This is a genomic window from Vibrio sp. 2017_1457_13 (assembly GCF_030851525.1).
Lineage (GTDB): Bacteria > Pseudomonadota > Gammaproteobacteria > Enterobacterales > Vibrionaceae > Vibrio > Vibrio metschnikovii.
This window is the reverse complement of the sequence record NZ_VHTA01000004.1, coordinates 57,672-173,014: the sequence shown is the minus strand read 5'-3', so window position 1 is coordinate 173,014 and position 115,343 is coordinate 57,672. Positions and strand designations below refer to the sequence as shown.

Genomic DNA, 115,343 nt, shown 5'->3' with positions numbered 1-115,343 from the left:
ATACATCGCCCATCCCAAGAATACGCGAGGCAACGCGATCCGGATGGAAAGCTTCAAGAGCATCGGTTTTTTCTCCGACCCCTAAAAACTTAATCGGTTTTCCGGTCACATGACGTACCGACAAAGCCGCACCGCCACGTGCATCACCATCAACCTTGGTTAAAATCACCCCAGTGAGTGGTAGAGTATCACCAAACGCTTTGGCGGTATTCGCGGCATCTTGTCCTGTCATTGCGTCAACGACGAACAACGTTTCTACCGGATTAATGGCGGAATGAAGGGCTTTGATCTCAGCCATCATCACTTCATCAACCGCTAATCGCCCCGCCGTATCGACAATCAAAACATCGTAAAATTTCTTCTTAGCGTGATCGACTGCCGCGTTAGCAATATCAATCGGCTTTTGATCCGCTGATGAAGGGAAAAAATCGACGCCTAAGTCATTGGCTAACGTTTCTAACTGTTTGATCGCAGCAGGACGGTAAACGTCCGCAGAAACCACTAATACCTTTTTCTTATCACGCTCTTTAAGTAACTTAGAGAGTTTACCGACACTGGTCGTTTTACCTGCACCTTGTAAACCCGCCATTAAAATGATCGCTGGAGGCTGAGCCGCGAGATTCAACGCTTCATTCGCGGCTCCCATAACGGTCTCAAGCTCATGACGAACAATTTTAATAAACTCTTGCCCTGGCGTTAAAGACTTGGAAACCTCAACCCCCACTGCACTCTCTTTTACTCGACTAACGAAGTCACGCACCACCGGCAAAGCAACATCAGCCTCGAGTAGCGCCATACGTACTTCGCGCAGGGTATCTTTTATATTGTCTTCAGTAAGACGACCTTTACCACTAATATTCTTTAGGGTTTTAGATAAACGATCGGTTAAATTTTCAAACATGTTTTTCTCTTCGCGATTAGGCGACCAATGCGCCTGAGTATACCTTAGCCAACTGCTTAGGCATACCCATTGCAAGCTAGCTGTCGAGTTTCTTTATTAGATTGGGTTATCTGTCGATATCTCAACTCTCAAAAACGATTGCGATCCAACGTAGCTCATTAAGGTTTGGCAAGGTATAATTCGCTAACTCAGCCACCAAATTTGTGACCAGCATGGATAACCTAATCGCTATTGTTGCCGCTACGCTTTATTTTTTATCGATTGCCACGATTATCCCTGGACTGCTTAACCAAACGGGTATTAAGGCAAAGACTGTTTTTATTAGCGCCACATTGGGGCTTTTTTTTCATGCCTGGTTACTCAGTGGCTTAATTTTTCACAGCAGTGGACAAAACCTCAGTATTCTTAATGTCGCGTCACTGATCAGCTTTATCATTGCTTTGGTGATGAGCTTAGCGATGTTCAAGGTACGCTTATGGTTTTTACTGCCAGTGGTATACAGCTTCTCAGCGATCAATTTATTCTTGGCGACTTTTCTGCCGAGTACCTTTATCACTCATTTAGAGCGTGAGCCAGAGCTCATGGTCCATATCGCCTTAGCCCTTTTTTCTTATTCAACCTTATCCATTGGCGCATTATACGCTTTACAGCTCGCTTGGCTTGATTACAAATTGAAAAAAAAGAAAGGCTTATCCATCAACCCTAATTTACCGCCATTGATGATGGTCGAGCGCCAACTGTTTAAAATTATTTTAATCGGCAACGTTCTGCTGACCGGGACATTATTAACCGGTGCTCTTTTTGTGCAAGATATGTTTGCTCAAGGTAAAGCACATAAAGGCATTTTATCGTTCATCGCTTGGATCGTTTACTCGATTTTATTATGGGGTCATTATCAAAAAGGATGGCGAGGACGTAAAGTGACTTGGTTTGCCGTTGCTGGGGCGACATTACTTACCTTGGCTTACTTTGGCAGTCGATTTGTCAGAGAGATTATTCTGCGCTAAGGTCTGTTTATTCATGACTTCCTCAACCTATCATTATGGTAAATAACGCCTATTTAGATCTAACGATGGGTGAAAACGGTGGACTTAATCCCCATATAAACTCAGAGTATTGTATTGCGAGATAAAAGTTCATCCTCAAACCACTTGGAGTAACAGGTAGACAGCCAGTGAGTAAGCTGCCCTCACATAACAGAGATAACAATGTGAATGGGGTTAAGCCAACACGGCTAGCACCGATATAACTGCCAGTAGGAAGCGGAGACTATCTTCTTTTTATTATTGAACCTCTATAAGGAAACAAAGCGTTTTGGACGACATATCAACGGGTATCTTATTTGCGCTACTCGCGTGTCTTATCGTTATATCTGCCTACTTCTCCGGCTCAGAAACGGGCATGATGGCGCTTAACCGCTATCGTCTTAAGCATCTAGCGAGTACTGGTCATAAGGGCGCTAAACGCGTTGAACGGTTACTCAGTCGTCCAGACCGCTTAATCGGCCTGATCTTGATTGGCAATAACTTAGTCAATATCCTCGCCTCCGCGATTGCCACAATCATTGGTATGCGATTGTATGGTGATATTGGTGTCGCGATAGCAACCGGCGTATTAACTCTGGTGATTCTCGTCTTCGCGGAAGTGACTCCGAAAACGTTAGCTGCGATTTATCCTGAACGGGTATCTTATACCAGCAGTGTTGTGCTGACGTTTCTAATGAAAGTGCTTTCTCCATTAGTGGTTTTTATCAATTTCATTACCAACGGTTTTATCCGCTTATTGGGTCTTAATGCCAAACACACACGCGATGACCCTCTCAGCTCTGAAGAACTACGCACTATTGTTAACGATGCTGGACGGCTTATTCCTCGCCGTCACCAAGACATGCTGTTATCTATTCTTGATTTAGAACATGTGACGGTGAATGACATCATGATTCCACGTAATGAAATTACGGGTATCAATATCAATGATGATTGGAAGTCGATCATTCGCCAACTGACCCACTCCCCTCACGGTCGAGTGGTGCTGTATCGAGACAATATTGATGAAGCCGTCGGTATGCTGCGCTTACGCGAAGCGGCACGGTTAATGTTAGAAAAAAACGAATTCAATAAAGAGACGCTCTTTCGGGCCGCTGATGAAGTGTATTTTATTCCGGAAGGGACACCGCTTAATGTCCAGCTACTAAAATTCCAACGTAATAAACAAAGAATTGGTCTTATCGTTGATGAGTACGGCGATATTATTGGTCTGATTACCTTGGAAGATATTCTAGAAGAGATTGTCGGTGAATTTACCACCTCAATGGCGCCAAGCTTAGCTGAAGAGATCACGCCACAAGGTGATGGCAGCTTCTTAATCGAAGGCAGTGCTAATATTCGCGATATTAATAAAAGCTTAAAATGGAAATTACCAACCGATGGACCAAGAACCCTGAACGGACTGATTTTAGAGCATTTGGAAGAGATCCCAGAAACTCACTTAAGTGTTAAAGTTGCTAATCATCCGATGGAAATTGTCCAGTTAGAAGAAAACCGCATTAAACTGGTACGAGTCTACCCACGAAAAATCAAAAAGGCTTAATCTCTGTTAACGTTAATAATCTCGATAATAGACCGATAAAAAATGGGCGGTATTGATTACCGCCCATTTTATTGCCTAAGTTTCAGTGGTTAATTCACTTGTAGGTTTTTTAGCATCGATTCAGGTAAAGCAAGTTGATCATTTTTGTTCACTCCAATACCGCTACTTAACACTTGCTGAGCAATCGCTTGTGCTTCCGATAAAGAGTGCATCGCTGCGGTACCGCACTGGTACTCATTGAGTTCTGGAATATCCTTTTGGTCTCGCACTTTCAAGACATCTTCCATCGCGGCTAACCACGCCGTAGCCACTTGCTGCTCGGTAGGTGCACCAATCAAACTCATATAAAATCCAGTACGACAGCCCATTGGGGAAATATCAATAATTTCCACCTGTTCGCTATTAAGATGATTACGCATGAACCCCGCATAAAGGTGCTCTAGAGTATGAATTCCTTTTTCAGACAAAATAGCTTGGTTAGGCAGAGTAAAACGCAGGTCAAATACAGTAATCGTATCGCCTTTCGGGGTTTGCATGGTTTTCGCTACCCGTACAGCGGGAGCTTGCATGCGAGTATGATCAACCGTAAAGCTATCTAGTAGTGGCATAAAACTTATCTCCTTGTTTAACCCTTAAAATACTCATTCACATCTTGCCCTAAATCAACCAGCAACCTCAGTCAACGAGGAAAAAGAATGACATTTGCGTATCCACACGCCAGTGATTATGACGGTAAATAGCTGAAGTAATCGGCCAAAAACGCATCAAAACTTTGTGTATCTTGCTGCTCTATCTGTAACTGAGCTTCGCGTGAACGCATCACTTCTTGCTTCATTTTCTGTTCAGAATAGACTTGGTAAGCATGTTGTAAGTTATCATTACGGTAACGCTCACCAAGATAACTTCCAACTTTACCTAAACCGCCCAGTTGCTGAGTTTTATCCAGTAAACGAGCCGATAAAGTGTGCTGAGGATGATCAATCCAGCTAGCAAGCTCTCGACATACCTCTTGATAGGCATTACCGCCACACGCGGCGTCCATTTGCTCAGCAATCAAACTTAGGTCTGCAAATACGCGTTTCGCCCACGCCGTCAGGGTCAATTTTTCACCATGACAGCCAATTTGTAATTCTAGCCCTGGTTTTCGTCCTTCAAGGACCACTTTACTCCAGTTATCGCGCCAACACTGTAACTCACAATTATCCATCGGATCTGAATCTGATAACGCAGTCCATGTGAGGAACAAATCTAAAAAACGCACTTGCTGTTCAGTAATCCCGATCGGACTGAAAGGATTGACATCCAATGAGCGCACTTCAATGTATTCAACCCCGCCACGCGCCAGTGCTTCTGACGGCTTTTCACCATTTTTGGCAACACGTTTCGGACGAATCGGCGCATAGAGCTCATTTTCAATTTGTAAAATATTACTATTCAGTTGACGGTACTCACCATCGACCTTGACTCCAATATTAGCAAAAAGCTCAGAAGGCGTTCTGATCGCTTGATTTAAGCCAGTTAAATATTGCTCTAAGCTATTAAAACCTATCTTGAGGCTACTTTGCGCATCATTGGTATAACCCAAATCACTCAATCTCAACGAGGTTGAATAAGGCAAATAGAGCGTTTTACCTATCGATTCGAAGGGTAACTGCGTTTCTCTTCCTTGGATAAATGAAGAGCACAGCGCCGGAGAGGCACCAAAAAAGTAAGGGATCAGCCAACCAAAGCGGTAATAGTTACGGATTAAGCCAAAATAGGCTTGCGACTGGCTAGCTTGACGCTCTTGTTCTGTTTGCTGACCATATAAAGCATCCCAAAATGTGCTTGGAAATGAAAAATTAAAATGCACACCAGAGATGATCTGCATTAAGCTGCCATAACGCTGTTTTAATCCCGTTCGATATAAAGTTTTCATTCGTCCGGTGTTAGAAGTACCGTATTGAGCAAGCTGAATGTCTGCTTCACTACCAACATAACAAGGCATAGAGAGCGGCCAGAGCTTTTCATCACCGATATTAGCTTGCGCAAAATGATGAATGTCGGCTAATTGAGCCATTAAGGTATCGACGTTGTTCGACACTGGCGTAATAAATTCCAGTAATGATTCAGCAAAATCGGTGGTAATCCAAGCATTAGTTAATGCTGACCCCAAGGCTTCTGGATGCGGTGTTTGGGCAATGCTGCCATCGACGGTATAACGTAAAGTTTCACGTTCAACACCGCGGCCAAACTGCTGAAATATTTCTGGTTGATTAGCAACTCGTGCTAGTCGCTCGGCAAAATTAGTCAAAATAAAATTCGCTTATAAAAATAGATGATGTTTTAGATATCGCTACCGCAGGCCCACTGAATCCCGATAGGGTTTGTTCAGAAGAAACAGACTCAATCCATTGATCATCACTTTGTCACAGCAACCAAGGCCACGTAATATTTTTGTGGCCTTGGTTGCTCAAGTAACGATGTAGAACGCGATGCTTGATACGCGACATTAAGCCCAATGGCTCATCGAATCGGCTCGAAAGCCTTATTTTTCTTCTACGTTGCGTTATATATGCATGCTCTACTGGATTATTTCAAGCTCTTCAATCGGAATTGATAATTTTTCTAATTGTGGCCTTAAGCTTTTAGCATCGCCAACCACAATAATTTGATAATCCTCTGGGACAAACCATTTAGCTGCCAATTCATTCAGTGTCGACTTATTCACCATTTTCAACAGGCGATTACGCTGCTGGAGATAATCTCGGTCTAGATTATTAGTCAACATTTGGCCAATCAATTGCGCTTTTTGCGAGGGAGTCTCGTAACTCAACGCCTCTTGCTGACCAACGGCAAGACGTAAAAAGGCCATTTCATCCGTAGTTAAACCATACTGACTAAAATGGGTCAGTTCTTGGATGATTTCTTGAATGGCCGGTAACGTTGCATTAGCTCGCACTTGTGCATTAAAGACTATCGCCCCGACTTCACGATTACTGGATAAGTAACCACTTGCACCGTAGGTATAGCCTTTATCTTCACGTAGATTTTGATTAATACGGCTATTAAAGTTACCCGCTAAATTAAAATTCGTTAATTGAGTGAGATACATTTCTCCCGTTGCATCGAAAGGCAATCCACGACGAACAAAACGCACCACACTTTGCGGCGAATCGGGTTTATCGACCAAAAACAGACGCTGCTCAGTGAGCATCGGGATCACTTGAGGACGGAGTATTGGCGCTGGTTGGCCATGCCAATCGGTGAAAAAGGCCAGTTGTTCACGTACCTGTTGAGGTTCAATATCACCGACGACAATCACTTGAGCACCGTGTGGCGTATAATGCTGCTGATAAAACGCTTTAACCTCATCCAATGTCAGTGCAGCAATCGAGGCTTGTGTACCGTCACTCGAGCGAGCAAATACCGAGTCGCCAAACAACACTTGACGCATCGCTTGGCCAGCTAACCAACTTGGTTGTTGATGCTGATAGACGACACTTTGTAGCATTTGTTGCTGAAGACGCTCAAAATCTTCTTGCTTAAGTCCCGGTGTGAATAACATCTCTTGGACAATCTGCAACGTTTCTGGCAGATGTTTGGTTAAGCTTGAGATAACCACATTGGTCGAATAAGCGCCGGTATTGAGACTGATGGTCGAACCCAGCTTATCGAGCTGAGCTTGAATCGCTTCCACATTGCGTATCGCTGAGTCTTGCTTGATTAGAGCTGCCGTTAAATTCGCTAAACCTTCTTTGCCCGCTTCAACATGCCGCTCTCCTGCGGGTAAGCGGATCTCCACTTGTACGGTCGGAGTCTCACTGCTCACCGTTCCGATTAACTCCGCGCCATTATCAAAATGGATTTCATACAACTCAGGCATATTAATTTGCACAGCTTGCGCAACGGCTGGCATCACCGAACGATCAAAATTATCCACCACTTGACGATACTCAAGCTGTTGTTCTGTTATTTTTTGATAAACGGGCAATAAACGCTCAGGAGTAACAAAGGTTGCTTGACGAACCGCGAGTGATGTACGGCCTCGTGGTACAACACTTAATGTGACTTTGGGTTTACCTTGTAGATAAGTCTGAAAAACCTGAGTCACTGATTGTGGAGTAACCGCTCTTAACTGTGCTAACTGCGCCTCAATACGATCGGGTTGATCATAGAAAGTTTGATTACTTGCCAACTGGGTTACCTTACCTTGGACACTTTGTAGCGCAAAAATAGCATTCGCTTCAGCCATACCGGTGATTTGTGCTAAACGATCATCACTAACACCTTGCTGCGCAAACTGCGCCAACGTTCGCATGATTTCTTGATACAGCGGTGTCAGTTGAGCACGTTGTCCTGAGGGAGCCATGGCATAGATATAAAAAGTACACGCCAGTTCTGCGCAATCTTGAAAGGCACCAGCATCGACCGCTTTCTGGGTTCTGACTAGATTTTGATACAACAAACTATTACTACCACTACCGAGTACTTGCGCTAGAGCATCTAGTGAGGCTTGTTGTTCAGCACCTCGATAAGCCGTTGGGAAGCCAATTAATACCATCGGCTGCTGAATGCGATCTTCTAGAGTAATATAACGATCTTCCGCTAATGTAACGGGTTGCTTTTCAGCCTTATCAACTTCTGGACCTTTAGGAATGGATCCAAAATAACGATTAACCCAAGCTAAAGTTTGTTTAACATCAATATCTCCACCAATGGTCAGTACAGCATTATTCGGTCCATACCAGCGTAAGAAAAAAGCTTTCAGATCATTCACATCGACTCGGTCTAAATCTTCGACATAACCAATCGTCTGCCATGAATAAGGATGGCCTTGTGGATACAAGGCTTCAGCCATTCTTTCCCAAATCAGTCCATAAGGACGATTATCATAGTTTTGCGCTCGTTCATTTTTCACCGTATCACGCTGTATTTCAAATTTACGCTGCGACACTGCATCAAGTAAAAAGCCCATTCGATCGGCTTCTAACCATAAAACTTTTTCTAATTGATTGGCCGGAACGGTTTGGAAATAATTGGTTCGATCACGATTGGTGGTACCATTTAAACGTCCGCCTGCTTCGGTAATCAACCGAAAATGTTCTTGATCAGCGACATGCTTAGAACCTTGGAACATCATGTGTTCAAAAAAATGAGCGAACCCTGACTTACCAAGCTCCTCGCGAGCAGACCCCACGTGATAAGTCATATCGACATGCACCAAAGGATCGGAATGATCCGGTGATAAAATCACGGTTAACCCGTTATCTAAACGATATTTACTATAGGGAATCATCACTTTATCAGGCTGTGCTTCGACCTCTTCCAGTAAAGTGACGCCTGAAGGTAAGGATGAAAAAAAAGATAACGCAGTAGGAGTAGAACAGCCAGAGAGAGCCAGCAGCGCGAGTGCGCCCAGCCAAATTTTCTTCATACCATCACCTTAAAAAAGACCGTAGAAAATCGCAGTTAACAAGCAGTAGCGAAGCATTTTCCCAACCAGAATCATGCAAAAGACCACGCTACCACGCATTCTTAACCACCCTGCAGCTAAACAAAGTGGATCACCAATAATCGGTAGCCAACTGAATAATAATGCCCAATAACCATGTTTGTTTAGCCACTTTAACGCATTATGACCCTGTTTTTCCTGTTGAGTTCGGTTTGGAAGCAATAAACCTAACCAATAATTCGTCATACCTCCAAGCGAATTACCAAGCGTTGCGATCAAAATGATCAACCATGGAGAGTATTGACCAAGAGCAAGTGTTGCGATGAGTACGGCTTCAGAGCCACCAGGCAGTAAGGTAGCACTCAGAAAACTAACAACAAACAATACCCAAAGTGCAGAAGTAGAAAACAGCTCCGCCAAATAAGCAAAGCTGGTATTAAACAGTTCTAGCATTGCATATTGAGCAAGATTTTACCTCGCGTGTGCCCAGTGGCGATTTGCTCATGTGCTTGTTGTACTTCTTGCAGAGGATAAATACGCTGAATTTCTATTTTCAACAATCCAACCCCAACCATATATAGCATGGTATCTAACTGTTCAGGATTAGGGTCAACCAACATACCGCAAGCGTCAAAGCCCAGTAATTTGGCTTTTTCACAGATAAGTTCAGCGCTAATTGTCGGCACTGTGACCACTCTGGCGGCATCTTTCAAACATTTAAGAGCATCGAGAGCAGCATCGCCACCAACAAGATCGATCAAGACATCAACCTCTTCCAAACGCTGAGAAACAGGAGCAAATTGATAGTTAATCGCATGGGCACCTAATGTGGCAAGATAATCTAGATTAGCTTCACTGCAAGTGGTATAAACTTCGGCTTTCGTAGCTAGCGCTATCTGTAAAGCAATATGCCCAACGCCTCCTGCACCGGCAAGGATCAAAACGCGATCGCTCTCTTTAATCTGGGCTTTACTTAAGGCTTGAGCCGCGGTTTGTCCAGCTAATGGTAATGCAGCGGCAGCTTCTAAAGTCACCGAGTCAGGTACGATACTAAGATCTTTTTCTGCAACACAGACATATTGACTATAACCGCCGCCTCGCAGTGGAAAACCAATAAAGCCGGCTACATTCATCCCTTGCCGCAACTCGTCAACTCCTGGGCCAACGTTGACAATTCGTCCTGATATATCGTAACCCGGTACCCAAGGTAGCTTATCTTTATTTTGCTCTGCAGCCCAACCTAAACCGGCGCGAGTTTTGATATCAATAGGATTCACACTGGCAAAAGCAACTTTGACCAATACCTCCCCTTCTTGTGGCTCTGGAATGCTTGATGATTGAATCGCGAGCACTTCTGGCCCACCGAATTGGGTAATGACGATCTGCTTATTGTCCATGTCCTCGGTTCCTATTGCTAGCAAGTAAAAAGAGATGCCGAAGCATCCCTTTGAATATATATCATTTTATAACAGATTGTGAACTATATCTCCCCGAACGGCTTGGTGAGAGATGACCTCAACATTAGGGCTTAAGCGCTTCATGCTTAGGGTGAATGGTATGAGATCATCCAACCAAGGCAAGCAATACTCCAGCAGCAACGGCTGATCCTAGCACCCCTGCCACGTTCGGCCCCATCGCATGCATCAACAAAAAGTTTTGCGGGTTGGCCTCTAAACCAACTTTATTGACCACTCGAGCAGCCATGGGGACTGCAGAAACACCAGCAGCACCGATCAGGGGATTGATATCTTCTTTAGAAAATTTATTGAGCAATTTGGCCATCAATACACCGCCAGCAGTACCAATACTGAAAGCGATGGCACCAAGCAATAAAATCCCCAGCGTCGAAACATTAAGAAATTTATCCGCTTGCAGTTGAGACCCAACCCCCAAACCTAAGAAGATAGTCACGATATTAATCAGCTCATTTTGCGCTGTTTTTGATAATCGCTCCACCACTCCCGCTTCACGCATTAAGTTACCTAAGCAGAACATGCCAACTAAAGGAGTGGCAGCAGGAAGAAATAAGATTGCCATCAACAACACTAATAACGGAAAAACTATTTTTTCACGTTTACTGACGTGTCTCAGTTGTGCCATCTTAATTTGACGCTCTTTTTCCGTGGTCAACGCTCTCATGATCGGCGGTTGAATGATCGGCACCAGCGCCATATAGCTATAAGCAGCAACGGCAACGGCCCCTAATAAATCCGGAGAGAGTTTACTGGTCAAAAAAATCGCGGTTGGACCGTCAGCCCCACCAATGATCGAGATAGAAGCGGCATCAGCCATGGTAAAACTGATCCCCGGCACATAATTGAGTAGAATTGCCCCAAATAAGGTAGCAAAAATCCCAAACTGCGCCGCAGCACCCAGCCATAACGTTTTCGGGTTTGCAATTAAGGCACCAAAGTCGGTCATGGCTCCGACACCAAGGAAAATCAATAAAGGGAAAATCCCCGATGCAATACCAATGTTATAAACGTAATAGAGTAATCCGCCAGGATCGGTAAAACCAGCGTTAGGAATGTTGGCTAAAATCGCCCCAAAACCAATCGGGAGCAATAATAACGGTTCAAACCCCTTACGAATGGCTAAAAATAGCAATCCCACGCCAACCAAAATCATGATTAATTGGCTGAGTTCAAAATTAGCAATCCCGGTTTCATTCCATAGAGTCAATAATCCATCCATGTGATAACCCTTATGCCAGACTTAAGATTGGCGTACCAACAGAGACGCTATCGCCTTCCTTGACATGCAGCACTTGAACAACCCCGTTACGTGCAGCACGCACTTCTGTCTCCATTTTCATTGCTTCTAAAATGACTAATACATCGCCTTCAACCACTTCACTTCCCGGCTGAACTTGAACTTTAAAAATATTACCCGCGAGCGGCGCTGGCACCGCCTCAGCCGTTGATGCCAAAGCAGCCGCTTGAGGAGAAGCTTGAGTCGTCACGGAGGTCAGTTGTCCCTGAGGGCCAACTTCGACTTGATAAATCTGACCATCAACTTTAACGCTGTAAGTCTCGACACCTTTTTGCATGACCTCACTAGGTCGATTGTCTGTCGATACAGAAGGCTGAGACTCAACGCTTGGTGCGGGTTCAAACGCTGACGCATCGCCACGATGTTTTAAAAACTTCAAACCCACCTGAGGGAAAAGGGCATAAGTCAGTACATCATCGACGGTATCCTCAGCGAGAGATATCCCCTCAACCTTCGCCTTCTCTAATAACTCGCTCGTTAAGTTAACCATCTCGGCTTGTAAAAGATCCGCAGGGCGACAAGTGATCGGTTGCTCACCAGCGAGTACTTGTTGCTGCAGTTGATGATTGACCTCGGCAGGTGTCGCGCCATATTCCCCTTTCAACACTCCAGCCGTTTCTTTGGTAATACTTTTATAACGCTCTCCAGTTAAAACGTTAATCACCGCTTGAGTGCCGACAATTTGTGAGGTAGGAGTGACCAAAGGGATATAACCGAGATCATGGCGTACTCTTGGGATCTCTTGCAGAACTTCATCAAGACGATCAGCCGCACCTTGCTCTTTTAACTGACTCTCCATATTGGTCAACATACCACCGGGAACCTGAGCAATCAGGATCCGTGAATCAACCCCTTTTAATTGCCCCTCAAATTGAGCGTACTTTTTACGTACTTCACGGAAATAGGCAGCAATTGGCGCTAATTGCTCGAGATTAAGCTGTGTATCACGCTCTGTCCCTTGCAGCATCGCAACAACCGTTTCCGTAGGTGTATGACCATAGGTTTGACTCATCGACGAAATCGCGGTATCCAGAATATCTACCCCAGCTTCAACCGCTTTAATCGCGGTTGCCGTCGACAGCCCAGTGGTTGCATGGCAATGCAAGGCTAGAGGCACTGCGCAAGACGCCTTAATCCGCGAAATCAGTTCTTCCGCTTCATAAGGTTTCAGTAGCCCAGACATATCTTTAATACATAAAGAGTGACAGCCGAGATCTTCTAAACGTTTCGCAAGATCGACCCATGTCTGAGTATTGTGAACTGGGCTAGTAGTATAAGAAAGTGTCCCCTGAGCATGAGCCCCGACGTCAATCGTTGCTTTGACTGCTTGTTGAAAATTACGTACATCGTTCATCGCATCAAAAATACGAAATACGTCCATACCATTGGCATGGGCACGCTCAACAAATTTCGCTACGACATCATCGGCATAATGACGATACCCCAACAGATTTTGACCGCGTAGTAACATCTGCATCGGCGTATTAGGCATCGCTTTTTTTAATGCTCGTAAACGATGCCAAGGGTCCTCACCAAGAAAACGAATGCACGCATCAAATGTCGCACCACCCCATGTTTCCAGTGACCAGTAACCGATCTTATCTAACTCTGCCGCAATCGGCAGCATATCTTCCAAGCGCATACGAGTCGCAAATAATGACTGATGCGCGTCACGTAGGACCACATCGGTAATAGCAAGTGGTTTAGACATGCTGATTAACTCCTTTTAATTATTACTGTTGGATTGCTGAGTGTCGGTATTGGTGCACCGCAGCAGAAATCGCCGCAACCACCTGAGGGCTTGGAGTTGTGACTGAAGAGGCACTTTTATTAACGGGAACTGGCGTCGTTGCTGGCAATGCTTCATCGCGAAGACATGTCGACATCAGTCGAACCAGATAGACTAAAATAGTTAAAAAAATAAAGACCACCGCCATTCCTGTACCCATTAAGGTTGCGGCATCGATAAGCAGGCTTCCAATATCAATCATCTTGCTTCCTTTCTCTGTCATCCTGACAATCTGCTTGAGAAATTATGTTGACGGCTACAGCGTCTTGGCCTCACTTAGAGCATTATCATTGGTGATAAAAATGCCTATCAGCGATTGAGATGACTTACTCAAAGCTTAGATACAAGTGAGGTGAATAAGGATTATCTCGACTGGTGGAAAATTGTCAATTTGCTTTAAACATCTTTGACCTAATCGAGACGTTCAAGTCATAGAAGCGTCACATGAATCACATAAACGAGTGTAATATTCGCTAAAAACGGCAGGGATTATGATCAAAATTGCGAACTTGGCGAGTTTTCATCGCTCAATAGGCGATATTGACATCAATTGCATAAAGCACTTATTGAAAACAAAGAGTTGTAAATAAAAACAACAAAAATTGTTAATGAAAAGTTAAAGCCAAAGACAATAAAAAACCCCGCTTAAGCGAGGTTTCATAATATGGCGCGCTCAGGAGGATTCGAACCTCCGACCGCCTGGTTCGTAGCCAGGTACTCTATCCAGCTGAGCTATGAGCGCGCAGATTTTTACTTATTCATTCGCATGGTTAGCCCATGAAAATCGGTGATTACCCACCGTAATGTGGCGCGTCCTGGAGGATTCGAACCTCCGACCGCCTGGTTCGTAGCCAGGTACTCTATCCAGCTGAGCTAAGGACGCAGACTAATGATTATTATCACCAGTTTAATAATATGGCGCGCTCAGGAGGATTCGAACCTCCGACCGCCTGGTTCGTAGCCAGGTACTCTATCCAGCTGAGCTATGAGCGCGCAGATTTTTACTTTATTCATTCGCATGGCTAGCCAATGAAAATCGGTGATTACTCACCGTAATATGGCGCGTCCTGGAGGATTCGAACCTCCGACCGCCTGGTTCGTAGCCAGGTACTCTATCCAGCTGAGCTAAGGACGCAAGACTAATGATTATTATCACCAGTTTAATAATATGGCGCGCTCAGGAGGATTCGAACCTCCGACCGCCTGGTTCGTAGCCAGGTACTCTATCCAGCTGAGCTATGAGCGCGCAAAAGTGATTTTCACCACTAACTACTTCTTTTAAAACAAAAATGTTGACCCTAGGTCAACAAATGGCGATGAGGGAGGGATTCGAACCCTCGATACGGCTACAAACCGTATACTCCCTTAGCAGGGGAGCGCCTTCAGCCTCTCGGCCACCTCACCACATGTTCACATTCCAAAAGAAATATGGCGCGTCCTGGAGGATTCGAACCTCCGACCGCCTGGTTCGTAGCCAGGTACTCTATCCAGCTGAGCTAAGGACGCGCTATCGCTTATTGTATAAATTTCTTTATATTCGTAAGCACCACAAGATGGCGATGAGGGAGGGATTCGAACCCTCGATACGGCTACAAACCGTATACTCCCTTAGCAGGGGAGCGCCTTCAGCCTCTCGGCCACCTCACCGTCTTGCGGAGGCACATATTACGATTTACCCAAAATATGTCAAACACTTTCTTGGTAAAAAAAACAAAAACCACATCAACCGTTGGCAATTTAACCAAAGCGTCGAGAATTTACGCTTTAGAAAAACTCTAGCTAAAAACAAACACCTAAATCATATCATCCACGGATTACGCAATCGTAGTCAAAAACACACGACTCTAATTACCCTTCCAGTCCGTCAAAAACCAGAAAGGCTGACATTAGTCAGCCTTTCTCAGTTCAATAATTAGTAGTTGCCAGGTGTGGCAGTACTATTACCTTTTTCAGCTTGAATGCGCATGTAGATTTCTTCACGGTGCACAGACACCTCTTTCGGAGCATTCACACCAATACGTACTTGGTTACCTTTTACGCCCAGAACTGTTACGGTTACTTCATCACCGATCATCAGTGTTTCGCCAACGCGGCGAGTCAAAATTAGCATTCTTTGCTCCTTGAGTATTCTCTGTATTATCTTGCAACAACACTATTATCTACTAAAAGTTATATTTTCGTAAACTCTCTACTCTCTAAATCAGCCTAAAAAGGCTTGTTTAGCCTGAAACTGCAATAAAGTATCCGAATGAATATAAGCTTCGTGCAAAATATTAGCCGCACTATCAACCTTGTCCGGCGCAAGCATTAACATTAACGAGTGTGAGGTGTTAGAAACATAATGCACATTAATACCGTTTTCGGCTAATAATGTACAGGCATGATCCATCAAAGCAGGGGCTTGCAAACCAACTGTCGTTAGTAAACTCACCTGCTCACTATTACGGATTTTATCGCGGAACACCAGATCCAACTTCGCATAAGCATCGCGTTTTATTACTACGCCTGCCCATTCTGTCTCCTCGATCACATTCCACAGTTCAATCGCTAGCATCTGACACTGTTTAATTAAGCCAGCTAAGCTGTCGTGAGGAACAGTGACTAAAGCCATATCGCGCTGTATTGCTACGCCACAGACCCTTTGTGTCCCAACCTCACCCTTAATTAAACTGCCATGATTAACATCGAACGTCGATAACACTCGTAAAGGCACTTGATGCTTCCATGCATATTGTACGCAAGGTAAATGCAACACTTTAGCGCCTTTACGCGCCATCTCTTCCATAGATGGGAAATCTATCACGTCTAGTTTTTTAGCAGTAGGTACCACTCGTGGATCACAAGTGTACACACCATCAACATCCGTGAATATTTGACACTCATCAGCTCTCAGTGCTCCCGCGAGTGTTACTGCACTCGTATCGGAGCCCCCTCGTCCTAAAGTGGTGATATCCCCATTATCATTAATACCTTGAAAACCAGCCACTATCACAATCTGATCTTGCTCTAGTAGCTCTGTAATCGTTTGAGTATCAATGTTCTTAATCGTTGCGTCATTGTGTTGATTATCCGTCACAATCTTCGCCTGAGCTCCGGTTAGTGAGCGTGCTGCATAACCCAATTTATTTAAGGTCATTGCCAGCAGTGCCATCGACACTTGCTCACCAGCAGAGAGCAAAACATCAAGTTCTCGAGCAGTAGGAACGCTATCGATTTGTTGGGCGAGGCCCAATAAACGATTGGTTTCTCCTGACATTGCCGAAACGACAACAACAACTTGATTACCATCATTCTTCGCTTTAATGATGTGCTCGGCTACGGTATGCATTCTTTCAATTGAACCAACCGACGTTCCGCCGAACTTTTGCACGATAAGGGGCTTTTTCACCAGTATTCACCTTCCCAAGACCAAAGTCTCATTAGGTCCAAACAATATCATAATCAACCAGTACACTAATCAACCTATTGATTATTCGTTTGGAGAGTATAAACAACAAAACCAAGTGAGTAATTGGTTACGGTTAAAATAACGTCAATTACACCACTTGGTTAACCAGATAAAGTTACGCTCAATCAAAAAATAGTGATTGAGCGTAAGTTATCATTACTTTATAAACGCTCAGCAATCCAAGCGTCTACCGACTCTAAAGCCAATGGCAATGCCTGTGCATCGCTCCCTCCAGCTTGTGCCATGTCGGGACGACCACCACCTTTACCACCGACTTGCTGGGCAACGAGGTTAACCAGCTCCCCCGCTTTGACTTTGGCGGTCAGATCGTTAGTCACGCCAGCAATTAAACCAACTTTGTCGTCAGCAACATTACCAAGCAAAATAATCCCGCTACCTAATTGGTTTTTAAGCTCATCCACCATACCACGTAAGGCTTTATTATCCGCGCCATTCAATTGCGCCACGAGGACTTTGACACCGGCGATTAATTTAACTTGATCGATCAAGTTGGCACTGGCTTGTGAAGCTAACTTATCTTTCAGTTGCTGGATTTCTTTTTCCAGCTGCTTAGTTTTTTGCATCGCTTCCGATAATTTCTCTTCGTACTTGTGCTGCTGAGTTTCCAATGCATCCAGTGCGGCTTCACCCGTTACAGCTTCAATGCGACGAATCCCTGCAGCAATCCCCCCTTCAGAGAGAATCTTAAATAGGCCAATATCACCGGTATGTGACGCATGAATACCACCACATAATTCGGTCGAAAAATCACCCATCGACAAGACACGAACTTGTTCATCGTATTTCTCGCCAAACAGCGCCATCGCGCCTTTTTGCTTAGCGGACTCGATGTCCATCACATGAGTTTCAATCACATGATTCAAGCGAATTTGCGCGTTGACTAAACGTTCAACTTGCTTAATTTCTGCTGCGGTCATGGCTTCTAAATGAGAGAAATCGAAGCGCAAATTTTCGGCTCTAACCAGTGAACCTTTTTGGGTCACATGCTCACCGAGTACTTGACGTAACGCAGCATGCAATAAGTGTGTCGCTGAGTGATTGAGTGAAATCGCATTGCGACGTTTTTCATCCACCAGAGCTTCAACATGATCGCTACTGGCTAATACGCCTTCTTGCATCACACCATAATGGGCAATGGCATTACCTAATTTCTGGGTATCGTCGACTTTAAACACACCCGAAGCGGTTCTCAGTAAGCCAGCATCACCGCATTGACCGCCAGATTCAGCATAAAACGGTGTTGTTTCCAAAACAACGATCGCTTTATCACCTGCTGATAGCGCCGAAACTTCTTGGCCATCGACGAATAATGCAGATACCGGACTCATTTGCTGAGTCGCGCTATAACCGCAGAATTCCGTTTCTCCATCCACCTTAATCAGGCTGTTGTAATCGGTGCCAAAATTGCCTGCATCGCGCGCACGCTGACGCTGCTCTTCCATCGCCGCTTCAAAGACTTCTTCATCAATGGTGAAACCACGCTCACGCGCAACATCATTGGTTAAATCCGCCGGAAAGCCGTAAGTATCATAGAGTTTGAATACAGTTTCACCATCTAAAACCGAACCTTCAACCGCATCCAATGCATCGTTGAGAATCGCCATACCGCGCTCTAATGTACGACCAAAGTTTTCTTCTTCGATACGCAGTACTTTTTCCACTAAAGCGTGCTGTTTTTTAAGCTCTTCGCCAGCGCTGCCCATTACCTCGGCTAACGGTGCTACGAGCTTATGGAAGAAAGCCCCTTGTGCTCCTAATTTGTTACCATGACGAACTGCACGGCGAATGATGCGGCGCAGCACATAACCACGACCTTCATTCGACGGCATCACACCATCAACAATCAAAAAGGCACAAGAGCGAATATGGTCAGCGACAACACGTAATGATTGATTGGTCAGGTCTTGGTAACCAATCACTTCTGCAGCGGCTTTGATTAACGCTTGGAAAACATCGATCTCATAGTTGGAATGAACTCCCTGAGTGATCGCCGAAATACGCTCGATACCCATTCCAGTGTCAACCGAAGGCTTAGGTAGCGGTTCCATTTTCCCATCAGCGTGGCGATTAAACTGCATAAAGACCACGTTCCAGATTTCAATAAAACGATCGCCGTCTTCTTCAGCTGAACCTGGAGGACCACCCCAAATATGCTCACCATGATCGTAGAAAATTTCCGTACAAGGGCCACAAGGTCCGGTGTCACCCATTTGCCAGAAGTTATCCGACTCGTAAGCTTTACCGCCAGGCTTGTCGCCAATACGAATAATACGATCTTGGGGAATGCCAATTTGCTGATGCCAAATATCAAACGCTTCATCGTCGGTTTGATAAACGGTGACCAATAGACGCTCTTTAGGAAGCTTAACCACTTCGGTTAAAAACTCCCATGCATACTGAATGGCATCTTCTTTGAAATAATCGCCAAAACTGAAGTTGCCTAGCATTTCAAAAAAAGTGTGGTGACGAGCAGTGAAGCCAACGTTTTCTAGATCGTTGTGTTTACCACCAGCACGAACGCAGCGCTGAGCTGTCGTAGCGCGAGTATAGGCGCGTTTTTCTAGGCCTAAAAAGCAGTCTTTAAATTGGTTCATCCCAGCATTAGTGAATAGCAGGGTCGGATCGTTTGCAGGCACCAATGACGAACTGTCAACGATTTGGTGTCCTTTACTTTCAAAGAATGAGAGGAACGCGCGGCGAACCTCATCGGTGCTCATAAACATGCAGCTCTTCCTGAATGACTCAAGTTAGAATTTTGCGTATTGTAAAGCATGGATAAGGCTTCGCCTAGTTTTCTTAAATAAAAGCCGCTGATGGCAATAAAAAAGAGTCGTGATAGACGATTAATTAACGTTTAGTTTGTCTCTTCTTGATCACTCAAAGCGTAGTGAATCTGTTCAAAGCTGAATCCTCGAGACTGCAAAAATCGCACCCGCTTTGCCTGTTCTTTGGCTTCAATCGCAGGTTGAACTTTAAACTTCCTCTCTGCTAGCTGTTTAGCGAGTTCAAACCAATCGGGGGCAAGCTGCTCTAACGCGATATTAACCACGTCATCGGCAACTCGATTTTGCTGCAATAACTGACGAATTCTCCGCTCACCATGGCCTTTGTTCATGCCTTGGCGAATAGCACTTAAGGCATAACGTAAATCATCAAGATAGCCATAGTCTTGGCAATACATCATCACCGGTTGTATCTCTTCACGGCTAAAACCCTTAAGGAGTAATTTTTGGATAAGCTCGTATTCGCTGTGATCTCGACGCGACAAGATTCGAAGAGCGGTTTCTTTAGGATGACTCGGTGATGAGGCACTTTTATTTCGATTGGGGTAGCGCGAGGATGAAGGGCAATGCATCGATTTAGCTCCAATAAGAAAGCCCTGCAAAGCAGGGCTTAAAGATAGGTCAGGGATTAGATTACAGCTCTTCTTCCTGCTCAGGTATGACACCAAATTCAGGCTCATCAAGCGGAACTTGTTCAGGGCTGAGTAGCATCTCACGCAATTTGCTATCAATCGCCTTGCTGGCTTCAGGATGCTCACGCAAAAACTTACAAGCATTGGCTTTACCTTGGCCAATTTTATCGCCATTGTAGCTGTACCAAGCACCGGATTTTTCAATCAGCTTATGTTTAACCCCTAAATCGACCAACTCGCCCTCACGGTTAAACCCTTGTCCGTACATGATTTGAGTATTGGCTTCTTTAAACGGGGCGGCGATTTTATTTTTAACGACTTTAATGCGGGTTTCATTACCCACCACTTCTTCGCCTTCTTTAATCGCGCCTGTACGACGAATATCTAAGCGAACTGAAGCGTAGAACTTAAGCGCATTACCACCCGTTGTGGTTTCTGGGTTGCCAAACATCACGCCAATTTTCATCCGAATTTGGTTGATGAAAATACACATACAGTTCGACTGCTTCAAGTTACCTGTCAGCTTACGCATCGCTTGAGAAAGCATACGAGCTTGGAGGCCCATGTGGCTATCACCCATTTCACCTTCAATTTCGGCTTTCGGTGTTAGCGCAGCAACAGAGTCAACGACGATGACGTCGACCGCACCAGAACGCGCCAGTGCATCACAAATTTCCAGTGCTTGTTCACCAGTATCTGGCTGAGAAACAAGTAGATCGTTGATCTTCACACCCAGCTTCTGAGCATAAATAGGATCAAGAGCGTGTTCAGCATCAATAAACGCACAGGTTTTACCTTCACGTTGTGCAGAAGCAATTAACTCAAGGGTTAAAGTTGTTTTACCCGAAGATTCAGGACCATAAACTTCAACAATCCGCCCCATCGGTAGACCGCCAGCACCCAAGGCGATATCGAGAGAAAGAGAACCGGTTGAAATCGTCTCGACGTCCATCGTGCGGTTATCACCCAGCAGCATGATAGATCCTTTACCGAATTGCTTTTCAATTTGACCAAGCGCTGCGGCTAAGGCTTTTTGTTTATTCTCGTCCATTACTTTCTCCAGACTGTCACCTTACGGTGAAAGGTTTCGCGATTGAGTGCGACGTTATCGTCAACTTGCCACTTATTATACTGTTGATTCATACAGTGTCCAGAGCTGTATGAAGATTTTTGCGCCTCAGCTCAAATCGTTGAAGATAAATGGTCACTGATGATTTGCAACGCATGGATGATCGCCTGCTCGCGAACATTCGCTCTATCTCCTTGAAAATAAATCGTTTCCACTCTCTGCCAACCTTGGTTGCTCGCCCAAGCAAAACATACGGTGCCGACGGGCTTGTCATCCGTCGCCCCTGATGGCCCAGCGATACCACTGATCGCTACTCCGATGGTCGCCTGTGAATGCAATAGTGCTCCGTGGACCATTTCCACGACCACCGGTTCAGAAACCGCGCCATATTCAAGCAACGTTTGTGAACGCACACCGAGCATCTCTTGTTTAGCTTGATTACTGTAAGTGACAAAAGCGCGATCAAACCAAGCCGAACTGCCTGCGGTATCGGTGATGGCAAAGGCAACACCTCCGCCCGTGCACGATTCAGCGCTAGTCATCATTTGCTGAGCAGCCAATAACTGCTGCCCGACTTGTTGGCTTAGTGCGACGATGTGATTCATGCTACCCCTACTTATTTTTAATCCAACCACCCAAACATCATAAAACATAATGGGCACCATTCGGTACCCATTGCTTCACACCACACCGTCATGATGACTCTTAAATTTCAAACATCAAACTGTCTGCATCAAGGAACGGCCAGCGAATCACCTGAGGAGACTGACTCTGTTCGTCAAAAAAATACCCCACCTGTGGCGTAGCAAATACTTTGTCACCGCGAGCAATAGGCTGTTCATTTAAAGCGCGATGAGTCAGTTTCGCTTCCCATGGTTCAGGGCTTTGCCAACCGATAGGCGCAAGCTCGACTCGAACCTCTGCACCAACAGGATTAATCGACAAAACTTCACAAGGTAAACACGCTTGACTGTTCTCTTTGAGAGAAACACTCAACTCATGACTACGAACATAAAGCGTCCCAGTTTGTTGAATCGCTCTCTGCTGAGGCGGCAAAATAAAAGCCTGCTCATTTTTCCAATGGGGATCCTGCCACTGAGCAGGAAAAACATTTACATTACCAAAAAAGTCGAACACAAAACGACTGTTTGGCTCAGCGTATAACTGAACAGGGGTATCGACTTGTTCGATTCGACCATTACTCATCACCACCACACGATCCGAAAGCTCCAAGGCTTCATCTTGATCGTGGGTGACGAAAACGCTGGTAAAGCCGAGCTCATCATGCAAACTGCGTAGCCAGCGACGTAGCTCTTTACGAACTTTGGCATCGAGCGCACCAAACGGCTCATCCAATAACAACACTTCTGGTTGAGTGGCCAATGCTCGAGCTAACGCGATACGCTGTTTTTGTCCACCTGACAACTGCTCTGGATAGCGATCGGCCAAATGACCAAGTTGAACAATCTCAAGCAGTTGTTTGACTCGTCGAACGATTTCAGTCGACGCTGGACGCTGACGACGATCCATCACTTGTAAACCAAAGGCCACATTATCCGCAACCGTCATATGCCGGAACAGGGCGTAATTTTGAAATACAAACCCAACTCGGCGTTCACGAACATGAACATGGGTGACATCACGATCACGAAAATGAATGTGTCCAGTATCCGCCCCTTCCAAGCCAGCGATAATACGCAATAAGGTGGTTTTTCCTGAGCCAGATGGGCCTAGTAAGCCTATCATTTCGCCGTCATCAATGTGTAAAGAGAGCGGTGATAAAGCCTGAAATGCTCCAAAGTTTTTGGAAATATTATCTAAACGAATACTCATACCGTCTCTTGCTCACTCTTGGTTTTGCTTTGATTATGTTCTTGTCGCCACTCAACAATCGCTTTTAACACTAATGTTAACAAGGCGATAAACGCCAGTAATGACGCACTCGCGAACGCCGCTTGTGATTGGTAATCTTCATACAAGACTTGGACATGCAAAGGAAGGGTATTGGTCTCACCACGGATATTGCCAGACACCACCGCCACTGCACCAAATTCGCCAATCGCTCTGGCGTTGGTTAATATCACCCCGTAAATAAGGGCCCATTTTATGTTCGGCAACGTCACTCGACGAAACAGTTGCCACCACGATGCGCCCAAAATCACCGCCGCTTCTTCATCCGAACGGCCTTGCTGTTGCATCAGAGGGATCAGCTCTCGGGCAACAAATGGGCAGGTAACAAACACCGTGACCAATACGATACCCGGCCAGGCAAACATCACCTGTAAATCACGCTCAAACAGCCATTCACCTAACCAGCCGTTACTTCCATAGAGCAGTAAATACAACAAACCTGCAACGACGGGAGAAACGGCAAATGGAATATCAATGATCGTGGTCAGTACTTTACGTCCTGGAAATTCAAAACGCGTGACCGCCCAAGCGAGCAGCACCCCAAACACCAAATTAATCGGCACCGTCAACAGGGCAACCAATAACGTCAAACTGATCGCATGGCGCGTATCGGGTTCGAGTAAATGACCAATGTAAGCCGATAAACCACTTGCGAACGCTTGCTGAAAAATACTGACTAATGGGATCACTAAAAGTAAAGTGACCCAAAATAGCGCCAATCCAATCAGGCTCCATTTCACCCAAGGCGTTTCACCGACTCGTTTCGGCTGTAATCCTTTCATCGCCTTTTCCTTAACGCCCATGAATACGACGTAAATAAGCACCTTGCCATACATTGATCGTCAACAGTAATAACAAAGAAGCAAGTAGCACCACCGAAGCAATCGCGCTCGCCGCAGGAAAATCAAATTCTTGCAAACGCACAAAAATCATTAATGACGTAATTTCACTCACATAAGGCATGTTGCCAGCAATGAAGATCACCGCGCCAAACTCCCCTAAACTGCGCGTAAATGAAAGCGCGACACCAACCAGCAGAGCGGGCTTTAACGACGGCATGATCACTCGCCAAAACACCGCTCGATCCGTCGCACCAAGGGTCATACCGGCTTCTTCCTCCTCTTTAGAAATCTCTTCTAACACAGGCTGAACCGTACGAACCACAAAAGGCAAACTGGTAAACACCATTGCTAATACAATCCCTAAAGGGGTGTAAGCGACCTTGATCCCGAGTTCACTAAGCACACTTCCTACCCATCCATTGGTTGAGTACAGCGTCGCTAAGGTTATTCCTGCCACTGCCGTGGGGAGCGCAAAGGGTAAGTCGACTAACGCATCCAGGATCCGTTTGCCATAAAAGTCATAACGAACCAAAACCCACGCCAGCAACAGTCCTAGCAAGCCATTAAATAACGAGGCAATCAACGCGGCTCCAATGGTAACTTTGTAACTGGCCACCACTCTTGGGTCGGCGATCACCTGCCAATATTCTGCCCAAGACATATTGCTGGTTTGGATAATTAAGCCACTCGCCGGCAGTAATAAAATTAAACTGATAAAAAATAGCGAGGTCCCGAGACTGACCCCAAAACCGGGCAATACTCGTTTATGACGTGGTCGCGTGAGAGAACGGCTCATAAACCCTCTGCAAAAACTTAAGCGTAAGTAAAATAGCCACTGAGTTAGATTAGTAAAACTAAGTGGCGAATCATCGGTTAACGACGTTGTAGCTGATCCAGTTTAGCGCCATTGGCAAAATGGTCTTGCATGGCTTTTTCCCAACCACCCGCAATAGTCTCTACCGTTAATAATTCGACATCAGGAAAACGATCGGCAAACTCGGCTTTCACTTTTTCATCATGGATTCGATAGCTGAATCCAGCCAATAAACGCTGTGCCTCTTCGCTGTATAAGTAAGAGAGGTATTCGTGAGCAACCTCATAAGTGCCTTTACGTTTAGCGGTACGTTCGACAACCGCTACCGGAAATTCAGCCAAAATAGAAGTTTTAGGCACCACGACTTGATAATCATCCATACCGTACTGCTGACGAATATTATTAACTTCAGATTCAAAGGTAATCAATACGTCCCCAAGGCCACGCTCAACAAAAGAAGTGGTTGCCCCTCGACCTCCGGTATCAAATACCGCGACATTAGCAAGAAACTGTCTTAAAAATCGGTCTTGTTCGGCTTGATTATCGACACCAAATTCTTGCTGGGCAAAACCTAACGCGGCCAAATAGGTGTAACGCGCATTACCGGAAGTTTTTGGATTCGGGAATACGGATGACACATCGTCGCGAGCCAAATCATCCCAGTTCTGAATATTTTTCGGGTTACCTTTGCGAACTAAAAATGCGGTTGTTGAATAATAAGGTGAGCTCGCATTAGGAAATTTATCTTGCCAATTAGCGTCGATTAATTTTCCCCGATCATGCAGAACTTGGACGTCGGTAACTTGGTTGAAAGTCACCACATCCGCTGCAAGCCCTTGTAAAATAGAACGAGCTTGAGCGGAAGAACCGCCATGAGATTGACGTATTTCTACCGTTTGCCCAGTTTTTTCTTGCCAATGCTTAGCAAATAGCGGGTTATAAGCATTGAAAAGCTCACGAGCGATATCATACGATGAGTTAAGAATGGTTTGATCGGCGGCTGAAACATTGAATGTTCCAACCATGAGTAATGTGGCTAACGCCGACTTAATAAACTTCATATTTGATACTCCACAATTCCCGTTGCCAGCATGGCTTCCTGTTGCTTAGAGTATTAGGTAAATGGATTATAACAAAGCTTATTAATAGAACTTTTTGGAATAAAATCTAGCAATAAATTGTATGTCGATTAAACCGTGAGTTTTATAATAGACAGATGACCGAAGTGTGATAAAACAGCTTAGTCTGAACGACACCTCCATCACTCAGGCAACCAGCGGTGTACTGCTTAATCAAAAGATAAATGACTGAGGATAAACATGTGACTGATTTTCCAACCATTGAAGCGTATGTCGGACAAACACCATTAGTTCGTTTACAAAGATTAGCTCAAGATAGCTCGAGCACCGTTTTAGTCAAACTGGAAGGCAACAATCCGGCAGGTTCAGTCAAAGATCGTCCGGCGTTGAATATGATTGTTCAGGCTGAGAAGCGCGGTGATATTCATCCTGGAGATAGGATCATCGAAGCCACCAGTGGTAATACAGGCATCGCCTTAGCCATGGCTGCAGCGATTAAAGGCTACAAAATGACCTTAATCATGCCTGATAACGCAACCCAAGAGCGTAAAGATTCCATGCGTGCCTACGGCTGTGAATTAATTCTGGTCAGTAAAGAACAAGGCATGGAAGGCGCTCGTGATTTAGCTCTGCAAATGCAAGCCCAAGGTCAAGGCAAAGTGCTGGATCAATTTAATAATCCAGATAATCCCTTGGCGCACTTTCATTCAACTGGACCCGAAATTTGGCAGCAAAGCCAAGGACTGATTACTCATTTTGTCTCTAGCATGGGGACAACTGGCACCATCATGGGTACGTCACGTTATCTTAAACAGCAAAATCCACAAATCCAAATCATCGGCCTGCAACCGTCTGAAGGCAGCTCGATACCTGGAATCCGCCGCTGGCCAAAGGAGTATCTACCGGGGATTTTTGAACAGTCTCGGGTCGATGTGGTGATGGATATCAGCGAGCAAGATGCTGTTCAAACGGCGCGAGCATTAGCGACTCAAGAAGGGATCTGCGCTGGTGTAAGCTCTGGGGGCTCCGTATTTGCCGCGTTACAAATCGCTAAACAGAACCCGGGGGCAGTGGTTGTCGCAATCGTGTGTGATCGCGGCGATCGTTATCTCTCTTCTGGTCTATTTTCTTGAAACCAAAAGAGTATTTTTAAATGACATGATGAGCCTGTTCATCATGTCATTCACTACCTGCCCCATCGGTTGATTGCTCATTAATAGTGAAGTTTGTTATCCTCTGCGGCTGAGTTGTTGACGCTCAGAACAAACAACTGGCTAACCGAGTAACTAATACCATGAGTACATCCAACGCTTCTTGCATCGAGTCTTCCTCATCTCATACCCCGATGATGAGGCAGTATCTTAAACTCAAAGCAGAAAACCCCGATATTTTGCTGTTTTATCGCATGGGTGATTTTTATGAACTGTTTTATGATGATGCAAAACGTGCCTCGCAATTATTAGATATCTCTCTCACTAAACGCGGCGCTTCTGCCGGTGAACCAATCCCCATGGCTGGCGTACCTTATCATGCTGTGGAAGGCTACTTAGCCAAACTAGTGCAGTTGGGAGAATCCATCGCTATTTGCGAGCAAATAGGCGATCCGGCGACCAGTAAGGGGCCGGTTGAACGCAAAGTGGTACGCATTATTACCCCTGGCACCATCACTGACGAAGCCTTATTGTCTGAGCGTAGCGATAATTTGATTGCGGCGATTTATCATCAGGGCGGTAAATTTGGTTATGCGACCTTGGATATCACCTCTGGCCGTTTTCAACTCTCTGAACCAGATTCGGTAGAATCAATGTGTGCTGAACTGCAACGCACCGCACCGCGCGAATTGCTCTTTCCTGAAGATTTTAGCCCTGTACAGGTTCTAGCCAATCGCAAAGGTAACCGACGCCGCCCGATTTGGGAATTCGAACTCGACACCGCAAAACAACAGTTGAATCAACAATTTGGCACTCGTGACTTGGTAGGTTTTGGTGTAGAAAAAGCCAAACTCGGTTTATGTGCAGCGGGCTGCTTAATTCAATACGTAAAAGATACTCAGCGCACCGCCCTACCCCATATTCGTGCTCTGACTTTTGATCGCCAAGATCAATCGGTTATTTTAGATGCAGCGACTCGTCGTAACTTAGAATTAACCCAAAATTTAGCGGGCGGACAAGAGCACACCTTAGCTGAAGTCTTAGATCACTGTGCAACCGCGATGGGCAGCCGTATGCTCAAACGTTGGATTCACCAACCTACGCGTCATATCGACACCATCAATCAACGTTTGGATGGGATAACCGAGCTCAAACAAGACGCGCTATTTGCTGAACTTTCCCCAATATTAAAACAAATTGGCGATATCGAGCGTATCTTGGCTCGTTTAGCACTGCGCTCTGCTCGCCCACGTGATTTAGCTCGCCTGAGAAATGCGCTGCAGCAGTTACCTGAGCTCAACCAGCAAATGGCATCGCTGAAACACCCGTATCTATGTCAACTACGTCAAGATGCCCAGCCCATTGAAGTGCTCTCCCAACTGCTGGAACGAGCGATAAAAGACAACCCTCCAGTGGTGATCCGTGATGGTGGCGTGATTGCTGATGGTTATGATGCGGAACTGGACGAGTGGCGTAAATTAGCCGCAGGTGCTACCGAGTATCTCGATCAATTAGAAGCCGATGAACGTGAACGTCACGGCATTGACAGCTTGAAAGTCGGTTACAACAATGTCCACGGCTTTTATATCCAAGTCAGCCGCGGACAAAGCCAACTGGTGCCACCGCACTATGTTCGTCGCCAAACCTTAAAAAATGCTGAGCGCTACATTATTCCTGAGCTCAAAGCACATGAAGACAAAGTATTAAATTCCAAATCAAAAGCTTTAGCATTAGAGAAACAGCTTTGGGAACAATTGTTTGATCTGTTACTGCCTCACTTAGAGTGTTTGCAGACGTTAGCTTCAGCCCTTTCACAGTTGGACGTACTACAAAATTTAGCCGAAAGAGCAGAAAGCTTGGATTATTGTCGACCAACCTTAACCGAGAATATTGGCTTACAGATTCAAGCCGGTCGCCATCCGGTGGTTGAGCAAGTGATGAACGATCCCTTTATTGCTAACCCAATCACGCTCCACCAGCAACGTAAAATGTTGATCATTACCGGGCCGAACATGGGGGGTAAATCGACCTATATGCGCCAAACCGCCTTGATCGCCTTAATGGCGCACATGGGCAGTTATGTCCCAGCGCAATCGGCGACGATTGGTTTGTTAGATCGGATTTTCACTCGGATTGGCGCCTCTGATGATCTGGCTTCAGGTCGTTCCACGTTTATGGTCGAAATGACCGAAACCGCAAATATCCTACATAATGCAACGCAGCATAGTTTGGTATTGATGGATGAGATTGGTCGAGGCACCAGCACTTATGATGGGCTCTCTTTAGCGTGGGCCAGTGCCGAATGGTTAGCCACCAAAATTGGAGCCATGACCCTATTTGCTACTCACTATTTTGAGTTAACTGAACTGCCCAGCACTTTACCGCACTTGGCGAATGTTCATCTCGATGCGGTTGAGCATGGTGAAAACATCGCCTTCATGCACGCCGTACAAGAAGGGGCGGCCAGTAAATCCTACGGTTTAGCCGTCGCGAGCTTAGCGGGCGTACCTAAGGCTGTGATTACCAATGCCAAAAATAAACTCGCACAGCTTGAGCAACAGCGAGAGACGACCAAGAAACCATCAGCATCACTGGCTATAACTGATCAAATGAGCTTAATTCCTGAACCAAGTGAAGTTGAACAGCTACTCGCCGGTATTGATCCCGATGAGCTGACGCCACGTCAAGCATTAGAAGCCCTATATCGCTTAAAAAAATGCTTATAGATACAGCAGTATTAAAGCAAAAAGGCACCGTCGAGGTGCCTTTTCTACATCATTAAAGCCAATTAATTGTCGTTATCGACATTAAACAACGCTTCCATATTCAGCCCTTGTTTAACGAGGATCTCGCGTAGGCGACGTAAGCCTTCTACTTGGATCTGTCTGACTCGCTCACGGGTAAGATTAATTTCTCGCCCAACTTCTTCCAGCGTTGAAGGTTCATAACCCAGTAATCCAAAACGGCGCGCTAAGACTTCTTTTTGCTTTGGATTGAGCTCATCGAGCCAATTAAGCAAGGATAAGCGGATATCTTCATCTTGAGTCGATACTTCCGGATCAGAGTGATTAGAGTCTGGCAGAATATCCAACAATGCTTTATCGCCATCGCCACCAATCGGAGTATCAACAGAACTGATCCGCTCATTCAAACGTAGCATTTTATTGACATCTTCAACTGGCTTGTCCAGCTCAGCGGCAATTTCTTCTGCCGTAGGTTCATGGTCCAAACGCTGTGAAAGTTCACGTGCTGTGCGCAAATAGATATTGAGCTCTTTGACGACATGAATCGGTAGACGAATGGTACGAGTTTGATTCATCAGCGCCCGTTCGATGGTTTGACGAATCCACCACGTGGCATAAGTCGAAAAACGAAAACCTCGTTCTGGATCAAATTTTTCAACGGCTCGGATCAAGCCTAGGTTGCCTTCTTCAATCAAATCGAGCAACGCTAGACCACGGTTACTGTAACGGCGAGAGATTTTCACCACCAAGCGTAGGTTACTTTCAATCATTCGCTTGCGCGCAGCCTCATCGCCACGTAATGCACGTCGAGCGTAAAGGACTTCTTCTTCGGCAGTTAAAAGGGGTGAAAAACCAATTTCACTCAAATACATCTGTGTTGCATCTAAGCTTTTACTCGATGCATCGTATTCTTCTTTGAGGTTAATGGCGGATAGTTGCTCAACGTCAGACTCCGCTGCGCTGATAACTTCAGGGTCAAAATCAAAATCTTCGACTTTAGTGACTGAATTGCTGATACTCATAACGCCTCCCCTGGCGAGCTAGCAAGACATTACAACTTCAAATGTCGGCTACATAACTCATCACAAGCATGTTTATGGTAAGTAGCGTTGTGGATTCACTGGCTTACCTTGGTAGCGAATTTCAAAATGTAAGCGAACACTGGTGGTTCCTGAGCTGCCCATGGTCGCGATTTTTTGACCGGCAGTTACATTCTGACCTTCTTGAACCAGCAGTTGATCATTGTGAGCATAGGCACTCAGATAGTCATCATTGTGCTTAATAATGATCAAATTGCCGTAGCCGCGTAGCGCATTACCTGAATACACCACCGTCCCAGCCGCGGTAGAAACAATCGATTGACCTCGCTGACCTGCAATATCAATACCTTTGTTTCCTTGATCTCCTGCGGAGAAACCTTTAATTACTCTCCCTTTGGTTGGCCATAGCCACTTAGCGATTTTATCGTTATTTTGTGTCGGTTTAGTGACAGGCTGATTAGTAACATTTACTTTGGGTGTAGTTTCAACATACCTGTTTGTTTTCGGTTGTTCAATAGGCGTTGTAGGTGATTTGTTGACCGTTGTAGGGGGTTTCTTACTGTTTTGAGAGATCGATACAGGATTAGAGTCTTTGCTCTTCACTGGCACCGAGGGAGCGATAACAACAGGTGCTGGTACAGCCACAGGTGTCGACGCCGAAGCAACGCTACCAACCGAACTGACATTCGCTTTAGGCCGAGGTCCAGCCCCCGTTCCCGCATAAGCAGGAGGTGTATACACTGGTCCCCATAAACGCAGCTTTTGTCCAGGGTGAATCACATAAGGCGCTTGCAGGCGATTAAAACGGATAATATCGTTAACATCTTTGTCAGTAATATAAGAGATAAAGTATAAGGTATCGCCTTTTTTTACCTCATAGTAACTGCCTCGATAACTGCCACGAGGTATTGAGTTATAGTCTTTGTTCAGCCCCGAAACTGGCGCAGGTATGTTAACCGCACAACCAAATAGTAAGCAGCACAAACCAATCAGCCATCCATTTCGACACTGCCACTTTTTCATTAAGCTAATTCACCTGCCACTAAAGGTACAAAACGTACCGTTTCTACGCTTTGAGTTATCCATTCATCACCTTGACGAATAATACACAGCAATTGCTGCTCTTCCTCTCCGACTGGAATCACTAAACGGCCACCATCGGTTAACTGCTCAAGTAAAGCTTGCGGAACAATCGGAGCGGCCGCGGTAACGATAATCGCATCAAAAGGCGCTTTAGCCGCCCAGCCTTGCCAGCCATCGCCATGTTTAGTTGAGACATTATAAATATCCAATTGTTTCAAACGGCGTTTCGCTTCCCATTGTAAAAATTTAATACGTTCAATCGAAAAAACGTGATCAACCAATTGAGCAAGTACCGCCGTTTGATACCCCGATCCGGTGCCAACTTCTAAAACTCGGCTATGTGGCTTTAAAGACAATATTTGAGTCATTTTGGCCACAATGTAAGGTTGTGAGATCGTTTGTCCAAGACCAATCGGTAACGCATGGTTATCATAAGCTTGATGCATCATCGCTTGTGACACAAACCGCTCTCTCGGCAAAGCGTGGATGGCAGATAATACCGCTTGATCATCAATTCCTTGCCGCACTAAATACTCAATCAGTTTATCCGCCTTAGGATTACTCATCTTTTATACCTTTAACCACGTCGCCATTGCACCGAGCGACTCATGAGCAGTTAAATCAACCAGTATCGGCGTCACTGACACACATTTTTGCTCAACCGCATAAAAGTCGGTGCCTTCTCCCGCGTCTTGCTCTCTTCCTGGAGGTCCGAGCCAGTAGATCTCATGCCCTCGTGGATCTTTTTGTTTGATCATATTTTCAGCATGATGACGAGCACCAAGTCGGGTGACTTGCGTTCCGGTTAATTGATCAAAAGGAACATCTGGAATATTTATATTAATCAATCGATTCGTTGGAATGGGTGAGGATAAGTGCTGCAAGACGATTTGACGAGCAATCTTACCTGCTGTCGCGAAATGGGTATTACCGACCAAAGAGAAGGCAATCGACTGTACGCCCAGAAAATGCCCTTCCATGGCCGCAGCAACCGTCCCAGAATAAAGCACATCATCCCCTAAGTTAGCTCCATGATTAATCCCGCTTAATACTAAATCGGGTAAATCATGTTTGAGTAATTCGTTAAGAGCAAAATGAACGCAGTCGGTTGGCGTGCCTTGTACAGAATAGGTATTCGGCTCAATTTTTGTTACTCGTAATGGTTGCTCTAAAGTCAGAGAATTTGAGGCACCTGAGCGATTTCTATCCGGAGCAACAATGATAATCTCAGCCAAATCGGCTAATGCATAAGCCAGCGCCCGAATACCTTCGGCATAGACTCCATCATCATTACTCAATAAAATTTTTAATTTTTTATTAGTCATAAACTCGTTCAACTGGAATTTCTTCAATTAATTCACGGACGATAGAGGTCGCAAAGCTGCCCGCATCCAAAGTAAAGCTAAGCAATATATTATTATTGTCGACTTGCCACTGAAGTTGCTGAGGATGTAAAGCAATCACTCGTCTGTCGTGACGCATCCGGTTGCCGCGAATCAGTTTCATTAGATCCGGCTCTGCATCGAGTGCTTGTTGCTCTAAGGCTTGCGCAGCACCTTGAGTGGGTAGAGCATTATCTCCCGCCAGTGCCGCGGTAATTTGGACTTTCTGATCAGCTAACTGTTGATTGAATTGCGTCAGTTGATCGTCGCTAACCAGTTCAGAGACTCCGTCTTTTAATGCTATATCACCCGCAATAAAAGACTCAAAACATCCAGACTGAATTCGAGCAGAGACGATATGGTTAAAAATCCACGAACGGGCAGCAGATAAATACAGACTACGTTGATTTTGATTACGAGAGCGCACATTGTCACGCCCCCAACGCCGCGCTTCATGGAGATTGTTGCCATCTTTACCAAAGCGCTGTTGACCAAAATAGTTAGGTACGCCCTGATCAGCAAGCACCTGCAAACGCTGCACAACATTATCGATATCGCTCACTTCACTGAGCGTCAATTCAAAGTGATTGCCCTGCAAATCACCGGGACGCAACTTTTTATGATGACGATTCATCGCCAGCACTTGAATACTTGGGTATTGCTTTTCAAATGCAGTCAAATTCGGTAATTTTCCATCTGGAAGATAGACACTGAGCCATTGTTCTGTCACAGCATGCCGGTCTTTGAGCCCTGCCCAGCCGATATCTTTAGATTTTACACCACACGCCTTGGCCAGTTCATTCGCAACAAAACTGGTATTTTCTCCGGTTTTCCTAATGCACACCATGACGTGCTCACCTTCACCAGAAAAGGAATACCCTAAATCTTCGGTGACTTTAAAGTGCTCTGGTCGTGCTTTAATTTTTGCTTTCGCCGTCGGCTGACCACATAAGTAGGCCAGAGAAGAGAGAAGATCAGTCATTTTTTATTCCAATATCTGCCTACTCAACGCTCGTTAACGAAAACCTGAATTCATGGTAGGCAGTGAATGTATCCCATCGCTATCGTTCGATAACAATCTAGGAGTAAGATAAACAGACGGTATACGACTCGCATTCGATCATGCAGAGCGTTCACCAAGTCTTAAGCTTTTATTAATAATACCACGGCTTCGCAAGCGATCCCTTCTTTACGGCCAGTAAAGCCTAACCGTTCGGTGGTGGTTGCTTTGACATTAATGTTACTCGTTGCTGTTTGTAAGTCCTCAGCGATCACTTGACACATCGATTCAATATAAGGCGCCATTTTCGGCGCTTGAGCAATCAGCGTAATATCGGCATTGCCCAACTGATACCCCTGTTTGAGAACACGTTGATATACATCGCGCAGTAAAGCTCGACTATCAGCACCTTTCCATTGCTCATCCGTATCGGGAAAATGACGGCCAATATCACCGGCGGCAATCGCGCCTAAAAGCGCATCACACAAAGCATGCAACGCTACATCACCATCAGAGTGAGCAATCAGGCCCTGCTCATAAGGGATAGAAACACCGCCAATTATCACCGGGCCTTCACCGCCAAATTTATGCACATCAAAACCGTGGCCAATACGTATCATGCTGTTTCCTTTTTTCGACTTAAATAAAACTCAGCCAATGCCAGATCTTCTGGCTGAGTAATTTTAATATTATCCGCTCGCCCGCTCACTAAGCCTGGAGACAAACCTTGCCACTCAAAAGCAGAGGCTTCATCGGTAATGATCGCCTTTTGTTCTAAGGCTTGTTGTAGCGCCTGTAATAAAGGCTGACAACGAAACATCTGCGGCGTTAGCGCATGCCATAACGCTTGACGTTCAACGGTTTGCGAAATATTACCGTCCCCGTCACCACGCTTCATCGTATCGCGGACAGGGCTAGCAAGTATCGCCCCTACCGGATGAGATAATGCACGCTGAATTAACTGCGTAATATCACGCTCAGTGACGCAGGGTCTTGCCGCATCATGCGCCATCACCCATTCGCCTAATTGCTGTTCATCCACCAAACGTAGCGCGTTGAGTACCGACTCTGCACGCTCTTTTCCGCCATTGACCACCTTCACTCGGGGATGACTTGCTAATGATAAGGAAGAAAAGTAAGGGTCTTGCTGACTGATAGCAATAACAACCTGTCCTATCTGTGGGTGAGCCAATAACTGCTCAACCGTATGCTCTAATACCGTTTTTCCATTAAGCAGGAGATATTGCTTAGGACGATCAGCCTGCATTCGACTGCCAATCCCAGCGGCGGGAACAATGGCGGTAATTAATGGAACGTTCAAGGCGTTACCTCACCGATAATCCGATAAAAGGTTTCATTGTCTTTGACCATTCCTAACTCATGGCGGGCGCGCTCTTCAATCGCATCAAGCCCCTGCCGTAAATCATCGATTTCAGCAAACATCTCTTGGTTTCGTTGGTGCAAATTACTGTTCACTTGTTCTTGTACGTTAATTTCACTCGAGACCATTCGAAAGTCTACGATGCCATTTTTACTTAACCATAAATGGTATTGCAGCCAGCCAAATAGCAAAAATAAGGCTATCGCCAATACTCGCATCTTTTTCACCTTACTGATGGGAGCGGTACCTAATGAGAAGTACCGTCTACATTGACAGTTTACTTGCCCGCTTACTTATATCATAAGCGCCAAAATCAGGCGAGTAAGCTCACGGTTTAAGTCGTTGTCAATGAACAACTATCTCGAACGGTTTAACCAATAATCTCCAAACGACTTGGATCTGAAGCGAGACGACAAGTCAGTCAATCGCTACTCACATGAAGGCCCTACCTGAGTAGCGTTAACGATCCTCGCTCCTAGCCAACACCACCGCGCTTAATACGGATGGCTGCTGACTAAAAAGTATTAATTCATCGATAAAAACAGAAGTAATCCAAAACCTAAAATTAAACGATAAATCACAAAAGGGGTCATCCCCATTCGAGAAATGAGCTTTAAGAAAAAGAAAATACACAAATAGGCGCTAATAAACGAGGTGATCACGCCAGTAATTAAGAAATTAATCTGAATCGGTTCACCGCTCGTGATTAACTTAAGACCTAAGTATCCACCAGCTAAAGTAATAATTGGAATCGACATTAAAAATGAAAATCGCGCCGCAGCCTCGCGGGTAAAACCTAAATACAGCGCAGCCGTAATGGTTGCACCTGAGCGTGATGTACCGGGAATAATCGCTAACGCTTGTGCGACACCAACAAAAAGAGCCTGCTTCCATCCCGCTTGATACTCATCTTGGGCAAGACGAGCGTGCCTATCCACATACCAAAGCAGTAAGCCAAAAATGATCGTCGTTGTGGCAATCACCCACGCACTACGCAGATACAGCTCAACAATATCTTTCATTAATAAACCAAAAATACACGCGGGAATGGTCGCGAGAATGATCAACCAAGCCAGTTTTGCTTCTTTGCTGCGATCACCTTTGAAAATGGACGCAAAAAATGCTCGTAATAAGCTCACCACTTCATGGCGAAAATAAATGATCACCGCAGCTAAGGTGCCAACATGCACTGCCACATCAAAAGCTAAACCTTGATCTTCCCAGCCTAAAATAGCCGAAGGCAAAATAAGATGAGCAGAGCTAGAGATGGGTAAGAATTCAGTTAAGCCTTGGATCAACGCCAATATAAACGCTTCAAAATAAGTCATGATTATTCTCTAATTAACGGATTTACGGATGGAAAACCATAAAGGAATGAGAGTTAAAGAGTCGAGATCTGGCGTTGCTTGCCACACCTCTTGAACCGTTTGCTCGCTGCCAGGAATCAGCAACTGGGGCGACAATTCGTACAAAGGTTGGATAACAAAAGGATAATGATAAATATCCCGTCTTGGCAAGACGGGCGCTTCGCTCGATACTTGCTCACCATAAAGTAGTAAATCCAAATCTAACGTTCGATCTTGAAACTTCTTTGCGTTAATCTCTCTTCCCCAACGCCGTTCTATATCCCGTAATTTCTCTAGCAAAACGGGTAAAGAGAGCGTGGTAGTGATCTCCGCAACCAGATTATAAAAAGCATGGCTATCAAAGCCGACAGATGGGCACTCATAAACCGACGATAAGCGCAGTCGATCCGTTAACGTCGCTAATTCACGACATCCAGCTTCAATATGTCGATGGCGTTGAACATTGGAACCAATACCAATATAACAAGTGATCATGCCTGTCCTCGTTCAATCACCACACCAACCCCTTTTGCTTGTGCTACCGCTCCCGGCTTGGTTAAACGGACCTTAACCCAAGGCACAGAAAAACGCTGCATAATCAGCTCAGCCACTTCTTCAGCAACTCGCTCTACCAATAAAAAACGCCCCTGTTCAATATGCTCAATCACCGCTTGACTGACTTGGGCATAATCCAATGCATCAGCCACATCATCGCTTTTGCCAGCAGGTTGATTATTATGAGCCATCTCCAAATCAAGCACTAATTTTTGCTTAATGGTCTGCTCCCAGTCATAAACACCAATGGTTGTGACCACAGTTAACTGCTCGATAAAAACTTTATCCATGGCAATATTGCCTCCTTTTTGCTGGTCGGATATCCAAATTGAGTAAAAAAACGGACTATTGGGGTTTATCACGATATCATATACCCAAACCACCTATTGATGCGAAACTCTCAAGATTTTTTGTTTCTTCATTGCCTTAATGACTATTTTTCAGGCTATTTAACAATTGCTTGCAATGATAACCGGCAACGCATGCCATCATTAAAAAACCGTCAGGTTGTCATTTTTTATCAGCAGGAAAAGTTAACGTGATGACCGCGTCCAAGACAACTTTTATCAGGTTTGGGTCACGTTAAAAATAAAGAAATCCTGAGACTATACCCAAACGACTTGGGGTTGCACGCCGTCGGCAAGTGAGTACATCGCCATGATATGTGATTGGGATAAACGAACGCAGCCAACACCGCTGTAGCTTCAATTAAGAAGGGGATATTCGTCGCATTAGAGAGAGTCCCCCGCTAAACATTGGCTTACCTTACAAACAATACGTAGCCAAACAACGACGGTAGAGGCCGCTATGACGCCACTAGCACTGATCATGATTATTTGCGCCTATTTACTGGGGTCAATTTCCAGTGCGGTATTGATCTGCCGATTACTGCGTTTGCCTGATCCTCGCGGCGTCGGCTCTCATAATCCCGGAGCCACCAATGTACTGCGCATTGCCGGTAAGAAAACCGCCTTGGCAGTGCTGATTTGTGACATGCTCAAAGGAACGATTCCTGTCTGGGGCGGTTATTACCTTAACATTGATCCTCTCATGCTCGGCTTAATCGGTATCGCGGCCTGCCTTGGTCACATGTATCCCCTATTTTTCCATTTCAAAGGCGGTAAGGGCGTGGCGACAGCACTAGGCGCCATTGCACCAATAGGCTTAGAATTAACCGCCATGGTCATTGTCACTTGGTTAGTGGTGGTCTTTATTTTCCGTTATTCCTCCCTTGCCGCACTGGTAACCGTTTTATTGACGCCTTTTTATACCTGGATGATCAAACCACACTATACATTGCCCGTCGCGATGCTCTGCTGCTTAATCGTGCTTCGTCATCAAGAGAACATCAAGCGTCTTTTTATCGGCACAGAGCCGAAAGTGGGCGAGAAAAAACCATAAAAAAACGGCCATGCTATGACCGTTTCCAATGAGAACCGTTACCGCTTGATTGATTAAGCAATCGGCGTCAGCTGGTCAATCGGCCAACGAGGCCTCGCTTGAACACTGAGCTCTGTAACATCACCATTTTTTAAGCGTTGCATCCCCGCATAAGCAATCATCGCGCCATTATCGGTACAAAATTCGGTACGCGGATAAAACACCTCACCGCCAATTTTCTCGGCTAGCTTGGCTAAATCGGCACGTAGCTGCTTATTCGCACTCACCCCACCAGCAATCACAATACGCTTCATTCCAGTTTGCTCGAGCGCACGTCGACATTTGATGACTAATGTGTCACACACTGCATCTTGGAACGCATAAGCAATATCAGCTCGAGTTTGCTCATCGTCACCATTGGCAGCAATGGTATTGGCTGTAAAGGTTTTTAAACCTGAAAAACTCATGTCTAAGCCCGGGCGGTCGGTCATAGGGCGAGGAAACTTAAAGCGTCCAGGCGTGCCTTTTTCTGCCAAGCGAGCCAACATCGGTCCTCCTGGATAATCGAGCCCCATCAACTTAGCGGTTTTATCAAACGCTTCGCCTGCCGCATCATCAATCGATTCACCCAAAATCGTATAATCGCCAATTCCCTTAACTTCCACCATCATCGAGTGGCCACCAGAAACCAATACCGCAACAAAGGGAAACGGTGGTGGATTATCTTCCAGCATTGGCGCCAACAAATGCCCTTCCATATGATGAACCGCCACCGCAGGAATATTCCAAGCATACGCCAAACTACGACCAATCGTCGCTCCGACCAATAAAGCGCCCACCAAACCGGGGCCGGCAGTATAAGCTATGCCGTCAATATCGGCGGGAGTCAGCTTAGCCTCCGCCATGGCGGCTTTAATCAGTGGAATGGTTTTTTTCACGTGATCACGCGAAGCCAGCTCCGGTACCACACCACCATAATCGGCGTGCAGTTTTACTTGGCTATACAATTGATGAGATAAAAGACCTTTCTCATCATCATAAATCGCGATTCCAGTTTCATCGCAAGAGGTTTCAATTCCAATAATGCGCATAGTATTCTCAGCATGCTGTCTGCTAGAAGCTGTTGACCGTGGTCGAACAGCCGCCAATAATCAAAATTCCGCTCATGTTACCTCGGCTTGGCATGACAAACAAACTTTGTACAGACAGTAAACAACAAAGTACTTTACAAAGCGGTCACGATAGGATTAAAATTCCGCACCATTTTTGATCAAGCTGGTTATCGCTCTAGTCGACAAGCTATCTTGTTACTTTGGCCACAAAATACCAGCGTTAACGAATTAACCCCTGAGGTGAAAGGCATATGCCAATAGTTAAAGTACGTGAAAACGAACCGTTCGACGTAGCACTACGTCGTTTCAAGCGCTCTTGCGAAAAAGCAGGTATCCTTTCTGAAGTGCGTCGTCGTGAGCACTACGAAAAGCCAACTACTGTTCGCAAACGTGCTAAAGCAGCAGCTCAAAAGCGTCACGCTAAGAAGCTAGCTCGCGAAAACGCTCGTCGCGTTCGCCTGTACTAATAACTGATTCCAAAAAAGGAATAAAGTTATGGCTCTGATTGACACTCTCAAAGAAGAGCAAAAATTAGCGATGAAAGCCAAGGACAAAGCGCGCCTTGGCACTATTCGTTTGGCCTTAGCCGCCATTAAGCAACGTGAAGTTGACGAACAGATTACTCTGAACGACGACGACATTTTGGCTGTGCTGGTGAAAATGGTTAAACAACGTCGCGACTCTGTTACGCAATATGAAGCCGCTAATCGTCAAGATTTAGCAGATGTGGAAAAAGCGGAAATCACCGTTCTTGAGGAATTTATGCCTCAACCATTGAGTGAAGAAGACGTTATCGCCCTGATTGACAGTGCGGTGGCTGAATCTCAAGCCAGTGGCATGCAAGACATGGGTAAAGTGATGGCGCTGATCAAACCACATATTCAAGGGCGTGCAGATATGGGTAGAGTAAGCAGTTTAGTTCGCGCTAAACTCGTTTAATCCCACACCCAAATGCATCAAGCCGTGCTATCCTCTGGTAGGCACGGCTTGTTCGTATCTACACTTTTGGTTTTTCTCTCTTTCTTTTAGGTTGTATGGCAGGACAAATTCCTCGTAGTTTCATTGATGATCTTCTTGCTCGACTCGATATTGTCGACATCATCGACGCACGTGTAAAACTTAAAAAAAAGGGCAAAAACTACGGCGCTTGCTGCCCATTTCATAATGAGAAAACCCCTTCGTTTAGCGTCAGCCAAGAAAAACAGTTTTATCACTGCTTTGGTTGTGGTGTGCATGGCAACGCGATTGATTTCCTTATGGAATACGAGCGACTGGAATTCCCTGAAGCCATTGAAGAACTTGCTTCTTATCTAGGGTTAGAGGTTCCACGCGAAGAGCGCTACAACAACAGTCAGTCAGCCTCAAATTCAACACCGCGCGTTAATAGCGATGAAAAACGCACACTGTATGATTTACTAAGTAACATCGCACAGTTTTATCGTCAGCAATTAAAAACCCCAGCCGGGCGAGGCGCAATCGAGTATCTCAAAGATCGAGGCTTATCCGGTGATATAGCACAACAGTTTGGCATTGGTTACGTACCTGACGAGTGGGACTTAGTACGCCGTAATTTTGGCCAGCATCCACAAACTCAAGAGATGCTGGTGACGGGTGGAATGCTGATAGAGAACGAGAGTGGCAAACGCTACGACCGTTTTCGTGGTCGAGTCATGTTTCCGATTAGAGATCGCCGGGGTCGCGTGATTGGCTTTGGTGGTCGAGTGATTGGTAATGGCACACCTAAATACCTTAACTCGCCAGAAACGCCGATATTCCATAAAGGTAAAGAGCTTTACGGCCTGTATGAAGTGATGCAAGCTCATCGCGATCCAGTACAGATACTGGTCGTTGAGGGCTATATGGATGTGGTCGCTTTAGCCCAATATGGTGTTGATTATGCGGTTGCCTCACTGGGTACCGCGACCACTGGCGACCACTTACAACTGCTGTTTCGTCAAACCAATACCGTTGTCTGTTGCTATGATGGTGACCGAGCCGGCAGAGAAGCGGCCTGGCGAGCTTTAGAAAATGCGCTAAGCTATCTTAAAAGTGGCAATATTCTTAAGTTTCTTTTCTTGCCCGATGGTGAGGATCCTGACAGCTACATCAGAAAGCACGGTAAAGAAAATTTTGAACAAGCCGTACAGAATGCAAAACCGCTCTCGAGTTATCTTTTTGAAAACCTGATTGAGACCCACAAACTCAACTTAGGTACCGTAGAAGGAAAATCAACCCTACGCACCTTAGCGAATGAGTTGATTAATAAAATCCCAGATATTGGCTTTCAACAAGAGTTGGATGAAAAGCTCGATAAACTCACGGGCTTTATGAGCCATGGAAAACAACGTCGCACTCAACCAACAAGCGAGCGACCACAACCGCACAAAGAGCTAAAACGCACCCCAATGCGTGAAGTTATCGCTTTGCTTGTGCAAAATCCGAGCTATGCTGAAATGGTGCCGGAATTGTCGAGTGTCAAACACTTAGCCATTCCCGGTTTAAGTTTGCTGGTCAATGTGGTTGAAAATTGTCAGCAACACCCCCATATCACTACCGGTCAATTGCTTGAGCATTGGCGTAATAATGAACATGAAGCACTGCTGTCTCGTCTGGCAAGTTGGGAAATCCCCCTTGTCGAAGACAACCAAGAAGAACTATTTTTAGACTCATTGGACAAAATTCTTGCCCAGTGTGTAGAAAAACAAATTGAAAACTTGCAGGCGAAAGAAAGAAGCGTCGGTTTATCAACCGATGAAAAAAGGGAGCTCATAGCATTAATGCTAGAATTGAAAGCGTAACCCAGTTTAAATAGTCAGCAACGAATAAATTTGTTAATATACATGGTTTGCATTTCGCACACTATTCTTTCACCAGATACGAAGTTGGATACCGTCTATGGATCAAAATCCGCAGTCACAGCTAAAATTACTTGTCATCAAGGGCAAGGAACAAGGCTATCTGACCTACGCCGAAGTAAATGACCACCTACCTGCTGAGATCGTCGATTCTGAGCAAGTGGAAGATATTATTCAGATGATCAACGACATGGGTATTAAGGTAGTAGAAACTGCTCCTGATGCCGATGATCTCGCTTTAAGCGACGATAACACGATCACTGATGAAGATGCCGCTGAAGCCGCTGCCGCAGCGCTTTCAAGCGTAGAAAGCGAGATTGGTCGAACTACCGATCCTGTACGCATGTATATGCGTGAAATGGGAACCGTAGAGCTGCTAACTCGTGAAGGTGAAATTGATATCGCTAAACGCATTGAAGAAGGTATTAACCAAGTTCAAAGCGCCGTTGCTGAATATCCCGGTACGATTCCTTATATTCTTGAGCAGTTCGATAAAGTTCAAGCAGAAGAGTTACGCCTAACCGATCTGATTTCCGGTTTTGTTGACCCGAATGAAGATGAAACTACTGCGCCAACCGCGACGCACATCGGCTCTGAGCTGACTGGTGCTGATCTCGATGACGAAGACAGTAAAGACATCGATGAAGACGAAGATGAAGACGAAGATGGTGACAGCACCGACGATGCCGAAGAAGATACTGGTATCGATCCTGAACTGGCACTAGAAAAATTCACTGAGTTACGTAATAAATATCAAAACTTACAGTTAGCGATCAACGAACACGGTAATGACAGCTCAACAACTCAGCAAGCTTCTGAGTTAGTACTGGATATCTTCCGCGAGTTTCGTCTAACGCCTAAGCAGTTTGATCATTTAGTCACCACACTGCGTAACTCAATGGAACGTGTTCGTACTCAAGAACGCTTGATCATGAAGACCGTGGTCGAAGTCGCTAAAATGCCGAAAAAGTCATTCATCGCCCTATTTACGGGTAATGAATCGAGCGAAGCATGGCTAGATCAAGTCCTTGCGACCGATAAGCCTTACGTTGAAAAAATTCGCGCCAATGAAGAAATGATCCGTCGTTCTATTCAAAAGCTGCGTATTATTGAACAAGAAACCTCACTTGATGTGAACCGCATCAAAGACATTAGCCGTCGCATGTCAATTGGTGAAGCGAAAGCTCGCCGAGCGAAAAAAGAGATGGTAGAAGCCAACCTACGTTTGGTTATTTCGATTGCCAAGAAATACACCAACCGTGGTCTACAATTTTTGGATCTGATCCAAGAAGGTAACATTGGCCTAATGAAAGCGGTAGATAAATTTGAATATCGCCGTGGTTATAAGTTCTCAACCTATGCAACGTGGTGGATTCGCCAAGCCATCACCCGTTCTATTGCTGATCAAGCGCGCACCATTCGTATTCCAGTTCACATGATCGAAACGATCAACAAACTGAACCGAATTTCGCGCCAGATGCTGCAAGAGATGGGTCGTGAGCCTCTGCCTGAAGAATTAGCGGAACGCATGCAAATGCCGGAAGATAAAATTCGCAAAGTGCTCAAAATCGCCAAAGAGCCAATCTCAATGGAAACGCCAATAGGTGATGATGAAGATTCACATCTAGGTGATTTTATTGAAGATACTACGCTTGAACTGCCTCTAGACTCAGCCACGGCAACGAGCCTAAGAGCCGCAACAAGAGACGTTCTGGCTGGCTTAACACCACGTGAAGCTAAAGTGTTACGGATGCGTTTTGGTATTGATATGAATACAGACCACACTCTTGAAGAAGTGGGCAAACAGTTCGATGTTACTCGCGAACGTATTCGTCAAATCGAAGCCAAAGCACTGCGTAAACTTCGTCACCCAAGCCGCTCAGAAACTCTGCGCAGCTTCCTTGATGAATAACTAAAAACCAACGTGTTTAAAAGGTGAGCAAATGCTCGCCTTTTTTATTACCCCAAATGCTAAGTGAATAAAAACTAAGCGCTATTACCCTATTTTCCGGCTAGACAGACACCCAGCCTTCCCCTATAATCACACACCTATCGGCCCCTTAGCTCAGTGGTTAGAGCAGTCGACTCATAATCGATTGGTCCGCAGTTCAAGTCTGCGAGGGGCCACCAAATTCTAGAAGGTTAGTAAGCGTAGTGTTTACTAACCTTTTTTTGTGCCTGACGATTTTGGGTCAGGTAAGCCCCGATCATGCACTCTTCTCTTTCTCACTCAAGCTACTTTTTAGTACTCTGTATCATTACCGATGAGAGCGGAGATTATTCTTATTGATAACCGCAAGAGAGAAAGGCTTTGCGCCAGATTCAAGAGCTTGTGCCAATTCTGAGACCTTTCGGTAATAAGTTACTCTTCGCCCCGATAAAGTGGTGAGCTTTAGTGCTACTGGTTGATATGCTTTCATTGTGTGTTCTCATTATCTGTTTGCTGAGTAAATTCTTGCAAAGCCTGTAGCGCCTTTTCAGCCAGAGTGCTTTGCACAAAAATATGGTCGTGATAATAACCAGCAATCACATTAGCACTGATCCCATAAGACGCTAACTTAGTCGCGAACGCAGCGGTTAAACCTACCGCCTCTAAACTAGAATGCACGGTAAGTGTGATTAAGCTAAAAACGCTATCAAACTTGAGTTGGGCGGCTTTGGCTTGTTGCTCTAATAACACTAAAGTTAAGCCCTCTTGCTCTCGACATGTTGCGATTGGATCTAGGTGCCAATACTCAGATAACGGCCCCTTCACGGTACAAAATACGTAATTGCCCTCGATGATCTGTGGTGACATCGACTTTAGTAATACCTCTAACTCTCTAATTGCTGACATTTTCTAACCTTATCTACTACCTACAAACGTGAAGAATATACGGTGAAATAAAATAAGTTTAATTCATAATATTAATCAAACATTAGAAAGGCTAATATCCTGCACTACATAAACTAAATAAATACAAGAAAGAGAGAAATAGATTGCTGTTACATGGTTGCTTTAACGTTTGGCTACGATAAAAAACTTACTTATCATCATCACACTCATTCACTCAACAATGGATTCCAACAGGATAAAAAACTGAAAAATACAGATTAAATAGCATTTTAAATAAAGAATGCTTCACAAAACAAACGACCACCAAATCAAGGTCAATTTTTGAAATTAAAATTCAAAATAAAATCAATAATCGGACTTTAATTTCAATTAAAAAACAAAAAACCAGATAAAAACACCAATAATAACAAATCAAACAGTCACATATTCCAAATTTTTAAAATCGCGTTATGATACACGAAAATGACCTAGAAATGAGCCATATCCAAGGGCACCTAGCCACTCCTTCAGGGCCTTTTGAAAAATAAAATCTATTTTTATTAAATGGTTATATACCAAAGCCTCTTAGAGTGAAGAGAAAACGGCAAGTGCATAAAACGCCATGAACATCGATACACGATGTGCTTGGGATGAACGAACGCGCGGCCAACACCGCTACAACTTTAAGTCGTTTGGGTATACCCGCGTACTTTGATTGATATTATTGGGTAAGAATCATATGTTGGAAAGCATTGGCATCGTTAACCTTTGGGCCTATTTGGTCGGCGTTTTTTTAATTGTTATTGTTCCAGGGCCAAATTCTATCTTCGTGCTAACGGCTAGCGCAAAGTATGGTGTGCGTGGCGGATATAAAGCGGCAATGGGCGTCTTTACTGGTGATGCACTGCTGATTTTTTTAGCCTTTTTGGGCGTGGCTACCGTGGTCAAAAACTCACCGGCCTTGTTTCATGCCATTCAATATTTGGGTGCGGCTTACCTACTTTATCTCGGTATAAAAACCATTACTCAGAGCTTACGAGTTAAAGAGTCTCAGCCTGAGGTGAAATCAGTTCAAGGCAGTAAAGGGATCTATTTTAAAGCGTTAGGGCTGAGTATCCTCAATCCTAAAATGATTATTTTTTATGTCTCATTTTTTATTCAATTTATTGATTTTAATGCGCAAAGTACCGGTTTATCGTTTTTAGTTTTGGGCGCAATTTTGCAGCTGTGTAGCATGCTTTATCTCTCGCTACTGATTTTTGCTGGTTTTGGGATCACGAATAAAGTCAAACAACATAAAAAACTAGCGACGCTATCCAATACTTTTATTGGCTCACTGTTTGTGATGTTTGCGCTAAGACTGGCTTTAACCGCTTAATCTTTCGCCATAAAAACTTCATCACAATGCCGCCTCGCTGACACAAACCCCACTTAGCATAACGTCAAGATCACAGTTTGTGAGGACGTTATGCTATCTACGAGCCCTTTTAAATTACCCCGTAAAACCCCTTTTGGACTGGCTGAACACTTTGCAGAATGGGCAACAGGATTAAGTCAACTCGATAAATTTTATCATCAGCGTCCCGCACAATGCTCCAGCGCGGAATTTTTACGTTTTACCTTAGAGATATTAGGAATTGATTATCGCGTCACTAAGGGCTGCGTATCACAAATACCAACAACGGGCACGACCATTGTCGTCGCTAATCATCCTCTCGGATGTGTTGAAGGCATTATCCTTGCTGAACTGCTGCTATCGGTTCGTAATGACGTCAAAATTCTCGCCAATCACTATTTAAAAACGGTGCCAGAGATCGATGAGCTGTTTATTGGTATCGATGTATTTGCCCGCGAGAATGCCAGTCATGCCAATCTATCAGCCTTACGTCAAGCTCATCAGCATCTTGCCAATGGGGGTGTTTTATTGATGTTTCCTGCTGGGGAAGTCTCACAGTGGGTAGACAATAAACCGCAGCGAGTCGAGGATAAAGAGTGGAGCCAATCAGTCAGCCGTTTAGTGAAAAAACATCAAGCGACCGTCTTACCAATCTATATTGATGGCCAAAACTCAAAACGATTTTATATGGCTGGAAAGATACATCCATTACTTCGCACACTCTTACTGGGTAGAGAGCTACTCAACAAACAGCAAAGTTGTATCGAAATAGCGATAGGAGAAACCATTGCTTGCTCAGAAATCGCCACCTTAGATGATCAACAACTGGTTAATTATTTACGCTTAAACACCTATTTATTACAAAATCAGCGCTGGATAACTCGCGATAAAACGCAGCAAGATAGAAGCCTACCACCTGTCGTTGAAAGGCTGAGCGACGAGATGTTACAACAAGATATTGATACTCTACCTCAAGAATGTCATTTATTGGATCATCAACACTTTAGCGTATATTGTGCCAGTGCCGAGCAAATTCCGGCAATCTTGCATGAAATTGGTCGAGTCAGAGAGTTGAATTTTCGCCACGTCGGTGAAGGAACTGGGCTTGCCTTAGATATTGATCACTTTGATCGCGATTACCTGCATCTTTTTATTTGGGATCGGACAGAACATGCGTTAGTTGGCGCTTATCGTCTCGGATTGGTCGATAAATTAGTCGAGCGACACGGTATGCATGGCTTATACACACGCACTTTGTTTCATTACGATCAGCGTTTTATCGATAATATGGGTAAATCTATTGAGATGGGGCGTTCGGTGGTCGATAGTGCTTATCAAAAAAGCGTCGCGCCATTACTGCTGCTCTGGAAAGGCATTGCGACCTATATTGATCGCCACCCTGAATACACACACCTTTTTGGCCCAGTCAGCATCAGCAGTGATTACAGTGAACTTGCACGTCAATTACTCGCCGATACCATGACACTGCACTATTACGATCAAGAACAGGCCAATTTAGTCAGTGCCAGTCACCCACTATCGAGTACCTATCAGCTATGGAATGCCAGCTTACTGTCAGCCCTAGCAGACCTGCAGCTTTTATCACGAGTGATCGCGCGTATTGATGATGGCAAAAGCATCCCTGTTTTATTGCGCCAATATTTAGGCTTAAATGGCCGTTTGGTTTGCTTTAACGTCGATCCTGATTTTAACGACTCATTAGATGGGTTAATTATGGTCGATTTACGTCAAGTTCCGGTACGAACGCTCGCCCGTTATATGGGGGTTGAAGCCGCTCATCGCTATTTAACGCAGCATAATTCAGAGTAAAAATCAGGCACGCCCATCAAAGCAGCGTGCCTGATTTTTTGATTACTTTGCTATACCCAAACAACTTGGCGTTGCAGGCTACGTTGTCCTTACATTCTCAGCTTACGAAGCCAATATTAAACCGATGACGTTGCCGTAGTGGGATCTTCGCTTTGTAAATCATCATCATGCTCTTCCATTCGCCAAGGCAAACTCCCCGGTGAAATATGTAAAAAGTGCAGATACTTCTCAAATTGATCCAAAATATCATTGATGATATCGCGCTCTTCATAACCATAGACATCGTAGGCTTGACCTCCCCGACGAAGAAACACTTCCGCTCGATAATAATAATCATCATCGATTTGTTTCTCTTGCTCGGAAGCAAACTCGGGCATCTCATAAGCACGCAGGCGAATCTCATAAATAAACTCCACTTCGCCCGCTTTCTCAACATCAATAATGCAGCGAGTATTGAGATCATCAAAGGTCACTTTTGCTTGCCAACCTTTATGTTCAAGCTCCTGCTTAACGGTGTTCATAGCAGCCAGTCCGGTCTGCTCGATGAATTTCTCCACACTAGTTTTAGCCGGGAAATCAATAAGGTGCGATAGTCGCTTTTTCCAATTGGTTTTGCCTTGCAGATGCACAGGTAACTTCATATCGTGCTGTAAACTGGTCTCATGATGCCCTTCAATCACTAACGCTCGCCACATGCCAATACCACCAATTAACATGATAATGGCAAACGGTAAGGCACTAACGATCGAGGCGGTTTGTAAGGCGCTGAGTCCCCCCGCAAGCAGTAACACCGAAGCAACCAGTCCTTGAGTCACCACCCAGAATGTACGCTGCCAGACTGGAGTATGCATTGCACCGCCCGATGCTAATGAATCAATCACTAATGAGCCTGAATCTGATGAAGTGACAAAGAAGGTGATGATCAGCAATACCGTAATAAAGGAAACCACGGAAGAGAGAGGCAGAAGCTCAAACAACTGAAAGAGCGCGACAGCATGATCGGCCTGCACATCGGTAATCAGTGAGGTATAACCTTCAACCATAATCAGATGCAGTGCGGTGTCGCCAAAAATAGAGAACCAAAGGAAGGTAAAGATCGACGGTACCAACATGACCCCGACCACAAATTGTCGAATCGTGCGGCCGCGACTTATTTTGGCAATAAATAGCCCAACAAAGGGTGCCCAAGCTATCGTCCAGCCAAAAATAAACAGAGTCCAGTTACCAATCCAGTCGCTTGATTCATAAGCTTGCAGACTAAATGTTCGTTCAACAATATTACTTAAATAACTTCCCGTATTTTCTAAAAAGGTTTCTAAGATAAATATTGTGGGTCCAACGATAAATACGAAGAGCATCAAACTGATCGCTAACAGCATATTAATAATCGATAAACGCTTAACACCTTTATCCATACCTGCAAGCACTGAAAATAAAGCTAAGCAAGTAATCACCGCAATCGCACTAATTTGGAAAGGCACACCCACTTCGACGCTTGGCCATAAATAGTTAACCCCTGCGTTAATTTGAGCAACCGATAAACCTAATGTCGTAGCAATACCAAATAAGGTGCCGAGAATCGCGAATATATCGACAATATGACCAATGGGGCCATGAATTCGCTCACCAATCAAAGGATATAATGTTGAGCGCATTGATAACGGCAAACCATGCCGAAAAGCAAAATAAGCTAAACACAAACCAACCAAACCATAAATGGCCCAGATATGAAATCCCCAGTGGAAATAGGCAATTTGCATAGCTTGTTTAGCCGCTTCAATAGTTTCTCCGCTGCCTGTTGGTGGCGAGGCATAATGCAATACCGGTTCTGCGACACCGAAGAAAAGTAAAGCAATACCGTATCCTGCGGAAAAGAGCATCGCAAACCAAGCTGGAAAGCTATATTCAGGCTCAGCATGATCGGGGCCAAGTTTTATATTTCCCCAGCGCGTAAAAGCTAATGAGACAATAAAAATCAAAAATAAGGCGACCGCTAACATATAGAACCAACCAAAGGTTTCGGTTATATAAGCTAACGTCGTCGAAAAAACCTCACCAGCTAGACTAGGATTTGATATGGTTCCTACTACCATTAGTGCTATGACAATTACCGCCGGAATAAAAACCGGAATAAGCACAGTCGAGTTAGATTTCTCTAACTTATCAATCATAAAGCCTCCTGCTTTATTAGTTCTTATTGAAAAAAAACCTCCTCATCATATAACATTTTGACTCTCACTGCGAATGACACTATCAACTCAATAAAAATCATCGTCATAAAAACAAGCATCAATAACAATGAAATTCATTTTAAAACAGTAAGTTAAACAAAATTAACGTGTCATTTTAAAATAATTAAACGCAGTCGATAAATAGCCATATTTACAGGCCACATTGTGCAATTACTCGGAATTATCACTCGATAATTCTGCTAAAAAATATTCCGCTAATACTGCTAAAGAATAATAAAAATCATCTTCATCACAGGCGGATTTTAAGCGTTGTAAATAGAGCGTCGCCCACGGAAAAAGATGATCCGTTAATAGCTCGATAACCGCAGATTCTTGACCTTGTTCGAGAAAATGAGCAAGGGCTAATAGCATTAATCCAAATTGATCTTCTGGTTCCTGACGGGCGAGTTGCACCGCTAAACCATGACGCTGGAGAAATTGACGATAAGCCAAGGTACTTTCACCCATCACGATATGCTCATGATCTAAGTATACCGATCCCCAAGGCGGAGCGGGCATATCCCCTAGCCCTTCGAATAGTACGCTAAAGCGCTCAGGTTGTGGCTCTGGTAGACGATGGCACACGGTTTCGATAACCTTAGGATCGCTCCAAGAGAAATAATTGGCTAATTGAGGCAGATCGTGTAACGCATACTGCGCAGGCTCGCTCTGCGGTGAATAGTAAAATAAACTACCAAGGATTCGAGGAACAATGGCTAACATTGGCTTTCCTTTCTGTTTTAAAAAGTACTCAGCCCGTGAGCCAACTCCCAGCGAATTCGCTTAAAGTCGCTGCTCTCACAGGCTGAACGGTACACACTGTTTAGGAGAAGAATACGCTCAAAGTATCCTCCCAACCGCCACTACATGGTTATCCACCATAAGTTATAAAAGGTAATACGTGAGGCCAGCTCGCCAAGGATCATCAGTGCCGCACCGCTAAAAAGCAAAGGTTTAACGGCTTGTTTTTTCAGTAAGACCCACAAAGCAAGCACCAGCGCGATGGTCATCGCGAACAAATACGTGTACCAAAACATCGTTTGTGCATTCACTAAATGCGGTACTTGCTCGGTTAAAAACGCCATATAACCGGTACGAGTTGCAAACGAAATCGCCGCTCCCACGATGACCGCTAACGCACCGAGTCGTTTAGCACCGAGTGCTAAAGCACACATCCCACCAGAGATAGCAACAGTTAGCCACAAATGCAGCGACGTATAATGGCTATTCCAAGCCGGGACGGTTGCCAATTGATAAACCTGCGTAATCGACCAAGCAAAAGCTAGGCCTAATAGTACGGCAATCCCATTCAACCATTGGTGCAATGTATCGGTAACAGTAACGTTAAACTTGCTTTTCAGTATATCGCGCAGGCGAGGAGCACTGAGTGCCACCGTTAAAAAAGCACAACCAAAATAGAGGCCACTTAAAACAATTTCATTACTCATCGGTGAACGGAATAAACCAAACAGCAAATTAATCGCACGCTGAGGTTGTCCCATATGTAAGCCACCAATCGCCATGCCTACAGCAAATAAAATTACGGCAACCAGATTGATTTTATGACGCTGAGCATTGGTAATTTGTCCAACAAGACCAGCAATAAAAGCCAATAACATCATACCAACCGCGGTTTGGCCTAAAACCGTGAAAAAGACTAAAGGTAATTCATGCATCGTTTATACCTCTGAAGGGTTTTGAACAGCACCGGTTTTATCACCAGTCATACGGGCATCCGCGTGTGCTTTAATCACTAAACTGGGTTTGGTCAGTTGCGGATCCGGTAAGGGTGCGACCGCATTGGTATCGCCATATTTGGCGCGTAATGTGGCTATCTCATCAAAATCAAGCGCGCGCTGTGGACAAGACTCGACACACACGGGTTTTAAACCTTGAGCCACTCGCTCATAGCAACCATCGCACTTCGACATCACTTTCTTTTGTTCATCAAACTGCGGCGCACCATAAGGACAACGCATTTCACAATAGCGACAACCAATGCATTTATCTTGATCAACCACCACTAAACCATCTTGTTTCCGTTTATGCATCGCTCCTGTCGGGCAACCTTTCACACACGTTGGTTCAGCACAGTGATTACAGGAGATCGATAAGTAGTAGTTGAAGGTATTTTGCTGCCAAGCATTGCCTACTTTCTGCCACTCACCACCACCATACTCGTATACTCGGCGATATTTTGGGCCTACCTCTTGCGCCTTCTCATCTTTACAACTGATTTGGCACGTTTTGCAGCCAGTACATTTGGATGAGTCGACAAAAAAGCCATATTGTTTCATTTAAAAATCTCCTCAGACGCGCTTAACGTCGACCAAATTGGTGTGTTGTGGGTTACCTTTAGCTAACGCCGTTGGCCGTAGCGAGGTTAGTCGGTTGATACAGCCACCAACATCAACACCTTGTTTATTGGTCTGCGCCCATGCGCCCTCTGGCATCGCCGTTACACCGGGCATAATGCGTGGTGATACCTTCGCTTTAATTCGTACTCTTCCTCTGTCATTAAAGACTTCGACAAAGTCATCATTGTGGATACCTCTCGCTTGAGCATCGATAGGGTTGATCCACAAAACATCCGGCGCAACTTCTTTCAATTGAGCAACGGACGAATACGTTGAGTGGCAATGACCTTTGGTATGAAACCCTGTCAATTGCAACGGATATTTATTCAGCATCGGTTTATCTTCGATACCTTCAACGGCTGGCCAGTATTCTGGAATCGCCGAAATTTTATCTCCGGGCAGTAATTGCCATTGAGTCGCCAATTCAGCCAATTGCTCTGAATAAATCTCAATTTTTCCTGATGGCGTTTTCAGCGGATGTTGCTGTGGATCATCACGAAAATCTTTTAACGCAATATGTTTACTGCTATCGGCGATCCGGCGATCAATCACGCCCATACCATCGGTTTGCTCAAATGGAGGCAAATGCGGTTCTTGTTTACGCACTTGGTTATAAGCGTGTTCAATCCACTCTTGGTAGGTTCGACCTTCGGTAAACGCCTCTTTCAAACCCATCTTATCGGCGATTTCCGCCAAGACATCGTAAGTCGGCCGATTTTCCCACATCGGTTCAATCGCTTTTTGTAAGCGAACCAAATAATGATAAGACCCTGATTGATAAGAGTTATTAATTAACTCATCGGATTCTAAGGTTGAAACATCGGGCAATAATAAGTCGGCATATTTAGCGCTGGCTGTCATGTGGTTATCCCATACCAGAATAAATTCACACAAAGACTCATCACGCAGCACTTTATCGACTTGGTTAAGATCCGAATGCTGATTAGCGGTGATATTGGACGCGTAATTCCATAGAAACTTCACATTGGTCGTTAAACGATCTCGACCTTTGATGTAATCTTTTTCTGGTGTCATCTCGGTGCCGCGCGTGATCGCATCGACCCAGCTAAAACATGGAATCGACACTTTGACTGGATTTGGTATCGCCAGACCCGCTAGTGGATAATTGACACTGCCTCCCCAAGTACCAATATTGGTTCCAGGACGACCAAACTGCCCGGTCATAATCGGCAGCATCATGATCGCGCGTGCAGCATGCTCACCGTTTTGTGTGCGTTGCACTCCCCAACCTTGAGAGATCCACGCTGCTTTAGCGCTAGCAATTTCACGAGCCAACTGACGAATACGTTGCGCGGGAATTTCGGTCAATGCTTCCGCCCATTCTGGCGTTTTTTCAATCTTGTCTTCCCCAAGACCGAGAATATAAGCTTTATATGATGAGTTCGCTGGCGCACTGGCAGGCAAAGTTTCTTCACTCCAACCGACCGTATATTGATTAAGCATGGCCTCATCAAGCAGATTTTCTTTGATTAAGGTATGGCCAATTGCCGCGACTAACGCCGCATCGGTTCCCGGGCGAATCGGTAACCATTCGGCATTAAATGCCGTCACGCTATCGGTGCGGCGAGGATCAATCAAAATAACCTTAGCGCCGCTTTGTTCGAGAGCATGATAAATTTCCGCAATTTGTCCGCCCCCTGACATGCGCGTTTCTGCCAAGTTTTGACCAAACATCACCACTAAGTCGGAATTTTTGATCTCAGCAAAAAGCGTTTGTTGCTCAGTGCCGTAAATATTCCCTGCTTGTCCAAAAACAAACGGCTGAATACGGTTAAGTTGAGCTTCTGAATAGGTATTGTGCATATCTAAGAAGCCACCAGCTAAATTAAGCAGGCGCTTACACGTATTACGGCCTTGTAAATTAGCCCCTGTCGTTCCACTACCATATTGATAGTAAATGGCTTCATTACCATAAGTGTTGATCACCCGTTGCAGTTGCTCAGCCACAATGGTGGTGGCTTCATCCCAACTGATGCGCTTGAATTTACCTTCACCACGCTCACCGACCCGCTTCATTGGGTACTTTAAACGGTCAGGGTTATAGGTACGAAAACGAGCTGAGCGCCCCCGTAAACAAGGGCGAATTTGATGCTGACCAAAAATGGCTTCATTGACCCCATCTTCTGGAGAGATCTTAACGGCTACACCATCGCGCACATGAACTTTAAATGGGCAACGACTGCCACAGTTCACTAAACAAGCGCTATAACGGATCTGTTCTGGGCTCAGCGAGGATGATGGTGTTGGTGCAGCCAGCGCATTAAATGGCAAGCTGATCGAACTGGCAGCAATCGCTGCGCCAGAAGCAACCGCAGAGCTTTGTATAAACTCACGGCGCGTAAATAGTTTTTTGATTATTGATGTGGACATAGACCCTCCAATGTATCGGCCTATTATCCAAACCTTGCATGATCTTCCCTATGATCACTATCAATGAAAATGTAATTAGTGGTTACACTTTTAAACATTTACTATCAAATAGTAACAATAATAGTTATCATTAGTTTTCTGTTGATTTACGAAATTGCCACTCAATCGCATTAGCAGGACAAATCGGACGGCATTCACCACACCCATTACATAAGTCTTCATTCACTACGGGTTGTTGATTCGGCTCGCACTGAATCGCTTGAGTTGGGCACTGCTCAATACACAATTCACAATAACCCAATAAACGATTATGACACTGATAAGCAAAGGTCGGTAAAAGCTCAGTTTTCGTGGCAGGCAGCAGCGCCCCGGTTGGACACACTTGCGCGCACTGAGTGCACAATTGGCAATGATTGTAATCTAGACATAACTCAGGCCACTGGCCTGTTAACTGGATAACGGAGCTTGGGCACGCTTCAACACACAGACCACAGCCATCACATAACTGCCTGAACGTTGCCTCTGCTAATGCCCCCGGTGGACGAGGTATGGTGCGTTTCGGCTGATCATCCACCTCATGATAAGCGGCCTTACCTCTGGCAACTAAACCACGAAAAAGATCACGGCGACTAAAATTACGGGGACTCTGACTCATCATCACCAAGCTACGATAAACAACACACTTCAATCATAGCGCGAAAAGACGTAAAGCTAAAAGTCTTGTTCATGTTCAAAAAGCAGATGACCTAACTTGCGCTTACTGACTTGCGACAATTTTGAATATTTGCTCTATTTATGTTAAAAAACAAGCCAAAACATACACCAAAACTATATTATCTAGCCTCATTCAACTAAAAGGAGTATTACGTTGAATCTTTCTTCGCAGCACCATACCGCTCGTAACACATTAACGAGCCTGACAGCACCATTTCTCTACAGCACATTAGGCGTTATTGGCGCACTCTCATTATCAGGCTGCTCAAGCACATCATCGACACTGTCAGCACCGCTTTCTATTCCAGACAACGCGATTATTGCTCATCGTGGCGACTCTTATAACGCACCAGAAGCGACTTTACCAGCTTATCAATTAGCCTGTGAATTTGGGGCAGACTATCTTGAAGTCGATCTACAACGCAGTAAAGACGGCGTTTTAATTGCTGTACATGATAATAATTTGCGCAATAAAACCAATATTGCGGAGATTTACCCAGAGCGAGCCGATAGTCCAGTAAGCAGTTTTACTTGGGCTGAATTAGAAAAATTAGATGCCGGATCTTGGTTCAATAACGCCTATCCAGAACGCGCAAGAGAAAGTTATCGTGGCTTGCAATTAATGACCTTAGATCAAGTCAGAGAGGTTGCTGAGAATTGCTCACACCAACCTGGCCTTTATATCGAAACCAAATTACCTGAACTGTTTCCAGGTATCGAAGCGGATCTGAGGGCGAACTTGCAACAGCACGGCTGGCTAGATAAGGAAATGAAAGGTAAGGTTATTTTGCAAACCTTTGAAAAAGAGAGCTTAGTTCAACTGCAAGCAGAAATGCCTGATATCCCTAAAGTCCTTCTGCTATGGACTGGCGACGGTTATATCGATATGAAGCCCACAGAGCCGAAACAAGATGATGAAAGCTGGGCGGCTTACTACGCACGAGTGCAAGTCGCATCGAAATCGGCTTATGAAGAATGGATAGATTTTGCTAAAGACAATGGCGCAATTGGCGTTGGCCCATCAGGGACTCAAGCCAACTTTGCTGACTCGTGGTCGAGTAATTTTAGCTATATGGATCTCGCTAAACCTTGGATGATAGAGATGAATCAGCAAAAAGGGTTAGTGACTCATATTTACACCTTAGATGATGCTGAAGATCTTATCCGCTATCGCGATCGGGGAGTGACCGGCTTTTTCACTAACCGTCCTAATCTCGCCGTCGAAGCGTTAACTGGACGTCCAGCAAAAGACGTTACCGCAACGCTAGTGAAACTTGGTTATTAATCTCAATCAACGTTGATGGTTTCTATAAAAAATCCCGTATCAATACGGGATTTTTTGTTCTGCTGACAATAACTTGCTTCACTCAAGCTACCGATTTAACGCGGCTAATTGGTCGCAGAGAAGAATGAACGAGGGAATGTCTGAGCGATATCGGTAAAGACACCATCCACGCCCCAGTTAAATAATTGGTTGGCTCTTAGTAGGCTATTGACGGTATAAACGTTCACTTTGTAGCCTTTGGCTTTAAAAGCAGCAACCTGCTCACGAGACAATCCTTCATTTTCTGGGTGAATATATTCAGCTTGGCATGCCTGTAAAATGGATTCCCAATCTTCCGATAGTGTCTCTTTAGTAAATAAACAAGCGGTCGGATAGTGCGGCGCACGCCGTTTAAATTCATAGAGAGCAATATGATTAAAACTCGAAATGATCACTTTTCTGTCACTATCAAGCAGTTTTAATCCCTCAATCACGCCCTCAATTAATTTGAGCGTTTTCTCCCACCCTGCCGTACAGGATTTTATCTCAATATTAGCGTCGAGTTTTAGCTCATTAAGCAGTTCAATAAATTGGCGAAAGGTCGGGATCGGCTCACCAGCAAACGCATCAGAGAACCATCCACCAGCATCAATATTCGCTAGATCTTGTTGACTCAATCCATACAGGCTACCACTGCGATTGGTGCAACGATCTAATGTGTCATCGTGAGAGATCACTATCGTATCATCACCAAGGATATCAACATCACATTCCAGCCACTGCACCTTATGTGTATGGCAAAGACGAAAAGCAGCTAAGGTATTTTCAGGGGCTAACGATGACATGCCACGATGGGCAAAAAGTGTGTTCATTTTCAATCAACTCTCTGTGAATTGTTGCATTTCGAGCGCAGATAATCGCTCGTTCGAGCTTGAAATGCACTATACCGGAGTCAAATTGTTAACAATAGAGTGGACGGTTCAGAAATGTGATTAGCCGTTGAAAATCAGCCAATACACTACGCAACCTCAACTGTAGGACAGAAATAAAGTATCATACTGATTGTCTTGAGCATCACAATTGATCATCCACAAGAGATAAGGTCACCCTTTATCCATTGCCGATACACTTCGAACTTGTAGTCTTGTCTTACCCTCGTCAAGTCCTCACACTTTCCACAGACTCTAAGTAGGACAATGTGTTCAATAATCGTCACTCTAAATATCCAACTAACGCCTCAAACACCGGCACAGATTTATGCGTCCGAGAGCTTTTACTTGTTAGGGCGGCCAGGTGGGGTAGGAATTTCAGACATTTCAATACCATCTTTAACCCACTGAGACCATTGCTTTAGTATCCCACCATTTCTAGTTTTAGAGCCTTCTGACCAATTTAAGTTGTATTCATTTGAAATTATGCCAGCCAAAACTTTACCATGAATATCTGGCTTATCTTGTAGCAACTCCACGCACCTTAATAAAGAACTTTCATTCTTTGCAGCAGCCCATATCGCTTCTTTGGAACCACCAGATTTGTCAATTGAATCTGAGTTTAGAAATGCAACATCATCTTTGACAATCACCAACTCAAACCTTTTTAGCACAGAAAGCCCATTTCTCTTAATGGCTCCGATTTTGGCTCCTGAATCTCGGATGGCGTTGAGAGCAGCACAAGCTGCAAAAGGAGATACAGAAACAGAGAAAACTTTTCCGCGCTGCTTACCACGTCGAGCTAAACCAGCTCTATCTTGAATTGCAGATCCACTATCTTGAATAACAACATCATTTCCGGCACGAAGGAGGTATCCGCTATAAATTAGGTAGTTCGTTACCCTATTAGAATAGGTATTCCAAGTCTTATCTCCAAATTTCGCTTTTGGTATACATTCTTTAAAGGTTTCACGAAGCACACTTGCGGATATCGTTTTCCCAGAATAGTTTTTAAATAGAGCGACTTTAAGTGAGTGTTTTCCGAGAGTTTCGCGTAGATGCTTCAATATTGAAACTTCGTCGTTTAATCCTAGCTTTTTACTTATTTTGAAAGTGGTTCCATCTCTCTCTGCCAACCCCAGCATCACTAGATCAGCCCCAATATTCCATATTGTCTTCTCTCCAAGACCTACCAATTTCCCTATTTCTGTTGAATCGGTGAATTCGTTTACTTTAAGCTTGGTACAGATATTTAGAATAGAGGAAGGATCTGACGTTGGTATGTAGTTATATGGTACAACTGGAACTCGTCCGGTTAATAGGTAATCCTTAAAAATATCCCAGTACACATTAAGTCGATCACCGCTCTTTATCACTAATCTTTTATGGACAAGATTATTTAGAACTGTCGCCCCAGATGTTTCAATAATTTCACTCCAGTCAGCGGGGGCTTTCTGAGCAATAAGCTTTAAGCATGCTAATTCTTGAGGCGAGAGAATATTTAGGTCTGCTTCAAAGAGGCGTTCAACATCAAGGTCGAGCAGCACTGAATCAGCTTTTTCGCCCTTCGTCATACCCTCATACAAGTTAATACATAGTTTCTTTAACAACCATGGAAACCCTTGGCTGACCTCGGTAATCTGATGTCTAATACCTGCGGATATTTTCTGTGTGACCTCTTTTTCGAATTTCGTAATTGACTTTGATATTTCTCCTCTTTCAAAAACGTCTAACCGGTATTCCCTCCTGTGATCAGCCAGCTCATGCCACAAATGATAAGCTGGATGATCTTGTTGCGTTGTGCTATCCGTCTTCCATGCAAACCCCAAAACTAAGTTGCTTTGAACACTTGCAACATCAAGCATTAGATCTTTAGCAGCATTAAATATCCCAAATAATTCCGGTTTAGAATATAGCTCTTCAAACTGATCGAACACCAGACAAACAACCTGTTCTTTTTTCCTTAAAGATTCCAAATACTCTTGAATGCTATCAGAATTTAATGGGGAGCTTGGATCGGTGAGACTAATTTCAATATCTTCCCCAAATCCTTTTTTCTTAGCTTCATTTATAGCTGCAACCAATGAAGCTGGAATATATGAAGGCTCACGAGCACCACGAATATCGACCGCATATACAAAATATTTATTTTTATAATGCTGATTTCTAGATCTATCTCTAAGCTTTGCAATTAATGAGCTTTTTCCGAGTCCGGAATTTCCGGTTATCGCAAATATCCTTGTACCAGAGTTTCCTCTAGCTGAATCCAAGAAATTTAATATATCTTTTTGGGTTACGTCACGCCCCACAAAATCTTTCGGGCGAGATGGACGATAATCATCCCACGACTCTCCGATTTGAACCTGAACAACCGGTGGCATTTTTTTCGGTATGTTACTTACAGCTGACTTATCTTCCTTTATGCCAACTCTAAGATCATAGTCTGTAATGGTCGAATCTAATGTAGATAAATTTTGAATGGTATCATTATCTTGGATATGTTTAGCGCTAGATGCGCTATAAACCAACACTCCATATGGAGCCCCGCCCTTTAGCGTATACACACACCAGTACATACCGAACTCAGATAGTAGAAGAGTCCAATCTCCGAGCTCTTCTGGGTTTCCCACAAACTGTTCTGCAGCGATTCGTGGAGGATCGATAATGATTGAAGAGCTCTTTAAAGCCTCGATAATTACTGATGGCTGATAGAAACTTAATCTCTCAGATTTATCTTTTGGTTTTGATTTCCAATTTTCTATAAATCCCTTAGCGTCTTTAGTAAATTCGGACGTAGATATAATCCATCCTTCAGAGTACTCTTCACAATCCACTGTGCCCCACAGTTGTCTCAATATGGGAGCAGAAATATGATCTTTTTGAGCCTTACACTCCACATATATTTCTTTACCATTCACCTTGTGTTTGCATAGAAGATCCAGTTCGGCGCCAATTATTCTGATTTCTTCAATAACATCATAGTTCTGTGCCAATAAGAGTTTTTTTGCTAATCCTTCTAAGAGATCCCCTTTGGCTTTATTAGTACTACCTTTCTTGCATGCAACATCAATTTTCATTCTATGCCCTAAACATTATTGTTCCATGTGCCCAACTTAGTTCTGTGATTAACCCTGTGCCCTAACCTTTTATTCGTGCGCATGCGCGCTTACCTCATTGGACCAGTGAAAACGCGCACAGTTAACCATCTGTATGCAAAGAACTTATCAGCTTTTTATTAAAGACACCATCCGGAAAAACGCGCATGCACGCTTTCCAAACCTATGAACTAAAAGTCAGCTACTATAGTCAATTGATTTTATAGAGTTTATTTTGCAAATGGAGTTAATGCGCACTGATATTCAAATCATTCAAAAATACCGAAATTTAAATATGAATGTATACCATACATTGTTAGTCGATTTATGGTAGGGCCAAACATAGGTAACTAGATGAGAATTTGTATGGCAACAGGTATAGGAATTTTCGATTGAGCTAACGAGCCGAAACAAGGAATGGGGCAAAAGTGTTTTTGAATTTTTAACAAATTAGCAACCCCGTATTAGGTTGATTATAGCAATCGCATAGTAGCTCAAGGAAAAATCAAGCATGTATGAAAAACAGGCTCACAGGAGCCTTATCAACGTTAACTCCTGAGATACCCATACATTTCATTTACTAATGTAGTAAATGGAAATACCTGTTGTCATAAAGGTAACGCGCCAAGTTCAGAGATGTCTCATATTATCCTCGTAAACGCAACCACTTATGAGACCACCATGAAACCTGCGGCTAATGTATCCCGATATCTGCTATGCAGCTTTGCCTTTGTGCTGCTCTATCCCACTGCCATCGATCTCTATTTGGTTGCCTTGCCACAAATTGCCAACGATCTTTCTGCAAGTGAATCCCAACTTCATATCGCCTTTTCTGTTTATCTTGCGGGTATGGCTTCTACTATGGTGTTTGTAGGACGAGTTGCTGACCGTTTTGGCCGTAAACCTGTCGCCATGTGTGGGGCAGTGATCTTCTCGCTTGCTTCGACGTTGGCGGGTTCAGCTGAAACCAGTGATAGCTTCCTAGTTATGCGATTCTTCCAAGGCGTTGGAGCGGCATGTTGCTATGTTGTGGCCTTCGCTATTTTGCGTGATACCTTAGATGATCAAAAGCGCGCTAAAGTGCTTTCAATGCTTAATGGCATAACTTGTTCTATTCCCGTGCTAGCACCTGTTATCGGTAATCTGATCATGATTAAGTTTCCGTGGCCCGTGTTATTCACCGCCATGACGATGATGGGTGTTGCGATAGGTTTAATTGCTTGCTTTGTCTTGAAAGAAACCTTGCCGAAAGCCAAATGCACCGTTTTAGTTGTTAGTGAAGGCTCGAACGAATCTCTGTGTAACCGCTTTTTTATCTCGCGCGTTATTTATACTTCTTTAGGCGTCACCGCGATTCTCTCTTATGTAAATACATCACCAATGATCATAATGGATTTACTTGGCTTTACTCGAAGTGAATACTCAACGGCAATGGCACTACTCGCGATAGTAGGTATGACAACATCGTTTTCAGTGCCATTTGCTCTGTCTTACTTCAAACAAACCACATTAATGTTCGCAGCACAAATCTCCAGTTTGCTGTCGGCTATCGTTATTCTTGCGGCTCACTTGAATAGCGATAGTTCGACACTCTATATGGTAGGATTTATTTTGGTCAGCATGAGTTTTTCAATGGGATTTGGCGTGGCGATGAGTCAGGCGTTAAGTCAGTTCTCTCGCAAAGCTGGACTGGCAAGCTCTATGCTTGGCATAGGACAGGTTTCTTGGTCTGCATTTTACATTTGGTTCATGGCAACGTTAGGTGTGTCGGCCGTGATGATGTTAATGATAGCGTTGGTTGCTAGTGGAGTTATTGGACTTTCTATAATATTATTATTTCCAAATCATAACGTTAGTGAGCTTCATGAAGAAATCTCTTGCCCGACTTGATCTCAATTTATTGCTCACTCTGCAGTTGCTCTTGCAAGAGCAAAGTGTCACGAAAACGGCGAAAAAACTGAATGTAACCCCCTCATCGGTGAGTAAGTCACTGGCTAAATTACGTGATTGGTTTGACGACCCTTTATTTGTGAACACACCGCTGGGACTTAAACCAACAACGCTTGCAACGAGCATGCAAGAAAGCTTGTCAGACTGGATGCAAATCGGTAATCAGATTGCATCGCGACGCGGTGATGATGCGCCGAGTGGTGTGAAGTTTCACCTTGGCGTCGAGTCGCCATTGTCACTCATTATGGTGGATGAACTGACTAAACGAATTCATGACACGTATCCCGATTCTAAAGTGAAGTATCACAATTGGGATTACGATTCATTAGACGCGATTACGCGCGGTGAAGTGGATATCGGTTTTACGGGGCGTGAGAGCCATCCTCGCTCTAAGGAGTCGCTAGAACTGCTGCCATATTTCATCAATTTTGAAGTTCTATTTTCCGACCTGCCTATGGTGTATATCCGAAAAGACCATCCAGCGCTCAAGCAAGAGTGGAATTTAGATACTTTCTTAAGCTATGCCCATATCAATGTTACATGGGAGAAAAATGACAGTTGGGCATTGGATGAGATCTTGGCTGAACAGGGGTACACCCGAAATGTTAGATTAACAATGGCGAGTTTCGAACAAGCTTTGTTTGTTGCCGAAAAGCCCGACCATCAAATGTTAACTACGGCACCAAAGTATTGTCAGCGGTACTGCGAGCAACTTCACCCTAACTTGCTGGCGTTGCCTATCCCGATTACGGAAGATTGTCAGCATAAACTACTGATTCCGTTTACTATGATTTGGCACAAACGTAATAATCAGAATCCTAAAATCGTATGGTTGAGGCAGACGATTAAGAACCTATATGGCGCAAGTTGAACTATTAATTTTGCAGTAAAGCAATGAACAGCCTCCCACCTTGATGCTAGCAATAGCCGTAGGAGTAAGATCTTACCTTCCATTAGATTAAGTATTTTAAAATCTTCAACTCTATTATCCACTTCGACGTTGGTCTCAGCTCATTTTGGGGCATAAACGTTTTAGAAATGGCAGCGTACCGATGTGAACGCTGCCATTTTTGTATGATACTAATACTAAGTATGAGACTTTATTCTTCTCCTACCTCAGCTCAGCATCATCGAAGCATGATTATTCCACCGTCACCGCTTTGGCGAGGTTACGTGGTTGATCAACATCCGTTCCTTTGATCAAGGCGACGTGATAAGACAATAACTGCATCGGAATCGTGTAATAGATCGGCGCAGTAATGGTACTGACAGGCGGCATAGTGATGATTTTCATCGTCGCATCTTCAGCAAAACCAGCGTCTTGATCGGCAAAGACATACAACAAACCACCACGCGCTCGCACTTCTTCGATGTTTGATTTGAGCTTTTCAAGTAAATCATTACTTGGAGCCACAACCACGACTGGCATATCAGCATCAATCAGCGCGAGTGGTCCATGTTTTAACTCACCCGCCGCATACGCTTCTGCGTGAATGTAAGAGATTTCTTTGAGTTTTAATGACGCTTCAACGGCAATAGGGTAAAACTCGCCACGGCCTAAAAATAGCGTGTGGTGTTTATCGGCAAACTCTTCGGCAATCGCTTCAATCTGTTTTTCACAGCCAAGGGCTTGCTCTATTTGTCTTGGTAGAGCGTGGAGAGCTTGGACAATCTCCGTCTCTAGCGCACGATCTATCACTTGCTTTTGTTTGCCCAATGCAGTGACTAACATTAATAGAGCGGCGAGCTGAGTGGTAAAGGCTTTGGTTGATGCAACACCAATTTCCGTTCCGGCACGAGTCATAAAGGCAAAATCAGACTCGCGCACTAAAGATGAACCCGCGACATTACAAATCGTCATCGCCGCCATGTAACCTTTCTCTTTCGCTAGACGCAGTGCTGCCAGTGTATCGGCGGTTTCTCCTGATTGAGATAAGGTGATTAATAGGCTATTGGGGCGAGTAACAAATTTACGGTAGCGAAATTCAGAGGCAATTTCCACATCGCAGCTCACGCCGGATAAAGCTTCAAACCAGTAACGAGCCGTCATACCTGCGTTGTACGACGTACCACAGGCGACAATTTGGATATGCTCAACTTGCGCTAAAATTTCCGCGGCATTGACACCAATACTCTCGGTGATCACGCTATCGTGAGTGATGCGCCCTTCCATCGTATTGATCAACGCTGTGGGTTGCTCGAAAATTTCTTTTTGCATAAAGTGGCGAAACTTACCTTTATCACCAGCATCGTGTTCAGCGTTCGACTCAATCACTTCACGCATTACCTGCTCGCCATTGGCAGCAAAAACATTCACCTCACGGCGCGTCACTTCAGCAACATCGCCCTCTTCAAGGAACATAAAACGGCGAGTCACATTGAGTAACGCCAATTGATCAGAAGCTAAGAAGTTTTCACCCACACCTAAACCAATCACAATTGGGCTGCCTGAACGAGCCACGACAACTCGGCTAGGATCGGTGCAATCGAGCACGACGGTACCGTACGCGCCTTCCAGCTGTTTAACCGTTTTTTGTACCGCTTCAAGCAAAGTGCTTGCAGAGCGACGCTCCCACTCAACCAAATGAGCAATAACCTCGGTATCGGTTTGTGATTCAAAGACATAGCCACGGTCTTGTAATACGGTTCGCAGTGATGCGTGGTTTTCAATAATGCCATTATGGACGACGGTAATCGTGCCCGAGAGATGTGGATGAGCATTAATTTCTGACGGTTCACCATGAGTCGCCCAGCGAGTATGAGCAATACCTGTACCGCCAATAACTTTTTGCTGCTCGACCGCATCCGCTAATTCTTGCACTTTTCCTAAGCGACGTACGCGAGTAAGCGTATTCTCACTATCCACCACCGCAACGCCGGCAGAATCATAGCCTCGATATTCCAAACGACGTAAACCTTCGACTAAAATTTCCGCCACATCACGCTGCGCAACTGCGCCAACAATTCCACACATCTTCACACTCCATTTATTTCGATCTTTTTTCCACCAGTAGATCGCCCGTTAACAGCCATATACTGATGAGTAGATAATCATGCTTACGCTCGAATCACTCGCACACGATGCGATTCAATTTGTTTGAGATAGGCGTCGCTGAGATCGCTGTCCGTCACTAAGACATCAATACAATCCCAAGCCAGCTCTAAGTTGGGGATTTTTCGACCAATCTTTTCTGATTCAATCATCACGATCACTTCACGTGACACTTCCGCCATGACTTTACTTAACCCGGTTAACTCATTGAACGTGGTCGTGCCGCGTTCAAGATCAACACCATCAGCGCCGATAAATAACTGATCAAAGTCGTAAGAACGCAAGACAGACTCCGCCACTTGACCCTGGAAAGATTCAGAATGAGTATCCCAAGTGCCACCGGTCATCAGTAGTGTCGGCTCACTTTCTAGCTCATTGAGGGCATTGGCGACATGCAATGAGTTAGTCATAACCACCAAACCACGTTTATCGTTCAACTGCTGGATCAGTGCTGCCGTGGTACTGCCACTATCAATCACAATTCGATTATGATCTCTGATCAGCTTAGCGGCTTGTTTGGCTAGTGCCACCTTTCGAACCGAAACTTTTTCATTCAATTCATCTGCCATCACTTCTTTTGGCAAAGCGATCGCGCCACCATAACGCCTAAGTAATAGACCATTGGTTTCTAATGAGGCAAGATCCTTTCTAATCGTGACTTCTGAGGTGGAAAACTGCTGAGAAAGAGCTTCGACACTGACCTCGCCTTGTTGATTGACTAAACTGGCGATCGCGTGTCTTCGTAGCTGGGTATTTCGTTTCGACATGAGGTTTGATTTTTTAAGTTTCGATTCGAAATCAATTATAATCACTTCGAAACATTCTAGTCTATTTATTTCGATACAAAAAATTAATAATTAGCGCTAAAACCTTGTTCTAAGACAAGTCTTAAATCGTGATATTGGCAGCATTAGATGATAGAATTCGCATCCGAAAAGAAAAAAAATTACAGAACTTGACGTAAATTTTTAACCACAATGGCTATTTGTAGACGTTGTGGGTTTGTTTGTGAAATTTCACCTCAGATAAGCAGTCATAAAATGACTAAATCTGTTGAAAGACTTTCAGCTTTAGAGTGAAACAGACTCGTGAAACCTAAGAGGCAAACGGAGACGCTTGCGATTACCGAGAACACTTTAAGGTTAAGCATTACCCTTTAAATTCATCTTAAATTTATTTACCGGAGAGCACTTTCCATGAAAAAGACCAAAATCGTTTGTACGATTGGCCCTAAAACTGAATCTGTAGAAAAACTGACTGAGCTAGTCAATGCGGGCATGAACGTCATGCGTCTTAACTTCTCTCACGGTGACTTCGTTGAGCACGGTACACGTATCGCGAACTTCCGCAAGGTAATGGAAAACACCGGTAAGCAACTCGCGATTCTATTGGATACTAAAGGTCCTGAAATTCGCACCATCAAACTAGAAAATGGTGATGATGTTGATCTCGTTGCTGGTCAAGAGTTCACGTTTACTACTGATACCTCAGTTGTCGGTAACAAAGACATCGTTGCTGTGACTTATGCAGGTTTTGCTAAAGATCTTGCCGCAGGCAACACTATTTTAGTCGATGATGGCCTAATCGAAATGAAAGTGATTGCCACCACTGAGACTGAAGTAAAATGTAAAGTCCTTAATAACGGCGCACTGGGCGAGAACAAAGGCGTTAACCTACCTAACGTTTCAGTTAACCTGCCAGCGCTTTCTGAAAAAGATAAAGCAGACCTTAAATTTGGTTGTGAGCAAGGCGTTGATTTCGTTGCGGCTTCTTTTATTCGTAAAGCAGACGATGTACGTGAAATTCGCGAATTACTGACTGCCAACGGCGGCGCAGATATCCAAATTATCTCTAAAATTGAAAACCAAGAAGGCGTGGATAACTTCGACGAAATTCTTGAGCTTTCTGACGGTATCATGGTTGCTCGTGGTGACCTAGGTGTTGAGATCCCTGCTGAAGAAGTTATCTTTGCACAGAAGATGATGATCGAAAAATGTAACCGCGCACGTAAAGTGGTTATCACCGCAACGCAAATGCTTGATTCAATGATCAAGAACCCACGTCCAACGCGCGCAGAAGCGGGCGACGTAGCCAACGCGGTAATGGATGGTACAGATGCAGTGATGCTTTCTGGCGAAACAGCAAAAGGTAAATACCCTGTTGAAGCGGTCACTATCATGGCGCAAATTTGTGCTCGCACTGACCGCGTTCTACAAGCGGAGTTGGGTTCTCGTCTAGACAGCCCACGTCTACGCATTACTGAAGCCGTTTGTAAAGGTGCGGTAGATACTGCTGAGAAATTGGCGGCTCCACTTATCGTGGTCGCAACTGAAGCGGGTAAATCAGCTCGTTCAGTGCGTAAGTACTTCCCAACTGCGAACATCATTGCGGTAACAACCAACAAGAAAACGGCCGCTCAACTCGTTCTGACTAAAGGTGTAACACCTGTTGTAGTTGATGCGATTGAAAGCACCGATGATTTCTACCGTCTAGGTAAAGAGATTGCTTTAGAATCAGGTTTAGGTAAGAAAGGCGACATCGCCGTGATGGTTTCAGGTGCATTGGTTGCATCAGGTACAACCAATACCGCTTCTGTTCACGTTCTATAATCGTTGCTCGATACCGAGAAAGTGATCAACTAAACGCAAAACGGGGCTGAAAAGCCCCGTTTTTTTATCTCGCTAATACCGACACCAAGATTATCTTAACCGATGATCAGCTCTCTTGACTTAAAAAAGTCGACACCTGATTGCGCCCCGACTTTTTCGATTCATACAGAGCGATATCGGCGCACTTATAGGAACGCGTTGCATCAAGGGTTAAGTCAGTAATGCCAGCACTGACGGTCACGGATAAATGCGGTTCGGCTTCCACCGCCCCTCTTAATCGCTCAATAATCTGCTGCGCTTGCTCAATGCGGGTTGAGGGCATAATAACGGCGAACTCTTCACCACCAATTCGTGCGATAAAGTCATAACTGCGAAGGTGTTGAGTCAGTAAACGCGCCACGTCGATAATCACTCGATCGCCCTGATCGTGACCTTGTTCATCATTAACACGCTTAAAGAAATCAATATCTAATAACACCAAACAGACGGGATAAGCATCGCCCTCAGCTTGAATACGTTCCACTTGATGGGTGAGCTCTAATTCAAACTTACGTCGATTCCATAGCTGCGTCAGGCTATCTTTCTCACTTAATTCACGCAACTTATTCTCTAATTGCTTACGTTCGGTAATATCAACAATCGACGTAATATAATAACTCACTCGCCCTGACTCTATAATGCCTTGAATGCACATCAGTGTAGTCAACATGTCACCTTGCGCAGTAGCGAACTCGACTTCCCCTTGCCAATAATGCTCGTTGGTAATTCGCTCTAAGACACTTAATATAAATGGCATGCCGTTATGATAAAGCAAGGTTTTCAGTCCATTACGGCCGATCGCCCACGCTTTTGGTAACCCCGTCATACGTTCAAACTCATTATTAACCATCATGATTTGATGGTGTTTATCGGCAATCATCACCGCTGTCATGCCATTTAGTGCTGCGCGGGCAAGCTTACTTTCTATATCGCGTCGATGGTAATGCAACACCATCGATAAGGTTGGCAAAGTGAAAAGCATCACCATGAGCAATACAAATAATCCTTCTTTGATTAGGTCATTTAAATCACGTTCGGCACGCTGTGCTAATTCTTCCGGAGTTAAATGGACAATCAAATACATCGCTTGATCATCGGTTAATGAAATAGATGCAAAGGCAATTAAATGCCCCTGTTCAAGCTGATACCCCGTATTTGCGGTCTGCATACGTTGCCACGTCAGCGGAAAACGGTGTGCGAGATTATCTTCCAGTATAAAAGGCTTCATTAACGCATGTTGTGATAACTTATGGCTCAAGACAACCCCTTGATCAGTAACGATTTCGGGTTGTAAATCGCGTTGTAAGCTATAACTGACTCGCTCTGCTAAACGCCAAAGATTAATATCCATCATGATATAGCCGTAACGCAGCCCAAATACCTTAACGGGCGTGATAAGCTGCATCGATGGCATCGGATGGTGATCATTCCATCCCCAAATACCAATTTGCTCGTCACTGAGCTGCTCAGCAAGTGCAAGTCGTTCGCTACTGGCTTGATTGTCCAGTGCATGGCTGATCACTTTGCTCGACTCTGTAGCCGAGTACATCACCCCGACATTGGCTTGGCCTTCATTATCAAAAAAGACGATTGAGTTATACCATTTTTGGTAATGAGCAACGGACGCAAACGCTTCTTCGAGTAAGCGCTGATTATTCGGCTCAGGTGAGAAGGCGTAATCGCAGGTCGTCTGACTATGACTGAGTAGATGAATGATAGAAAAAAGCTGATCTTGGATATTGGCGTACTCTCTCACACCGTAAGAGAGTTGATGGAGTGCTTGCTGAGCGGCGTGATTAATATGATTTTGTTTAATTTTTTGATGGCGCTGAGCGTAATAGAAAACGATGATTGAGGTGGTCAAAGCGCAGGCAATGAGAAGAAAAGTAATCGCTCTAGAAAATCTCATAGCCCTAATTATATACACTCAGTCGTCTCAGAATGCGCATTATAACAGCATTTTCTTATTGCTGAACAAAAAACTAGCGCATAGCACTCAAGCGCACCCACGCAACGGAGTGCGCTTGAGGTCAAATTTAGTGGGTCAATTTATAAATCACATCGACTCGATCACGGATAACAATCGTTGAATCTTGATAGCTCTGACTCACTTCTGCGCTATCGGCCATGCTGACTGAACGCATCATCACCGGCTGAGGAGTGATTGAACTGTATTCAATACGCCATACTGGACCCAACTTACTTTGAAACCCAGTAGCCAATGAATTGGCTTTTTGTTTGGCATCTTCAATCGCTGCCATTCTCGCTTGCTGTTGGTATTTCGCTTGTTCACTGACTTTTAGCTGAACGTTATCGACCTGATTAATGCCCAAAGCCAACGCTAAGTCTAAGTACTGATTCAAAGCACTGAGTTTTTCGACCTCAACGGTGACACTTCTCTGCGCTCGATAGCCAACTAACTCAGGCTGTCCAGACTTTGGATAATGATATTGAGGAGTGAGATACAAATTTGAGCTGGAGATATCTTCACTTTTTACGCCAGATTGCTTAAGGCTATCGACAAAGTCCGCGACCACTTTATCCACCGTGGCTTTCGCTTGCTCAGCATTCATCGTAGTTTCAACCACCTTCACAGAAAACTGCGCTCTGTCTGGTTGAGCAATGACTTCACCATAACCAGAAGTCACGATATGAGGAAAGTTCATTTGCTGAGCTTGCGCACTCACCGCCGTAAGACTGCATAAGACTATAAGCCATTGACATAGCGATTTCATATTACTCATCCTTTATGTTGGAAAATGTTGTGATAGATAAATCACGTTAACTCGTTATATCATCATAAACCAATATAGAGTGATTCACTTGGCATTGCTGATAAACTGACACCGTTTTAACTTATTGAACTCACTTAAACTTACTGTGGCAAATGTGTCCTCGCATAATTAACGATCCCTGTTGATAGCTGAGCTAAAATTCCCGTTTCTAATAGCCAATGATGCCAATAGATCACATTGGTTACGGTTTGCCCAGGCGTCACCTCAACCAACTCACCTTTTGCCAACTCCTCTACAATTTGTAAACGTGGAATTAAACAATAAGCCAACCCCGCTTTTGCAAGGGCAACGAAAGCCTCAGAGCTACCGACTTTATGATTGATCCGCATCTCACTCTGCACCGCAAAGTGCTGTTTTAAAAATTGTTTATGTTGGCTATCTTGCATATCAAATGATACCGATGGGGCATGGAGCAGAGTTTGCGCATTCACACCATTCGAAAAATAGCGCGTCATAAAGCTGGGGCTGGCGACACATAAGTAATCCATTTTGCCCAAGTATTCGGCTCGACACCCCGGTAACGGTTGATCATCTAAACTGATCGCTCCCACGACTTCGCCATTCTTCATTTTTTCTATCGAACGGGATTCATCAAGAATAGAGAATTGAAACGCGACGTTTTCTTTACTCATGATCGGCTGTAGAGCTGGAATGACCCAACTGGCTAAACTGTCAGCATTGGTAGCAATTGATAAGGTAACCGGACGTGCCGAGGTATCATTTAATAACTCTGGCATGGTTTCTTGCTCCAGCAAGAGAACCCGACGATACAAGCCAAGCAATTTTTTGCCTATCAGAGTTGGCTTCGGCGGGGCGCTACGCACCAGTGCTGGCTGTGCGATGAATTTCTCCAGTTGTTTGATACGCTGCGAAACAGCAGACTGAGAAATACACAGCTTTTCAGCCGCACGCTCAAAGCCTCCATATTGTAAAACCGCATCCAGTGCTTCTATCCATTTGTAATCTAAGCCACGCATTCTTGTTCACCCTACAGAAAATAAGCCAAGCTTATTTGATATTAAAATTATTAATTATACTAATCAAATAACTCTGGGTATCTTGCGGCCATTATTTAGCATTCTATTAATGAGACAACTGTGAACTTCTGGATTTTGCTACAAGGCTTCGGACTCGGGGCAACGATGATTATCCCCATCGGAGCACAAAACGCTTACGTGTTAAACCAAGGCATTAAACGTCATCACCATCTAACCACGGCAACCATCTGTAGCGTATTAGATGTTATCTTTATCTCCTTGGGAATATTTGGCGGCGGCGCATTGCTGTCACAAAATGAAAGTTTATTGATTGCGGTTACTTTAGGTGGGATCGCCTTTTTAACTGGCTACGGATTATTGGCATTAAAAACGGCTTTTAAACCATCGCAAAAACAAGAGTCTTCCTCTGAGATCACGGCAAGAGGTAAACGAACGGTGATTCTTGGGGCATTAGCGGTCACCGTACTGAACCCACATTTATACTTAGATACGGTGGTAATTTTAGGATCGATTGGTGGTCAATTTGAAGGCCATGATCGGCTTTCATTTGCCTTAGGAACGATGATCGCTTCCTTCGTATGGTTTTATTCATTATCGATAGGCGCAGCCAAATTAGGGCCAACCTTATCCAAACCCGCCGTCAAAAAAGGCATCGATCTGGTGATCGCGGCAATGATGTTTACCATTGCTTTTCTATTGGCGAATAACCTTCAGCAGTATTGGAACTAAAATAACAACGGAGGCCTTGGCCTCCGTTGTTATTTTCTACTGTTCATCTATTTACTCAGCTCAACCAATAACGTCCGTTAGCTGATTTTATTCAAATGAACATCCATTTGTGGGAACGGAATTTCAATACCATTTTCATCGAGCGCTTCTTTAATTTTATGCGTCAGTTCCCAATAAACGGGCCAGTAATCTGCACTCTCCACCCAAGGGCGAACAATAAAATTAATCGATGAATCACCGAGTTGATGTACTTCAACTCTCACCGCAGGATCTTTTAACACTCGAGGATCGCGCTCAACCACATCACGCAGTACCTGCTTGGTTTTATTTAGATCCGATTTATAAGATACGCCTATCAGTAAATCAACACGACGTGTGGCGTGGCGTGAATAATTGACAATTGCGCCATTCACTACCGCAGAGTTAGGTAATACCACCATTTTGTTATCGGGTGTTTTTAAAATCGTCTGAAAAATATGAATCGAATCAACCGATCCAGCGGTTCCAGCCACTTCGATATAATCACCCGATTTAAACGGACGGAAAGCAACGATTAAAACGCCAGCGGCAAAGTTGGATAAAGAGCCTTGCAGCGCTAAACCCACCGCTAAACCCGCCGCACCGATAATTGCCACAACGGAAGCAGTTTGGACTCCGATACGACTTAACGCGGCGACCAATACAATAATAAATAGCGTATAACGTACGATGCCTTGGATAAAATCAACAACCGCCTTATCCATCTCTTTTTTCATCAACACGTTTGCTAAGCTACCCGCAATCGTTTTGACTATGATGTTACCAATAAACAAAATCAAAATAGCGGAAATAATATTCACACCGTATTGAATAAATAAATCTGAGTTATTGGTTAACCAACTATTGACCTGATGTAAGCTTTCAACGCCAGGAACTTCTATTCCCACTGACTCATTCGCCATATTGTATATCCTCTACAATCAATGATATCGATATTGTTTTTTTGATGTATACAAAGGAGTGACAACTGCCCTATGTAATATCCCACGCAAAGTATACTAATTTAAATCTCAGCAAACATAAGATTATTCTTTAAACTAGCAGATCTATTTCCTAATCACTAGCCATAAAAAAAGCCGCCCTAACAAGGACGGCTAATGACTAACTAGACACTAATTACAGTACGTTAACAGCGTTAAGGTCTGCAAAAGCTTTCTCTAGACGAGCCACCATTGAGGTTTGGCCTGCACGTAGCCATACGCGTGGATCGTAGTATTTTTTGTTTGGTGCAGCTTCACCAGTTGGGTTACCGATTTGACCTTGTAGGTAATCGTGGTTTTCCGCTTCATATTTACGGATACCATCCCATGTTGCCCACTGAGTATCAGTATCGATGTTCATTTTGATAACACCGTAGCTGATTGACTCTTTGATTTCCGCTTCAGAAGAACCAGAACCACCGTGGAAAACAAAGTTTAGAGAATTAGCTGGAAGGCCAAATTTCTCAGAAACGTACGCTTGAGAATCACGTAGAATGGTTGGAGTCAATACCACGTTACCCGCTTGATAAACACCGTGTACGTTACCGAAAGAAGCAGCGATAGTGAAACGATGGCTGACTGCGCTGAGTTTTTCATAAGCGTAAGCCACGTCTTCTGGAGAAGTATACAGCTCAGATGAATCCATATGAGAGTTATCAACGCCGTCTTCTTCACCGCCAGTACAACCCAGTTCGATTTCGATGGTCATACCCATTTTCGCCATACGCTCTAGGTATTTCGCGCACGTTTCGACGTTTTCTTCTAAAGACTCTTCAGAAAGATCTAGCATGTGAGAAGAGAACAGAGGCTTACCTGTTTGAGCAAAGAACTCTTCGCCAGCATCAAGTAGACCATCGATCCAAGGCAGCAATTTCTTCGCAGCGTGGTCAGTGTGTAGAATCACTGGCACACCGTAAGTTTCAGCAACAGCGTGAACGTATTTTGCACCAGCTACTGCACCAAGGATTTGAGCACCTTGGCCTTCAAGTTTAACGCCTTTACCAGCAAAGAAAGCAGCGCCACCGTTAGAGAATTGCACCACGACTGGCGCTTTCACTTTGGCTGCAGCTTCTAGTACCGCGTTGATAGAGTCAGTATTAACAACGTTAACAGCAGGTAGAGCAAAGTTATGCTCTTTCGCTACTGCAAATACTTTCTGTACGTCATCACCAGAAATCACACCAGGTTTTACGAAATCGAAGATCTTAGACATGGATTTGATCCTATTTTTTCTGTCGTTTAAAAATAAAACAGTTAAGTTTACATTCTTGCAAACGTTTGCTCACAACTGGCGCTATTCTAGCAGAATAAATACCCTCGTGCAGCAAACAAGAAAGCGGGAGTTGCCCCCCGCTCTCATCGTCATTATGCTTTCGCGCGTGCTTCTAGCATTTCTACTGCTGGTAGAACTTTACCTTCAACAAATTCAAGGAAAGCACCGCCACCGGTTGAAATATAAGATACGTCAGCTTTGATACCAAACTTATCGATCGCTGCTAGCGTGTCACCGCCACCCGCTACTGAGAAACCTGCCGATTTGGCGATCGCTTCAGAGATACCTTTAGTACCGGCTTCGAAATTTTTGAATTCAAATACGCCGACTGGGCCATTCCACAAAATCGTTTTTGCGTTAGCGATGATTTCAGCCAATGCTGCGGTTGAATCTGGGCCTAGGTCGAAAATCATATCGTCATCTTGCACTTCAGAAACGTGCTTGATTTCCGCTGCGGCGTTTTCATCAAACGCTTTCGCACAAGCAACATCAGTCGCAAGAGGAATAGAGCACTCTTTCATTAACTTTTTCGCTGTATCAAGCAAGTCGGCTTCATAAAGAGATTTACCGACATTGTGACCCGCAGCGGCAATAAAGGTATTCGCGATACCACCGCCAACAACCAGTTGGTCAGCAATTTTAGAAAGGGATTCGAGTACGGTGAGTTTTGTTGATACTTTTGAACCACCAACGATAGCCACTAATGGACGCTCTGGGTTATCCATCGCTTTACCCAATGCTTCAAGTTCTGCAGCCAATAGTGGGCCAGCACAAGCGATCGGAGCGAACATACCAACGCCATGAGTCGACGCTTGAGCACGGTGAGCCGTACCAAACGCATCCATCACAAACACGTCACATAACGCTGCGTATTTTTTCGATAATTCTTCTTCGTTTTTCTTCTCGCCTTTGTTAAAGCGAACGTTTTCAAGAACGACCAATTCGCCAGCGTTCAATTCCAAACCATCAAGGTAATCTTTAGCCAGTTTAACTTCGCAATCTAACGCGTCTTTTAAGTAGTTAACGACGGGTAATAGAGAGAACTCTTCCGTGTATTCGCCTTCCGTTGGACGACCGAGGTGAGAAGTCACCATTACTTTAGCGCCAGCCGCTATGCAGTGCTGAATGGTTGGTAAAGACGCAAGAATACGTGCATCCGAAGTCACTTTGCCATCTTTCACTGGTACGTTTAGGTCAGCACGGATAAATACGCGTTTACCTGCTAGATCCAGGTCGGTCATCTTGATTACAGACATGGTTTGTCCTCTCAAATATTAATAAATAAAGTTTTTGGAAACCCGGCAACCTTGCCGAGCTTAGTTATTCTTCAAACTGGTTATTGATATGGAGACCGTCACGATGTATTTCAAGTTCAATACTCAGCCATCCCCATCATCCTGCTCCTACTCGGATGCTTGCATTGCGAGCGCCGTATCCAGCATGCGGTTCGCAAAGCCCCATTCGTTATCGCACCAAACCAACATTTTAACCAGTTGCCCGTTACTGACTCGGGTTTGTGAACCATCCACAATCGCACTGTGTGGATCATGGTTAAAATCGATGGATACCAATGGAGCTTCAGTATAGTCAACAATGCCATCTAATGTACACCGAGATGCGTGTATGATGGTTTGATTTACGTCATTAACTTTCACATTTGTATTTAATGTGACACTTAAATCCATCGCTGTGACGTTAACTGTTGGCACGCGCACTGAAATTGCCTCAAATTTGTTAGAAAATTTCGGAAAAATTCTTTCAATACCTTTATGCAATTTAGTATCAACGGGAATGATCGATTGGCTGGCTGAGCGTGTACGACGCAGATCGGTATGGTAAGCATCAATCACGGGCTGATCATTCATCGCTGAATGAATGGTGGTGATGGTACCAGAGTCAATACCAAAGGCTTCATCCAAGACTTTTATGATCGGCACAATGCAGTTGGTGGTACAAGAGCCATTGGACACCACGCGGTGCTCAGCAGTCAACGTTTGATGGTTAACACCATAAATGATGGTGTTATCGAGATCATGACTCCCGGGATGGGAAAAGAGCACTTTCTTAGCACCCGCGGTAATATGGGCTAGACCATCGGCTTTTGAACCATAGACTCCGGTACAATCGAGAACAATATCAACCCCAAGATCGCGCCAAGGCAGTAGTTTGATTTCGCTAAGATGAAGGATCCGAATCGAATCATAGACACCCGCCTCATGATGCACATAGATATGTTCTTGATCATTGGTGATTTTTTTACCAAAACGGCCATGACTCGTATCGTATTGCAGAAGGTGGGCCATCGCATCGGGTAATGCCAGTTCATTGACTGCCACTACTTTGATTTGCTGATTTTTTCCACTCTCATATATCGCTCGCAAGACATTGCGCCCGATACGCCCAAACCCATTGATCGCAACTTTAAGCATCATTCCATCGTCTTAATTGTTTTCGAGAGGAGGATAGTAACTGATAGCCTTTAAGAGCAACACCCCCACTCATCCATCGTCGATAAAAAAAGGCTCACTAAATAAAGTGAGCCCGGTATAACGCTTTTAGAAACTGATATCCGCCCCTATCCAGTAGCTGCGTCCATCCAGCACTTTGCCATGTTTATCTTGTGAAATATCGGTATCGGTGAGGTTATAGATACCAAACAGTAAACGTGTCTCTTTGTTAACTTGATAATTACCACCAATATCTAAGGTTTGGTAAGCATCGTATTTATCTCCAACAGCCCCGCCTCGCACAATCGCATATTCACTGCCTTTGAATTTGGCATGTGTCCAAAACGTTAGCTGCTCACTGGCATCCCAATCTAAATTGATGGATGCTTGATGGCGTGGAGTTCGACTTAATGGATCGCCACGATTCGCCCCACTGCGCTGCTCTGAGTCCGTAAAGGTATAGTTGGCCGATAGAGCGAGTTGTTCCATGACTGGTATTTTAAAACTGGTTTCTATCCCTTGAATCCGTGCTTTATCGACATTTTCTCGTTGCTGAATAAAATCATGCTGACTGCCTGAAGGTGAAACACATCCTCCACCGTTGCTGGCATCATCACATAGAGTGGTAATCAACACTTTATCTTTAAAGTCGGTATTAAATAAGCTGAGTGATGCCTGAAACCCTGTTGGTAGCTGATAGAAGATCGCAATTTCTTGGTTCAATGTTTTTTCAGGTTTGAGATCAGGGTTGCCTAAAATCACCCCATTACGACGCCCACCACCGGTCACTTGTCCCCAATCGCTAGAGACTTCACGCAACCCTGGAGCACTGAAGCCATTAGTCACGCCACCTTTTACCGTCCAGTGATCACTTAATTGCCAAACAGCATAGGCACGGGGGGTAATTTCATTGCCATAATGCTGATCGCGATTAAAACGTGCTCCAAGTGTTAAGGCAAAGTCTTGTGTCATTTGCCACTCATCTTCAATGAAAAAGGCACCGCGCCAACGTTCTAATGAATTTACGCTAGGATTGTATTTGTTACCCGCATCATCCAACGATTCGTTAAAGTATTGTCCACCAACAGTCACGAAATGATCGTCAAACGCACGTTGTAAACTGGCGTCAACCACTTGGTTAGTGATCGTCATTTGACGGCTTTCATTGTCTGTTTTTTCGTGACTATAGCTCAATTGGCTGGTTGCAAACTCCCAACGTCCTTCATGAGAAAGAGCATAATACGAACGTTCATAATCCCCTTGTGATGGACGTTCGGCACTTTTTTTAGAACTGTCCCGCTGTTGACGACTTTGATTAATATCGATACGAATATCTTGCGTGTCAGTCGGGGTGAGATCAAAACGGACATTGGCACTGTTCATCTCTTGTTCAGGGTAATAACCGATTTTGTCATCTTCAGCACGTCGAGAAACGGAACCAGAAAGCTGAACCCCAAGTAAACCATCAATCAAAGGACCAGCGATAGTTGCACTGGCTTGCTGGCTATCACCGGCATAACCACGATCGCGCAGTTGGCTTTCTAGACGAAGTGAACCATTCCAAGTATCCGACACTTTTTTAGTGATAATATTAATCACCCCGCCCATTGCATCAGAACCATACAACGAAGACATTGGGCCGCGTACAACCTCGATTCGTTCTATCATATTGAGTGGTGGGATCCAGCCTTGCTCTATGCCTGGTCCATCGCTGTTAGGGCGCGTTTGACGGCTGCCTTGTCTTTTTCCATCGACTAAAATCAGCGTATATTTAGCATCTAAGCCGCGAATACTAATGTCTTGACTGGCGCCGCCACCAGAAATATAAATGCCCGGTACCGAGCGCAACGCATCGGTTAAATCTCTAAATGAGCCCTTGGCCATCTCTTCGGCACTGATCACCGTGATACTGGCTGGCGCATTTCTCACCACCTGCTCAAAACCTGACGCAGTCACGACCAGTGTTTCGTCAACTTGACGCTCTTGCTGAGCACTCACTGGTACCGACGCAAATAGACCAAACGCTACGGCCAAAGCGACGCGGGTTGGATTTAATCTAGACATTCACCACTCCATAAATGATAATGATTATTAATTTCGAAGTGGAATTATTCACAATTTGAATCATTGAGATAGACCGACAGATGGAATAGTCAGTCCCAGATATGGAACAACACGATTATTGAATAACGAGGTCACTGTTATCATGCATGATTTAAGTGCTATCAAAGCCTTCCATGCACTCTGTCAGCACAAAAGTCTGACCGCTGCCGCTAAAGCGCTTGAACAACCAAAATCGACACTAAGTCGACGGCTTGCTATGCTCGAAAGTGATTTAGGGCAAGCGCTGATCACTCGTCAAGGCAACCGACTCACATTAACTAAGGCCGGACAAGTGTTTGCCGTTTATAGCGAGCAATTAGTTGAATTGGCATCAAAAGGTATTGAAGCTCTTCAAGAGCTGAACAATCAAATCAGCGGTAACCTGACGTTAGTCGTTCATCCCAACTTAGTCCGAGGGTGGATAAGCCACGTTCTCGATGAGTTTATGCTGGCACACCCCGAAGTAACCATTCGAGTACACAGTCACTACGTAGCCGAAAATAGCCTGTTAGAACCTGATTTGATGATTTGGATCGGGGCTATCACCCCCTCTGGATGGCGACGCGAGCTTCTCGGTAATTGGCATTATTCACCGTACGCTTCTCCGAATTATTTAGCCACTCACCCTAAGCCCGAACATCCTGAGCAGCTTATAAATCATACTTGGATAGATTTTATCGCCTGTCGCCAAGAAGGATTAACCCTAACTCATCAGACTCAAGGAGATTGGGTATTACCAGCTCTGAAAAGTCGTTTACAAAGTGATAGCTTAGCCATGCAAGCCGACGCGATAGCCAAAGGGCGAGGAATTGGCTTGCTACCCACTTGGTTTGCAGAAGGCTTTGAACGCGCTCATCCGGGGAGTCTTGCTGCTTGTTTACCAGAGTGGTTATCTCCACCCAGTGAGGTGGCTTGTTACTATCCAGCGGGGCGTCACCCTTTGCGTTTACGCTTGTTTATTGATGCTTTGCGTCATGCTTGCCCTAATGAATGGAAAACGGCTTAGCTCCATAGAAAAAGCCCAGCAAATAAGCTGGGCTCAGTTAGAACTCAATATCAACCATTAAGCCAGTAGTTCGTTTAAGCCAACAGTTCGTTAGCTGTTTTCACCACATTTTCAGTCGTAAAACCAAACATTTTGAACAGTTGATCCGCTGGTGCCGATTCACCGAACGTCGTCATGCCGATGATCTTGCCGCCAAACCCAACGTACTTGTACCAGAAATCCGCAATGCCTGCTTCAATCGCGATACGTTTGGTCACGTCTGCAGGTAATACCGCTTCACGATACGCTGCATCTTGCTTGTCGAAAGCATCGGTCGATGGCATTGAAACCACGCGAACGTGCTTACCTTCAGCGGTTAGCTGCTCTGCCGCTTTCACCGCTAGCTCCACTTCAGAGCCGGTCGCAATCAAGATAAGCTCTGGTTTGCCAGCGCAATCTTTAAGGATATAACCACCTTTGGCGATATCAGCCACTTGCGCTGCCGTACGAGACTGCTGAGCGAGGTTTTGACGTGAGAAGATCAACGCTGATGGCGCCTCTTTACGTTCAATGGCCAGTTTCCAGGCGACTGCAGATTCCACTTGGTCACAGGGACGCCATGTGCTCATATTCGGAGTTAAACGCAGTGAAGCGATTTGCTCAACCGGTTGGTGAGTCGGGCCATCTTCACCCAAACCAATCGAGTCATGAGTATAAACCTGAATGTTTTGGATCTTCATCAGCGCCGCCATACGCATTGCGTTACGAGCGTATTCCATAAACATTAAGAAGGTCGCGCCATAAGGGACAAAGCCACCGTGCAACGCGATACCGTTCATAATAGCCGTCATACCAAATTCGCGTACGCCGTAATGGATGTAGTTGCCAGAGAAATCTTCAGCGGTGAGTGATTTTGAGCCAGACCACATGGTCAAGTTTGATGGCGCTAAGTCTGCGGAGCCGCCCATAAATTCTGGTAATAATTTACCGAACGCTTCAAGGGCATTTTGCGAGGCTTTACGTGACGCAATATTGGCAGGGTTAGCTTGTAATTCAGCAATGATAGCATTGGCTTGCTCTTCCCACTGCGCTGGAAGGTCACCATTAACACGGCGTTTGAACTCAGTCGCTTCTACTGGGTACTCGGCAGCGTAAGCGGCAAATTTTTCATCCCAAGCCGCTTCTTTAGCTTGGCCCGCTTCTTTGGCGTCCCACTGAGCGTAAATATCAGCCGGAATTTCAAATGGAGCGTATTGCCAACCCAAGAATTCACGCGCCGCTTTAATTTCATCGTGGCCTAATGGCGCGCCATGGCAGTCATGAGAACCCGCTTTATTGGGCGAGCCAAAACCGATGATGGTTTTGGTACAGATCAATGTTGGACGAGGATCGGCTTTGGCGGCTTCAATTGCTGCGTTAATCGCCTCTGCATCGTGACCATCAACCGCTGGGATCACATGCCAACCATAGGCTTCAAAACGCTTAGGCGTGTCATCAGAGAACCAGCCTTCAACGTGGCCGTCAATCGAGATGCCGTTGTCATCCCAAAACGCGATAAGCTTACCAAGGCCAAGCGTGCCAGCCAGTGAGCAGGCTTCGTGAGAAATGCCTTCCATCAAGCAGCCATCACCCATAAAGACATAAGTAAAGTGATCAACGATGTCGTGACCTGGCTTGTTGAACTGAGCCGCGAGCGCTTTTTCAGCCATCGCCATGCCCACTGCATTAGTAATCCCCTGACCTAGAGGACCAGTCGTGGTTTCAATACCTGGCGCGTAACCGTATTCTGGATGACCTGGGGTTTTGGAATGCAACTGACGAAAGTTTTTCAGATCATCAATCGATAACTCATAACCACTTAGGTGCAGCAGTGAGTAAATCAGCATTGAGCCATGGCCGTTAGACAACACAAAACGGTCGCGGTCAGCCCATTGTGGATTGTGCGGATTATGGTTGAGGTGTGAGCGCCACAGCACTTCAGCGATATCCGCCATGCCCATTGGGGCTCCCGGATGCCCAGAGTTAGCTTGTTGAACACCATCCATGCTTAACGCACGAATCGCGTTAGCCAGTTGTTTACGCGAAGACATATCAGCTCCTAAAAAGCGATGAAATAAAAAGCGATCTCCCAAACCAATCAAAGTTGCAAATCAACGATGGGTGCTCTCGCTCCTACCAGCAACATTATTGCTCTGAATAGAAGGCAAACCAAATCACTGAACCGCCGCCGCTTAAAGTGGGAAGGGTATAGAAAAAGTGCTCAATATTGTCGCAAAGCCCCTTACGCTCTGCAAACCTTTTACTGCCTCTTAGGCTGATTTTTGCAATCGGTTACATGAAATTTCATCGTAATTATAAAAACATCACAAAACCAAGCAAACGTTTGGCCATAAGATAAACTAAAAAAGAGCTTGTAATTTGAGCATTGAAAACTAGAATAGACGTCTAGATGTAGAAACGCCTACATATTGAACAATTTTACCGACGCGTTTATCGAATAACGGGTCGCTACTAATATGAAAATTGGAGCTATCATGGCTAAACATTTGTTTACTTCTGAATCTGTATCAGAAGGTCATCCTGATAAAATTGCCGACCAAATCTCTGACGCGGTTCTTGATGCCATTTTAGAACAAGATCCAAAAGCTCGTGTCGCGTGTGAAACCTATGTCAAAACCGGAATGGTCATGGTTGGCGGTGAAGTAACGACGTCAGCGTGGGTGGATATTGAAGAGCTTACTCGCCAAACGGTACGTGAAATTGGTTATGTTAACTCTGAGATGGGCTTTGATGCCAACTCGTGTGCGGTACTCAATACCATTGGTAAACAGTCACCAGATATCAACCAAGGCGTTGATAAAGCCGATCCTAAAGATCAAGGCGCAGGTGACCAAGGCATCATGTTTGGTTACGCTTGTAACGAAACCGAAGTGCTGATGCCTGCACCGATTACCTATGCACACCGTTTAATGCAGCGTCAAGCTGAAGTGCGTAAAAATGGTAGCCTAGCTTGGTTGCGCCCTGATGCAAAATCTCAGGTCACTTTCCAATATGACCAAGGTAAGATCGTCGGTATTGATGCTGTGGTACTGTCTACTCAGCATTGTGATTCCGTTTCCACCGCTGATCTACGTGAAGGCGTGATGGAAGAGATCATCAAGCCTGTTCTACCTGCAGAATGGCTAACCAAAGACACCAAATACTTCATTAACCCAACTGGTCGTTTCGTGATTGGTGGTCCAATGGGTGACTGTGGCTTAACGGGTCGTAAAATTATCGTCGATACCTACGGCGGCGCAGCACGTCATGGTGGTGGTGCTTTCTCTGGTAAAGATCCATCAAAAGTTGACCGTTCAGCCGCTTACGCTGCTCGCTATGTTGCCAAAAACATTGTGGCTGCCGGTCTTGCGGATCGCTGTGAGATTCAACTTTCTTACGCCATTGGTGTCGCTGATCCAACGTCGATCATGGTAGAAACCTTCGGTAGCGAGAAAGTACCACACGATATTATCATTGAAGCGGTTCGTCAGTTCTTCGACTTACGTCCTTACGGTTTGCAAGAAATGCTCAGCTTACTACAGCCGATCTACAAGAAAACCGCCGCTTATGGTCACTTTGGTCGCGAAGAATTCCCTTGGGAAGCGACAGATAAAGCTGCCCTATTGCGTGACTTTGCCGGTTTAAAATAATTATCCATAGCCGAAATGGCTTACTCTCCAACGAGTGGTAAGCCATGATTGGATAAACCTCAGATCCGTCTGAGGTTTTTTATTGGAGGTCCTTTGATCAATTTTGAATTGCATTATCGTGCCCAGCAGCAAATACAACGCTGTATTGAACGGGCCTCAGAATACTTTAATACCCCTTTCTCCCGACCAAACCTCAGCCTAAAACTACGCGGTAAAACCGCAGGTAAAGCCTATTTGCAACGCTGGGAAATTCGCTTAAATCCGATTTTATTGGCTGAAAATCCGCAAGCTTTTATCGATGAAGTGATCCCCCATGAAATTGCTCACCTGATCACTTATCAACGTTATGGACGAGTACGTCCTCACGGTCGTGAATGGCAATCCGTTATGTCACAGGTGTTTAATCTGCCCCCCAGAACCACTCACAGCTTCGATGTTGGCTCTGTCCAGGGTAAAACCTTTGCTTATCGCTGCGCGTGTCAAGTTCACTCATTATCAATTCGTCGTCATAACAAGGTGTTACGTCAACAAAGCAGCTATCATTGCCGCCACTGTCAAACACCTCTGGTCTTTACTGGATAAACCGACTCCTCATTCATCTATCAATAGGCAAGTCATTTTTTGAGTGGTAGACTGCGAAAAATCATACTTATCTCAGTCTTTTGCCATGTTTTATTTACGTTTGCTGTCGATTTTAGGTTTATTTGTTTTTACTACCAGTAGCCTCGCTGCTGCCCCAACTTCTTTTGCTCAAGCCAAACGTATCGCCGTTAAACTTTATCAAGATCATCCGGTTAGCTTCTACTGTGGCTGTGAGATTAGCTGGCAAGGTCAACGAGGTATTCCTGATCTTGAAGGCTGTGGCTATGAAGTTCGCAAACAAGCCACCCGCGCCAATCGAATTGAATGGGAGCACGTGGTGCCTGCTTGGCAGTTTGGTCATCAGTTACAATGTTGGCAAGAAGGCGGGCGCAAACACTGTGCACGCCACGATGAGCAATTTCGTCAAATGGAGGCCGATTTACACAACCTCACTCCCGCGATTGGTGAAGTGAATGGCGATCGCTCTAACTTCAATTTTAGTCAATGGAATGGGATTGATGGCGCGACGTATGGTCGCTGTGAAATGCAAATTAACTTTGCTCAGCGTAAGGCTATGCCGCCGACAAGAGCTCGTGGCGCTATCGCCCGTACCTATTTGTATATGAGTCAGCACTATGGGTTTAAGCTATCTAAGCAACAAGCACAATTAATGCAGGTTTGGGATAATCAATACCCGGCTGATGAATGGGAGTGTGAACGTAACCGACGCATTACCACCATTCAAGGTCACTCTAATCCATTTGTTGATACACAGTGTTCTCGTCGCCACCGTGAATAGAGCCAAGATCGTCATCAACAACAATGACTAAAACTTCAAGCTGAGCGCTTAAACGAATAGGGACAGTGTCATCGCATCTTAAACGGTGACCGTCCCTCAAACGCCGCAGAAAAAGATATTTCCCTTCAACGCGGTGATCAGGTGAGCTATCATCACTAGATTGTGGTTATCAAGACATCGGTCGGGTAACACGGATACTCCATGACTTGAACCCGTCACTTAACGTACCAATATTATCCATACTGTGCGATCTTCAAGTCACCAAAGTATCGCTTTGTCATCAATTATTAGGAACTTGGCATGCGTATTCCTCGAATTTATCATCCCTCCCCTATCCACCAATTGGGCACGCTTGCCCTCAGTGACGACGCCGCCAATCATATCGGTAAAGTTCTGCGTATGCAGCCCGGTCAATCGGTGACGTTGTTTGATGGGAGTGATGCTGAATTTCCTGCGGTGATCAGTGAGATCAGCAAAAAACAGCTGACCGTTGACATTCAGCAACGCATTGAAAAAAGCATTGAATCACCGCTCAATTTACATCTTGGGCAAGTGATTTCTCGTGGTGATAAAATGGAATTCACCATCCAAAAATCGGTCGAGCTTGGCGTGAATACTATTACGCCTTTATTATCAGAGCGTTGTGGGGTAAAACTGGATCCAAAACGCTTTGAAAAAAAACTTCTGCAATGGCAAAAGATAGCGATTGCTGCCTGCGAACAATGTGGCCGAAATCGGATCCCTGTCATCCGCCCAGTGATGGAATTAGAAGCTTGGTGCGCTGAGCCTAGTCAGGCACTTAAACTCAATTTACACCCTCGCGCGTCCTATTCGATCAATACCTTACCTGAGCCGGTAAGCAACGTCCGTTTATTGATAGGTCCAGAAGGTGGCCTATCTGAGCAAGAAATTGCCATGACCGAACAATACCACTTTGCAGAAACGCTGCTCGGTCCTCGCGTATTGCGCACCGAAACCGCAGCACTGACTGCCATTACAGCGCTACAAGTTCGTTTCGGCGATCTTGGCTAACTCGGAGAAATTCAATGATTAAACTTGGCATCGTGATGGATCCCATTTCATCAATTAATATTAAAAAAGATTCCAGCTTTGCCATGATGCTTGAAGCACAGCGTCGTGGTTATCAAATTCATTACATGGAAATGGCTGATCTGCACTTAGAACAAGGTGTGGCTATGGCGGATACCAAAGTGGTCAGCGTCAAAGAAGATCCCGCGGCTTGGTATCAATTTCAGTCTGAGCAAACCATTCGTCTCGCAGATCTTGATGCCGTATTGATGCGCAAAGATCCCCCTTTTGATACCGAGTATATTTACGCAACGTATATTCTGGAAAGAGCGGAAGAAGAAGGCACACTGATCGTCAATAAACCGCAAAGCCTGCGTGATTGTAATGAAAAATTATTTACCGCTTGGTTTCCAGAATTAACGCCTACCACACTGGTGACTCGTAAAGCGGAAAAAATTAAAGCCTTTCGTGAGCAACACGGCGATGTGATCTTAAAACCGCTCGATGGTATGGGTGGCTCATCGATTTTTCGCATTAAACAAGGCGATCCTAACGTATCGGTGATCATCGAAACGCTGACCAACCACGGACAAACCTACTGCATGGCACAAACCTTTGTCCCCGATATCAGTAACGGTGACAAACGAATTTTAGTCGTCGATGGTGAGCCAATGCCATACTGCTTAGCACGTATTCCTGCTCAAGGTGAGACCCGTGGTAACTTAGCGGCTGGAGGAAGGGGAGAAGCTCGACCACTGAGTGAAACCGATAAAGCGATTGCGTTAGCTGTGGCTCCAACATTAAAAGAAAAAGGCTTGATCTTTGTCGGTCTTGATGTGATTGGTGATAAACTCACCGAAATCAATGTCACTAGCCCAACCTGTATTCGTGAAATCGAAGCCGCTTTTGATATCTCGATTACCGGCAAGCTGATGGATGCGATTGAACGTCGTATTAAGGCTTTATCTATGTAGGAGCTTAACGCTCCTCAATACCAAAGGATTGAAGATTAGATGAATCTGACTAATCATTTTCTCGTTGCCATGCCCAGTATGCAAGATCCTTACTTCAAACGCAGCGTGATCTACGTCTGCGAACATAATGAAGAGGGTGCAATGGGGCTAATGATCAATGCTCCGATCGATATTACGGTCAGTGGGATGCTAAAACAGGTCGAGATCGAGCCCGCTTACCCACACTCTCGAGAGCAAAGCCTAAAGAAACCGGTCTTTAACGGTGGGCCGATTTCCGAAGATCGTGGATTTGTTCTGCATCGAATGAAAGATCATTATGAGTCGACCATGAAGATGACCGACGATATTGCGGTAACCACTTCGAAAGATATCCTCTGTGTACTCGGTACTGAGGCGGAACCGAATGGTTATATTGTCGCATTAGGTTATTCTGGTTGGTCTCCAGGCCAATTAGAACAAGAGTTAACCGAAAACTCTTGGCTAACCATTGAAGCGGATGCCGATTTAATCTTTGATACGCCAGTCCATGAAAAATGGCAAAAAGCGATTCAAAAATTAGGCATTAATCCCGCCCAACTGGCTCCTCAATCAGGCCATGCCTAACTTAACCTTTAAGGCGCATTAACCATCGAGTTAATGCGCCACAGCAATGAGACGTCTATTATGTCGCGTACCATTATGGCCTTTGATTTTGGCACTAAAAGTATCGGTAGTGCTATCGGTCAAGAAATTACCGGAACGGCCTCGCCATTAAAAGCCTTTAAAGCCAATGATGGCATCCCCAATTGGGATGAGATAGAAAAACAGATCAAAGAGTGGCAACCCAATCTATTAGTGGTTGGCTTACCCACTGACTTACATGGCAAAGATTTAGATACCATCACTCCACGGGCGAAAAAATTTGCTAACCGCTTACACGGACGCTTCGGGTTACCCGTTGAGCTGCACGATGAACGCCTATCGACCGCAGAGGCACGCTCCGAGCTGTTTGCCCACGGCGGCTACAAGGCACTCAGTAAAGGCAATATAGACTGCCAATCAGCGGTCGTGATCTTAGAAAGCTGGTTTGAAAGACAATGGGCAAACTAGTCTCACTCCATATCAATCTTAATATTATCCAACGCACCAGAAGAGTAGCCCTCTCCCCGCTGGGTTTTGAGCATAAGGCGTAAATCATTGGCTGAATCGGCGCTGTGCAGCGCATCTTGCTCAGTGATTTTATCGTCAATCACCAATTGATACAGCGCTTGATCGAAGGTTTGCATTCCCACTTCTTTCGATTTAGCCATGGTTGCTTTTAATTCGTGTAAATCGCCACGGCGGATCAAATCCGCCATTCTTGGACTATTGAGCAAAATCTCAAACGCGCCATGACGCCCTTTACCTTGTTTATCACGCAGCAGTTGCTGACCAATCACTCCTTTTAAGTTCATCGATAAATCAAACAGAAACTGTTCTTTTTTCTCTTTCGGCATCAAATGTAAAATACGCTCTAAGGCTTGGTTGGCATTGTTGGCGTGTAAGGTTGCCATACATAAATGCCCAGTTTCGGCAAAGGTCATCGCGTATTCCATGGTTTCACGACTGCGTATTTCACCAATCAAAATCATGTCCGGCGCTTGGCGAAGTGAATTTTTCAATGCCACTTCATAGCTCTCAGTATCTAAGCCGACTTCACGCTGAGTCACAATACAGCCTTGATGAGGATGAACAAATTCAATCGGATCCTCGACAGTAAGAATGTGCCCGCGGGTTTTCAAATTACGATAACCGGTCATCGCGGCCATGGTGGTTGATTTTCCCGAGCCTGTCGCACCGACCACTAACACTAAACCCCGCTTGGTTAGCGCCAGATCTTTAAGCACCTCCGGTAACTGCAAGTCATCAAAACTAGGAATTTGCGTTTCGATCCGGCGAATAACGGCACCCGGTAGCTCACGCTGAAAAAAGGCACTGACTCGGAAACGGCCAAAATCACGCACAATCGCAAAATTGGCCTCACGCGTTTGGTTAAACTCCGTTTGTCGGTCGCTATCCATCATCCGCAATAACAACTCTTTGACCTGAGATTCACTTAACGCTTCCCCCTGAGGTTGGAGATCGCCATTGACGCGATACAAAATTGGAGCCGCGACAGTGATGTAGAGATCGGACGCCCCTTGGGTGAGCATCTCTTGTAATATTTGATCCAATTGCATGATGCGTTCCTTAGAATGATGAGCTGTCTAAACCAAGTTTTTGTTGGACCTCTGGTAAATCCACAACCCCTTGAGCAACCAACTGCTTAGCATGCTGCTCCATAGTTTGCATCCCATGCGCAGCGCCCGTTTGGATGATCGAATACATCTGTGCGACTTTATCTTCTCGGATCAAGTTACGAATCGCAGGAGTCGCTAACATAATTTCGTGACACGCCACGCGCCCCCCTCCGACTCGCTTAAACAGTTTTTGCGCAATCACCGCACGCAGCGATTCCGATAACATCGAACGCACCATGTCTTTATCGCTGCCCGGGAATACATCGATAATCCGATCAATGGTTTTTGCGGCAGAACTAGTGTGTAGCGTACCAAACACTAAATGTCCCGTTTCAGCGGCGGTTAACGCTAAACTGATTGTCTCTTGATCACGCAGCTCACCGACTAAGATCACATCAGGGTCTTCTCGCAGCGCCGAACGTAACGCATTTTTAAAACTATGGGTATCACGATGAACTTCACGCTGGTTAATCAAACACTTATTATTGCTATGCACAAATTCTATCGGATCTTCAATGGTCAAAATGTGTTTATTATGATGAGTATTGATATAATCAACCATTGCCGCTAACGTTGTCGATTTACCGGATCCAGTGGGGCCAGTAACAAGGACTAACCCTTTCTCATAATTGGATATTTTTCGAAAGATCTCCGGAGCATTCAACTGATCCAACGTTGGGATCACTGTAGGAATCGTTCGAAATACGGCGGAGCTGCCGCGCGACTGATGAAAGGCATTAACCCGAAAACGTCCCACATTCGGTAGCTCAAAGGAAAAATCGACTTCGAGACGCTCTTCATATTCACTGCGCTGGGCATCATTCATGATGGCAAAGATTAATCGATGCACGTCAGCATGACTAAAAGCAGGCACTCCCAGCTTACGGACTTCACCATCAATCCGGACCATGGGCGGAACACCTGCAGAAAGATGTAGATCTGACGCATTATGCTTTACACTAAAATCCAGTAACTCTGAGATATCCATTTATTTTTCCTTAATAAAGTCGAGCCATGAGTAGTATTCAACAAAACATTGAACAGATCACCTCACAGATTAAGAGCGCACAACAAAAGTGTGGTCGCTCTCCAAGCTCTGTGCAACTTTTAGCGGTCAGTAAAACCAAACCTGTCGAGGCAATTCTCGAAGCAGCCCTTGCTGGGCAACTTGCTTTTGGAGAAAACTATGTTCAAGAAGGGGTGAATAAAATTCGCTATTTTGCTGAGCATCATCCACAACTCGATTTAGAATGGCATTTTATTGGCCCATTGCAATCCAATAAAACTCGTCTTATTGCCGAACATTTTGACTGGATGCACACCGTGGATAGAGCAAAAATCGCTCAGCGACTGAGTGAGCAACGTCCGGCTCACAAAGCACCGTTACAGGTCTTAATTCAGGTAAACACCAGTGGTGAAACCTCAAAATCCGGTATTAGTGAGCAAGCGTTGTTTCCCTTAGCAGAGTTGATTTCTGAACTACCGAACCTCACATTAAGAGGGTTGATGTCCATTCCGGAGAACGTCGCTGATTATGCTGAGCAATTGGTTGCTTTTCAGCGCTTAGCTGACCTGCAAGCACGCTTAAGGGAACGCTATCCAGCACTGGATACTCTATCAATGGGGATGAGTGGTGATATGCAAGCGGCCATCGAAGCCGGAAGTACGATGGTACGCATTGGAACGGCGATTTTTGGCCAGCGCGATTATCCAACCTCAACGAAACCATGATCCTTGCTCAAAGCAGGTTTACTTTTCGTCGAACAATGACCCGCTACCACCAGAGTAGCCAACTGTAGGATAGAACATCATTATGGAACAAAGAACGATTGCTTTTATTGGCGCAGGAAATATGGCTCATGCGATCATCGCTGGCCTGATTGCCAGTGGTTATCCAGCGCAGCGGATCATTGCCAGTGCGCCGTCCCAAGCCAACTTAGCCTCGTTACATACTCAGTATGCGATTAAAACCACCAGCGATAATCTCGCCGCCGCTCAGCAAGCGGATGTCGTGGTGCTGGCGGTAAAACCTCAATTAATGGCTGAAGTATGTCAACCAATGCAAGCTATTGATTGGTCAAATAAATTAGTTATTTCTATCGCCGCGGGGATTTCGGTAGCGCGCTTGCAACAATTGCTCAATACTCAACCTGCGTTAGTACGGGTGATGCCAAACACCCCCTCATTGGTTAATCAAGGCATGGCAGGGTTATTTGCCGCACCAGAGGCAAGTGAAAGTGACAAAAACTTCACTGAGCAGTTGATGAGTTCGGTGGGAAAAACTTGCTGGGTGAGTGAAGAATCAGCAATCAATAGTGTCATCGCCGCCGCAGGTAGCGCACCGGCCTACTTTTTCTTGTTTATGGAAGCCATGCAAGCCGAGGCAATCGCTCAGGGATTTGATAAGCAAACCGCACGCTTATTGGTGGAGCAGTCGGCGTTAGGCGCAGCGCAGATGGTTGCAGCAAACCCGCAGCTAGAGCTAGCAACCTTACGTGAGCAAGTGACGTCCAAAGGAGGCACGACAGCACAAGCTATCGCAACCTTTGAGCAGCATCAGCTATCGGATATCGTTGCTAAGGCCATGCGTGCCGCAGTCCATCGTGCGCAAGAGATGGAAAAACTATTTTAAATAGACCGCCATTTCAGTACTCTATTCATTAATTTATCATAAGGGCTTTCTCATGAATGCTATGAGCTTTTTAATCTCCACCTTGTTTGATATCTATATCATGGTGGTTATTCTGCGTGTTTGGCTACAAGCCGCTCGCGCCGATTTTTATAATCCGTTTTCACAATTTATTGTCAAAACCACTCAACCCGTGGTTGCGCCATTACGTCGAATGATCCCCTCGGTGGGTAATCTGGACCTTGCCACCATCCTCTTTGCTTATGTGTTATCGGTGCTCAAATTCGTCGTTCTGATCCTGATGGTCTCTAAGGGTGCGATGGTCTTCAGTCTCGATTTCTTATGGTTTGGCTTATTGTCTTTAGTCAAAGCAGCCGGTGGATTACTGTTTTGGATCTTACTGATCCGGGCGATTTTGAGCTGGGTCAGCCAAGGACGTAGTCCAATAGAGTTTGTTTTCCATCAATTAACCGAACCTATGCTAAGCCCTATTCGCCGGATCATCCCAGCGATGGGTGGTTTCGATTTAAGCATTTTAGTGCTGTTTATTATTCTACAATTCGCTAACTTTTTAATGGGTGATTTCATTGGCCCCATTTGGTATCAGTTGTAATGTCAATCGCTTGGCTTGATGGGCAAGATCTTTGCCTGCGGATTTATGTCCAACCTAAAGCCAGCCGCGATAGTTTAGTGGGGCAGCACGGTGATGAGCTCAAAATAGCCATCACTGCGCCGCCTGTTGATGGTAAAGCGAATGCCCATTTGAGCCGCTATCTTGCCAAGCTGTGTAAAGTATCGAAAAGCGCGGTTGAAATAGAAAAAGGCCAGCTAGGGCGGCATAAACAAGTACGCATCCTCTCACCTACGGTGATCCCTGCCGAAATTCAAGCTCTGTTCCCCACTTAATGTGGGGAATTTTTTTCTCCGAACTGTTGTACAATAACCGTTAGCGATGACGACAAGTCTCATCGAGCTCCCCATTCAGACGTGAGAGATTTATGAATAAGATTGTTTTAGCCACTGGTAACCGAGGAAAAGTCGCGGAAATGGCCGATTTATTAGCCGATTTCGGTTTTGAGGTTATCGCACAAAGTGAATTAAATGTGCCAGATGCTGATGAAACAGGCTTAACCTTTATTGAAAATGCCATCATCAAAGCACGTCATGCCGCTGCCCTTACTGGTCTACCAGCGATTGCCGATGATTCTGGACTTGAGGTTGACTATCTTGATGGCGCACCGGGCATTTATTCTGCGCGCTATGCCGGAGCCAATGCTTCAGATAACGATAACCTGCAAAAGTTATTAACCCGCTTAGAAGGTGTGCCGAGTGAACAGAGAACCGCTCGCTTTCACTGTGTTTTAGTCTATCTGCGCCATGCTAACGACCCAACACCTCTGGTTTGTCATGGTCAGTGGCAAGGTGAAATCTTAACTGAGCCTCGCGGTGAGCATGGCTTTGGTTACGATCCCATTTTCTGGGTTCCCGAAGAAAACTGCGCTTCTGCCCAGTTACCTGCCGCCCGTAAAAAGCAGCTCTCTCATCGCGCTAAGGCTCTACAATTACTGTTCCAAGCCTTAAAAGAGCAACGCGCCTCATGCTAACGCCGCCCAAGTTGAGCTTGTACGCCCATATCCCGTGGTGCGTACAAAAATGCCCTTATTGCGATTTTAACTCTCACGCCTTAAAAGAAGAGATCCCTGAAACGCAATATATCGCGGCACTACTGGAAGATCTGGATCGTGATATTGAGCGCTATCAGCTTGCTAACGATCCAAGGCGATTGCATTCGATCTTTATCGGCGGGGGGACGCCGAGCTTAATTTCACCACAAGGCATCCAAGATTTGATTGACGGCATCGCAGCGCGCATTCCGTTTCAGCCAGAGATTGAGATCACCATGGAAGCCAACCCTGGTACGATTGAAGCTGAGCGTTTCGCGGCTTATCGCCTCGCAGGCGTCACTCGAATCTCGATTGGCGTACAAAGCTTTGCCACCGAGAAGTTAGCCCACTTAGGTCGTATTCATGGCCAACAAGAGGCAGTACGTGCGGCAAAACTGGCGCATACCATTGGTTTAAAAAGCTTTAATTTGGATTTAATGCACGGCCTGCCCGATCAAAGCCTAGCGCAAGCCTTAGATGATTTAGACCAAGCGATAGCGTTAAATCCTCCTCACCTATCTTGGTATCAATTGACCATTGAGCCCAATACGCTGTTTTATTCTAAGCCCCCCACTCTGCCCGATGATGATGCGCTGTGGGATATTTTTGAACTTGGCCATCAAAAACTCACTGAGGCAGGTTATGTGCAATATGAAATCTCTGGCTACAGCAAGCCTGGTTATCAATGCCAACATAACCTCAATTACTGGCGATTTGGTGACTATCTGGGCATTGGCTGTGGAGCGCACGGTAAATTGAGCTTTGCTGATGGCCGAATTATTCGCACCACTAAAGTGAAACATCCACGTGGTTACTTAGCGGCTTATCAAAATATGGTGAAGCCTTATTTGAGTGATGAACAGCTCGTTGCCGAAAGCGATCGCCCTTTTGAATTTTTCATGAACCGATTTCGTCTGCTCGAAGCGTGTCCAAAACAAGATTTCACCACCACCACAGGGCTAGCGTTAAGTGTACTTGAGCCAACCATCCAATGGGCGTGTGAGATGAATTACTTAACCCAAGATGCGACTTCGTGGCAGATCACTGAACATGGTAAGTTATTTTTGAATGATTTACTGGCGGCATTTATGGCTGAAGAGTAACTCAACAACAACTCGCTACTGACAATCGAATGATTGCCAGTAGCCATTTTAATCAGCTAGAAAATTGAGCGCCCAATGCGCTCGGACAACAGCTCCAGCGCTTTAGTGCCCGCTAACGAATTACCTGATGGATCAAGCTCAGGAGACCAAACCGCAATGGTCATTTCACCGGGCACAATAGCGATGATGCCACCACCGACCCCCGATTTACCCGGCATGCCCACTCGATAAGCAAATTCACCCGCACCATCATAAAGACCACAGGTAGCTAATAACGCATTGATTTGCTTACTTTGCGTCACACTAACCACGCGCTGACCCGTGTGTACCGATACCCCTTTGTTGGCCAAATAGCTGAATGTTTTGGCTAATTCAACACAGCTCATTTTTAGTGCACAAGCGTGAAAATAGTTATTTAAGACCGGAATCACTTCGTTTTCAAAATTACCAAACGAGCGCATTAAATAAGCAATCGAAGCATTACGATCACTGTGCATCATTTCCGACGCTGCCACCACTTTGTCATAGATGATCTGCTCTTCACCACTTAACTGACGCACAAATTCCAGCAAACGCTGGCGAGGGGCGGATAAGCGGCTATAAAGCATATCCGCGATCACAATCGCTCCGGCATTAATAAATGGATTTCGCGGGATGCCCTGCTCCATTTCTAGCTGAATCAATGAATTAAAAGCTTGTCCAGAAGGCTCTTTGCCAACTCGTTGCCACAGCTCCTCTGGCTGATATAAGCCCATCGCCAAGGTTAAACTTAACGCTTTGGAAATGGATTGGATGGAAAATCCCTCCTGCGCATCACCAGCAGCAAAGATCTCGCCTTGGTTAGTGTAAACCGCGATACCGAGTTTATCGCTCGCCACTTGGGCCAGAGCGGGAATGTAGTTAGCCACTTTGCCTTGTCCAATCAATGGACGAACTTCATCGAGAATGGTCGCTAAAATAGCGGAGCTTGGTTTCATAGTCTGAGTTTACTTTTATTATTATTGCCGCTGAAAACAATGGAACGGCCAAATGAGTTACCGTCTCATCGCCCAACAGATTTTTAATGTAGGGAGAGTCAAAAAAGCCAACACGATAAACCATGTTGGCTAAGTTCTAAGCAGTATCTTGCCGAGCTTGATACTTGTCCAGCATAAACTGGTAGGACAGGTTAACTCACTCGTTGGAATTTAATATCCCATACGCCATGGCCTAGGCGATGGCCGCGCTGTTCAAACTTGGTTAACGGGCGCTCTTCTGGACGTGGAATATAATCCCCTTCCAGGGCGAGATTACGATAACCAGGTGCTTGATTCATCACTTCGATCATATGCTCAGCGTAATTTTCCCAGTCCGTTGCCATATGAAACACCCCTTCGCCAACGATCAGTTTTTGTCGCACCATTTCTGCAAACTCTAACTGCACAATACGGCGCTTATGGTGACGTTTTTTATGCCAAGGATCAGGAAAAAACAGTTGTAGCGTCGCCAAGCTATTATCAGGGATCATGTTAGCAAAAACTTCAACCGCATCGTGGCACATCACTCGTAAGTTAGTCACACCAGCATCGCGGGCGGAAGCCAAACAAGCACCAACACCAGGGCTATGTACTTCAATACCAATGAAATTTTTATGTGGGGCATTTTTTGCCATTTCAACCAATGAGGCTCCCATGCCAAACCCAATTTCTAACACCACTGGATTTTGGTTACCAAACACCTGAGCCCAATCCAGTAACTCGGTTTGATAATCAATCCCCATGGTTGGCCAGCAGGCTTTCATCGCCGCTTCTTGACCTTTGGTTAGTCGACCTTCACGACGCACAAAACTACGGATTCTACGTAGCACTTTGCCATCTTCTGTCAATTGATTGGTGGTAACTTCACTCATTGCGATTGCCTGTCTATTTTTTCGTCTTCACTCAAAGGGAGTGTGATTATCCAAAGAATTGCTTGCCATGCAAGTGTTATTATAGTCCAGCGCTTCACTAGAACGATCACCTGAAACCTTAAAGATACCCTTATAATTTATCGGTTGTACTCGACGGGCATTCTGTGGTGCAATTTTGATTCATTATTTTTATTATTACAGAGCATGTCGTGACTCCATTCGCTTCCGCAATTTTGACTTGGTATGACGCCTATGGGCGAAAGCATCTGCCTTGGCAGCAAAATAAAACGGCCTATACGGTATGGTTATCAGAAATCATGCTGCAACAAACCCAAGTAACCACAGTGATCCCTTATTACCAGCGCTTTGTTGAACGTTTTCCTAGTGTTGCTGACTTAGCGGCGGCTCAACAAGACGAAGTGCTACACTATTGGACCGGCCTTGGTTACTACGCTCGGGCGAGGAACTTACATAAAACTGCAAAGATCATTGTCGATCAGTATCAAGGCCAGTTTCCAACCGAGCTGGAGGCGATGAATGCGTTACCTGGTGTTGGTCGCTCGACAGCAGCGGCAGTGCTCTCTTCAGTGTTTAAAAAGCCGCATGCTATTTTAGATGGCAACGTTAAACGGACCCTAGCTCGCTGCTTTGCTGTTGAAGGATGGCCGGGAAAGAAAATCGTTGAAAACCAGCTTTGGCTGCATGCGGAGCAACAGACCCCAAGCGTCGATGTCGATAAATACAATCAAGCGATGATGGACATGGGAGCGATGATCTGTACCCGTAGCAAGCCAAAATGTACACTGTGCCCAGTGGAATCCTTATGTATTGCCAAGCAACAAGGTAACCCCTTAGATTATCCTGGTAAAAAACCGAAAAGCGACAAACCAGTCAAGCAAACGTGGTTTGTCATTCTTTATCATCAGGGTCAAGTCTGGCTTGAACAACGCCCACAAGTCGGGATTTGGGGCGGATTATACTGTTTTCCACAACATACCGATCAGCAGATTGAAACAACGTTAGCGCATCGTGCTGTACAAGATAACCACATTCAATCTCAGCGCCCATTAATTGCCTTTCGGCATACTTTTAGTCATTACCATTTAGATATTACCCCGATTCTATTGGGACTGACTCATAAACCAGACATCATCATGGAAGGAACGAAAGGTCTTTGGTATAACTTACAACAGCCTGAAGAAATCGGCTTAGCAGCCCCTGTGAAGCAGTTGTTGCACAGCTTACCCTTTGAAATTCATCCGTAAACGATTAAGAGGAAGTCATTATGAGCCGCACGGTATTTTGTGCTCGATTACAGAAAGAAGCTGACGGTTTGGATTTTCAGCTCTACCCCGGAGAGCTGGGTAAACGTATTTTTGATCATATTTGTAAGCAAGCTTGGGCAGAGTGGCAAACCAAACAAACTATGCTGATCAATGAAAAAAAACTCAATATGATGGATCCTGAACACCGCAAATTTCTCGAAAATGAAATGGTCAATTTCCTCTTCGAAGGTAAAGAGGTCCATATTGAAGGTTATACTCCACCAAGCCAAGCTTGAGTTTCACAGATAATCTCTAGACAATTTGATCTTGCAGCTGTTTATTTTCGCTGCAAGATCAAATCAGCAGGGAAATTGATTTGCCTGGGAAAGCGATGAAAAAATCACTGTACTGTTTAACCACACTCTTACTCTTAGTCGGCTGCAGTCGTGAGTTTGTTGAACGTTTCTATGCGGTGGATTATGAGCCAACCAACCGTTTTGCAAAAAATCTCGCTCAATTACCCGGGCAATTTGAAAAAGATACCGCCGCATTAGATAGCTTGATCCTCAGTTTCTCTGGCAATATCGAACGCCGCTGGGGTAGCCGAGAAATCAAAATTGCTGGTAAAAGTAATTACGTAAAATACATCGATAATTACCTTAGCCGAACGGAAGTCAATTTTAGTGATGGTAAAATATTGGTTGAAACCATCTCACCCACGGATCCTCAAGGACACTTAAAAAGAGCGATCATCACCACGTTATTAACGCCTGACGATCCGGCTAGCGTCGATCTTTTTTCATCACAAAACATTGAGCTAAAAGGACAACCTTTCTTATACCAACAAGTTGTCGACCAAGATAAGCAACCCATTCAGTGGCGCTGGCGTGCCAACCGCTACGCCGATTACCTGATTGCTCATCACCTCAAAGTCAAACAAGTTGATTTTAAGAAAGCCTACTATGTTGAAATTCCGATGGTCGCGGATCAAATGCAGATCCGTAGCTACCAATACGCCGACATTGTTCGCCGAGCTTCCCGTAAATATGGTATTCCGGAAGATCTTATTTACGCGATCATCAAAACAGAAAGTAGCTTCAACCCTTATGCGGTCAGTTGGGCTAACGCTTATGGCTTAATGCAAGTAGTGCCGAAAACTGCGGGACGGGATGTGTTTAACTTGGTAAAAAATAAACCCGGTGAGCCAACACCTGAATACCTCTTTAATCCAGAAAATAACATAGATACCGGTACCGCCTATTTTTATCTACTCAAAAACCGTTATTTGAAAGATGTCCGTCATCCTCTTTCTCTTGAGTACAGCATGATTTCTGCTTACAACGGAGGCGCTGGCGGTGTTCTGCGAACATTCCATCAAGATCGACAGCGAGCCATGAATAATTTAAATAGCCTACAACCTAATCAGGTGTATTGGGCTTTGACCAACCGTCATCCTAATGCGGAAGCACGGCGCTACTTAGAAAAAGTAACTCAATTTAAACGAGAATTTAACGCGAAGTAATCTTTCACGCCCTACTTGCCTAAAATAGCGACACTTAAACCGGTTTTCTATTTTTTTTTAAAATAGTGGTTGACGTACAGAGGGAAAATCCGTTTAATAGCGCTCCGTTGCCCGGATAGCTCAGTCGGTAGAGCAGAGGATTGAAAATCCTCGTGTCGGTGGTTCGATTCCGCCTCCGGGCACCACAAATTTTATTGTTGGTGCTGCAGTCAGTAACAACAAGCAATAAATTAAGTGCGCCGACTTAGCTCAGTAGGTAGAGCAACTGACTTGTAATCAGTAGGTCACCAGTTCGATTCCGGTAGTCGGCACCATTTATTGCCTCGATAGCTCAGTCGGTAGAGCAGAGGATTGAAAATCCTCGTGTCGGTGGTTCGATTCCGCCTCGAGGCACCATATTAAAGCTGTTCCTCCTTAGCTCAGTTGGTAGAGCGACGGACTGTTAATCCGCAGGTCGCTGGTTCGAGCCCAGCAGGAGGAGCCACTTTTCAAAGCCCAGTCATTGACTGGGCTTTTCTTTATCTAAACATCACTGACGATCACTCGATTCCCTCTGCCCCGTTCCATGGTAGGCAAACGGTTTGAACTCATCAGTCGATACTCTGTTCTACACCTTACCGAGAAGATAAGGTGGTTTCCTTTTTGCGCGATTAAAAAACTTTTATCGCGGACAACGTTTAACCGCAAACCATTCACTTGTCCCAGCTTGAGCTTAATCAAACGATTCTTCCCTATCCGATTAGCGACACGATAAAGACGTTAAGTCGAAGGATAGGTAAGAATTTACCGCTGTTTCTGTTAGCTTTTCTAAACAAAAATGGATAAAAACAGCCCACTAAGTATAGAAAATCAGCAAACGAGTTTTTTTTTGCATTTTACTGTTGACGAAGGATCGGAAAACTCGTTTAATACACCCCGTTGCCTCGATAGCTCAGTCGGTAGAGCAGAGGATTGAAAATCCTCGTGTCGGTGGTTCGATTCCGCCTCGAGGCACCATATTCTGATAGAGATTGGTGCAAGCGCAACCAGTATCTTAACTGATAAAGTGAGCCGGCTTAGCTCAGTTGGTAGAGCAACTGACTTGTAATCAGTAGGTCGCCAGTTCGACTCCGGCAGCCGGCACCATTATCAAAAAATCTGTTCCTCCTTAGCTCAGTTGGTAGAGCGACGGACTGTTAATCCGCAGGTCGCTGGTTCGAGCCCAGCAGGAGGAGCCACTATTATTAACTGATGATACGTCATCCGTTATTAATGCCGACTTAGCTCAGTAGGTAGAGCAACTGACTTGTAATCAGTAGGTCACCAGTTCGATTCCGGTAGTCGGCACCATTATTAAAAAATCTGTTCCTCCTTAGCTCAGTTGGTAGAGCGACGGACTGTTAATCCGCAGGTCGCTGGTTCGAGCCCAGCAGGAGGAGCCAAATTTTAAAGCCCAGTCATTGACTGGGCTTTTTTTATGGTGATTCAATGGTGAGTAAAAAGGCTTATCCCTTTATAAGATAAGCCTTACTAGCACTAATCGTTACGCCTTCAATCAGCGTAAAGAAACGCGATCACTTAAACCCCTGCTCTTTCTTTATCAAATCATAAGCATGTTGGATCTCTTGTGATTTCTCTTTTGCCATGTTCATCATCTCAGGGGGTAAGCCTTTAGCCATTAATTTATCTGGGTGATGCTCATTCATCAATTTACGATAGGCCCGTTTAATGGTTTGTACATCCGCATCTTGATTGACACCCAGCACAGAAAAGGCATCCGCCAATCTATCTCGACTAGAGGGTTGCTGCCATTGACTTGAACCCGATGACCCGCTCTGCTGACCGGTAAAACCACCACTTTGCTGAAAACGAAACGCGGCTTCTTGCATACGTAAACGGCGCTCTAGCTGATCCGATGAGAATCCAAGTCCCTGAGCAATTTTATGTAGAACCTGACGCTCACTAGGATGTAAATCACCATCAGCAAAGGCAGCAGAAACTTGTAATTCAAGGAAGAATTGCATTAAATCAAATCGACCACCCGTAAAAAAACGGACATTTTCTAATGTTTGTTGCAAAGGAAAGTCGGCTTCTTTACCTTCGCGAAAAGCATCTTGTGCAGCGCGGCGCTGATCACCATGCAAGTTCATTCTGTCCATCATGATGCTGGCTAATTGAATCTCTTGCTGGGTGACTTGACCTTTCGCTTTGGCAACGTGTCCCATCACAGCGAAAGCAGATTTAAAGAATTCTTCTTGCCTCTCGGTTTGTGTTGGTCCTGAACTGAACTGCCCATTAGCAAACGGGTTTTGGCTTCGATAGCGAGCCTTATCAAACTGGTGGCCAAGAAATAGACCAAAGATTGCGCCCAATGGGCCGCCAAATAGCAGGCCAAAGAAAGCGCCAAGAATTTTGCCAAAAATATGCATTATGTGCTCTCAATCTATGAATTTTTTAGGTGTGCTGTGGTCTGATAGTGCCGGGAGCGTTATTTTCCTTTATGATAAGGAAGCATTTTATTGACTTAACACTCTTAAAGTCGGAATCAAACAGAACAACAGGATAGTACAACTCGATGTCACGTTTTTCCCGCACATTTTTAGCCGCTTCGATCAGCGCCGCGCTCTTTGCGCCACAGACTCAAGCAGAAGCAACGGTGGATAACAGTGTGCAGGAACTGCCCACTCTTGATCAATGCCTAGTGAATGAACCCGAGTCGGAAAATCCGAATCCACAGCCTATCAAGGTCAAAGCGGATAAGCTAGAAGCAATTAGTGGTCAGCGCGCCACTTATTCTGGCGATGTCGTCGTTTTACAAGGACAAAAACAGATCCGCGCTAATAATGTGACACTCCATCAACAAGAAAATATTGTTGTGGCCGAAGGCAATGTGACCTTTAGTGATGGCCAAGTCAAAGCAACCTCAGATAGAGTGACCAATCAACTCAATATTGATCAAATCACATTAGAGAACACCCAATATCAGTTTTTATGTCAACCGGGTCGCGGTCATGCGGCTTATATCGCCAAAACCGGTAAAGCCATTTATGAGATTGAAGATGGCTCAATTACCTCTTGTCCAGAAGGTGATAGCGCTTGGCGTTTGCGTGCCTCAAGTATTGACGTTGACCAAGACGCTGAACAAGCGACGTTTTACAATCCTCGTTTAGAAATACAAAACGTCCCCGTGTTCTATTTACCTTATCTTACCGTACCGATTGGTGATACTCGTAAAACGGGTTTTCTCTATCCAGATATTTCCTATGGTTCACGTGATGGTTTTGAAATCTCAGTTCCTTTTTATTGGAATTTAGCGCCTAACTACGATTTAGAAACCACTCTGCGTTATATGGATAATCGCGGAACTCAGTTGAATACCGTGTTTCGTTATCTCACCGAATTTGGTTCAGGTAGCCTTAAAGGCGAATTTTTACCTGATGACGAACTTCATCCTGAACAAGGGAAACGTTGGGGTTTCCAATATCGCCACGATGGTATTTATCAACAAGCATGGAAACTGGATCTGGATTACTCCCGCGTTAGTGATGTCGAGTATTTTTCAGATTTAAGCTCAGGGATTGGTAATCGAGAAGATGGTCAACTGATGCAGCAAGCACGAGTGACTTACCGCTCTTCGGCTTGGGATACCTCATTGTTGGCAAGAGACTTTCAAGTATTAACTGATAAAGATAACCTCCCCTATCGATTGATGCCGCAAGTCGCTTTTAACTACTATGCACCAGAGCTGCTGCGCTATCTAGATTTAGACATTAAAAGCCACATTTCACGTTTTGAAACCGATGCAATCGGTAAACCTTCGGCAACTCGTGCCCATATCGAACCCGGCATTAGCATCCCGCTAGGAAACACATGGGGAACATGGACCACAGAAGCAAGGCTGTTAGCAACCTATTACCAACAAGATTTATCTGGCGTGATCAGTAGTGATTACCAAGAGTTAGAAGAGAGCGTGTCGCGGGTTATCCCTGAATTCAGAACGCATGCCGGTATCGTCTTAGAACGAGACACCACGCTATTTAATGGCTATACCCAAACGCTTGAGCCACAAGTTCAGTACTTGTATGTTCCAAAAGAAAACCAACAAAACATCGCACGTTATGATACGACATTATTACAAACTGATTACTACGGCCTATTCAGAAGTAGAAAGTACAGCGGAGTAGATTTTATCTCTGCCGCCAATCAAGTCAGCTACGGCGCATCAACACGGTTTTTTGATGACCAATACAAAGAACGATTAAACATCGCGTTTGGACAAATTTTCTATATCGATAAAGGTTTAAAATCAAGCAATACCGATAGTAGCCAAGTGGAAGATACTCAATCGAACTATTCCGCTTGGGCCGTAGAAATGGATTTTAATTATGATGATTTTCTCTTTTATCACGGCGGTATTCAGTACGACATCGACACCAGTGCGATGCAATTGGCCAACAGTACGTTGGAATACCGCTTTAACGGCGGCTACCTACAAACCAATTATCGTTATGTTACCAAAGAGTATATCGAAGATACGGTGGGCGACAGTATTCCGGTGAGCAGTATTACTCGACGAGGAATATCTCAAGCAGGCCTACTTGGCGGCTATCAGCTTTCTCATAAGTGGCATGTCACTGGACAGTATTTTTACGACATGACGACCAATGAAGCACTGGAATGGCTAGTGGGCATTCGCTATACCTCTGATTGCTGGTACATGGGTTTCTCTTACAGTAATCAGTTAAAAGATTGGAATAGAACCCCAAGTGGCAATTATCTGGGTTTCGAAGATCCAAACTATGAAAATAACTTTAGTTTTAACATTGGTATTATCGGCTTTGGCACCAAAGTGAGCTCCAGTGAAAGCATGGCTGGAATTAAAAGTTCTGATAATTCCTTGGGTTATGGACGCCCGTTTTTCTTAAATAATTAGGGCAGTAAATTTGGGCATCTTAGCCTAAAAAACTCTGAATTTTCCGAATATACCCAAACCACTTGAAGTTGCAGGTAGGCGGTAAGTGAGTGAGTCCCAATGAACATAGACAGACTATGTGATTGCGGTGCACGAACGTAGCCAACATCGCTGTAGCTTCAAGTAGAAAGGGGATAATGACCGTGAGCAACAACGATTAACGCTCGATAATGAATAGGATTTCTAATGAAACTGTGGACATTGGCTTTATATACGTTAACCAGCTTAGTGAGTATTGCGACGGTGCAAGCTCAACCCGTCGAGCTTGATCGCGTAGCCGTGATTGTGAATAGTGGGGTGATTTTGCAAAGCGATATAGACAGCGCCTTACTAACAGTAAGAGCGAATGCAAAAACAAACCAGCAAACACTCCCCCCTGAAAATATTTTGCGTGAACAAATCATCGAAAAACTGATTGTCGATACTTTGCAACAGCAAGAAGCCGATCGTATTGGGGTACGTATTGATGACAATACCCTAAATGACGCGATTACCGAGATTGCTCACAATAATCAACAAACACCGGAACAACTTCGCTTATCGATTGCTGAACAAGGATTAACCTACCCAGAATTTCGTGAACAAATCAGAAAAGAGATCGCCGCCAGCGAAGCACGTAACGCATTAGTACGCCGCCGTATTAACATTATTCCAGCCGAAGTCGATACCTTGGCAGAGCTGCTCGCTCAAGAAACCAGCGCGACCGTACAATATAAAATCAGCCATATTCAACTGCGTTTTAACGATGGACAAGACAAATCCGAGGTTGAAGCACAAGCCAATAAGTTAGTCGCTGAACTCAACCAAGGCGCAGACTTTAGCACCATGGCCATCACCTATTCAAAAGGCCCACGGGCACTACAAGGGGGAGATTGGGGATGGATGCGTAAAGAAGAAATGCCGACGATTTTCGCCGACCAAATTAAAATGCAAAATAAAGGCAGTATTATTGGCCCATTTCGTAGTGGTGTCGGTTTCCACATTCTAAAAATTGATGATATCAAAGGCTTAGAAACGGTTGCAGTGACGGAAGTCAATGCACGTCACATTCTGATTAAACCAACGATTATTTTGAGCGATGAAGGTGCCAAAAATCAACTCAATGATTTAGTACGTCGCATCAATGCTGGCGAAGCCAGCTTTGCTGAATTAGCTCAGCAATATAGCCAAGACCCAGGCTCTGCAGCGCAAAATGGCGAATTAGGTTATCAAACACCTGAACTGTATGTTCCTGAGTTTAAACATCAAATCGAGACACTTCCGGTTGGAATAATTAGTGAACCCTTTAAAACCGTACACGGCTGGCATATTGTCGAAGTCTTGGATCGCCGCGAAGTTGACCGTACTGATGCCGCAATGAAAAATCGAGCTTATCGCATTTTGTTTAACCGTAAATTCAATGAAGAAGCCAGTACTTGGTTACAAGAGCTGCGCGCCGGTGCTTTTGTTGAAATCCTACAGGATGATCAAGATGACGATTAAACGTATCGTAGTCACCGCCGGAGAACCTGCCGGTATCGGCCCTGATTTAGTACTGGCACTATCGCAAAATGATTGGCCACATCAACTGGTGATTTGCGCCGATAAACAGATGCTCGCAGAGCGCGCCAAAGCACTGGGAATTGCAGTAAAGCTACTTGATTATCAGCCCGATCAAAAAGCCACACCGCAAAAAGCGGGGTATTTGCTGGTTGACTCAATTGCCGTATCAGAACAGGTCATTGCTGGACAGCTCAATTCCGCGAACGGTCATTATGTATTAAAAACGCTAGAAAGAGCGGCATTGGGCTGTATGAATGGTGAATTTGATGCTATTGTCACCGGCCCAGTGCATAAGGGCGTGATTAATCGCGCAGGCGTCGCTTTTAGTGGTCATACGGAGTTTTTTGCCGAGCTATCCAATACCCCATTAGTGGTAATGATGCTGGCAACGGAAGGACTACGCGTCGCTCTCGTGACCACACACATACCATTGGCAACCGTCTCTGCTGCGATAACGGCTGAACGTCTAGAAAGCATCATTCGTATTCTTCACCATGATTTGGTCGAGAAATTTGCGATTGCTCAGCCGACAATTTATGTTTGCGGTCTTAATCCTCACGCAGGAGAAGAAGGGGTATTGGGTCATGAAGAGATAGATACCATCACCCCAAGTTTAGAAAAACTTCGCCGACAAGGTATCGATTTAGTGGGCCCTTTACCGGCAGATACCATCTTTAGCGAAACATATTTGCAAAAAGCGGATGCCGTTTTAGGAATGTATCACGATCAAGTTCTCCCTGTACTAAAATACAAAGGCTTTGGTCGTTCAGTTAACATTACCTTAGGCTTACCTTTTATTCGAACCTCGGTAGACCATGGAACAGCGCTCGATTTAGCCGCAACGGGATTAGCCGATGTGGGCAGTTTTAAAACCGCTCTCGATCAAGCAATTGAATTAGTTGATAAAAAAACGCAATAACTTTGAGAACACTATGAGAAATGATGTCCATTTAGGGCACAAAGCGCGTAAACGTTTTGGTCAAAACTTTTTAAACGATCCTTATATTATTGATGGAATCGTATCCGCTATTAATCCTTTACCAGGTCAAAATTTGGTAGAAATTGGCCCAGGTTTAGGAGCCATTACAGAGCCCGTAGGCCGTGAAGTTGATAAGTTTACGGTGATCGAGCTCGATCGTGATCTAGCCGAGCGTTTACGCAACCATCCTGAATTATCGAGCAAGTTGACGATTCACGAAGGTGACGCCATGCGTTTTGACTTTCAGCAATTGGTTAAACCGAATAATAAACTGCGTATTTTTGGTAACTTGCCTTATAACATCTCGACACCGCTGATGTTTCATTTATTTGAATTTCACAAAGAAATTCAAGATATGCACTTTATGCTGCAAAAAGAGGTCGTCAACCGTTTAGCGGCAGGACCGGGTAGCAAAGCGTATGGTCGATTAACCGTCATGGCACAATACTACTGTAAAGTTGTTCCGGTATTAGAAGTCCCACCGAGTGCCTTTGTTCCGCCACCTAAAGTCGATTCTGCGGTGGTTCGTTTATTGCCTTACGAAGAACTACCGCACCCTGCAACGAGTTTAAAATGGTTGGATCGTGTCGTACGTGAAGGATTCAATCAACGCCGTAAAACGGTACGTAACTGCTATAAAGGGTTATTGGATGATGAGACCTTTGCACAGCTTGCGATTGACTCCACGATGCGTCCAGAGAACCTGACCTTGCAGCAGTTTGTATCGATGGCAAATTGGCTTGATGCTCAGAATACTCAACCCGCATAAATAGACTAGGATGGCCAACGTGCCATCCTATATTTTCTTCGTTTTGTCATCCGAATCAGGAGTATTTATGGATATTACTCATCCTTGTATCAAGATTCAGGTTCAAACTAAGTACGTGCCAGAACAATCCCATCCTGAAGCGCACCGTTACGTTTTTGCTTATCTTATTACCATAAAAAATCTCAGTACCGAAACCGTACAACTTATCAGTCGCTCTTGGTTAGTGACCGACGCTAACGGAAAACAGATGCGGATTGAAGGGGAAGGCGTCGTTGGAGAACAACCCGTTATTGCCGCCAATGATGAGTATACCTACACCAGTGGCACGGCATTAGAAACGCCGGTTGGCGTCATGCAAGGCCATTATGGAATGATCAACAGCCTCGGTGAACCTTTTCTAGCTGAAATAGACCCTTTTCGCCTAGCCGTTCCCAACGTACTGAATTAAGGGAGTTTGTGTGGCAAATTACATTGTCGGCGATATTCAAGGCTGTTTAGATGAACTGCAGCTATTGCTCAAACAAGTCAACTTTCATCCTATTAGTGACACCTTATGGCTCGCTGGTGATTTAGTCGCGCGCGGCCCAAAATCACTAGAAACACTGCGCTTTATTCGTGACTTAGGACCCGCTGCAAAAACGGTGCTCGGCAATCATGATTTACATCTATTAGCCGTATCACTGGGCATTCATCCAGCCAAAAACAAAGATAAAACATTGGCCATTTTTGCTGCGCCTGACGCTGATGAGCTACTAGATTGGGTTCGCCAATGGCCACTCTTGTTAGAACACCCCGAGTTTGTCCTCACTCATGCGGGCATCTCACCCCAATGGAATTTACAGACCGCTCGAAAAGCTGCCCACGAGGTAGAAACGGTATTACGTAGCCAACGATGGCCATGGTTACTGACCAATATGTATTCCAATACTCCGGACTTATGGAATGACGATTTACAAGGGATTGAGCGTTATCGCTATATCATTAATGCCTTCACTCGCATGCGCTTTTGCTTTTTTGATGGGCGTCTTGATATGGCGTGTAAACTTCCTCCCGCTCAAGTGAGTAGCCACGAGCTGATGCCTTGGTTTGCTCTACCCCAAAGGATTGAATTAGAAAAAACGGTGATTTTTGGCCACTGGGCAGCGCTAGAGGGCTACTTCAGTCCAAACGTAATTGGCTTAGACACTGGCTGCGTATGGGGCGGGCCGCTGACCATGTTACGTTGGGAAGATAAACAGGTCTTTAAGCAGCCAGCATTAGAGTCTAAGTCATAGGTTCTAGGTTCTAGGTTCTAGGTTCTAGGTTCTAGGTTCTAGGTTCTAGGTTTTTCAGTCTCGCGTTCTAAGATGATAAAGTCCATTGAATAAGCATTTTTGTCATCCGCCGAGTAATGTTCACGGTAACATTCATGCCAATTCGTTCCCCAATTGGGGAAATGAGTATCGCCGATGAACTGAGCATCAATCAGCGTGATGTACAGTTTATCGGCTTGAGGTAAACATTCCGTGTAAATACTGCCACCACCAATGATCATCACCTCAGGGACCGCCCCCGCCTTAAGCAAGGCAGCGTCCAGTGAAGAGACAACATCAACCCCATCGATCACCAATTCGGGATCTCGGCTGATAACAATATTGTGACGCCCAGGCAAAGGACGTCCAATCGATTGATAAGTTTTGCGTCCCATGATCACCGGTTTGCCGATAGTACACCGTTTGAACCAAGCAAAGTCAGCGGGTAAATGCCACGGCATTTGGTTGTCTTTACCTATCACTCTTTCGTTTGCCATCGCGGCAATCATACTGATGATCATCTTTCTATTCCTACTTTTGCTTAAGCTTCTAGACTATGGGTTTGCGACGATAGAATAACAGCCCGGGTATTGCTAAGCCAACTGCTAATCCCGCAATGATAAACATCGCTTTTAAGAAGTTTTCCATTAAACTCGCAAACAGCTCAGGTTTAAAGCCTAAATGGTGAATTTCTACCATCGCAATCATTGCCTTATAAGCAAATACACCGGGAACCATAGGAATTAATGCTGCTACGGTAAAGACTTTAGGATGAGCCAAAAATCGTCTCGACCACTGAACACCAATCATACCCACAATCCCTGCCGCAAACAGGCTCGCCCACTCAATCGGAATACCAAAATGCAGCATCAAATAACGCGATCCATGACCGATCGCGCCTCCTAAAGCGCAATACTTTAATGCTGGGACTGGGACATTAAAGATCAACGCAAACCCAACAGCAGGAATCGAGGCAAACAACATATCGTTGATTAACCCGAGTAATAAATCCCAACTCACCAGCGCTACCATCCCCACACTCCCGTCACGCTCATCGCGGCAATAATCCCTAAACTGGTTGCTAAGGTCAGTAAGCTTGCCATCACAAAGCGAGCGATACCCATATTGATGTAACCTTTCAGCATATCAGAAACCGAGTTGATCAATGGAAAGCCCGGTACCAGCATTAATACTGAAGACGCCATCACGATGGTTGGTTTATTACCAAGCTGATAGATCACCGCTTGAGTAGAAATGAGTGACGTGACAAACGCTGTCGCCGCAAAATTAAGTAAAGGGTTAAATTGGCGATGACCAATCTCTTGGCGCACCATCATGCCGATGGCAGAAGCGATAAAGGTCATTAGAAACACGATTCCATCACCACCAGCCAAACGACTAAACGCCGCGCATGACAAACCGATCATCACCACCACTAACCATCGGTTATAACGCTCTGGCGTTATTCGTTCAAGTTTGTGCTGTGCCATCGAGTAATCGAGTAAGCCTCGCTCCATCAAAATACAAATACGCTGGATCTGGGTCACGACTCGCATGTTAATGCCTCGATCAGCACAACGTCGAGCGGTGGTAATACAATGCTGATGATAAACGGTAGTCACCACTAATGAGCTCGCAGAGAGCGAGACTTCCACTTCATCCATGCCAGAAGCCAGCCCCATACGTCGCATAATATCGCCAACCAAAGTACTTTCTGCACCATGTGCGAGTAACATTTGACCCGCTTGAGCAATCAAACGTGAAATTGCTCGTTGTTTGGATGTCATGATTCCATTCCTAACTGCCTTGATTTATCTAAGGCCTAGTTTGCAACAAAATGTGTCGTGACGATATGATTTAGAATATAAAAAAAGCCGCAATCAAGATTGCGGCTCACTAACGTTAAACATCAAGTGGATCATTCACGGACATAAATAACATGACCGTCGTCTTCTTCATCATCCCAATCATCGTCGTCGTCATCTTCGTCAATGATCGGTTGATTGGCAATGGCATCTTTGTGGTAATCATTCCACATAAATTCCACTTTTTGCTCTTCAGAAATCTCTTCTTGCTGACGAGGTAAGGTTTCCATAAAGTCAGCTAACTTCATGCACAACTCTTTGGTACCCTGACGATTAATAGCAGAAATCTTAAAGTATTGATCTTCCCATCCCAGTGCGTCCAAAACGTTTTGAATCACTTCATTGGCTTCTTGCTCTGGCATGAGATCGGTTTTATTGAACACTAACCAACGTGGTTTTTGAGCCAATTTCTCACTGTATTGCTCAAGCTCATCAAGGATCGTTAATGCATTTTGAACAGGATCGCTTTGATCTGCAGGCATGATATCGATCATGTGTAGCAATACTCGACAACGCTCTAGGTGTTTCAGGAATCGAATACCTAGCCCAGCACCTTCCGCAGCACCTTCAATCAACCCGGGAATATCAGCAACCACAAAACTCTTTTCAGGGACGACACTCACGACACCTAAACTTGGGATCAAGGTTGTAAAAGGATAATCAGCCACTTTAGGCTTTGCTGCCGATACGGCACGAATAAAGGTTGATTTCCCAGCATTAGGCAAGCCAAGCATACCGACATCAGCAAGCAGAAGTAGCTCTAAACGCACTTCTCTCACTTCACCTTTAGTACCCATACTTTTCTGACGCGGAGCACGGTTTACCGACGATTTAAAACGAGCATTGCCTAAACCGTGCCAACCACCTTTAGCAATCATCACCTTTTTGCCATGCTCAGCGACTTCAGCGATCACTTCATTAGTATGGATATCAACCGCACGTGTACCAACAGGAACGCGCAATACTTTGTCTTTACCACGCTTGCCAGTACAGTTCGCACCACGCCCATTTTCTCCGCGCTCAGCGTCGTAAAAACGCTGAAAACGGTAGTCAATCAGTGTATTTAGGTTTTCATCAGCCAGTATATAAACATCACCACCGTCACCGCCGTCACCACCATCTGGACCGCCTTTGGTAATGAATTTTTCACGCCAGAAACTGACCACGCCGTTGCCGCCGTCACCAGCCTGAACTTTTATTACCGCTTCATCAACGAATTTCATTTGTTACTCCGCACAATTTGCGCTGCAATACCATTGCTTATTAATAGTATCAATTTTAGCAGGAGACATTAATCAGCGTCTCATCTCTGCTTTAGAACACATAACGAGTCAACCCAAACAATAGGGATCACTAGTTATAAGCACTTTGCCGATAAATAAAAAACCCCACCAAACGGCAGGGTTTTTAAATTCAGCGAGAAACTAAACTTATTCAGCTTCGATGCTAACGAATTTACGGTTCTTAGGACCTTTCACTTCGAATTTCACTTTGCCATCAGACAGAGCAAAAAGAGTGTGGTCTTTACCGATACCAACGTTATTACCAGCGTGGAACTTAGTACCACGTTGACGAACGATGATGTTACCTGCTAATACAGCTTCACCACCGAAACGCTTAACACCAAGACGTTTACTTTCTGAATCGCGGCCGTTACGAGTAGAACCACCAGCTTTTTTGTGTGCCATTGTTAAACTCTCCTAATAACTTAAGCGTTGATACCAGTGATTTTCACTTCCGTGAACCACTGACGGTGACCCTGTTGCTTACGAGAGTGTTTACGACGACGGAACTTAACGATTTTGATTTTATCGCCACGACCGTGTTGTACCACTTCAGCAGTCACTTTACCGCCCTCAACTAGAGGAGCACCAACTTGAATTGCTTCACCATTAGCGATCAGAAGAACTTTATCAAATTCTACTGTTGCGCCAGTTTCAACGTCTAATTTCTCTAAGCGAAGAGTTTGACCTTCACTTACACGGTGTTGTTTACCACCAGATTGGAAAACAGCGTACATATTTTACTCCGCTCTTTCCGCACAGCCTATGCTAACATTTTTGAGCAAAAAGGGTGTGCGCTAAACTAATCATCAATAGGGCGCAGATTCTACGTGAATGGCGTCCCCATGACAAGCCATATTTAAAAAAAATTGGCGAAAAGCTAATCGCCAAACAAAAGTGCGGCAATCATGCCTTTAAGCCATGTATTAATCAATATTTTTTAGTGTATTATTCACTAACTCAAGCAGAACATAATGCCTTACAAGCTCTAACTTCAGCCGGATTTATGATGGATTTTAAAGCTATCCAAGCGCTTACTGCCGATGACATGGCAAAAGTGGATAAAACGATACTTGCTCAACTCAATTCTGACGTTTCCCTTATTAATCAACTGGGGTTTTATATC

102 protein-coding genes, 18 tRNA genes and 1 pseudogene (2 of these 121 cut by a window edge) are annotated in these 115,343 nt (G+C 44.8%); 51 read left to right on the top strand and 70 right to left on the bottom strand.

Annotation, left to right across the window (positions count from 1 at the left end; all coding sequences use genetic code 11):
• Positions 1-901, bottom strand: the 5' portion of a protein-coding gene (gene ffh, locus FKN88_RS06930; protein ID WP_004395978.1) for a signal recognition particle protein. Its footprint begins 470 nt before the window's first position; 901 of the gene's 1,371 nt are visible here — the first part of the coding sequence; the start codon lies at positions 899-901; the stop codon falls past the left edge of the window.
• Positions 902-1,113: 212 nt separating this feature from the next.
• Between ffh and FKN88_RS06925 the strand changes: the two genes are divergently transcribed.
• The gene (locus FKN88_RS06925) at positions 1,114-1,908 is read left to right on the top strand and encodes an inner membrane protein YpjD (protein ID WP_154169131.1); all 795 of its coding nucleotides are present in this window, start codon (positions 1,114-1,116) and stop codon (positions 1,906-1,908) included.
• 307 nt (positions 1,909-2,215) lie between these two features.
• Positions 2,216-3,490, top strand: coding sequence for an HlyC/CorC family transporter (locus tag FKN88_RS06920; RefSeq protein WP_154169133.1), 1,275 nt, complete (start codon positions 2,216-2,218; stop codon positions 3,488-3,490).
• 89 nt (positions 3,491-3,579) lie between these two features.
• On the opposite strand, the gene luxS is transcribed toward FKN88_RS06920, so the two are convergent.
• The 26 genes from luxS to cysP all read right to left on the bottom strand — a co-directional run bounded on the left by luxS (position 3,580) and on the right by cysP (position 26,066).
• A complete protein-coding gene (gene luxS / locus FKN88_RS06915) occupies positions 3,580-4,098 on the bottom strand; it encodes an S-ribosylhomocysteine lyase (protein ID WP_154169135.1) in 519 nt (172 codons plus the stop codon).
• Positions 4,099-4,214: 116 nt separating this feature from the next.
• A complete protein-coding gene (gshA, locus tag FKN88_RS06910; RefSeq protein ID WP_154169137.1) occupies positions 4,215-5,783 on the bottom strand; it encodes a glutamate--cysteine ligase in 1,569 nt (522 codons plus the stop codon).
• A 270-nt stretch (positions 5,784-6,053) separates the two neighbouring features.
• Complete coding sequence (locus FKN88_RS06905) at positions 6,054-8,906, bottom strand: pitrilysin family protein (protein ID WP_154169139.1); 2,853 nt, start codon at positions 8,904-8,906, stop codon at positions 6,054-6,056.
• A gap of 9 nt (positions 8,907-8,915) precedes the next feature.
• On the bottom strand, positions 8,916-9,377 hold the full coding sequence (locus FKN88_RS06900; RefSeq protein ID WP_154169141.1) for a YqaA family protein: 462 nt from the start codon (positions 9,375-9,377) through the stop codon (positions 8,916-8,918).
• On the bottom strand, positions 9,371-10,321 hold the full coding sequence (locus tag FKN88_RS06895; protein WP_154169143.1) for an NADP-dependent oxidoreductase: 951 nt from the start codon (positions 10,319-10,321) through the stop codon (positions 9,371-9,373). Before FKN88_RS06895 ends, FKN88_RS06900 begins: the two co-directional genes overlap by 7 nt.
• Positions 10,322-10,487: 166 nt before the next feature.
• Positions 10,488-11,618, bottom strand: a complete 1,131-nt coding sequence (locus FKN88_RS06890) for a sodium ion-translocating decarboxylase subunit beta (protein WP_154169145.1) — start codon at positions 11,616-11,618, stop codon at positions 10,488-10,490.
• Between the two features lie 10 nt (positions 11,619-11,628).
• Positions 11,629-13,407, bottom strand: coding sequence for a sodium-extruding oxaloacetate decarboxylase subunit alpha (gene oadA, locus FKN88_RS06885; RefSeq protein WP_154169147.1), 1,779 nt, complete (start codon positions 13,405-13,407; stop codon positions 11,629-11,631).
• A gap of 22 nt (positions 13,408-13,429) precedes the next feature.
• Entirely contained in the window at positions 13,430-13,687 is a 258-nt protein-coding gene (locus FKN88_RS06880; RefSeq protein ID WP_040904689.1) for an oxaloacetate decarboxylase subunit gamma, read from the bottom strand.
• Between the two features lie 463 nt (positions 13,688-14,150).
• Positions 14,151-14,227: transfer RNA gene (locus FKN88_RS06875), tRNA-Arg, on the bottom strand.
• Positions 14,228-14,291: 64 nt separating this feature from the next.
• Positions 14,292-14,368: transfer RNA gene (locus FKN88_RS06870), tRNA-Arg, on the bottom strand.
• Positions 14,369-14,401: 33 nt separating this feature from the next.
• Positions 14,402-14,478, bottom strand: a tRNA-Arg gene (locus tag FKN88_RS06865).
• A gap of 65 nt (positions 14,479-14,543) precedes the next feature.
• Positions 14,544-14,620 (bottom strand) — tRNA-Arg (locus tag FKN88_RS06860).
• 34 nt (positions 14,621-14,654) lie between these two features.
• Positions 14,655-14,731, bottom strand: a tRNA-Arg gene (locus FKN88_RS06855).
• A gap of 65 nt (positions 14,732-14,796) precedes the next feature.
• Positions 14,797-14,889: transfer RNA gene (locus FKN88_RS06850), tRNA-Ser, on the bottom strand.
• Between the two features lie 25 nt (positions 14,890-14,914).
• Positions 14,915-14,991 (bottom strand) — tRNA-Arg (locus FKN88_RS06845).
• 48 nt (positions 14,992-15,039) lie between these two features.
• Positions 15,040-15,132: transfer RNA gene (locus FKN88_RS06840), tRNA-Ser, on the bottom strand.
• A gap of 265 nt (positions 15,133-15,397) precedes the next feature.
• Positions 15,398-15,595, bottom strand: coding sequence for a carbon storage regulator CsrA (csrA, locus tag FKN88_RS06835; RefSeq protein WP_115152690.1), 198 nt, complete (start codon positions 15,593-15,595; stop codon positions 15,398-15,400).
• A 90-nt stretch (positions 15,596-15,685) separates the two neighbouring features.
• The gene (locus tag FKN88_RS06830) at positions 15,686-16,873 is read right to left on the bottom strand and encodes an aspartate kinase (protein WP_158137833.1); all 1,188 of its coding nucleotides are present in this window, start codon (positions 16,871-16,873) and stop codon (positions 15,686-15,688) included.
• 221 nt (positions 16,874-17,094) lie between these two features.
• Positions 17,095-19,677, bottom strand: coding sequence for an alanine--tRNA ligase (alaS, locus tag FKN88_RS06825; RefSeq protein WP_306687373.1), 2,583 nt, complete (start codon positions 19,675-19,677; stop codon positions 17,095-17,097).
• 131 nt (positions 19,678-19,808) lie between these two features.
• Positions 19,809-20,309, bottom strand: a complete 501-nt coding sequence (gene recX / locus FKN88_RS06820) for a recombination regulator RecX (protein WP_154169153.1) — start codon at positions 20,307-20,309, stop codon at positions 19,809-19,811.
• 61 nt (positions 20,310-20,370) lie between these two features.
• Positions 20,371-21,420, bottom strand: a complete 1,050-nt coding sequence (gene recA, locus FKN88_RS06815) for a recombinase RecA (protein WP_072668909.1) — start codon at positions 21,418-21,420, stop codon at positions 20,371-20,373.
• A gap of 131 nt (positions 21,421-21,551) precedes the next feature.
• On the bottom strand, positions 21,552-22,043 hold the full coding sequence (pncC, locus tag FKN88_RS06810) for a nicotinamide-nucleotide amidase (RefSeq protein WP_306687372.1): 492 nt from the start codon (positions 22,041-22,043) through the stop codon (positions 21,552-21,554).
• Between the two features lie 100 nt (positions 22,044-22,143).
• Positions 22,144-23,271 (bottom strand): sulfate/molybdate ABC transporter ATP-binding protein, encoded by a 1,128-nt coding sequence (locus FKN88_RS06805; RefSeq protein WP_306687371.1) that lies wholly within the window; start codon positions 23,269-23,271, stop codon positions 22,144-22,146.
• Entirely contained in the window at positions 23,268-24,131 is an 864-nt protein-coding gene (gene cysW, locus FKN88_RS06800) for a sulfate ABC transporter permease subunit CysW (protein WP_004395993.1), read from the bottom strand. The genes FKN88_RS06805 and cysW overlap by 4 nt, the downstream gene beginning before the upstream one ends.
• Positions 24,132-24,141: 10 nt before the next feature.
• Positions 24,142-24,987: a sulfate/thiosulfate ABC transporter permease CysT gene (gene cysT, locus FKN88_RS06795; RefSeq protein ID WP_004395994.1), complete on the bottom strand. Its 846-nt coding sequence runs from the start codon at positions 24,985-24,987 to the stop codon at positions 24,142-24,144.
• 77 nt (positions 24,988-25,064) lie between these two features.
• Positions 25,065-26,066, bottom strand: coding sequence for a thiosulfate ABC transporter substrate-binding protein CysP (cysP, locus tag FKN88_RS06790; protein ID WP_154169161.1), 1,002 nt, complete (start codon positions 26,064-26,066; stop codon positions 25,065-25,067).
• 260 nt (positions 26,067-26,326) lie between these two features.
• On the opposite strand from cysP, the gene cysM reads away from it, so the two are divergent.
• Both cysM and mutS read left to right on the top strand, forming a co-directional pair.
• A complete protein-coding gene (gene cysM / locus FKN88_RS06785; RefSeq protein ID WP_158144273.1) occupies positions 26,327-27,217 on the top strand; it encodes a cysteine synthase CysM in 891 nt (296 codons plus the stop codon).
• A gap of 161 nt (positions 27,218-27,378) precedes the next feature.
• Positions 27,379-29,961 carry a DNA mismatch repair protein MutS gene (gene mutS, locus FKN88_RS06780; RefSeq protein ID WP_306687370.1) on the top strand — a complete coding sequence of 861 codons (2,583 nt, stop codon included), beginning with the start codon at positions 27,379-27,381 and terminating at the stop codon, positions 29,959-29,961.
• Between the two features lie 62 nt (positions 29,962-30,023).
• On the opposite strand, the gene rpoS is transcribed toward mutS, so the two are convergent.
• The 11 genes from rpoS to folB form a co-directional block, all read right to left on the bottom strand.
• Entirely contained in the window at positions 30,024-31,001 is a 978-nt protein-coding gene (rpoS, locus tag FKN88_RS06775) for an RNA polymerase sigma factor RpoS (protein ID WP_154169163.1), read from the bottom strand.
• A gap of 72 nt (positions 31,002-31,073) precedes the next feature.
• Positions 31,074-32,042: a murein hydrolase activator NlpD gene (gene nlpD, locus FKN88_RS06770; RefSeq protein ID WP_158137827.1), complete on the bottom strand. Its 969-nt coding sequence runs from the start codon at positions 32,040-32,042 to the stop codon at positions 31,074-31,076.
• The gene (locus FKN88_RS06765) at positions 32,042-32,668 is read right to left on the bottom strand and encodes a protein-L-isoaspartate(D-aspartate) O-methyltransferase (protein WP_004395999.1); all 627 of its coding nucleotides are present in this window, start codon (positions 32,666-32,668) and stop codon (positions 32,042-32,044) included. Before FKN88_RS06765 ends, nlpD begins: the two co-directional genes overlap by 1 nt.
• A 3-nt stretch (positions 32,669-32,671) precedes the next feature.
• Positions 32,672-33,427: a 5'/3'-nucleotidase SurE gene (surE, locus tag FKN88_RS06760; protein WP_154169165.1), complete on the bottom strand. Its 756-nt coding sequence runs from the start codon at positions 33,425-33,427 to the stop codon at positions 32,672-32,674.
• Positions 33,420-34,466: a tRNA pseudouridine(13) synthase TruD gene (gene truD, locus FKN88_RS06755; protein ID WP_306687369.1), complete on the bottom strand. Its 1,047-nt coding sequence runs from the start codon at positions 34,464-34,466 to the stop codon at positions 33,420-33,422. The genes surE and truD overlap by 8 nt, the downstream gene beginning before the upstream one ends.
• A 161-nt stretch (positions 34,467-34,627) precedes the next feature.
• Positions 34,628-35,104 (bottom strand): 2-C-methyl-D-erythritol 2,4-cyclodiphosphate synthase, encoded by a 477-nt coding sequence (gene ispF, locus FKN88_RS06750; protein WP_004396002.1) that lies wholly within the window; start codon positions 35,102-35,104, stop codon positions 34,628-34,630.
• Positions 35,101-35,790: a 2-C-methyl-D-erythritol 4-phosphate cytidylyltransferase gene (gene ispD, locus FKN88_RS06745; protein ID WP_154170699.1), complete on the bottom strand. Its 690-nt coding sequence runs from the start codon at positions 35,788-35,790 to the stop codon at positions 35,101-35,103. Before ispD ends, ispF begins: the two co-directional genes overlap by 4 nt.
• Before the next feature lie 11 nt (positions 35,791-35,801).
• On the bottom strand, positions 35,802-36,083 hold the full coding sequence (gene ftsB, locus FKN88_RS06740) for a cell division protein FtsB (RefSeq protein ID WP_040904691.1): 282 nt from the start codon (positions 36,081-36,083) through the stop codon (positions 35,802-35,804).
• Positions 36,084-36,389: 306 nt separating this feature from the next.
• Positions 36,390-37,193 (bottom strand): undecaprenyl-diphosphate phosphatase, encoded by an 804-nt coding sequence (locus FKN88_RS06735; protein WP_154169169.1) that lies wholly within the window; start codon positions 37,191-37,193, stop codon positions 36,390-36,392.
• A gap of 9 nt (positions 37,194-37,202) precedes the next feature.
• Positions 37,203-37,706, bottom strand: coding sequence for a 2-amino-4-hydroxy-6-hydroxymethyldihydropteridine diphosphokinase (gene folK, locus FKN88_RS06730; protein WP_154169171.1), 504 nt, complete (start codon positions 37,704-37,706; stop codon positions 37,203-37,205).
• Complete coding sequence (gene folB, locus FKN88_RS06725; RefSeq protein ID WP_154169173.1) at positions 37,703-38,056, bottom strand: bifunctional dihydroneopterin aldolase/7,8-dihydroneopterin epimerase; 354 nt, start codon at positions 38,054-38,056, stop codon at positions 37,703-37,705. Before folB ends, folK begins: the two co-directional genes overlap by 4 nt.
• Positions 38,057-38,573: 517 nt before the next feature.
• Here folB and plsY point away from each other — a divergent pair.
• Complete coding sequence (gene plsY / locus FKN88_RS06720; protein ID WP_004396007.1) at positions 38,574-39,167, top strand: glycerol-3-phosphate 1-O-acyltransferase PlsY; 594 nt, start codon at positions 38,574-38,576, stop codon at positions 39,165-39,167.
• 53 nt (positions 39,168-39,220) lie between these two features.
• On the opposite strand, the gene tsaD is transcribed toward plsY, so the two are convergent.
• Positions 39,221-40,237: a tRNA (adenosine(37)-N6)-threonylcarbamoyltransferase complex transferase subunit TsaD gene (gene tsaD, locus FKN88_RS06715; RefSeq protein ID WP_004396008.1), complete on the bottom strand. Its 1,017-nt coding sequence runs from the start codon at positions 40,235-40,237 to the stop codon at positions 39,221-39,223.
• A 74-nt stretch (positions 40,238-40,311) separates the two neighbouring features.
• Between tsaD and FKN88_RS17495 the strand changes: the two are divergent.
• The 6 genes and pseudogenes from FKN88_RS17495 (at position 40,312) to FKN88_RS06690 (ending at position 45,243) form a co-directional block, all read left to right on the top strand.
• Positions 40,312-40,519, top strand: a pseudogene (locus FKN88_RS17495) (hypothetical protein).
• On the top strand, positions 40,510-40,725 hold the full coding sequence (rpsU, locus tag FKN88_RS06710; RefSeq protein WP_004396009.1) for a 30S ribosomal protein S21: 216 nt from the start codon (positions 40,510-40,512) through the stop codon (positions 40,723-40,725). The pseudogene FKN88_RS17495 and the gene rpsU overlap by 10 nt, the downstream one beginning before the upstream one ends.
• Positions 40,726-40,753: 28 nt before the next feature.
• The gene (locus FKN88_RS06705; protein ID WP_004396010.1) at positions 40,754-41,197 is read left to right on the top strand and encodes a GatB/YqeY domain-containing protein; all 444 of its coding nucleotides are present in this window, start codon (positions 40,754-40,756) and stop codon (positions 41,195-41,197) included.
• 95 nt (positions 41,198-41,292) lie between these two features.
• Positions 41,293-43,056: a DNA primase gene (gene dnaG / locus FKN88_RS06700; protein ID WP_154169175.1), complete on the top strand. Its 1,764-nt coding sequence runs from the start codon at positions 41,293-41,295 to the stop codon at positions 43,054-43,056.
• A gap of 97 nt (positions 43,057-43,153) precedes the next feature.
• On the top strand, positions 43,154-45,025 hold the full coding sequence (gene rpoD, locus FKN88_RS06695) for an RNA polymerase sigma factor RpoD (protein WP_115152688.1): 1,872 nt from the start codon (positions 43,154-43,156) through the stop codon (positions 45,023-45,025).
• Positions 45,026-45,167: 142 nt separating this feature from the next.
• Positions 45,168-45,243: transfer RNA gene (locus FKN88_RS06690), tRNA-Ile, on the top strand.
• 286 nt (positions 45,244-45,529) lie between these two features.
• Here FKN88_RS06690 and FKN88_RS06685 read toward each other — a convergent pair.
• Positions 45,530-45,949 carry an ACT domain-containing protein gene (locus FKN88_RS06685; RefSeq protein WP_154169177.1) on the bottom strand — a complete coding sequence of 140 codons (420 nt, stop codon included), beginning with the start codon at positions 45,947-45,949 and terminating at the stop codon, positions 45,530-45,532.
• A gap of 718 nt (positions 45,950-46,667) precedes the next feature.
• On the opposite strand from FKN88_RS06685, the gene leuE reads away from it, so the two are divergent.
• A complete protein-coding gene (gene leuE / locus FKN88_RS06680) occupies positions 46,668-47,306 on the top strand; it encodes a leucine efflux protein LeuE (protein WP_154169179.1) in 639 nt (212 codons plus the stop codon).
• Between the two features lie 90 nt (positions 47,307-47,396).
• Positions 47,397-49,154 carry a lysophospholipid acyltransferase family protein gene (locus tag FKN88_RS06675; RefSeq protein WP_154169181.1) on the top strand — a complete coding sequence of 586 codons (1,758 nt, stop codon included), beginning with the start codon at positions 47,397-47,399 and terminating at the stop codon, positions 49,152-49,154.
• A gap of 116 nt (positions 49,155-49,270) precedes the next feature.
• On the opposite strand, the gene FKN88_RS06670 is transcribed toward FKN88_RS06675, so the two are convergent.
• The 6 genes from FKN88_RS06670 to FKN88_RS06645 all read right to left on the bottom strand — a co-directional run bounded on the left by FKN88_RS06670 (position 49,271) and on the right by FKN88_RS06645 (position 56,791).
• Complete coding sequence (locus FKN88_RS06670; RefSeq protein ID WP_161429845.1) at positions 49,271-51,325, bottom strand: BCCT family transporter; 2,055 nt, start codon at positions 51,323-51,325, stop codon at positions 49,271-49,273.
• Positions 51,326-51,556: 231 nt separating this feature from the next.
• Positions 51,557-52,108, bottom strand: coding sequence for a molecular chaperone TorD family protein (locus tag FKN88_RS06665; RefSeq protein WP_154169182.1), 552 nt, complete (start codon positions 52,106-52,108; stop codon positions 51,557-51,559).
• A 140-nt stretch (positions 52,109-52,248) separates the two neighbouring features.
• The gene (locus tag FKN88_RS06660; RefSeq protein ID WP_154169184.1) at positions 52,249-53,061 is read right to left on the bottom strand and encodes a DmsC/YnfH family molybdoenzyme membrane anchor subunit; all 813 of its coding nucleotides are present in this window, start codon (positions 53,059-53,061) and stop codon (positions 52,249-52,251) included.
• Positions 53,062-53,064: 3 nt separating this feature from the next.
• Complete coding sequence (locus FKN88_RS06655; protein ID WP_040904699.1) at positions 53,065-53,682, bottom strand: DMSO/selenate family reductase complex B subunit; 618 nt, start codon at positions 53,680-53,682, stop codon at positions 53,065-53,067.
• A gap of 12 nt (positions 53,683-53,694) precedes the next feature.
• A complete protein-coding gene (locus tag FKN88_RS06650; protein ID WP_154169186.1) occupies positions 53,695-56,133 on the bottom strand; it encodes a DMSO/selenate family reductase complex A subunit in 2,439 nt (812 codons plus the stop codon).
• A gap of 130 nt (positions 56,134-56,263) precedes the next feature.
• Positions 56,264-56,791, bottom strand: a complete 528-nt coding sequence (locus FKN88_RS06645) for a 4Fe-4S binding protein (RefSeq protein ID WP_158139013.1) — start codon at positions 56,789-56,791, stop codon at positions 56,264-56,266.
• 210 nt (positions 56,792-57,001) lie between these two features.
• On the opposite strand from FKN88_RS06645, the gene FKN88_RS06640 reads away from it, so the two are divergent.
• On the top strand, positions 57,002-58,132 hold the full coding sequence (locus tag FKN88_RS06640) for a glycerophosphodiester phosphodiesterase (RefSeq protein ID WP_154169188.1): 1,131 nt from the start codon (positions 57,002-57,004) through the stop codon (positions 58,130-58,132).
• A 104-nt stretch (positions 58,133-58,236) separates the two neighbouring features.
• On the opposite strand, the gene FKN88_RS06635 is transcribed toward FKN88_RS06640, so the two are convergent.
• Together FKN88_RS06635 and FKN88_RS06630 are read right to left on the bottom strand one after the other, a co-directional pair.
• Positions 58,237-58,983: a glycerophosphoryl diester phosphodiesterase gene (locus FKN88_RS06635; RefSeq protein WP_306687368.1), complete on the bottom strand. Its 747-nt coding sequence runs from the start codon at positions 58,981-58,983 to the stop codon at positions 58,237-58,239.
• A 401-nt stretch (positions 58,984-59,384) separates the two neighbouring features.
• Entirely contained in the window at positions 59,385-62,117 is a 2,733-nt protein-coding gene (locus tag FKN88_RS06630; RefSeq protein WP_306687367.1) for a restriction endonuclease, read from the bottom strand.
• Between the two features lie 699 nt (positions 62,118-62,816).
• Between FKN88_RS06630 and FKN88_RS06625 the strand changes: the two genes are divergently transcribed.
• Together FKN88_RS06625 and yidZ are read left to right on the top strand one after the other, a co-directional pair.
• Entirely contained in the window at positions 62,817-64,025 is a 1,209-nt protein-coding gene (locus tag FKN88_RS06625; protein WP_161429694.1) for an MFS transporter, read from the top strand.
• A complete protein-coding gene (yidZ, locus tag FKN88_RS06620; protein WP_158144291.1) occupies positions 64,000-64,956 on the top strand; it encodes an HTH-type transcriptional regulator YidZ in 957 nt (318 codons plus the stop codon). Before FKN88_RS06625 ends, yidZ begins: the two co-directional genes overlap by 26 nt.
• Positions 64,957-65,226: 270 nt before the next feature.
• Here the strand turns inward: yidZ and glmS are convergent, their stop codons facing one another.
• Positions 65,227-67,059 carry a glutamine--fructose-6-phosphate transaminase (isomerizing) gene (gene glmS / locus FKN88_RS06615; protein ID WP_187985465.1) on the bottom strand — a complete coding sequence of 611 codons (1,833 nt, stop codon included), beginning with the start codon at positions 67,057-67,059 and terminating at the stop codon, positions 65,227-65,229.
• Positions 67,060-67,142: 83 nt separating this feature from the next.
• Complete coding sequence (locus tag FKN88_RS06610; RefSeq protein ID WP_040904702.1) at positions 67,143-67,904, bottom strand: DeoR/GlpR family DNA-binding transcription regulator; 762 nt, start codon at positions 67,902-67,904, stop codon at positions 67,143-67,145.
• A gap of 429 nt (positions 67,905-68,333) precedes the next feature.
• Between FKN88_RS06610 and pykF the strand changes: the two genes are divergently transcribed.
• Positions 68,334-69,746: a pyruvate kinase PykF gene (pykF, locus tag FKN88_RS06605; RefSeq protein ID WP_004396037.1), complete on the top strand. Its 1,413-nt coding sequence runs from the start codon at positions 68,334-68,336 to the stop codon at positions 69,744-69,746.
• Between the two features lie 106 nt (positions 69,747-69,852).
• Here the strand turns inward: pykF and FKN88_RS06600 are convergent, their stop codons facing one another.
• The 3 genes from FKN88_RS06600 to FKN88_RS06590 form a co-directional block, all read right to left on the bottom strand.
• Positions 69,853-71,694 carry a diguanylate cyclase gene (locus tag FKN88_RS06600; RefSeq protein WP_170904733.1) on the bottom strand — a complete coding sequence of 614 codons (1,842 nt, stop codon included), beginning with the start codon at positions 71,692-71,694 and terminating at the stop codon, positions 69,853-69,855.
• A 127-nt stretch (positions 71,695-71,821) separates the two neighbouring features.
• Positions 71,822-72,520: an oxidative stress defense protein gene (locus tag FKN88_RS06595; protein WP_158137792.1), complete on the bottom strand. Its 699-nt coding sequence runs from the start codon at positions 72,518-72,520 to the stop codon at positions 71,822-71,824.
• Between the two features lie 140 nt (positions 72,521-72,660).
• The gene (locus FKN88_RS06590; protein WP_158137790.1) at positions 72,661-73,557 is read right to left on the bottom strand and encodes a LysR family transcriptional regulator ArgP; all 897 of its coding nucleotides are present in this window, start codon (positions 73,555-73,557) and stop codon (positions 72,661-72,663) included.
• A 120-nt stretch (positions 73,558-73,677) separates the two neighbouring features.
• Between FKN88_RS06590 and FKN88_RS06585 the strand changes: the two genes are divergently transcribed.
• Positions 73,678-74,307: a LysE/ArgO family amino acid transporter gene (locus FKN88_RS06585; RefSeq protein WP_154169220.1), complete on the top strand. Its 630-nt coding sequence runs from the start codon at positions 73,678-73,680 to the stop codon at positions 74,305-74,307.
• 77 nt (positions 74,308-74,384) lie between these two features.
• On the opposite strand, the gene mscS is transcribed toward FKN88_RS06585, so the two are convergent.
• From mscS to FKN88_RS06560, 5 genes are all read right to left on the bottom strand, one after another.
• The gene (mscS, locus tag FKN88_RS06580; RefSeq protein ID WP_154169222.1) at positions 74,385-75,248 is read right to left on the bottom strand and encodes a small-conductance mechanosensitive channel MscS; all 864 of its coding nucleotides are present in this window, start codon (positions 75,246-75,248) and stop codon (positions 74,385-74,387) included.
• Positions 75,249-75,462: 214 nt separating this feature from the next.
• A complete protein-coding gene (gene fbaA / locus FKN88_RS06575) occupies positions 75,463-76,539 on the bottom strand; it encodes a class II fructose-bisphosphate aldolase (RefSeq protein ID WP_004396043.1) in 1,077 nt (358 codons plus the stop codon).
• A gap of 152 nt (positions 76,540-76,691) precedes the next feature.
• A complete protein-coding gene (locus FKN88_RS06570) occupies positions 76,692-77,855 on the bottom strand; it encodes a phosphoglycerate kinase (RefSeq protein WP_040904704.1) in 1,164 nt (387 codons plus the stop codon).
• A gap of 147 nt (positions 77,856-78,002) precedes the next feature.
• Positions 78,003-79,028: an erythrose-4-phosphate dehydrogenase gene (epd, locus tag FKN88_RS06565; RefSeq protein ID WP_154170701.1), complete on the bottom strand. Its 1,026-nt coding sequence runs from the start codon at positions 79,026-79,028 to the stop codon at positions 78,003-78,005.
• A gap of 126 nt (positions 79,029-79,154) precedes the next feature.
• Positions 79,155-81,110 (bottom strand): TonB-dependent receptor domain-containing protein, encoded by a 1,956-nt coding sequence (locus tag FKN88_RS06560; protein ID WP_154169224.1) that lies wholly within the window; start codon positions 81,108-81,110, stop codon positions 79,155-79,157.
• Positions 81,111-81,252: 142 nt separating this feature from the next.
• Here FKN88_RS06560 and FKN88_RS06555 point away from each other — a divergent pair, with 142 nt between their 5' ends.
• Entirely contained in the window at positions 81,253-82,155 is a 903-nt protein-coding gene (locus FKN88_RS06555) for a LysR family transcriptional regulator (RefSeq protein ID WP_154169226.1), read from the top strand.
• A 74-nt stretch (positions 82,156-82,229) separates the two neighbouring features.
• On the opposite strand, the gene tkt is transcribed toward FKN88_RS06555, so the two are convergent.
• Complete coding sequence (gene tkt, locus FKN88_RS06550; RefSeq protein WP_154169228.1) at positions 82,230-84,224, bottom strand: transketolase; 1,995 nt, start codon at positions 84,222-84,224, stop codon at positions 82,230-82,232.
• A 444-nt stretch (positions 84,225-84,668) separates the two neighbouring features.
• Between tkt and metK the strand changes: the two genes are divergently transcribed.
• The 7 genes from metK to ruvX all read left to right on the top strand — a co-directional run bounded on the left by metK (position 84,669) and on the right by ruvX (position 90,296).
• Positions 84,669-85,823, top strand: a complete 1,155-nt coding sequence (gene metK / locus FKN88_RS06545; protein WP_154169230.1) for a methionine adenosyltransferase — start codon at positions 84,669-84,671, stop codon at positions 85,821-85,823.
• 93 nt (positions 85,824-85,916) lie between these two features.
• Positions 85,917-86,405: a SprT family zinc-dependent metalloprotease gene (locus FKN88_RS06540; RefSeq protein WP_158137784.1), complete on the top strand. Its 489-nt coding sequence runs from the start codon at positions 85,917-85,919 to the stop codon at positions 86,403-86,405.
• An 85-nt stretch (positions 86,406-86,490) separates the two neighbouring features.
• Positions 86,491-87,204 carry an endonuclease gene (locus FKN88_RS06535; protein WP_161439132.1) on the top strand — a complete coding sequence of 238 codons (714 nt, stop codon included), beginning with the start codon at positions 86,491-86,493 and terminating at the stop codon, positions 87,202-87,204.
• A gap of 300 nt (positions 87,205-87,504) precedes the next feature.
• A complete protein-coding gene (gene rsmE, locus FKN88_RS06530; RefSeq protein ID WP_154169232.1) occupies positions 87,505-88,236 on the top strand; it encodes a 16S rRNA (uracil(1498)-N(3))-methyltransferase in 732 nt (243 codons plus the stop codon).
• Between the two features lie 14 nt (positions 88,237-88,250).
• On the top strand, positions 88,251-89,207 hold the full coding sequence (gene gshB / locus FKN88_RS06525) for a glutathione synthase (RefSeq protein WP_158137782.1): 957 nt from the start codon (positions 88,251-88,253) through the stop codon (positions 89,205-89,207).
• Positions 89,208-89,246: 39 nt separating this feature from the next.
• Complete coding sequence (locus tag FKN88_RS06520; RefSeq protein ID WP_040904706.1) at positions 89,247-89,810, top strand: YqgE/AlgH family protein; 564 nt, start codon at positions 89,247-89,249, stop codon at positions 89,808-89,810.
• Between the two features lie 60 nt (positions 89,811-89,870).
• On the top strand, positions 89,871-90,296 hold the full coding sequence (gene ruvX / locus FKN88_RS06515) for a Holliday junction resolvase RuvX (protein ID WP_004396054.1): 426 nt from the start codon (positions 89,871-89,873) through the stop codon (positions 90,294-90,296).
• A 2-nt stretch (positions 90,297-90,298) separates the two neighbouring features.
• Here ruvX and FKN88_RS06510 read toward each other — a convergent pair whose 3' ends face one another.
• A complete protein-coding gene (locus FKN88_RS06510; RefSeq protein WP_154169234.1) occupies positions 90,299-91,405 on the bottom strand; it encodes a PilT/PilU family type 4a pilus ATPase in 1,107 nt (368 codons plus the stop codon).
• A 10-nt stretch (positions 91,406-91,415) separates the two neighbouring features.
• Positions 91,416-92,453 carry a type IV pilus twitching motility protein PilT gene (locus tag FKN88_RS06505; protein WP_154169236.1) on the bottom strand — a complete coding sequence of 346 codons (1,038 nt, stop codon included), beginning with the start codon at positions 92,451-92,453 and terminating at the stop codon, positions 91,416-91,418.
• Positions 92,454-92,479: 26 nt separating this feature from the next.
• Between FKN88_RS06505 and FKN88_RS06500 the strand changes: the two genes are divergently transcribed.
• The 6 genes from FKN88_RS06500 (at position 92,480) to hemW (ending at position 96,861) form a co-directional block, all read left to right on the top strand.
• Positions 92,480-93,196, top strand: a complete 717-nt coding sequence (locus FKN88_RS06500) for a YggS family pyridoxal phosphate-dependent enzyme (RefSeq protein WP_154169238.1) — start codon at positions 92,480-92,482, stop codon at positions 93,194-93,196.
• A gap of 82 nt (positions 93,197-93,278) precedes the next feature.
• Complete coding sequence (gene proC / locus FKN88_RS06495) at positions 93,279-94,097, top strand: pyrroline-5-carboxylate reductase (protein ID WP_004396058.1); 819 nt, start codon at positions 93,279-93,281, stop codon at positions 94,095-94,097.
• Positions 94,098-94,149: 52 nt separating this feature from the next.
• Complete coding sequence (locus tag FKN88_RS06490; RefSeq protein ID WP_040904707.1) at positions 94,150-94,707, top strand: YggT family protein; 558 nt, start codon at positions 94,150-94,152, stop codon at positions 94,705-94,707.
• Complete coding sequence (yggU, locus tag FKN88_RS06485; protein ID WP_004396060.1) at positions 94,707-95,000, top strand: DUF167 family protein YggU; 294 nt, start codon at positions 94,707-94,709, stop codon at positions 94,998-95,000. The genes FKN88_RS06490 and yggU overlap by 1 nt, the downstream gene beginning before the upstream one ends.
• A gap of 92 nt (positions 95,001-95,092) precedes the next feature.
• Positions 95,093-95,698 carry an XTP/dITP diphosphatase gene (locus tag FKN88_RS06480; RefSeq protein ID WP_158137781.1) on the top strand — a complete coding sequence of 202 codons (606 nt, stop codon included), beginning with the start codon at positions 95,093-95,095 and terminating at the stop codon, positions 95,696-95,698.
• Entirely contained in the window at positions 95,692-96,861 is a 1,170-nt protein-coding gene (gene hemW, locus FKN88_RS06475) for a radical SAM family heme chaperone HemW (RefSeq protein ID WP_154169240.1), read from the top strand. The genes FKN88_RS06480 and hemW overlap by 7 nt, the downstream gene beginning before the upstream one ends.
• A gap of 56 nt (positions 96,862-96,917) precedes the next feature.
• Here the strand turns inward: hemW and glsB are convergent, their stop codons facing one another.
• Entirely contained in the window at positions 96,918-97,838 is a 921-nt protein-coding gene (gene glsB / locus FKN88_RS06470) for a glutaminase B (protein WP_154169242.1), read from the bottom strand.
• 191 nt (positions 97,839-98,029) lie between these two features.
• A complete protein-coding gene (trmB, locus tag FKN88_RS06465; protein ID WP_154169244.1) occupies positions 98,030-98,749 on the bottom strand; it encodes a tRNA (guanosine(46)-N7)-methyltransferase TrmB in 720 nt (239 codons plus the stop codon).
• 209 nt (positions 98,750-98,958) lie between these two features.
• Between trmB and mutY the strand changes: the two genes are divergently transcribed.
• From mutY to FKN88_RS06405, 12 genes are all read left to right on the top strand, one after another.
• The gene (gene mutY, locus FKN88_RS06460) at positions 98,959-100,014 is read left to right on the top strand and encodes an A/G-specific adenine glycosylase (RefSeq protein ID WP_154169246.1); all 1,056 of its coding nucleotides are present in this window, start codon (positions 98,959-98,961) and stop codon (positions 100,012-100,014) included.
• A 20-nt stretch (positions 100,015-100,034) separates the two neighbouring features.
• A complete protein-coding gene (locus FKN88_RS06455) occupies positions 100,035-100,310 on the top strand; it encodes an oxidative damage protection protein (RefSeq protein ID WP_004396066.1) in 276 nt (91 codons plus the stop codon).
• A 95-nt stretch (positions 100,311-100,405) separates the two neighbouring features.
• Positions 100,406-101,536: a membrane-bound lytic murein transglycosylase MltC gene (gene mltC / locus FKN88_RS06450; RefSeq protein ID WP_004396067.1), complete on the top strand. Its 1,131-nt coding sequence runs from the start codon at positions 100,406-100,408 to the stop codon at positions 101,534-101,536.
• A gap of 109 nt (positions 101,537-101,645) precedes the next feature.
• Positions 101,646-101,721 (top strand) — tRNA-Phe (locus tag FKN88_RS06445).
• Between the two features lie 53 nt (positions 101,722-101,774).
• Positions 101,775-101,850, top strand: a tRNA-Thr gene (locus FKN88_RS06440).
• 6 nt (positions 101,851-101,856) lie between these two features.
• Positions 101,857-101,932: transfer RNA gene (locus FKN88_RS06435), tRNA-Phe, on the top strand.
• Positions 101,933-101,944: 12 nt separating this feature from the next.
• Positions 101,945-102,020: transfer RNA gene (locus FKN88_RS06430), tRNA-Asn, on the top strand.
• Positions 102,021-102,456: 436 nt separating this feature from the next.
• Positions 102,457-102,532 (top strand) — tRNA-Phe (locus tag FKN88_RS06425).
• 53 nt (positions 102,533-102,585) lie between these two features.
• Positions 102,586-102,661: transfer RNA gene (locus tag FKN88_RS06420), tRNA-Thr, on the top strand.
• 16 nt (positions 102,662-102,677) lie between these two features.
• Positions 102,678-102,753: transfer RNA gene (locus FKN88_RS06415), tRNA-Asn, on the top strand.
• A 36-nt stretch (positions 102,754-102,789) separates the two neighbouring features.
• Positions 102,790-102,865, top strand: a tRNA-Thr gene (locus tag FKN88_RS06410).
• Between the two features lie 16 nt (positions 102,866-102,881).
• A tRNA-Asn gene (locus FKN88_RS06405) sits at positions 102,882-102,957 on the top strand.
• A 132-nt stretch (positions 102,958-103,089) separates the two neighbouring features.
• On the opposite strand, the gene djlA is transcribed toward FKN88_RS06405, so the two are convergent.
• Positions 103,090-103,944 (bottom strand): co-chaperone DjlA, encoded by an 855-nt coding sequence (djlA, locus tag FKN88_RS06400; RefSeq protein ID WP_154169248.1) that lies wholly within the window; start codon positions 103,942-103,944, stop codon positions 103,090-103,092.
• Positions 103,945-104,090: 146 nt separating this feature from the next.
• Here djlA and lptD point away from each other — a divergent pair, with 146 nt between their 5' ends.
• From lptD to apaH, 6 genes are all read left to right on the top strand, one after another.
• Positions 104,091-106,448, top strand: coding sequence for an LPS assembly protein LptD (gene lptD, locus FKN88_RS06395; protein ID WP_154169250.1), 2,358 nt, complete (start codon positions 104,091-104,093; stop codon positions 106,446-106,448).
• Between the two features lie 225 nt (positions 106,449-106,673).
• Positions 106,674-107,969: a peptidylprolyl isomerase SurA gene (surA, locus tag FKN88_RS06390; RefSeq protein WP_154169252.1), complete on the top strand. Its 1,296-nt coding sequence runs from the start codon at positions 106,674-106,676 to the stop codon at positions 107,967-107,969.
• On the top strand, positions 107,959-108,948 hold the full coding sequence (gene pdxA, locus FKN88_RS06385; RefSeq protein ID WP_306687366.1) for a 4-hydroxythreonine-4-phosphate dehydrogenase PdxA: 990 nt from the start codon (positions 107,959-107,961) through the stop codon (positions 108,946-108,948). The genes surA and pdxA overlap by 11 nt, the downstream gene beginning before the upstream one ends.
• A 13-nt stretch (positions 108,949-108,961) precedes the next feature.
• Entirely contained in the window at positions 108,962-109,777 is an 816-nt protein-coding gene (gene rsmA / locus FKN88_RS06380; RefSeq protein ID WP_154169254.1) for a 16S rRNA (adenine(1518)-N(6)/adenine(1519)-N(6))-dimethyltransferase RsmA, read from the top strand.
• 67 nt (positions 109,778-109,844) lie between these two features.
• On the top strand, positions 109,845-110,225 hold the full coding sequence (gene apaG, locus FKN88_RS06375; protein ID WP_004396073.1) for a Co2+/Mg2+ efflux protein ApaG: 381 nt from the start codon (positions 109,845-109,847) through the stop codon (positions 110,223-110,225).
• Positions 110,226-110,235: 10 nt separating this feature from the next.
• Positions 110,236-111,051, top strand: a complete 816-nt coding sequence (apaH, locus tag FKN88_RS06370) for a bis(5'-nucleosyl)-tetraphosphatase (symmetrical) ApaH (protein ID WP_004396074.1) — start codon at positions 110,236-110,238, stop codon at positions 111,049-111,051.
• 38 nt (positions 111,052-111,089) lie between these two features.
• Here apaH and folA read toward each other — a convergent pair whose 3' ends face one another.
• The 6 genes from folA to rplU form a co-directional block, all read right to left on the bottom strand.
• Entirely contained in the window at positions 111,090-111,590 is a 501-nt protein-coding gene (gene folA / locus FKN88_RS06365; RefSeq protein WP_004396075.1) for a type 3 dihydrofolate reductase, read from the bottom strand.
• A 28-nt stretch (positions 111,591-111,618) separates the two neighbouring features.
• A complete protein-coding gene (locus FKN88_RS06360) occupies positions 111,619-112,092 on the bottom strand; it encodes a threonine/serine exporter family protein (RefSeq protein WP_161425480.1) in 474 nt (157 codons plus the stop codon).
• 2 nt (positions 112,093-112,094) lie between these two features.
• Complete coding sequence (locus tag FKN88_RS06355) at positions 112,095-112,856, bottom strand: threonine/serine exporter ThrE family protein (protein WP_004396077.1); 762 nt, start codon at positions 112,854-112,856, stop codon at positions 112,095-112,097.
• A gap of 131 nt (positions 112,857-112,987) precedes the next feature.
• A complete protein-coding gene (cgtA, locus tag FKN88_RS06350) occupies positions 112,988-114,157 on the bottom strand; it encodes an Obg family GTPase CgtA (RefSeq protein WP_004396078.1) in 1,170 nt (389 codons plus the stop codon).
• Between the two features lie 207 nt (positions 114,158-114,364).
• Positions 114,365-114,622, bottom strand: coding sequence for a 50S ribosomal protein L27 (rpmA, locus tag FKN88_RS06345; protein WP_004396079.1), 258 nt, complete (start codon positions 114,620-114,622; stop codon positions 114,365-114,367).
• A 20-nt stretch (positions 114,623-114,642) separates the two neighbouring features.
• Positions 114,643-114,954, bottom strand: a complete 312-nt coding sequence (gene rplU, locus FKN88_RS06340) for a 50S ribosomal protein L21 (protein ID WP_004396080.1) — start codon at positions 114,952-114,954, stop codon at positions 114,643-114,645.
• 272 nt (positions 114,955-115,226) lie between these two features.
• Here rplU and ispB point away from each other — a divergent pair, with 272 nt between their 5' ends.
• Positions 115,227-115,343, top strand: the 5' end (the start) of a protein-coding gene (gene ispB, locus FKN88_RS06335) for an octaprenyl diphosphate synthase (RefSeq protein WP_154170703.1). 855 nt of this gene lie beyond the right edge of the window; only the first 117 of its 972 coding nucleotides appear in the window; its start codon is at positions 115,227-115,229; its stop codon lies beyond the right edge, outside the window.

Excerpts from the sequence above, each read along its gene's own strand:
- FKN88_RS06925 (WP_154169131.1), top strand. The coding sequence starts at position 1,114 with ATGGATAACCTAATCGCTATTGTTGCCGCTACGCTTTATTTTTTATCG.
- luxS (WP_154169135.1), bottom strand. The coding sequence starts at position 4,098 with ATGCCACTACTAGATAGCTTTACGGTTGATCATACTCGCATGCAAGCT.
- FKN88_RS06905 (WP_154169139.1), bottom strand. The coding sequence starts at position 8,906 with ATGAAGAAAATTTGGCTGGGCGCACTCGCGCTGCTGGCTCTCTCTGGC.
- FKN88_RS06900 (WP_154169141.1), bottom strand. The coding sequence starts at position 9,377 with ATGCTAGAACTGTTTAATACCAGCTTTGCTTATTTGGCGGAGCTGTTT.
- FKN88_RS06895 (WP_154169143.1), bottom strand. The coding sequence starts at position 10,321 with ATGGACAATAAGCAGATCGTCATTACCCAATTCGGTGGGCCAGAAGTG.
- FKN88_RS06890 (WP_154169145.1), bottom strand. The coding sequence starts at position 11,618 with ATGGATGGATTATTGACTCTATGGAATGAAACCGGGATTGCTAATTTT.
- oadA (WP_154169147.1), bottom strand. The coding sequence starts at position 13,407 with ATGTCTAAACCACTTGCTATTACCGATGTGGTCCTACGTGACGCGCAT.
- FKN88_RS06880 (WP_040904689.1), bottom strand. The coding sequence starts at position 13,687 with ATGATTGATATTGGAAGCCTGCTTATCGATGCCGCAACCTTAATGGGT.
- csrA (WP_115152690.1), bottom strand. The coding sequence starts at position 15,595 with ATGCTAATTTTGACTCGCCGCGTTGGCGAAACACTGATGATCGGTGAT.
- alaS (WP_306687373.1), bottom strand. The coding sequence starts at position 19,677 with ATGTTTATGAGCACCGATGAGGTTCGCCGCGCGTTCCTCTCATTCTTT.
- recX (WP_154169153.1), bottom strand. The coding sequence starts at position 20,309 with ATGCATTGCCCTTCATCCTCGCGCTACCCCAATCGAAATAAAAGTGCC.
- recA (WP_072668909.1), bottom strand. The coding sequence starts at position 21,420 with ATGGACGAGAATAAACAAAAAGCCTTAGCCGCAGCGCTTGGTCAAATT.
- pncC (WP_306687372.1), bottom strand. The coding sequence starts at position 22,043 with ATGAATCACATCGTCGCACTAAGCCAACAAGTCGGGCAGCAGTTATTG.
- FKN88_RS06805 (WP_306687371.1), bottom strand. The coding sequence starts at position 23,271 with ATGAGTATTCGTTTAGATAATATTTCCAAAAACTTTGGAGCATTTCAG.
- cysW (WP_004395993.1), bottom strand. The coding sequence starts at position 24,131 with ATGAAAGGATTACAGCCGAAACGAGTCGGTGAAACGCCTTGGGTGAAA.
- cysT (WP_004395994.1), bottom strand. The coding sequence starts at position 24,987 with ATGAGCCGTTCTCTCACGCGACCACGTCATAAACGAGTATTGCCCGGT.
- cysP (WP_154169161.1), bottom strand. The coding sequence starts at position 26,066 with ATGAAGTTTATTAAGTCGGCGTTAGCCACATTACTCATGGTTGGAACA.
- mutS (WP_306687370.1), top strand. The coding sequence starts at position 27,379 with ATGAGTACATCCAACGCTTCTTGCATCGAGTCTTCCTCATCTCATACC.
- rpoS (WP_154169163.1), bottom strand. The coding sequence starts at position 31,001 with ATGAGTATCAGCAATTCAGTCACTAAAGTCGAAGATTTTGATTTTGAC.
- nlpD (WP_158137827.1), bottom strand. The coding sequence starts at position 32,042 with ATGAAAAAGTGGCAGTGTCGAAATGGATGGCTGATTGGTTTGTGCTGC.
- FKN88_RS06765 (WP_004395999.1), bottom strand. The coding sequence starts at position 32,668 with ATGAGTAATCCTAAGGCGGATAAACTGATTGAGTATTTAGTGCGGCAA.
- surE (WP_154169165.1), bottom strand. The coding sequence starts at position 33,427 with ATGACTAATAAAAAATTAAAAATTTTATTGAGTAATGATGATGGAGTC.
- truD (WP_306687369.1), bottom strand. The coding sequence starts at position 34,466 with ATGACTGATCTTCTCTCTTCTCTGGCCTACTTATGTGGTCAGCCGACG.
- ispF (WP_004396002.1), bottom strand. The coding sequence starts at position 35,104 with ATGATACGTATTGGCCACGGTTTTGATGTGCATAAATTTGGCGGTGAA.
- ftsB (WP_040904691.1), bottom strand. The coding sequence starts at position 36,083 with ATGCGAGTATTGGCGATAGCCTTATTTTTGCTATTTGGCTGGCTGCAA.
- FKN88_RS06735 (WP_154169169.1), bottom strand. The coding sequence starts at position 37,193 with ATGACTTATTTTGAAGCGTTTATATTGGCGTTGATCCAAGGCTTAACT.
- folK (WP_154169171.1), bottom strand. The coding sequence starts at position 37,706 with ATGATCACTTGTTATATTGGTATTGGTTCCAATGTTCAACGCCATCGA.
- folB (WP_154169173.1), bottom strand. The coding sequence starts at position 38,056 with ATGGATAAAGTTTTTATCGAGCAGTTAACTGTGGTCACAACCATTGGT.
- plsY (WP_004396007.1), top strand. The coding sequence starts at position 38,574 with ATGACGCCACTAGCACTGATCATGATTATTTGCGCCTATTTACTGGGG.
- tsaD (WP_004396008.1), bottom strand. The coding sequence starts at position 40,237 with ATGCGCATTATTGGAATTGAAACCTCTTGCGATGAAACTGGAATCGCG.
- rpsU (WP_004396009.1), top strand. The coding sequence starts at position 40,510 with ATGCCAATAGTTAAAGTACGTGAAAACGAACCGTTCGACGTAGCACTA.
- FKN88_RS06705 (WP_004396010.1), top strand. The coding sequence starts at position 40,754 with ATGGCTCTGATTGACACTCTCAAAGAAGAGCAAAAATTAGCGATGAAA.
- dnaG (WP_154169175.1), top strand. The coding sequence starts at position 41,293 with ATGGCAGGACAAATTCCTCGTAGTTTCATTGATGATCTTCTTGCTCGA.
- rpoD (WP_115152688.1), top strand. The coding sequence starts at position 43,154 with ATGGATCAAAATCCGCAGTCACAGCTAAAATTACTTGTCATCAAGGGC.
- FKN88_RS06685 (WP_154169177.1), bottom strand. The coding sequence starts at position 45,949 with ATGTCAGCAATTAGAGAGTTAGAGGTATTACTAAAGTCGATGTCACCA.
- leuE (WP_154169179.1), top strand. The coding sequence starts at position 46,668 with ATGTTGGAAAGCATTGGCATCGTTAACCTTTGGGCCTATTTGGTCGGC.
- FKN88_RS06675 (WP_154169181.1), top strand. The coding sequence starts at position 47,397 with ATGCTATCTACGAGCCCTTTTAAATTACCCCGTAAAACCCCTTTTGGA.
- FKN88_RS06670 (WP_161429845.1), bottom strand. The coding sequence starts at position 51,325 with ATGATTGATAAGTTAGAGAAATCTAACTCGACTGTGCTTATTCCGGTT.
- FKN88_RS06665 (WP_154169182.1), bottom strand. The coding sequence starts at position 52,108 with ATGTTAGCCATTGTTCCTCGAATCCTTGGTAGTTTATTTTACTATTCA.
- FKN88_RS06660 (WP_154169184.1), bottom strand. The coding sequence starts at position 53,061 with ATGCATGAATTACCTTTAGTCTTTTTCACGGTTTTAGGCCAAACCGCG.
- FKN88_RS06655 (WP_040904699.1), bottom strand. The coding sequence starts at position 53,682 with ATGAAACAATATGGCTTTTTTGTCGACTCATCCAAATGTACTGGCTGC.
- FKN88_RS06650 (WP_154169186.1), bottom strand. The coding sequence starts at position 56,133 with ATGTCCACATCAATAATCAAAAAACTATTTACGCGCCGTGAGTTTATA.
- FKN88_RS06645 (WP_158139013.1), bottom strand. The coding sequence starts at position 56,791 with ATGATGAGTCAGAGTCCCCGTAATTTTAGTCGCCGTGATCTTTTTCGT.
- FKN88_RS06635 (WP_306687368.1), bottom strand. The coding sequence starts at position 58,983 with ATGAACACACTTTTTGCCCATCGTGGCATGTCATCGTTAGCCCCTGAA.
- FKN88_RS06630 (WP_306687367.1), bottom strand. The coding sequence starts at position 62,117 with ATGAAAATTGATGTTGCATGCAAGAAAGGTAGTACTAATAAAGCCAAA.
- FKN88_RS06625 (WP_161429694.1), top strand. The coding sequence starts at position 62,817 with ATGAAACCTGCGGCTAATGTATCCCGATATCTGCTATGCAGCTTTGCC.
- yidZ (WP_158144291.1), top strand. The coding sequence starts at position 64,000 with ATGAAGAAATCTCTTGCCCGACTTGATCTCAATTTATTGCTCACTCTG.
- glmS (WP_187985465.1), bottom strand. The coding sequence starts at position 67,059 with ATGTGTGGAATTGTTGGCGCAGTTGCGCAGCGTGATGTGGCGGAAATT.
- FKN88_RS06610 (WP_040904702.1), bottom strand. The coding sequence starts at position 67,904 with ATGTCGAAACGAAATACCCAGCTACGAAGACACGCGATCGCCAGTTTA.
- pykF (WP_004396037.1), top strand. The coding sequence starts at position 68,334 with ATGAAAAAGACCAAAATCGTTTGTACGATTGGCCCTAAAACTGAATCT.
- FKN88_RS06600 (WP_170904733.1), bottom strand. The coding sequence starts at position 71,694 with ATGAGATTTTCTAGAGCGATTACTTTTCTTCTCATTGCCTGCGCTTTG.
- FKN88_RS06595 (WP_158137792.1), bottom strand. The coding sequence starts at position 72,520 with ATGAAATCGCTATGTCAATGGCTTATAGTCTTATGCAGTCTTACGGCG.
- FKN88_RS06590 (WP_158137790.1), bottom strand. The coding sequence starts at position 73,557 with ATGCGTGGCTTAGATTACAAATGGATAGAAGCACTGGATGCGGTTTTA.
- mscS (WP_154169222.1), bottom strand. The coding sequence starts at position 75,248 with ATGGCGAATGAGTCAGTGGGAATAGAAGTTCCTGGCGTTGAAAGCTTA.
- fbaA (WP_004396043.1), bottom strand. The coding sequence starts at position 76,539 with ATGTCTAAGATCTTCGATTTCGTAAAACCTGGTGTGATTTCTGGTGAT.
- FKN88_RS06570 (WP_040904704.1), bottom strand. The coding sequence starts at position 77,855 with ATGTCTGTAATCAAGATGACCGACCTGGATCTAGCAGGTAAACGCGTA.
- epd (WP_154170701.1), bottom strand. The coding sequence starts at position 79,028 with ATGCTTAAAGTTGCGATCAATGGGTTTGGGCGTATCGGGCGCAATGTC.
- FKN88_RS06560 (WP_154169224.1), bottom strand. The coding sequence starts at position 81,110 with ATGTCTAGATTAAATCCAACCCGCGTCGCTTTGGCCGTAGCGTTTGGT.
- FKN88_RS06555 (WP_154169226.1), top strand. The coding sequence starts at position 81,253 with ATGCATGATTTAAGTGCTATCAAAGCCTTCCATGCACTCTGTCAGCAC.
- tkt (WP_154169228.1), bottom strand. The coding sequence starts at position 84,224 with ATGTCTTCGCGTAAACAACTGGCTAACGCGATTCGTGCGTTAAGCATG.
- metK (WP_154169230.1), top strand. The coding sequence starts at position 84,669 with ATGGCTAAACATTTGTTTACTTCTGAATCTGTATCAGAAGGTCATCCT.
- FKN88_RS06535 (WP_161439132.1), top strand. The coding sequence starts at position 86,491 with ATGTTTTATTTACGTTTGCTGTCGATTTTAGGTTTATTTGTTTTTACT.
- rsmE (WP_154169232.1), top strand. The coding sequence starts at position 87,505 with ATGCGTATTCCTCGAATTTATCATCCCTCCCCTATCCACCAATTGGGC.
- gshB (WP_158137782.1), top strand. The coding sequence starts at position 88,251 with ATGATTAAACTTGGCATCGTGATGGATCCCATTTCATCAATTAATATT.
- FKN88_RS06520 (WP_040904706.1), top strand. The coding sequence starts at position 89,247 with ATGAATCTGACTAATCATTTTCTCGTTGCCATGCCCAGTATGCAAGAT.
- ruvX (WP_004396054.1), top strand. The coding sequence starts at position 89,871 with ATGTCGCGTACCATTATGGCCTTTGATTTTGGCACTAAAAGTATCGGT.
- FKN88_RS06510 (WP_154169234.1), bottom strand. The coding sequence starts at position 91,405 with ATGCAATTGGATCAAATATTACAAGAGATGCTCACCCAAGGGGCGTCC.
- FKN88_RS06505 (WP_154169236.1), bottom strand. The coding sequence starts at position 92,453 with ATGGATATCTCAGAGTTACTGGATTTTAGTGTAAAGCATAATGCGTCA.
- FKN88_RS06500 (WP_154169238.1), top strand. The coding sequence starts at position 92,480 with ATGAGTAGTATTCAACAAAACATTGAACAGATCACCTCACAGATTAAG.
- proC (WP_004396058.1), top strand. The coding sequence starts at position 93,279 with ATGGAACAAAGAACGATTGCTTTTATTGGCGCAGGAAATATGGCTCAT.
- FKN88_RS06490 (WP_040904707.1), top strand. The coding sequence starts at position 94,150 with ATGAATGCTATGAGCTTTTTAATCTCCACCTTGTTTGATATCTATATC.
- yggU (WP_004396060.1), top strand. The coding sequence starts at position 94,707 with ATGTCAATCGCTTGGCTTGATGGGCAAGATCTTTGCCTGCGGATTTAT.
- FKN88_RS06480 (WP_158137781.1), top strand. The coding sequence starts at position 95,093 with ATGAATAAGATTGTTTTAGCCACTGGTAACCGAGGAAAAGTCGCGGAA.
- hemW (WP_154169240.1), top strand. The coding sequence starts at position 95,692 with ATGCTAACGCCGCCCAAGTTGAGCTTGTACGCCCATATCCCGTGGTGC.
- glsB (WP_154169242.1), bottom strand. The coding sequence starts at position 97,838 with ATGAAACCAAGCTCCGCTATTTTAGCGACCATTCTCGATGAAGTTCGT.
- trmB (WP_154169244.1), bottom strand. The coding sequence starts at position 98,749 with ATGAGTGAAGTTACCACCAATCAATTGACAGAAGATGGCAAAGTGCTA.
- FKN88_RS06455 (WP_004396066.1), top strand. The coding sequence starts at position 100,035 with ATGAGCCGCACGGTATTTTGTGCTCGATTACAGAAAGAAGCTGACGGT.
- mltC (WP_004396067.1), top strand. The coding sequence starts at position 100,406 with ATGAAAAAATCACTGTACTGTTTAACCACACTCTTACTCTTAGTCGGC.
- djlA (WP_154169248.1), bottom strand. The coding sequence starts at position 103,944 with ATGCATATTTTTGGCAAAATTCTTGGCGCTTTCTTTGGCCTGCTATTT.
- lptD (WP_154169250.1), top strand. The coding sequence starts at position 104,091 with ATGTCACGTTTTTCCCGCACATTTTTAGCCGCTTCGATCAGCGCCGCG.
- surA (WP_154169252.1), top strand. The coding sequence starts at position 106,674 with ATGAAACTGTGGACATTGGCTTTATATACGTTAACCAGCTTAGTGAGT.
- pdxA (WP_306687366.1), top strand. The coding sequence starts at position 107,959 with ATGACGATTAAACGTATCGTAGTCACCGCCGGAGAACCTGCCGGTATC.
- rsmA (WP_154169254.1), top strand. The coding sequence starts at position 108,962 with ATGAGAAATGATGTCCATTTAGGGCACAAAGCGCGTAAACGTTTTGGT.
- apaG (WP_004396073.1), top strand. The coding sequence starts at position 109,845 with ATGGATATTACTCATCCTTGTATCAAGATTCAGGTTCAAACTAAGTAC.
- folA (WP_004396075.1), bottom strand. The coding sequence starts at position 111,590 with ATGATCATCAGTATGATTGCCGCGATGGCAAACGAAAGAGTGATAGGT.
- FKN88_RS06355 (WP_004396077.1), bottom strand. The coding sequence starts at position 112,856 with ATGACATCCAAACAACGAGCAATTTCACGTTTGATTGCTCAAGCGGGT.
- cgtA (WP_004396078.1), bottom strand. The coding sequence starts at position 114,157 with ATGAAATTCGTTGATGAAGCGGTAATAAAAGTTCAGGCTGGTGACGGC.
- rpmA (WP_004396079.1), bottom strand. The coding sequence starts at position 114,622 with ATGGCACACAAAAAAGCTGGTGGTTCTACTCGTAACGGCCGCGATTCA.
- rplU (WP_004396080.1), bottom strand. The coding sequence starts at position 114,954 with ATGTACGCTGTTTTCCAATCTGGTGGTAAACAACACCGTGTAAGTGAA.